100 protein-coding genes and 1 pseudogene (1 of these 101 running past the window's edge) are annotated in these 104147 nt (G+C 62.8%); 39 read left to right on the top strand and 62 right to left on the bottom strand.

The genetic code is table 11. The annotated features are described in order from the left end of the window. Positions 1-386: 386 nt before the first annotated feature. From ACZ881_RS18080 to ftsH, 11 genes are all read right to left on the bottom strand, one after another. Positions 387-1904 carry a DHA2 family efflux MFS transporter permease subunit gene (locus tag ACZ881_RS18080; protein WP_476117478.1) on the bottom strand — a complete coding sequence of 506 codons (1518 nt, stop codon included), beginning with the start codon at positions 1902-1904 and terminating at the stop codon, positions 387-389. Between the two features lie 105 nt (positions 1905-2009). Continuing rightward, positions 2010-2912 (bottom strand): pantoate--beta-alanine ligase, encoded by a 903-nt coding sequence (gene panC / locus ACZ881_RS18075; RefSeq protein ID WP_476117476.1) that lies wholly within the window; start codon positions 2910-2912, stop codon positions 2010-2012. Positions 2913-2917: 5 nt separating this feature from the next. Then, positions 2918-3826 carry a Rossmann-like and DUF2520 domain-containing protein gene (locus tag ACZ881_RS18070; protein WP_476117474.1) on the bottom strand — a complete coding sequence of 303 codons (909 nt, stop codon included), beginning with the start codon at positions 3824-3826 and terminating at the stop codon, positions 2918-2920. Continuing rightward, complete coding sequence (locus ACZ881_RS18065; RefSeq protein ID WP_476117472.1) at positions 3819-5408, bottom strand: PH domain-containing protein; 1590 nt, start codon at positions 5406-5408, stop codon at positions 3819-3821. Before ACZ881_RS18065 ends, ACZ881_RS18070 begins: the two co-directional genes overlap by 8 nt. Then, positions 5405-5917: a PH domain-containing protein gene (locus tag ACZ881_RS18060; RefSeq protein ID WP_476117470.1), complete on the bottom strand. Its 513-nt coding sequence runs from the start codon at positions 5915-5917 to the stop codon at positions 5405-5407. Before ACZ881_RS18060 ends, ACZ881_RS18065 begins: the two co-directional genes overlap by 4 nt. Continuing rightward, positions 5898-6419: a DUF3180 domain-containing protein gene (locus ACZ881_RS18055; protein ID WP_476117468.1), complete on the bottom strand. Its 522-nt coding sequence runs from the start codon at positions 6417-6419 to the stop codon at positions 5898-5900. Before ACZ881_RS18055 ends, ACZ881_RS18060 begins: the two co-directional genes overlap by 20 nt. Then, positions 6416-6961, bottom strand: coding sequence for a 2-amino-4-hydroxy-6-hydroxymethyldihydropteridine diphosphokinase (gene folK, locus ACZ881_RS18050; RefSeq protein ID WP_091464525.1), 546 nt, complete (start codon positions 6959-6961; stop codon positions 6416-6418). Before folK ends, ACZ881_RS18055 begins: the two co-directional genes overlap by 4 nt. Further along, positions 6958-7317 (bottom strand): dihydroneopterin aldolase, encoded by a 360-nt coding sequence (gene folB / locus ACZ881_RS18045; protein ID WP_054808667.1) that lies wholly within the window; start codon positions 7315-7317, stop codon positions 6958-6960. The genes folK and folB overlap by 4 nt, the downstream gene beginning before the upstream one ends. Positions 7318-7329: 12 nt before the next feature. Then, positions 7330-8235 (bottom strand): dihydropteroate synthase, encoded by a 906-nt coding sequence (gene folP, locus ACZ881_RS18040; protein WP_476117466.1) that lies wholly within the window; start codon positions 8233-8235, stop codon positions 7330-7332. 5 nt (positions 8236-8240) lie between these two features. Further along, a complete protein-coding gene (folE, locus tag ACZ881_RS18035) occupies positions 8241-8876 on the bottom strand; it encodes a GTP cyclohydrolase I FolE (protein ID WP_026005412.1) in 636 nt (211 codons plus the stop codon). A 10-nt stretch (positions 8877-8886) separates the two neighbouring features. Further along, positions 8887-10956, bottom strand: a complete 2070-nt coding sequence (gene ftsH, locus ACZ881_RS18030; RefSeq protein ID WP_017198273.1) for an ATP-dependent zinc metalloprotease FtsH — start codon at positions 10954-10956, stop codon at positions 8887-8889. Between the two features lie 556 nt (positions 10957-11512). Between ftsH and ACZ881_RS18025 the strand changes: the two genes are divergently transcribed. Next, on the top strand, positions 11513-12490 hold the full coding sequence (locus ACZ881_RS18025) for a hypothetical protein (RefSeq protein WP_476117464.1): 978 nt from the start codon (positions 11513-11515) through the stop codon (positions 12488-12490). Between the two features lie 62 nt (positions 12491-12552). On the opposite strand, the gene ACZ881_RS18020 is transcribed toward ACZ881_RS18025, so the two are convergent. The 5 genes from ACZ881_RS18020 to dacB all read right to left on the bottom strand — a co-directional run bounded on the left by ACZ881_RS18020 (position 12553) and on the right by dacB (position 17958). Next, entirely contained in the window at positions 12553-13398 is an 846-nt protein-coding gene (locus ACZ881_RS18020; RefSeq protein WP_476117462.1) for a hypothetical protein, read from the bottom strand. A gap of 187 nt (positions 13399-13585) precedes the next feature. Next, on the bottom strand, positions 13586-14137 hold the full coding sequence (gene hpt, locus ACZ881_RS18015; RefSeq protein ID WP_011772910.1) for a hypoxanthine phosphoribosyltransferase: 552 nt from the start codon (positions 14135-14137) through the stop codon (positions 13586-13588). A 31-nt stretch (positions 14138-14168) separates the two neighbouring features. Continuing rightward, positions 14169-15239, bottom strand: a complete 1071-nt coding sequence (gene tilS / locus ACZ881_RS18010; protein WP_474661912.1) for a tRNA lysidine(34) synthetase TilS — start codon at positions 15237-15239, stop codon at positions 14169-14171. Between the two features lie 92 nt (positions 15240-15331). Further along, a complete protein-coding gene (locus ACZ881_RS18005) occupies positions 15332-16453 on the bottom strand; it encodes a zinc-dependent metalloprotease (protein WP_476117492.1) in 1122 nt (373 codons plus the stop codon). Between the two features lie 59 nt (positions 16454-16512). Continuing rightward, complete coding sequence (dacB, locus tag ACZ881_RS18000; RefSeq protein WP_476117491.1) at positions 16513-17958, bottom strand: D-alanyl-D-alanine carboxypeptidase/D-alanyl-D-alanine endopeptidase; 1446 nt, start codon at positions 17956-17958, stop codon at positions 16513-16515. Positions 17959-18105: 147 nt separating this feature from the next. On the opposite strand from dacB, the gene ACZ881_RS17995 reads away from it, so the two are divergent. The 6 genes from ACZ881_RS17995 to ACZ881_RS17970 all read left to right on the top strand — a co-directional run bounded on the left by ACZ881_RS17995 (position 18106) and on the right by ACZ881_RS17970 (position 22518). Next, positions 18106-18594, top strand: a complete 489-nt coding sequence (locus ACZ881_RS17995; protein WP_014920365.1) for an inorganic diphosphatase — start codon at positions 18106-18108, stop codon at positions 18592-18594. Between the two features lie 178 nt (positions 18595-18772). Further along, positions 18773-19753: a hypothetical protein gene (locus tag ACZ881_RS17990; protein ID WP_429330986.1), complete on the top strand. Its 981-nt coding sequence runs from the start codon at positions 18773-18775 to the stop codon at positions 19751-19753. After that, complete coding sequence (locus ACZ881_RS17985; RefSeq protein ID WP_476117459.1) at positions 19750-20556, top strand: hypothetical protein; 807 nt, start codon at positions 19750-19752, stop codon at positions 20554-20556. The genes ACZ881_RS17990 and ACZ881_RS17985 overlap by 4 nt, the downstream gene beginning before the upstream one ends. Positions 20557-20602: 46 nt before the next feature. Then, positions 20603-21238 (top strand): hypothetical protein, encoded by a 636-nt coding sequence (locus tag ACZ881_RS17980; RefSeq protein WP_476117457.1) that lies wholly within the window; start codon positions 20603-20605, stop codon positions 21236-21238. After that, complete coding sequence (locus tag ACZ881_RS17975; protein ID WP_476117455.1) at positions 21225-21860, top strand: hypothetical protein; 636 nt, start codon at positions 21225-21227, stop codon at positions 21858-21860. Before ACZ881_RS17980 ends, ACZ881_RS17975 begins: the two co-directional genes overlap by 14 nt. Positions 21861-21918: 58 nt before the next feature. After that, the gene (locus ACZ881_RS17970) at positions 21919-22518 is read left to right on the top strand and encodes a hypothetical protein (protein WP_091464502.1); all 600 of its coding nucleotides are present in this window, start codon (positions 21919-21921) and stop codon (positions 22516-22518) included. Positions 22519-22639: 121 nt separating this feature from the next. Here ACZ881_RS17970 and ACZ881_RS17965 read toward each other — a convergent pair whose 3' ends face one another. From ACZ881_RS17965 to ACZ881_RS17955, 3 genes are read right to left on the bottom strand one after another with little or no spacing between them, the layout of a single operon-like run. Further along, a complete protein-coding gene (locus ACZ881_RS17965) occupies positions 22640-23236 on the bottom strand; it encodes a DUF3618 domain-containing protein (RefSeq protein WP_091464500.1) in 597 nt (198 codons plus the stop codon). After that, entirely contained in the window at positions 23233-23664 is a 432-nt protein-coding gene (locus ACZ881_RS17960) for a phage holin family protein (RefSeq protein ID WP_011772900.1), read from the bottom strand. Before ACZ881_RS17960 ends, ACZ881_RS17965 begins: the two co-directional genes overlap by 4 nt. Further along, positions 23661-24608, bottom strand: coding sequence for a hypothetical protein (locus ACZ881_RS17955; protein WP_476117452.1), 948 nt, complete (start codon positions 24606-24608; stop codon positions 23661-23663). The genes ACZ881_RS17960 and ACZ881_RS17955 overlap by 4 nt, the downstream gene beginning before the upstream one ends. Positions 24609-24791: 183 nt before the next feature. Between ACZ881_RS17955 and ACZ881_RS17950 the strand changes: the two genes are divergently transcribed. After that, entirely contained in the window at positions 24792-25874 is a 1083-nt protein-coding gene (locus ACZ881_RS17950) for an FUSC family protein (protein WP_476117450.1), read from the top strand. 3 nt (positions 25875-25877) lie between these two features. On the opposite strand, the gene ACZ881_RS17945 is transcribed toward ACZ881_RS17950, so the two are convergent. Then, on the bottom strand, positions 25878-26912 hold the full coding sequence (locus ACZ881_RS17945; RefSeq protein ID WP_476117448.1) for an NAD-dependent epimerase/dehydratase family protein: 1035 nt from the start codon (positions 26910-26912) through the stop codon (positions 25878-25880). 10 nt (positions 26913-26922) lie between these two features. Then, positions 26923-28473 (bottom strand): D-glycero-beta-D-manno-heptose 1-phosphate adenylyltransferase, encoded by a 1551-nt coding sequence (rfaE2, locus tag ACZ881_RS17940; protein ID WP_476117446.1) that lies wholly within the window; start codon positions 28471-28473, stop codon positions 26923-26925. Between the two features lie 145 nt (positions 28474-28618). Here rfaE2 and ACZ881_RS17935 point away from each other — a divergent pair, with 145 nt between their 5' ends. Beyond that, positions 28619-29794: a glycosyltransferase family 9 protein gene (locus ACZ881_RS17935; RefSeq protein ID WP_476117444.1), complete on the top strand. Its 1176-nt coding sequence runs from the start codon at positions 28619-28621 to the stop codon at positions 29792-29794. Here ACZ881_RS17935 and ACZ881_RS17930 read toward each other — a convergent pair. From ACZ881_RS17930 to ACZ881_RS17900, 7 genes are all read right to left on the bottom strand, one after another. Next, positions 29760-30455: an SDR family oxidoreductase gene (locus ACZ881_RS17930; protein ID WP_091464488.1), complete on the bottom strand. Its 696-nt coding sequence runs from the start codon at positions 30453-30455 to the stop codon at positions 29760-29762. The two genes, ACZ881_RS17935 and ACZ881_RS17930, sit on opposite strands and share 35 nt — an antisense overlap. A gap of 30 nt (positions 30456-30485) precedes the next feature. Beyond that, positions 30486-31895, bottom strand: coding sequence for a PfkB family carbohydrate kinase (locus ACZ881_RS17925; protein ID WP_476117442.1), 1410 nt, complete (start codon positions 31893-31895; stop codon positions 30486-30488). Continuing rightward, complete coding sequence (locus tag ACZ881_RS17920; RefSeq protein ID WP_476117490.1) at positions 31892-32539, bottom strand: D-sedoheptulose-7-phosphate isomerase; 648 nt, start codon at positions 32537-32539, stop codon at positions 31892-31894. The genes ACZ881_RS17925 and ACZ881_RS17920 overlap by 4 nt, the downstream gene beginning before the upstream one ends. A gap of 62 nt (positions 32540-32601) precedes the next feature. After that, positions 32602-33870: a glycosyltransferase gene (locus ACZ881_RS17915; RefSeq protein WP_476117440.1), complete on the bottom strand. Its 1269-nt coding sequence runs from the start codon at positions 33868-33870 to the stop codon at positions 32602-32604. After that, positions 33867-34916, bottom strand: a complete 1050-nt coding sequence (locus ACZ881_RS17910) for a glycosyltransferase (RefSeq protein WP_476117438.1) — start codon at positions 34914-34916, stop codon at positions 33867-33869. Before ACZ881_RS17910 ends, ACZ881_RS17915 begins: the two co-directional genes overlap by 4 nt. After that, positions 34913-36001, bottom strand: a complete 1089-nt coding sequence (locus tag ACZ881_RS17905) for a glycosyltransferase family 9 protein (protein ID WP_476117436.1) — start codon at positions 35999-36001, stop codon at positions 34913-34915. The genes ACZ881_RS17910 and ACZ881_RS17905 overlap by 4 nt, the downstream gene beginning before the upstream one ends. After that, positions 35998-36552 (bottom strand): D-glycero-alpha-D-manno-heptose-1,7-bisphosphate 7-phosphatase, encoded by a 555-nt coding sequence (locus ACZ881_RS17900; protein WP_476117434.1) that lies wholly within the window; start codon positions 36550-36552, stop codon positions 35998-36000. The genes ACZ881_RS17905 and ACZ881_RS17900 overlap by 4 nt, the downstream gene beginning before the upstream one ends. A gap of 86 nt (positions 36553-36638) precedes the next feature. On the opposite strand from ACZ881_RS17900, the gene ACZ881_RS17895 reads away from it, so the two are divergent. Next, positions 36639-37601, top strand: a complete 963-nt coding sequence (locus tag ACZ881_RS17895; RefSeq protein WP_476117432.1) for a glycosyltransferase family 9 protein — start codon at positions 36639-36641, stop codon at positions 37599-37601. A gap of 4 nt (positions 37602-37605) precedes the next feature. On the opposite strand, the gene ACZ881_RS17890 is transcribed toward ACZ881_RS17895, so the two are convergent. Continuing rightward, on the bottom strand, positions 37606-38385 hold the full coding sequence (locus tag ACZ881_RS17890; RefSeq protein WP_476117430.1) for a sigma-70 family RNA polymerase sigma factor: 780 nt from the start codon (positions 38383-38385) through the stop codon (positions 37606-37608). 142 nt (positions 38386-38527) lie between these two features. Here ACZ881_RS17890 and ACZ881_RS17885 point away from each other — a divergent pair, with 142 nt between their 5' ends. Beyond that, positions 38528-39268: a GAF and ANTAR domain-containing protein gene (locus ACZ881_RS17885; protein WP_476117428.1), complete on the top strand. Its 741-nt coding sequence runs from the start codon at positions 38528-38530 to the stop codon at positions 39266-39268. 3 nt (positions 39269-39271) lie between these two features. Here the strand turns inward: ACZ881_RS17885 and ACZ881_RS17880 are convergent, their stop codons facing one another. From ACZ881_RS17880 to ACZ881_RS17870, 3 genes are all read right to left on the bottom strand, one after another. Next, a complete protein-coding gene (locus ACZ881_RS17880) occupies positions 39272-39667 on the bottom strand; it encodes a DUF1761 domain-containing protein (RefSeq protein WP_476117426.1) in 396 nt (131 codons plus the stop codon). An 80-nt stretch (positions 39668-39747) separates the two neighbouring features. Next, on the bottom strand, positions 39748-40632 hold the full coding sequence (locus tag ACZ881_RS17875) for a helix-turn-helix domain-containing protein (protein WP_476117425.1): 885 nt from the start codon (positions 40630-40632) through the stop codon (positions 39748-39750). A gap of 128 nt (positions 40633-40760) precedes the next feature. Next, positions 40761-41606 (bottom strand): HAD family hydrolase, encoded by an 846-nt coding sequence (locus ACZ881_RS17870; protein ID WP_476117423.1) that lies wholly within the window; start codon positions 41604-41606, stop codon positions 40761-40763. Positions 41607-41798: 192 nt separating this feature from the next. On the opposite strand from ACZ881_RS17870, the gene ACZ881_RS17865 reads away from it, so the two are divergent. Beyond that, complete coding sequence (locus ACZ881_RS17865; protein ID WP_476117421.1) at positions 41799-42539, top strand: class I SAM-dependent methyltransferase; 741 nt, start codon at positions 41799-41801, stop codon at positions 42537-42539. Positions 42540-42606: 67 nt separating this feature from the next. Here the strand turns inward: ACZ881_RS17865 and ACZ881_RS17860 are convergent, their stop codons facing one another. Together ACZ881_RS17860 and serS are read right to left on the bottom strand one after the other, a co-directional pair. Beyond that, a complete protein-coding gene (locus ACZ881_RS17860; RefSeq protein ID WP_476117419.1) occupies positions 42607-43656 on the bottom strand; it encodes a hypothetical protein in 1050 nt (349 codons plus the stop codon). A 162-nt stretch (positions 43657-43818) separates the two neighbouring features. Continuing rightward, entirely contained in the window at positions 43819-45099 is a 1281-nt protein-coding gene (gene serS, locus ACZ881_RS17855) for a serine--tRNA ligase (RefSeq protein ID WP_017198243.1), read from the bottom strand. Between the two features lie 112 nt (positions 45100-45211). Here serS and ACZ881_RS17850 point away from each other — a divergent pair, with 112 nt between their 5' ends. After that, positions 45212-46273 (top strand): diacylglycerol/lipid kinase family protein, encoded by a 1062-nt coding sequence (locus tag ACZ881_RS17850; RefSeq protein WP_429330969.1) that lies wholly within the window; start codon positions 45212-45214, stop codon positions 46271-46273. On the opposite strand, the gene ACZ881_RS17845 is transcribed toward ACZ881_RS17850, so the two are convergent. The 3 genes from ACZ881_RS17845 to ACZ881_RS17835 all read right to left on the bottom strand — a co-directional run bounded on the left by ACZ881_RS17845 (position 46270) and on the right by ACZ881_RS17835 (position 47896). Next, positions 46270-46500 carry a hypothetical protein gene (locus tag ACZ881_RS17845; protein WP_054808662.1) on the bottom strand — a complete coding sequence of 77 codons (231 nt, stop codon included), beginning with the start codon at positions 46498-46500 and terminating at the stop codon, positions 46270-46272. The two genes, ACZ881_RS17850 and ACZ881_RS17845, sit on opposite strands and share 4 nt — an antisense overlap. Before the next feature lie 106 nt (positions 46501-46606). Then, entirely contained in the window at positions 46607-47539 is a 933-nt protein-coding gene (gene pheA, locus ACZ881_RS17840) for a prephenate dehydratase (protein ID WP_091464450.1), read from the bottom strand. Positions 47540-47569: 30 nt separating this feature from the next. Beyond that, on the bottom strand, positions 47570-47896 hold the full coding sequence (locus ACZ881_RS17835) for a rhodanese-like domain-containing protein (protein ID WP_178994762.1): 327 nt from the start codon (positions 47894-47896) through the stop codon (positions 47570-47572). Between the two features lie 154 nt (positions 47897-48050). Between ACZ881_RS17835 and ACZ881_RS17830 the strand changes: the two genes are divergently transcribed. From ACZ881_RS17830 to ACZ881_RS17820, 3 genes are all read left to right on the top strand, one after another. Beyond that, positions 48051-48794, top strand: a complete 744-nt coding sequence (locus ACZ881_RS17830) for a Type 1 glutamine amidotransferase-like domain-containing protein (protein ID WP_429330968.1) — start codon at positions 48051-48053, stop codon at positions 48792-48794. Between the two features lie 25 nt (positions 48795-48819). Further along, complete coding sequence (locus ACZ881_RS17825; protein ID WP_476117415.1) at positions 48820-50223, top strand: amidase; 1404 nt, start codon at positions 48820-48822, stop codon at positions 50221-50223. A 64-nt stretch (positions 50224-50287) separates the two neighbouring features. Further along, positions 50288-51787 (top strand): peptide MFS transporter, encoded by a 1500-nt coding sequence (locus ACZ881_RS17820; protein WP_091464444.1) that lies wholly within the window; start codon positions 50288-50290, stop codon positions 51785-51787. A gap of 93 nt (positions 51788-51880) precedes the next feature. On the opposite strand, the gene ACZ881_RS17815 is transcribed toward ACZ881_RS17820, so the two are convergent. Then, positions 51881-52573 carry a DUF4190 domain-containing protein gene (locus ACZ881_RS17815; protein ID WP_476117413.1) on the bottom strand — a complete coding sequence of 231 codons (693 nt, stop codon included), beginning with the start codon at positions 52571-52573 and terminating at the stop codon, positions 51881-51883. A gap of 220 nt (positions 52574-52793) precedes the next feature. Here ACZ881_RS17815 and ACZ881_RS17810 point away from each other — a divergent pair, with 220 nt between their 5' ends. Beyond that, entirely contained in the window at positions 52794-53549 is a 756-nt protein-coding gene (locus ACZ881_RS17810) for an SDR family NAD(P)-dependent oxidoreductase (RefSeq protein ID WP_476117411.1), read from the top strand. Positions 53550-53770: 221 nt separating this feature from the next. Then, positions 53771-55432 (top strand): phosphoglucomutase (alpha-D-glucose-1,6-bisphosphate-dependent), encoded by a 1662-nt coding sequence (gene pgm / locus ACZ881_RS17805; protein ID WP_476117409.1) that lies wholly within the window; start codon positions 53771-53773, stop codon positions 55430-55432. Between the two features lie 5 nt (positions 55433-55437). On the opposite strand, the gene ACZ881_RS17800 is transcribed toward pgm, so the two are convergent. From ACZ881_RS17800 to ACZ881_RS17790, 3 genes are all read right to left on the bottom strand, one after another. Beyond that, positions 55438-55938 (bottom strand): 2'-5' RNA ligase family protein, encoded by a 501-nt coding sequence (locus ACZ881_RS17800; RefSeq protein WP_476117407.1) that lies wholly within the window; start codon positions 55936-55938, stop codon positions 55438-55440. Positions 55939-56260: 322 nt separating this feature from the next. After that, positions 56261-56962 carry a hypothetical protein gene (locus ACZ881_RS17795; protein WP_474661674.1) on the bottom strand — a complete coding sequence of 234 codons (702 nt, stop codon included), beginning with the start codon at positions 56960-56962 and terminating at the stop codon, positions 56261-56263. 463 nt (positions 56963-57425) lie between these two features. Further along, positions 57426-58031, bottom strand: coding sequence for a malonic semialdehyde reductase (locus ACZ881_RS17790; protein ID WP_091467418.1), 606 nt, complete (start codon positions 58029-58031; stop codon positions 57426-57428). A 202-nt stretch (positions 58032-58233) separates the two neighbouring features. Here ACZ881_RS17790 and opgC point away from each other — a divergent pair, with 202 nt between their 5' ends. Beyond that, a complete protein-coding gene (opgC, locus tag ACZ881_RS17785; protein WP_476117404.1) occupies positions 58234-60723 on the top strand; it encodes an OpgC domain-containing protein in 2490 nt (829 codons plus the stop codon). A gap of 85 nt (positions 60724-60808) precedes the next feature. Further along, positions 60809-62164 (top strand): uracil-xanthine permease family protein, encoded by a 1356-nt coding sequence (locus tag ACZ881_RS17780; RefSeq protein ID WP_091464434.1) that lies wholly within the window; start codon positions 60809-60811, stop codon positions 62162-62164. Positions 62165-62212: 48 nt separating this feature from the next. On the opposite strand, the gene ACZ881_RS17775 is transcribed toward ACZ881_RS17780, so the two are convergent. Both ACZ881_RS17775 and ACZ881_RS17770 read right to left on the bottom strand, forming a co-directional pair. Further along, positions 62213-63679, bottom strand: coding sequence for a GH25 family lysozyme (locus ACZ881_RS17775; protein ID WP_476117402.1), 1467 nt, complete (start codon positions 63677-63679; stop codon positions 62213-62215). Between the two features lie 127 nt (positions 63680-63806). Continuing rightward, on the bottom strand, positions 63807-64628 hold the full coding sequence (locus ACZ881_RS17770) for an alpha/beta fold hydrolase (protein WP_476117400.1): 822 nt from the start codon (positions 64626-64628) through the stop codon (positions 63807-63809). Positions 64629-64801: 173 nt separating this feature from the next. Between ACZ881_RS17770 and ACZ881_RS17765 the strand changes: the two genes are divergently transcribed. From ACZ881_RS17765 to ACZ881_RS17740, 6 genes and pseudogenes are all read left to right on the top strand, one after another. After that, entirely contained in the window at positions 64802-66118 is a 1317-nt protein-coding gene (locus ACZ881_RS17765) for an ABC transporter substrate-binding protein (RefSeq protein ID WP_476117398.1), read from the top strand. Between the two features lie 64 nt (positions 66119-66182). Further along, the gene (locus ACZ881_RS17760) at positions 66183-67283 is read left to right on the top strand and encodes a carbohydrate ABC transporter permease (RefSeq protein WP_476117396.1); all 1101 of its coding nucleotides are present in this window, start codon (positions 66183-66185) and stop codon (positions 67281-67283) included. Further along, complete coding sequence (locus ACZ881_RS17755) at positions 67280-68182, top strand: carbohydrate ABC transporter permease (protein WP_179018063.1); 903 nt, start codon at positions 67280-67282, stop codon at positions 68180-68182. The genes ACZ881_RS17760 and ACZ881_RS17755 overlap by 4 nt, the downstream gene beginning before the upstream one ends. Beyond that, entirely contained in the window at positions 68182-69639 is a 1458-nt protein-coding gene (locus tag ACZ881_RS17750) for a GH1 family beta-glucosidase (RefSeq protein ID WP_476117394.1), read from the top strand. The genes ACZ881_RS17755 and ACZ881_RS17750 overlap by 1 nt, the downstream gene beginning before the upstream one ends. A gap of 44 nt (positions 69640-69683) precedes the next feature. Then, positions 69684-70703: a LacI family DNA-binding transcriptional regulator gene (locus ACZ881_RS17745; protein WP_476117489.1), complete on the top strand. Its 1020-nt coding sequence runs from the start codon at positions 69684-69686 to the stop codon at positions 70701-70703. A 24-nt stretch (positions 70704-70727) separates the two neighbouring features. Beyond that, positions 70728-71519 (top strand): annotated as a pseudogene (locus ACZ881_RS17740) (Gfo/Idh/MocA family protein); the annotation flags it as partial. Between the two features lie 166 nt (positions 71520-71685). On the opposite strand, the gene ACZ881_RS17735 reads toward ACZ881_RS17740, so the two are convergent. Further along, on the bottom strand, positions 71686-71973 hold the full coding sequence (locus tag ACZ881_RS17735; RefSeq protein WP_178994743.1) for a helix-turn-helix domain-containing protein: 288 nt from the start codon (positions 71971-71973) through the stop codon (positions 71686-71688). Then, positions 71973-72464, bottom strand: a complete 492-nt coding sequence (locus ACZ881_RS17730) for a DUF2975 domain-containing protein (RefSeq protein ID WP_476117392.1) — start codon at positions 72462-72464, stop codon at positions 71973-71975. Before ACZ881_RS17730 ends, ACZ881_RS17735 begins: the two co-directional genes overlap by 1 nt. 193 nt (positions 72465-72657) lie before the next feature. Here ACZ881_RS17730 and ACZ881_RS17725 point away from each other — a divergent pair, with 193 nt between their 5' ends. Further along, positions 72658-73224, top strand: coding sequence for a type 1 glutamine amidotransferase domain-containing protein (locus ACZ881_RS17725; protein WP_476117390.1), 567 nt, complete (start codon positions 72658-72660; stop codon positions 73222-73224). Between the two features lie 487 nt (positions 73225-73711). Here ACZ881_RS17725 and ACZ881_RS17720 read toward each other — a convergent pair whose 3' ends face one another. Together ACZ881_RS17720 and ACZ881_RS17715 are read right to left on the bottom strand one after the other, a co-directional pair. Next, a complete protein-coding gene (locus tag ACZ881_RS17720) occupies positions 73712-74299 on the bottom strand; it encodes an SMI1/KNR4 family protein (protein WP_476117388.1) in 588 nt (195 codons plus the stop codon). Between the two features lie 274 nt (positions 74300-74573). Then, positions 74574-76406 (bottom strand): FG-GAP repeat domain-containing protein, encoded by a 1833-nt coding sequence (locus ACZ881_RS17715; protein WP_476117387.1) that lies wholly within the window; start codon positions 76404-76406, stop codon positions 74574-74576. Between the two features lie 232 nt (positions 76407-76638). Here ACZ881_RS17715 and ACZ881_RS17710 point away from each other — a divergent pair, with 232 nt between their 5' ends. Both ACZ881_RS17710 and ACZ881_RS17705 read left to right on the top strand, forming a co-directional pair. Then, positions 76639-76965, top strand: a complete 327-nt coding sequence (locus ACZ881_RS17710) for a hypothetical protein (RefSeq protein ID WP_476117385.1) — start codon at positions 76639-76641, stop codon at positions 76963-76965. Positions 76966-77003: 38 nt separating this feature from the next. Further along, positions 77004-77555: a dihydrofolate reductase family protein gene (locus tag ACZ881_RS17705; RefSeq protein WP_179018057.1), complete on the top strand. Its 552-nt coding sequence runs from the start codon at positions 77004-77006 to the stop codon at positions 77553-77555. A 48-nt stretch (positions 77556-77603) separates the two neighbouring features. Here the strand turns inward: ACZ881_RS17705 and ACZ881_RS17700 are convergent, their stop codons facing one another. Beyond that, positions 77604-78557: an ArsR/SmtB family transcription factor gene (locus ACZ881_RS17700; protein ID WP_476117382.1), complete on the bottom strand. Its 954-nt coding sequence runs from the start codon at positions 78555-78557 to the stop codon at positions 77604-77606. A gap of 56 nt (positions 78558-78613) precedes the next feature. Here ACZ881_RS17700 and ACZ881_RS17695 point away from each other — a divergent pair, with 56 nt between their 5' ends. Then, positions 78614-79894, top strand: coding sequence for an MFS transporter (locus ACZ881_RS17695; RefSeq protein WP_476117380.1), 1281 nt, complete (start codon positions 78614-78616; stop codon positions 79892-79894). An 80-nt stretch (positions 79895-79974) separates the two neighbouring features. Here the strand turns inward: ACZ881_RS17695 and ACZ881_RS17690 are convergent, their stop codons facing one another. After that, positions 79975-80418: a hypothetical protein gene (locus ACZ881_RS17690; protein WP_476117379.1), complete on the bottom strand. Its 444-nt coding sequence runs from the start codon at positions 80416-80418 to the stop codon at positions 79975-79977. Between the two features lie 374 nt (positions 80419-80792). Then, a complete protein-coding gene (locus tag ACZ881_RS17685; protein WP_476117377.1) occupies positions 80793-81236 on the bottom strand; it encodes a YdeI/OmpD-associated family protein in 444 nt (147 codons plus the stop codon). A 96-nt stretch (positions 81237-81332) separates the two neighbouring features. Between ACZ881_RS17685 and ACZ881_RS17680 the strand changes: the two genes are divergently transcribed. After that, positions 81333-81593 carry a DUF2630 family protein gene (locus ACZ881_RS17680; protein ID WP_476117375.1) on the top strand — a complete coding sequence of 87 codons (261 nt, stop codon included), beginning with the start codon at positions 81333-81335 and terminating at the stop codon, positions 81591-81593. An 11-nt stretch (positions 81594-81604) separates the two neighbouring features. On the opposite strand, the gene ACZ881_RS17675 is transcribed toward ACZ881_RS17680, so the two are convergent. Beyond that, positions 81605-82747: a glycerate kinase gene (locus tag ACZ881_RS17675; RefSeq protein WP_476117373.1), complete on the bottom strand. Its 1143-nt coding sequence runs from the start codon at positions 82745-82747 to the stop codon at positions 81605-81607. Between the two features lie 195 nt (positions 82748-82942). Further along, on the bottom strand, positions 82943-83914 hold the full coding sequence (locus ACZ881_RS17670) for a D-2-hydroxyacid dehydrogenase family protein (protein WP_476117488.1): 972 nt from the start codon (positions 83912-83914) through the stop codon (positions 82943-82945). Positions 83915-83979: 65 nt separating this feature from the next. On the opposite strand from ACZ881_RS17670, the gene ACZ881_RS17665 reads away from it, so the two are divergent. Continuing rightward, complete coding sequence (locus ACZ881_RS17665) at positions 83980-85806, top strand: glycoside hydrolase family 2 protein (RefSeq protein WP_476117487.1); 1827 nt, start codon at positions 83980-83982, stop codon at positions 85804-85806. Positions 85807-85857: 51 nt separating this feature from the next. Here ACZ881_RS17665 and ACZ881_RS17660 read toward each other — a convergent pair whose 3' ends face one another. Further along, positions 85858-86655 (bottom strand): glycerophosphodiester phosphodiesterase family protein, encoded by a 798-nt coding sequence (locus ACZ881_RS17660; RefSeq protein WP_476117371.1) that lies wholly within the window; start codon positions 86653-86655, stop codon positions 85858-85860. Between the two features lie 13 nt (positions 86656-86668). Then, positions 86669-86941, bottom strand: a complete 273-nt coding sequence (locus ACZ881_RS17655) for a hypothetical protein (RefSeq protein ID WP_420179571.1) — start codon at positions 86939-86941, stop codon at positions 86669-86671. 136 nt (positions 86942-87077) lie between these two features. On the opposite strand from ACZ881_RS17655, the gene ACZ881_RS17650 reads away from it, so the two are divergent. Next, positions 87078-87944, top strand: a complete 867-nt coding sequence (locus ACZ881_RS17650; protein ID WP_476117369.1) for an SDR family oxidoreductase — start codon at positions 87078-87080, stop codon at positions 87942-87944. Then, on the top strand, positions 87941-88870 hold the full coding sequence (locus ACZ881_RS17645) for a methyltransferase family protein (protein WP_476117367.1): 930 nt from the start codon (positions 87941-87943) through the stop codon (positions 88868-88870). The genes ACZ881_RS17650 and ACZ881_RS17645 overlap by 4 nt, the downstream gene beginning before the upstream one ends. Here the strand turns inward: ACZ881_RS17645 and ACZ881_RS17640 are convergent. Further along, positions 88867-89676 carry an HAD family hydrolase gene (locus ACZ881_RS17640; RefSeq protein WP_091464375.1) on the bottom strand — a complete coding sequence of 270 codons (810 nt, stop codon included), beginning with the start codon at positions 89674-89676 and terminating at the stop codon, positions 88867-88869. The genes ACZ881_RS17645 and ACZ881_RS17640 overlap by 4 nt on opposite strands. 70 nt (positions 89677-89746) lie before the next feature. Between ACZ881_RS17640 and ACZ881_RS17635 the strand changes: the two genes are divergently transcribed. Continuing rightward, positions 89747-90808 carry a glutathione S-transferase family protein gene (locus ACZ881_RS17635; RefSeq protein WP_476117365.1) on the top strand — a complete coding sequence of 354 codons (1062 nt, stop codon included), beginning with the start codon at positions 89747-89749 and terminating at the stop codon, positions 90806-90808. 6 nt (positions 90809-90814) lie between these two features. Here ACZ881_RS17635 and ACZ881_RS17630 read toward each other — a convergent pair whose 3' ends face one another. Beyond that, positions 90815-91753 (bottom strand): carbohydrate kinase family protein, encoded by a 939-nt coding sequence (locus tag ACZ881_RS17630; protein ID WP_476117363.1) that lies wholly within the window; start codon positions 91751-91753, stop codon positions 90815-90817. Positions 91754-91792: 39 nt separating this feature from the next. Then, the gene (locus ACZ881_RS17625; protein ID WP_476117361.1) at positions 91793-92614 is read right to left on the bottom strand and encodes an alpha/beta hydrolase fold domain-containing protein; all 822 of its coding nucleotides are present in this window, start codon (positions 92612-92614) and stop codon (positions 91793-91795) included. Positions 92615-92724: 110 nt separating this feature from the next. Here ACZ881_RS17625 and ACZ881_RS17620 point away from each other — a divergent pair, with 110 nt between their 5' ends. The 3 genes from ACZ881_RS17620 (at position 92725) to ACZ881_RS17610 (ending at position 96510) form a co-directional block, all read left to right on the top strand. Then, positions 92725-93831, top strand: coding sequence for a GTP pyrophosphokinase (locus ACZ881_RS17620; RefSeq protein WP_091464366.1), 1107 nt, complete (start codon positions 92725-92727; stop codon positions 93829-93831). A 22-nt stretch (positions 93832-93853) separates the two neighbouring features. Then, positions 93854-95350 (top strand): SulP family inorganic anion transporter, encoded by a 1497-nt coding sequence (locus tag ACZ881_RS17615; protein ID WP_476117359.1) that lies wholly within the window; start codon positions 93854-93856, stop codon positions 95348-95350. A gap of 164 nt (positions 95351-95514) precedes the next feature. Further along, positions 95515-96510 carry a bile acid:sodium symporter family protein gene (locus tag ACZ881_RS17610; RefSeq protein ID WP_476117357.1) on the top strand — a complete coding sequence of 332 codons (996 nt, stop codon included), beginning with the start codon at positions 95515-95517 and terminating at the stop codon, positions 96508-96510. Here the strand turns inward: ACZ881_RS17610 and ACZ881_RS17605 are convergent, their stop codons facing one another. After that, positions 96511-97515, bottom strand: a complete 1005-nt coding sequence (locus tag ACZ881_RS17605) for a LacI family DNA-binding transcriptional regulator (protein WP_476117355.1) — start codon at positions 97513-97515, stop codon at positions 96511-96513. Positions 97516-97643: 128 nt separating this feature from the next. Between ACZ881_RS17605 and ACZ881_RS17600 the strand changes: the two genes are divergently transcribed. After that, positions 97644-98897 (top strand): D-arabinono-1,4-lactone oxidase, encoded by a 1254-nt coding sequence (locus ACZ881_RS17600; RefSeq protein WP_476117353.1) that lies wholly within the window; start codon positions 97644-97646, stop codon positions 98895-98897. Positions 98898-98966: 69 nt separating this feature from the next. Here ACZ881_RS17600 and ACZ881_RS17595 read toward each other — a convergent pair whose 3' ends face one another. The 4 genes in view from ACZ881_RS17595 to ACZ881_RS17580 are tightly spaced (at most 46 nt apart) and all read right to left on the bottom strand, a layout consistent with a single transcriptional unit that may run on beyond the window. Next, on the bottom strand, positions 98967-100730 hold the full coding sequence (locus ACZ881_RS17595) for an acetyl/propionyl/methylcrotonyl-CoA carboxylase subunit alpha (protein ID WP_476117351.1): 1764 nt from the start codon (positions 100728-100730) through the stop codon (positions 98967-98969). 7 nt (positions 100731-100737) lie between these two features. Then, the gene (locus tag ACZ881_RS17590; RefSeq protein WP_476117350.1) at positions 100738-102420 is read right to left on the bottom strand and encodes a 5-oxoprolinase subunit B/C family protein; all 1683 of its coding nucleotides are present in this window, start codon (positions 102418-102420) and stop codon (positions 100738-100740) included. A 6-nt stretch (positions 102421-102426) separates the two neighbouring features. Next, the gene (locus tag ACZ881_RS17585) at positions 102427-103776 is read right to left on the bottom strand and encodes an MFS transporter (protein ID WP_476117349.1); all 1350 of its coding nucleotides are present in this window, start codon (positions 103774-103776) and stop codon (positions 102427-102429) included. A gap of 46 nt (positions 103777-103822) precedes the next feature. Next, on the bottom strand, positions 103823-104147 hold the 3' end of the coding sequence (locus ACZ881_RS17580; RefSeq protein WP_476117347.1) for a LamB/YcsF family protein. The gene runs 434 nt beyond the window's last position; 325 of the gene's 759 nt are visible here — the last part of the coding sequence; the start codon falls outside the window, past its right edge; it ends in the stop codon at positions 103823-103825.

Here is a 104147-nt window from a genome sequence, read left to right as displayed (position 1 = left end):
AAAAGCGCTACCGGAACCGGTAATTTGAAGGGAGTCGGTCGCTATCTTTCCGCATCAGCGGCGGCGACTCGAATAACTTTACACGCGCCCAACCCTCACACCAAATCCACCCCAACACCACTCAAAAACCCCGCAAACACAAGGAAAACACGCCCGCAACACCCCAGAACAACCCACAAACAGCGACAACACATCCCAGTGAAGCCCGTCACACAACCCAGCCACCACGCCGCGGCCGCCAAACCCAAAAACCAACTACCGCCGTCGAACCCTTAAAACAACAACGCTCCCCCACCAAAGTGAGAGAGCGTCGAGCTAAAACCCGAGGGACCTGAGTGAGCGTCCAGCTCAAACCCGAGGGACCTGAGAGAGCGTCGAAAGATGGGTTAGTGGCCCCCGTGCCCTCCGGCACCGTCGGTCTTGCGCATCATGGCGCCGAGCACTACAGCGGCCACGGCGATGACGGTCGCTGCCAGGAATGCTGTCTGCATGCCGGCTACCTCGCCCGAAGACGCAGAAACCACAGCATAGATGGACACGAGCAACGCCGTTCCGGCTGCACCTGCGACCTGCTGAGCGGTGCTGATGATCGCCGAACCGTGGGAGTAGAGGTGCGGAGGCAGCGGGTTGAGGCCAGTGGTGAATGCCGGCGTGAACAGCAGGGCCAGCCCAAGGCTCAGGGTGACGTGCAGGGCAATAACCCAACCGAGGGCACTTCCCTCATCCAGACGCGAGAACTGCCACAGTGTCAGGACCATGAGTACCGAACCGGAGACGGTCAGCGGGAGCGGACCGACTTTGTCGAAGATCCGCCCGATGACCGGACCCAGCAAGCCCATGGCCAAACCACCCGGAAGCAGTGCCAGCCCGGTTTCCAAAGGCTGAAGGTGCAGGGTGTTCTGCAGGTACAGCGGCAACAGGATGACGCCGCCGAACAGTGCCATCATCGCAACGACCATCAGCAGTGTGGAAACCGTGAACATGCGGAACCTAAAGGCGCGGAGATCCAGCAGCGGGGCGTCGGACTTCTGAAGCTTCAGCTGCCGGAAGACGAACAGTGCCAGGCAAAGAACACCGACCACCAGTGCGATGACGGGAACAACGCCTGCCTCGGCGCCACCGATCTGGCTCAGGCCGTAAACCAAGCCACCAAACGCGGGCACGGTAAGGATCACCGAAGGAACATCCAAAGTGGTCTTCTCGCGCTCCCCCACGTTGGTGAGGTACTTGGCGCCGATGGCGAAAGCGGCCAGGGCAACCGGCAGCACGAACACGAACATGAAGCGCCAGGAGAAGTGATCCAGGATGATGCCGGAAACGGTGGGTCCCATGGCCGGCGCGACTGAGATGGCGATGCTGACGTTGCCCATGACGGCACCGCGCTTGGACATGGGCACCAGAGTGAGAATAGTGGTCATCAGCAGGGGCAGCATGATGGCAGTACCACCTGCTTGGACGATGCGGGCAAGCAGCAACACCAGGAATCCGGGCGCCAATGCGGCCAGCAACGTTCCACCGCTGAAGAGTCCCATGGCAAGCATGAATGCCCCGCGCGTGCTCATCCGCTGCAGGATGAACCCAGTGGTGGGGATGACGACGGCCATGGTCAGCATGAAGCCGGTGGCCAGCCACTGCACAGTGGACGCGCTTACCTGAAGGTCCGTCATGAGTCGCTGGAGGGCGACGTTCATGATGGTCTCATTGAGGATCACCACGAAGGTTGCCACCAGCAGCGTGACAATGACGGTCACGGATTCGCGTGACATCTTCCCGGACACTGGGGCGTGCGAGACCGGGGCCGTTGACACCGGAGCCTGCGGGGCTGCGGCATCTGCAGAGATGACAGTGCCGGAAGCGCCGGATTCAGGCTTTCCGTTGGCGTCGGACGTGACGTCGGTAGACATGAGGATTCCCCAAGGTTTGGTTTTGGTGTCCGGCGATCTGTGCCGGTGAAGACTAAAACAGTCTAAACGCCCATCCAATTCCCGTCAGCAGAAAAATTCCAAACGTTAGGAGAACAACGGAGCGTTGTCGATAAGCCGCACCGGTCCCACCTTGGCGGCAATGATCGCCAACCCCTCACCGCGGAAGGGGGTCTCCTTGCAGTTCTCAGCGAGCGGCTCCAACGTGACGGGATCGACGACGTCGAAATAGTCCAGTTCCACCAGCGGCTGGGACTCCACAAGCGCCACAGCGGAATCGAGGTCGAGCGGTTCGTGCGCGTTTGCACGGGATTCAATGAGGCGCAAAGCACGCGACAATACCAACGCGGCGTCGCGCTCCTCGTCAGAAAGGAACCGGTTGCGGCTTGAGAGCGCCAAGCCGTCCTGGCTACGAACGATCGGCACAGGAACAATCTCCACAGGGAAGTTCAGGTCCGAGACCATGCGCTTCACCAACGCCAACTGCTGCGCGTCCTTCTGCCCGAAGTAAGCCCGGTAGGCCGCCGTCGTGCCGTCCGCTGAAGCACCTCCGGGTAGTCCGTAGTGCAACAGTTTGGCCACTACGGTGAGTGCGCCGTCGAAGTGTCCGGGACGCGAGGCGCCTTCCCACTTGTCGCCCAGCGGGCCTGACGTCACCCGAACCAGAGGCTGTCCTCCGGGATAAACCTCCTCCACGGACGGCGCGAAAACCAGGTCCACACCCTCAGCATCAAGCAATGCCATATCTGCGTCGAGCGTGCGCGGGTAGCGGTCCAGGTCCACGGCGTCGCCGAACTGAAGCGGGTTCACGAAGATGGTGGCCACCACCACGTCATTCTCTTCCGCTGCGGTCCGGGCAAGTGCCGCGTGACCTGAGTGCAGGGCACCCATGGTGGGCACCAGCCCCTGCGAACTTCCACCTTTGGCGGCCAGGAGTCTGGCGCTCTCGGCCCGCAGTTCGGTCGCGGTGGTCACGAGTTTGATGGCCATGCTGTTCAGTTTCCTTCCGGCGCTTTGGGTTCGGCGCCCAAGGCCTCGTCTATCTCGGTCAATTGTTCAGGGCGCAGCAGTCCGCGATTTCCCGCCCTGCGCGCAGTGGCCCACGCCATGGCCTGGTAGGCCGCAAGAACATCCCCGCCAGCGCCGCCGTCGTACTCCTTCAGCGCCTGGGCGTGCGCGGAAACCGTACCCACGTCCCCACGCGCTACGGGACCGGTCAGCGCGGATTCGCCGGACGCGAGAGCGTTCTCGAGCGTCGCGCGCAGCAGCGGACCAAGCATGGCCTCCGGAGTTTCGACGCCGATCTCCCGCAGCATCTGCGATGCCTGCGCCACCAGCGTGACCATGTGATTTGAACTGTGCGCGAGGGCTGCGTGATAGAGGGTGCGGTCGGCTTCAGCAATCACCACCGGCTCTGCGCCCATCTCCACCACCAGCGCCTGAGCAATCGGCAGCATGGCAGCATCGGCGGTGACCCCGAAGGTGCAGTCCATGAGCCGGGTCAGGTCCAGGCTCATGCCCGTGAAGGTCATGGCTGGGTGAAGCGCCAAAGGAATCGCGCCCACCGAGCGGACCGGGTTCAGGATTCCGACGCCGAAGCGGCCTGACGTATGCGCCACCAGTTGACCGGGCTGCCAGGCTCCGAGCTTGGCCAGCCCCGCGACCAACTCGCCGAGGGCGTCGTCCGGGACGGCAAGCAAAACGAGCTCGGAGCGCTCCACGATGTCCTGAATCTCCAGGATCGGGACGCCGGGAAGCAGGTTTTCTGCCCGCTCGAGGCTCACCTCGGATACAGCAGAAACCCCGACGACGGCGTGCTCGGCTGCGCGCAAAGCGGCACCCAACACGGCCCCCACCTTGCCTGCGCCGATGATGCCGACGCCGAGTCGTCCTGGCCTAGCCATCGTGGCGGTCCTCCTGTTGCGGTGAAGTCTGGGGTTGGGTGGGATCAGCGAGTTGTTGCGGTTGAGCCGCTTGCCCTGGAATCGTGGCCGCGACCTCCGGGGCCTGCGGAGCCACCTGCGCCAACCATTGTTCGCTGGTTTGCCTCTTCCGTGCTGCCCGGGCACGGGCGGCCTGCTGATCGAAGAGGTCTACAGCCTGCTCTACTCCGGCTTGGAACACTCGTGGAGATACGGGACCTGCCGTCGTGTGGAGGACAAGATCAGCTACTCCGAAGCGCCTCGCCCACGGGCCCTGGTGAAGTGCCATGGATTGCGTCCGCTGGTGCGGAACCATGACCAGCGTGTGCCACCAGCGGCCGGATCGGATCAGCAGCGCGGTTTTGGTGGCAAAGAATCCGTTGCGCCGCCAGCCCAGCGGGGCCAACAAACGTGCGCGGCGGGGAGTGGTGATGAAGCCGTCGCCCGGTGCCGAGCCAGCTCCTACCGGCCCTAGTCCATCCAGCCCAGCGGTGAATACGCGTTCCGGATCCTCAACTCCCGGATCAGGCAGCACCAACGACATCATCCGCAGGACATCGGACTTCATGCCAACAGGAAGCAACATGGTGCGGGCAGCCCCTTCGGTACTGCCCGAAACCCCGTAACCCGCAACATTCACGTGTATCCGATACCAGCCGAAGATCCTCCACAGAGGTGGCTGCGTCACCATGAGCGCTTGGATGCGTCCGGGAGGCAAGGTCTGCGCCTGGGTGTCCAGGAGGCCGTATCGAAGGCGGATACCGTCCGGCGAGATTGCAGCCGTGAAGTTGTAACCCTTGTTGAAGGAGTTCCAGTACGCGGCCCCGATTCCCAGAATGCCTGGAATGAGTGCCAGGAACAGTGTCTGGTTCTGCGTGAAAACGGAGACAACAACAACCACGGCGGCGCCGGCCAGGATTCCGATGGTCTGCTCGCTCAGCAGCAAGGAACCGATGAGCCGGGACGGCGGGACTGACAACACAACATGCTCGGGAGCTTCCGGAATTTCCTCTGTCGTCTCAGGCCCACTGACCACACCCGCCGCCCGGGCAAGGATGGTGGCACGCAGCTGCTTGGCCTGGTCAAGCGGGAGGTAAGCGAGCCGCACTGCCGACTCGCCGGCGTCGGCCACTTCAAACTTGAGCTCAGCGAGCCCGAAAATCCGCGCCAAAAGCGGCTGCACAATGTCGATTGCCTGGACACGATCCAAACGGGCCTGACGTTGCTGCTTGAACAGGAAGCCGGTGTTGACGCGGACATACCCTTCGGCCACCTGGTAGCGCGTGAAGTACCAGCTGAGGATGAAACCGCCCACCGTCAGCAGCAACACCACCGCACCGCCGGCCAAGAGCCACGGCACCCGGCCGCTGAGGTTCGGATCCAGGAAATCCCGGCCCTGCAGCATCCGCTCGAAAGCGTCCCGGCCAAAGAAGAAGCCGACGGCGGCCAGCGCCACCCAGCCGCGAACGAACGGTGACGCGGGGTGGACGCGGTTCCAGCCGCCGTCGCCCTTTGGTTCCGGCTTGCCCGGGAGGCTCTCAGTTGCGTTGTTCTCCAGGCTCACAGCCCGGCCAACCTGGCTTCTCCGCGAGCTGAAAGCTGCTCGCGCAAGCGTGCCCCCTCCGCTGAGGGAAGGCCAGGCAGCTGCGCATTGGTTCCCGCTGACGCTGTGTGAAGTTTGAGCGTGCACAGCCCCAAACTGCGTTCAACGGGACCAACCGCAACGTCCACATATTGCATTCGCCCGTAAGGGACCACCATGGTCCGTTGGAAGAAGATGCCACGACGGATGAGGAGGTCGTCGTCGCGCTCGGCGTAGCCGATCGCACGAACTTGGCGTGGAATCAGCAAGAGCCGCCACAACGCCAACACCAGCATCACCGCGGGAACCGTGATGGCCAGCCACAACGGCGGCCACCTCCACCAGCCGAGCAGCACGAAAATGAGGGGCAAACTGAGGACCGCCAGCATCACTACGTTGCCGATAGCCCACTCCACCAAGCGAACCGTGACGTACTTCGGGGATACCCTCAGCCACTGTACGCCGGGAGGATCAATCGCCTCGGTATGCATACTCGCCTTCACCTTTAGTTTCGCCTCGACGGGTTTCCGGTCCGGCGGTACCACCTTCCAGGTCCTCCGGCGGGATCCGGCAGAAGCGCTCCACCACGAGTCCTACCACCACCATCACCACACCGCCGCCGCCCATCAGCAGGGCATTCCACAGAATGCCCTCGCCGCCGCGCAAACCACCAATACGGAGAAGATCCACCGCGATCCCCGCATGCCAGCCAAGAAGCAGCGTCCCGGCGTAGGCGCAGGCCTGGGCAAGAATCAACGTCCTTGCCGCGAGGATCGGATTGAGCAGGTTCTTCTTCTTGCCGTTGCGCCAACGCAGCACGCGGATGCCCATGATGAGCGTGAGCACGGCGATGACGGCCATGGTCACCAGCGCAGAGACCGGCAAAACCGGTGTGGGCATGCTGAAACGGTTGGTAGTGACTGTAGCCAACCATCCGATGACGGCAGCGATGGCGGCGATGAGCACCAGAACTATGGGGCGCATTGCTTTCATGGCTGCTCCACTGCCCCCGTCGCGGGCACACCGGCCACGTCGCCGAAGCCGTCGAAGCGCCGGATGTCCGGCATGTCAGCGGCGACGGCGGCCAGTTCAGCCACGCTTTGGCCGTTCAGTGTGGCATGCGGCTCCAGTAAGGACCACGGGTAGAGCACGAAAGCGCGCTCAGCTGCCCGCGGATGGGGAATAGTCAGAACAGGATCGTCGCTCAGCACCTCACCGAAGACGATGATGTCCACGTCAAGCGTCCTTGGGCCCCAGCGCACCTCGCGGGTGCGGTGATGCTTCTGTTCCACCGCGTGACAGTGCTTCAGAAGCTCCAAAGGGGTCAAGGTAGTCTCCACAGCCATGACCATGTTCAGGAAATCCGGTTGGCCCTCCGGACCGCCCACGGCCTTGGTCTGCACCACCGGCGATACACCCAGGAGGCGCACCTCCGGCGGGTCCACCAGGTCCGCGACGGCCGTGGAAAGGGTGTCGTTCCGCTCCCCCAGATTGCTGCCAAGAGCCAGAATGGCCTTGGTATAGCCGGACGTCATGATCGCTCCCGGTGGACGCTGACAGTGACGTCGCCAAACGGCACCTCGATGGGTGCCTTGGGCTTGTGGACGGTGACATCGACCGCGGCCACGTTGTAGTTCTCGAGGATGCCCTCGGCGATCCTGACGGCCAGGCCCTCAATGAGGTTCAAGGGCTCGCCTTCGATGTGCTTGGTGATCAGTTCGGCCACTTCACCGTAGTGGGCTGTGTACTGGAGATCGTCCGTCTCAGCCGCTTTGGTGAAGTCCGCGTACAGCACGGCATCCACAACGAAAGGCTGGCCGTCACGGCGCTCGAAATCGAACACTCCGTGATAGCCGACGGCGGTGACGCCGGTCAGCGTGATCCTGTCCACAGCGGTATCCAATCAGCGGGAGATGCGGGCGGCGACCTTGACGGCGTCAAGGCTGGGGCCGACGTCGTGAACGCGGACAGCCCAGGCGCCCTTAGCGGCGCTCAAAGCGGTGATGGCGGCGGTGGCTGCGTCGCGTTCCAACGGCGCAGCGGACTTACCGGCCACTGTGAGGAGGGAACCGAGGAACCGTTTGCGGGAAGCAGCAACCATCACCTTGTGGCCCAGCGTGAAGAGCTGGTCCAGGTTCTTGAGGATCTCCCAGTTCTGGTCCTCGTTCTTGGAGAAACCAATACCGGGATCGACGATGATCTGCTCCGGCGCAACACCAGCTGCATAGAGCTTGTCTCTGACACCGCTAAGCTCAGCCACCACGTCCTCTGAGACGTTGTTGTAATCCGTGAGGCTGTCCATGGTCAGGGCGTCGCCACGGCGATGCGTCAGGATGTACGGAACCTTGGTCCGGGCAACGAGCTCCGGCATGTCCGGTTCAATCGTCAGGCCGGAGACATCGTTGATGATGGCCGCACCCGCCTCAATGGCAGCGGCCGCAGTGGACGTGTGCATCGTGTCGATACTGACCAGCGCACCGGCCTTCACCAGTGCCTGGATCACCGGGATGACGCGGCCTTGTTCTTCTTCGGGGGAAACCGGTTCAGCGCCCGAACGGGTGGATTCACCACCGACGTCGATGATGTCTGCGCCTGCGTAAAACATGCGCAGGCCGAGCGCGATGGCGGTGTCCGGTGTCCGATGGGTGCCGCCGTCGCTGAAGGAATCCGGGGTGACATTGAGGATTCCCATGACGAGCGTGCGGTCCGTTGGCAGGTCCTCGAACCTGGCAGCGGGTCGCGGTTTGCGGAGAATCGGCAACGGGCTTGTGGCCGGGCCGGTTCCAGGTGCTGCAGCGAGGGAGTCCATAGTGCTTACCTTCCGAGTATGAGGCTCATGGCCTCGGCGCGGGTGGCCGGGTCATGGAGTTGACCGCGCACCGCACTGGTGACGGTCTTTGCGCCGGGCTTGCGAATGCCGCGCATGGACATGCACATGTGTTCACATTCGACGACGACAATCGCACCGCGGGGGTTGAGGTGCTTCACAAGCGCCTCGACGATCTGTGTGGTGAGGCGTTCTTGCACCTGCGGCCGGCGCGCGTAGATATCGACCAGCCGCGCCAACTTGCTCAGGCCGGTCACTTTTCCGTCATGTGACGGAATGTAACCAACATGCGCGACGCCGTGGAACGGCACCAAGTGATGCTCGCATGTCGAGTAGAAGGGGATGTCCTTCACGAGGACAAGCTCTTCATGGTCGAGGTCGAACGTGGTGGAGAGGACATCCGCAGGGTGCTGGTGCAGCCCTGCGAAGACCTCGGCGTAAGCCTTGGCCACGCGCTTTGGCGTGTCCAGGAGGCCTCCGCGGTCAGGGTCTTCACCTATCGCCAGGAGAATCTCGCGGACAGCCGCTTCAATGCGCGGACGGTCCACTTTGTGGCCGTGCTTGGAGCCCGCGGCGGAACCGTGGGCGGCGGCGAGGTCGTCGTCGTCGTCGAAATGAGTCACAGCAGAAAGCTTAGCCGTGATGCGGGTGGTCGTTGCCGCCGTCGGGTTGCGGGGCTTGGAATGACTCCTGGCTGCTGACTCCCTGGGCGTGGGGTGCTACTACGTCCAAAGGCTCGTCCAGCCGGGCCTTTTTGGCCTCTTCCTGGGCTTCGCGTTCCGCCTTTTCAGCGCGGGATTCAACGGGCGGGATGGACTGGACCGGACGGGATTCCTTGGACAGCCAGATCTCGCGGAAATCGCGCTTCCGGATGTCGTGGAAGATCTCGGCGATCTCCGTCTGGTTCAGTGTTTCCCGCTCCAGCAGTTCCAGCGCCAGGCGGTCCAAAACGTCCCGGTTTTCCGTGAGGATGGCGTAGGCCTCATCGTGAGCCTGGTCGATCAGACGGCGTACTTCCTCGTCCACAACGTACGCGATTTGGTCGGAGAAGTTGCGCTCCTGCGCGGCGTCGCGGCCGAGGAACGGTTCGCCACCGCCCTGGCCCAGCTTCACGGCGCCAACACGCTCGCTCATGCCGTACTGGGTGACCATCTTCCGGGCCGTGGAGGTGGCCTTTTCGATGTCGTTGGAGGCACCCGTGGAGGGATCATGGAACACGATTTCCTCAGCAACACGCCCGCCCATGGCGTAGGCCATCTGGTCGAGCAGTTCGTTGCGGGTGACCGAGTACTTATCGTCTTCCGGGATCACCATGGTGTAGCCGAGCGCACGGCCACGGGGAAGGATGGTGATCTTGGTGACCGGGGCGGAGTTGCGAAGGGCAGCAGCAACCAGGGCGTGGCCACCTTCGTGGTAAGCGGTGATTTTGCGCTCGAGTTCCTTCATGACGCGGCTGCGTTTCTGCGGGCCGGCCATGACGCGGTCGATTGCTTCGTCCAGTGCGCGGTCATCGATCAGATTGGCATTTGAACGCGCAGTCAGCAGGGCAGCTTCGTTCAGGACGTTGGCCAGGTCCGCACCCGTGTATCCGGGAGTCTTCTTGGCAACACCCCTGAGGTCGATGCCCGGGGCCATCGGCTTACCCTTGGCGTGGACGTTGAGGATCTGTTCGCGGCCGATCATATCCGGGGCTTCCACGGTGATCTGGCGGTCGAAACGGCCCGGGCGCAGCAGCGCGGGGTCCAGGACGTCGGGGCGGTTGGTGGCCGCGATGAGGATGACGTTGGTCTTGACGTCGAAGCCGTCCATCTCGACGAGGAGCTGGTTCAGCGTCTGCTCGCGCTCATCGTTACCGCCGCCGATACCGGCACCACGGTGACGACCAACGGCGTCGATTTCGTCAACGAAGATAATGGCTGGCGAGCTTGCTTTGGCCTGTTCGAAGAGGTCGCGAACACGGGAAGCACCGACGCCGACGAACATCTCAACGAAGTCCGAGCCGGAGATGGAGAAGAAGGGAACGCCGGCCTCGCCGGCGACAGCGCGGGCAAGCAGCGTCTTACCGGTACCTGGAGGGCCGTAGAGCAGCACACCCTTGGGGATCTTGGCGCCAACGGCCTGGAACTTGGCCGGTTCCTGGAGGAACTCCTTGATTTCCTGGAGCTCTTCCACGGCCTCGTCAGCACCGGCGACGTCGGAGAAGGTCACCTGGGGCATGTCCTTGTTGACCAGCTTTGCCTTGGACTTGCCGAACTGCATCACCTTGGAGCCGCCACCCTGCATGCGGGAAAGCAGGAACCAGAAGAGGACACCGAGCAGCAGCACAGGGATCAGCAGGGAGAACAGGCCGGAGAACCAGTTGTTCTCCACCGGCTGGTCAGTGAAGCCCTTGTCCGGGTTGGCGTTGGTGACAGCCTTCACCACATCCGGACCACGATCCGTGACGTAGAAGAATTGAACGTTCTTGCCCTTGTCCTGGCCGTCCAGGTTCAGGTTGTCCTTAAGCACCAGGTCAACGCGGTTCTCGGCGTCGAAAATCTTGGCCTGCTCAACCTTCCCGCTTTGGGAAAGGAGCTCGAGGCCGTCTTTGGTGTCAATGCGCGTGGAACCGCCCGGAGCCAGTGTTGCGAATGCCACCAGGAGCAAGCCAACGACGACAACAATCCAGATGCCCGGGCCCTTGAAGAAACTCTTAGCTTTCATCTGATCGGGGTTTTGCCCCGTCCCTCCTGGTAGTGCTGCAAGGCGCAACTTCTGCGCGCGAGTGGTGCTGCTTCAGTTTCAAGCTATACACCGTTCCCAGTAATTCACGCATCGGAAAGTCCAAAAGTTCCCTCTGGGCGTACACAGGATACTCGCGTTGTGCGTGCTGGAACAGGGTTTGGTGCTGCGGTGCGGGCTTTAGTGCGGCGTGGGCAGGCGCACCCATTCGCGCCATCCGCCCCCGTAACCGCTGGTGCGAAGGGCGGAAAAGGGGGCGGGCAAGGCCACTACCGGGCGCGAACGGCGGAAAAGGGTGCGGTCGTTTCTCGGCAACTGACCGCGGCCCATGCCCCCATGTCCCAGTCCAAACACGCACCCGCGCACCCATTCACGCCAATCGCCCCCGTAACCACTGGTGCAAAGGGCGGCAAAAGGTGCGGACGAGGCCACTACCGGGTGCGAATGGTGGAAAAGGGGGCGGCCATTTCTCGGCCGTTTTCCACATAGTTGAGGCTGGAGCTTTCGCCTTCGCTCGTAACGGCGGAGCGTAGAACTTATGGCTTTTCAAGAACTCCTCCTCGCCTCGGACGCGACACGTATTGGACAGGATGCCCGCCAACTCGCCAAGCGGGCCAAGCGTGGCGAACTGGTCCGGGTACGACGAGGCTCATATGTCCGCTCTGCTTATTGGGCGGAATTGAACGACCGCCAGCGGCACGGACTTCAAGCAGCTGCGTTGGTCAACACGACCAGGACCACGCCCATCTTCAATTTGCAGACGGCTGCACTCCTCTGGGGGCTCGGCGTAGTGGGCGTGCCGAAACACCTGTATACCGTCACTGGAGACCCAACAGGTGGCCGGTCAAAGCACGGGGTCCGGAGAAGCTTCGGGGCCTTTGACACCGGGGTAGTCCAACTCGGCGCCTTCCGTGTCACGGACAAAGTTCGCACAACGATGGAGCTGGCCGCCGCCCTGAACTTTGCTGAGGCCTTGGCAATCGTAGACTCCAGCCGGCGGAACCAAAGGTGGGGCGACGCTCTTGAGGTTGACGATTGGAACAAGGACAGGGCCTGGGGTCCTCCGTCGGGCCTGGACGAGCTGGGTGACGCTGTCCCCGCTTTTACCAGTCAGTCGAGAAAACGACGCGCTGGCACGATTCTCGAATTGTCCACAGACAAGTCCGAATCGGTGGGGGAATCCATGAGTCGAGCCCAAATGAAATTGCTCAACTTCCCCGCCCCAAGCCTTCAAGGATCTTTTACCTTGAGGACCGGACGGACCGCCCGAACGGATTTCTGGTGGCCCGAACTCGACTTGGTGGGGGAATTCGATGGCTACGGGAAGTACCTGAGAAGCACATTGCGGGGTACCCAGACCATCCAGCAAGCAGTCATGGAGGAAAAGGCCCGAGAAAACGGTTTGCGGGCACTGGGCCTTACCGTAATTCGCTGGGACTGGTCCGACATGATGAATCCGCGCATGTTCGCACGAATCCTGAACGACGGCGGGCTCCGGTCTCTGCGTGTGGCCTGATTGTTTCGGTCAGCCCAACCGGTCTCCATCGGGGAGAAGGCGGGTTGACTGGATAGGTTGCGTCAGGCCGCGGCAACTGGGAGCACCAGCAGGTAACCCGTGGGCAGGTCAGCGCTCCATCGTCGTGGTTCACGGACCACGAACTGAGTGGCCAGCTGCTCCGGGGTGAGAAGGCTGTTGGGCTCCGGTGACGGGCCCCATTGTCCACTTCCATGCGGATAGAGAGGATCCAGGACGCGGATCCCCGTTACTTGGAACTCCGGGAACTGTGAGGGGTCGCCCATCGATTCGAATCCACTCATCACCCATGCGTGACGGCCGCTCCACATGACCAGCCCCACCGGTCGGCCGGTTTCGGCTATGGCACGCGCCGCCGTCTGCAGCGTGTCCTCATAGGTGGCGATGCTGACCACTGTGTATGGCCCCATTCCCACTTCGGTCAGCACCTGCGCCCAACCTCGCGGGTTGGCTCCGTTGAACGAATTGGATGACCGAGCACGGGCCATCTCCCACAGTTCGCTCTGCTGCGCCGAGGATGCCCACGAACCGCCCCCGGTATCGTCGATGAGGTTGTGCGCCATCTGAATGCTCGCCGCAACACACCAGTCAAAGGTGTACTGCGGAACGAAATCCCCCTCTTGGTAGAGGTTAATGGCGAAAGCCTGGGGCACGGCAGGTGGTGCGGGCGGCGGTGGCGGCACAGGTGCAGGTGGCGGTGCGGGCGAAGGAGCCTGACTGGCGCTCGTTGACGGGACCCCGGCGGCGTCACCCGTAGGCGGCACGGCGGACGAGGACGCGATTGGTTGCCCTGCATCGAGCACAGTGGAATCGACGGCAGGAGTGCAAGCCATGAGAAGAGTCGCCATGACGGCGAGCCACGCCAGAAGACGGGCAGGGGCACCGGTCATGGTCAAGTTTAGCGCGGAGGGTTGGCGCAACGGCAGGCTCATCCGGCACCCATCGATTGCACCCACTCCCGCCCGGCGCACCCCTTAAGCACCAACGCCGCACCCACTCCCGCCGAACGCACCAGAGGTTACAGGTGCAAATGGCGGAAAAGGGCGCGGCGTGTACGGGTAAACGTAAAGAGCGGGCTTACTCGTAAACGTGCGGGGCCAGGGTGCCCACGAAGTCCAGGTTGCGGTACTTCTCGGCGTAGTCGAGACCGTAACCTACGACGAATTCGTTGGGGATGTCGTAGCCGACGTACTTGACGTCGATTTCCACCTTGGCAGCGGTCGGCTTGCGGAAAGCCGTGCAGATTTCGACGCTGGCCGTGCCACGGGATTCGAGGTTGGACTTGAGCCAGGACAAGGTGAGGCCGGAGTCAATGATGTCCTCGACGATCAGAACGTCCTTGCCCATGAGGTCGGTGTCGAGGTCCTTGAGGATCCGGACAACACCGGAGGACTGGGTGCCCGAGCCGTAGGACGAGACAGCCATCCAGTCCATGCTGACGTGGCTGTGCAGTGCACGGGCGAGGTCGGCCATGACCATGACAGCGCCCTTGAGGACACCGACGATGAGGATGTCGCGTCCTTCATAGTCCTTGTCGATCTGCGCCGCGAGTTCCGCGATACGCGTTTGGATCTGCTCTTTGGTGTAAAGAACGTGCTTGAGATCTGCCTGGACGTCGTTTGAATCCACCAATGGCTCCTGTTTTGATGCTCGGGTGCGGCTACTGTTGGGACGGTTTCTGATGCCGGAATACTAGCTTCCCACAGCGCGCGGCTTCGCGGGGACCGCCCTTGGCTGGATCTCCAGTCGCATCTGCAGCTGAACCACCTGATGGAACAGACCGTTCCTGCTCCAAATCGCTGAGGGACAAACGGTACACACTCACGTGGCCGGGAAGCTCAACGGGCCCTGCCGATCCTTGCCGGCGAAGCAGGGCTTCCGCAGCTTGGAGGCGTCCGTAGCCGGGTTGTTGACCCCCGACGTCGGCCGCCGCCTTAGCGATGACACGGAACCTCAGCGCTGCGGGCAGTTCACGAACGGCGTCCTCGGGAAGCCAGGCGTCACCGCCTTCCCGCTGGACAAGTGAGAGATAGGTCTCCTTGGCCAGATCTTCGAGGAAATCGGCATCTTGCTGCAGGATGGCAGCGGTCCGTGCCAGAGATTCGGCGACGCCGGGGCCCAGCTTCTCTTCCAACACGGGCATCACTTCAACACGCGTTCGGGACCTGGCGAACGCGGGATCGGAATTGCTGGGATCATGCCAGGGAGACAACTCCTCCACCCGGCAGATTTCCAAGGTCTCCTCCCGACGAAGGCCGAGGAAGGGCCGGAGCAGGCGTCCGCGAACGGGCCGCATGCCAGCAAGGGACCGCGTTCCGGACCCACGAGCCAAGCCCAGGAGTACTTGTTCGGCTTGGTCGTCCAGGGTGTGGCCGAGCAGGATCGCGTCACAACCCAACTGGTCGGCGGCGGACTCCAAGGCAGCATGACGGGCATCCCGGGCCGCAGCCTCGGGCCCAAATCCAGTGGCAGCGACTTCCACAGTGCGCACTTCCACCGGAAATAGTCCCAGTTCGCGCAAGACGGCAGCAGTCCGGGAAGCAACTTCCCCGGAACCAGGTTGCAGTTGATGATCCACCACTACGCCTGCCACAGACACTGGGTGTCCGTCCACATGGCCTCGTCTGGCGAAGTAGGCCGCGATGGCGGCCAAAGCCAAGGAATCCGGGCCTCCGCTGCAGGCTACAAGCACATGTGATGGGTAACCCGCAGAAGCCAACCCGTTCTGCAACTGCTTGCGGGCCTTGCCGACGACCGGGGCCAAACGCCCGGGCCGCCGTCGACCCTTACCTGAAGAACCGACGGCGGAACCGGCAGGTACGCTCAAAGCCCCATCCGCTCAAGCCAAAGCCTGGAGTTGTGAATCTCTTCCTCGGTGGGCAGGTAGTCGGCGGATTCCCACACCCGGTTGAAGCCCTCCATGCCAGCCACGGCAACAACTTCGCGGACGAACTTGGCGCCATCTGTGTACTGGCGCATCTTGGCGTCCAGGCCGAGGAGGTTGCGGATGAACTTCTCCACTACGCCACGGTCCTTGCCACGTTCGTTGAAGCGCTGGCGGATGGTCTTCACGGAGGGAACAATGCTCGAATCCACGGCATCCATCACCACGTTGGCGTGACCTTCGAGGAGGCTCATGACGGCCGTGATGTGGGACAGGGACGCCTTTTCCTCCGGGTTCTGGAGGAGGTCCAGGATGGCGCCACGGCCCGGAGTTTTCTCGGAGGGGTCACGGTCGCGCAGGGACTTGGCTACAGCGCCGGCGCGTTCAACCAACGTATCCATGTTGCCCAGGAGATTGCCGCTGAGCTTCTCGATTTCATCCAGCATGTGGTGCCGGAGCCAGGGTGCGGCGGCGAACTGTACCCGGTGGGTTTGTTCGTGCAGGCAAACCCAGAGGCGGAAGTCGTCCGGGTGAACGTTGAGTTCGCGCTCCACGGAGATGATGTTCGGCGCCACCAACAGGAGCCGGCCGCCCGCGGGAACGGTGGAATCCGGGGCCAGCGCAGCAAAGGGGTCGTACTGGCCGAGAACTTTGCTGGAGAGGAACGCGAGCACGGCGCCAAGTTGGGTGCCGGTGATGGCACCGCTGGCAGCGGCCGCGGCCGGGGTCATCGCGACTCCACTGCGGCTCTCCACCATCTTCTTCAGCGCGGGCTGGAGCATCACGGAGAAGCTCTGGGTATTCGCCTTGGACCATGAGGCACGATCCACCACCAGAACGTGCGAATCCCGCAGGTCCCTCGCGGCATCCAGGCCGGTAATGTCGTGCACGTGCGGGACGGAGATATCCGCGTTGAAGCGCAGATTGTCCACGGCTTTGCCGATCTCCCCGGCGCTAAGCTCGGGACCGGGAGGGGCAAGCCGGGCAGCCGTAGAGGCGGCCAAGTCCCAATTGATCAGGGACGGGGCCCCTGCTGACGATTCTCGGGCAGAAGACACCATACGGTCCATCACACCACACGAGGCTGACAGTGTGCCTTAAGTTCGCTCCACGCGGAGGGCTAGGCCCGGCACCCGCACGAGGCCAACACCGACGCCGAACGGTCCATGGCCACCTTGTTGCCCGCGGCTCCCGGGTCCAGGCCGTTGCCTATAAAGGAGAACACCAGCAACCGGCCATCTGAATCCACCACGTAGCCACTCAACGCGATCACGGTATTCAATGTTCCGGTCTTGGCGCGCACCAGTCCTGCGCCCTCCGACGTACCTGCCTCGCCGTACCGGTCATTCAGGGTCCCGGTGAGTCCAGCCACGGGGAAACCGTCGAGGGCGGCGCGCAAGGCAAGGTCCGGCCCGCTGGTGATAGCCCGGACAACCTCGGCAAACTGGCGGGCCGTGACCTGATTCTCCAAGGCAAGGCCGGAGACGTCAGCCAACTGCATCGAATCCGTGGCGATCCCCAACTCCGCCAGCCTTTGCCGCACGGCCGCAGTAGCGCCGTCGTACGTGGCCTTTTGTCCGGACGCCAAAGCGGTCATCCGTCCCAGCGCTTCGGCGAGGAAGTTGTCCGAGGACTCAAGCATGAGGTCCACTTGCTCGTTCACAGTGGCGGATTCGGCAGCAGCCAACTCTTTGGCGGGGAGGCCCTTACCGCGTTCGACGCCGGGAGTCACCGTTACGCCGGCCGCCGCCAACTGCTCGGCGAAGGCCTGGGCGGTGGTGACTGCGGAATCCTGCGGTCGGGGACCGGTCAGGACGTCCGGGGCATAACGGCCGGAGTTCAACGCCAGGGAAAACAATGGCGCGGTTTCGCCGGCGGCAACATCGTCCAGACTCCATGCGGGGTTAAGGGGCGCGCCGCTGAAAAGCGAGTCGTCAACTTGTACTGTGATTGGTCCCTGTACTCCGGCCGACGCCAAAGCAGCAGCCGTGTCCGCAGCCAAAGACGCGAGTCCGGCGCGGCCAAGAACAGCTGTGGGCTCGGAAGCGGAAGCGCCCAGTAGAACGTCTCCTCCCCCGGTCAGCACCACTGTGGAGGGATTGTCAGAGGCGAGCACGCGGGTGGTGAACCGCGACTCGGGACCGAGCGCCTTCAACGCAGCGGCTGCGGTCAACAGCTTCATGTTCGAGGCCGGGATGCGGTTGGCGTTGGCTTCGCGATCGAAAAGGATCTGGCCTGTGGACGCATCCATCACCACGCCGCTGATACTGCCCGCACCGTCCGGCTTGAGCGTGGCGTCGAGCAGCTTTGCGACCTCACCCTCAACCGGGATAGGCGCTGACGCATCCAACGGGAGCACACTTTCAGCCCCCGAGAGGCGATCCGGCACCTGCTGCCAGGAGGGAATGGGTGGTGGGGGCTTGGGGAAACTGAGCAGATTCGGAAACATCCCCGCAGCCACAACGGCGCCGAGGCACAGCAAAACGGTGGTCAGTAGCACCGGCCATGTAAAGCGCCCCCACACCGCGGGCACCCGTTTGCGGGCACCCCCGTTTTTAACGCCCATCATGGAAGTTGCTTGGTCCTGTCAGTCCTGAAATGTCCCCGCCGGTTCAAGAAACCCGGGCCTCTCGCTATATCCTCAATAGTAGTCGGCGGCGCCGGCTGCGTTTTTGCCTGCCGCGCCCCACCCACACCCGTCAAGGAGCATTCCATGAAGCACGACGTGACCATCGAGATCCCCAAGGGATCGCGCGTCAAGTACGAAGTTGACCACGAAACCGGCCGTGTCCGCCTGGACCGCGTCCTGTTCACCTCCATGCAGTACCCCACGCACTACGGTTTCTTTGAGAACACCCTGGGCGAAGACGGCGACCCGCTGGACGCATTGGTGCTCCTGCAGGACTTCGACCTGCACCCGGGCGTCATCGTTGAATCGCGCCCCATCGGCGTCTTCAACATGACCGACGATGGAGGCGGAGACGCCAAGGTGCTCTGCGTCCCCGTTGACGCACGCTTCGACCACATCCAGGAAGTCAGCGATGTCAGCGAATTCCTGGTCAAGGAAATCGAGCACTTCTTCACGCGCTACAAGGACCTGGAGCCCGGCAAGTGGGTCAAGGCTGAAGGCTGGGGCGACCGCGCCGCTGCCGAAGCCGAGCTGGAAGCTTCCATCAAGCGCTTCTCGGCCGAAGGCCACTGATTTACAGGCTCTAAACGCCTGACGCTCGACGGCGGCTGGTGCGGTTCCTCAGGGACCCACCTGCCGCCGTCGTTCTTTAACGGTTTATGCACATGGGCATGTCTCCCCATCGCGGCAGCTTGCGGGTCCGCCTAGGCTGGGACCAGACTTTTCGATGCATGTTCACAGGGGGTTCCATATGGCTGGGTTCTACGGCGCGGACATCGCGCAGCTTCGCAGTCTGGCGGGTGTGATGGGCAAAGCCGCCGACGCCATCAGCCTGCAAAGCACGCAGTTGTCCAACGCAATCAACTCCACCACGGCGTGGCAAGGCCGGGATGCCACGGTATTCAAGGGCGACTGGAACAGCCAGCACCGGCAGAGCCTTATGAAGGCCGCCAACATGCTGCGCGAAAATGCGGGCCAGCTGAAGAAGCACGCCAACCAGCAGGAGTTCGCCAGCCACAATGATGGTTCAGGCACCTCGGTTGGTGTCCTCAAGGACGTCTACGACACCGCTATGGGCGTCAAGGGTTTGGCCGCTCCGCTGTGGACGGCGTACAAGTACCTCAAGCTCGGCAACGCAGAATGGGTGAAGACCCGCGAAGTCCTGACCAATTGGCGGGCCGGCGGGACAGTGGTCCGTGACGCCATGACCGCGCTGCGTAACGGTGAGAAAGTCACTGATGTCCTCACCGACCTCAAAGCCAACATCCCGTACAGCCAGGCCTTCCAGGAGGCCAGCAAGTTCTCCAAAGGCCTTCGCATTGCCGGAGCCCTGGCGGCGCCGCTCAACATCGTGGGCGGCATCAGCGACATGATCAACCCCGAGCACGAAGGCTGGCGTGGCACTGGTGACCGCGTCGCCGGCGGCTTGTCCGTAGTTGGCGGCGTTGGCAGCATCATGCTCATGACAGCCGGCGGCGCGGCACTCCTGGGGCCGATCGGTGCTCCCATCGTGATCGGCGCCGGCATCGTTGCGGGCGCTTGGGCGTTGGGTAACCTCGTAGCCGACAACTGGGACTCCATCAGCAACTTCGCCCGCAACCCCGGCAGCTACATCGCTGACGGGGCCAAAGAGGTGGCAGGCTTCGCCAAGGACGTAGGCAGTAAGGTGGCAGACGGGGTCAGTGACGCCGCCAAGTCAGTCGGAAACTTTGTCGGAGGGATATTCGGATGACCACCAGCACCATGAAATGGACCCAGCGGGACATTGAGGCCGCGGCCAAGGTCCTTGCCTCGGCCAGCGCGATCGGTGCGCCTTTGCCAACGCTGACCGATGAAGAAGTTGTGGCCCTGGACGGTGTTCAGCATGAGCAGCTTGTTGTCCTGCCGTGGCTTTCTGCCCAGGACGCAAGCAAGGAACTGATGTGCGCTATCGCGTTGCGCGGCCTGCTCGCCAAGGAACTCGTTTACCCGGTGGTCTTCGAGGGTGAAACCGAGCCCTCGCGCTTGCACGCCACCGAAGAAATCACGGGCGCACTCACCCTGCGCCGCAGCGGCAGCAGCGTAGTCTCCGTGGAACGCACCGTGTCCACCGGCAAGCGCTGGCTCTACGGCTACCTGCACGATGAAGGCGTTCTGCTCGAAGAAGTGGACGAGAGTGGCCTGCACGGCTTCACCGTTGTCACCCGCGATCAGCTGGTTCCGCGCCTGGCCGAGTTCGTAGACCCCCAGCAGGCTGCAGCCCGCGACACCGAACCTACCCTCTACACTGAAGCCCAGTTCGAGGCGCACGCCGCCACGGCCTTGGCCGACACCCAGGCCGCCAGCAACGTAGTGGCCTTCAACTCCAATACCAACGAGTTCCCCACGGTTACCGTGTACACCGGCCCCTCCGGCGTTCACGTGCTGACACCGCGTGTGGAGGGTTCCCCGCAATCCGGGCCCTCGGAGCAGACCGAATCGGTGTCCTTCGAGCTGCAGGAAACCTCAGCACCATCGTTGGCCCGCGTCCTCGGTGGGCTTGCGGGACTGGCCTGACGCTAAGCACCCAAGCCGTACACCGCCGTCGAGCTGAAAGCCCCTCATGAGCACTTCGAAGACCACCACCCTCACAGGCCTGCTTGACGCTGTCAACGGCCGCCCCGTTCGCCGCCATCCTGAAACCGGCGCGTACTTCGTCAAGGCCTCGGGAGGCGCCCACTTCTGGGGCCGCGCCTTGGATGCGGTGGTGTTCCTGGTTGGCTACATGGTTCTGGCCGTCATCGCTGCTGTGGTCCGTGAAGCCATGATGAACAGCGGCTCGGCGCTCGGGTACAACGACGGTTTGTGGCTGACGCTGTATGTTGTCCTGTGGTTCGTAGGTCTATTCGCTTACGGCATGATCTGGGGATCCGCGGGCAGCGTTGGCGACGCCGCGGCCGGCATGCGCTCAGTTCGGATCAAGAACGGCACGACGGCGGGAGCTTGGTTGGGCGGTTGGCGTGCCATCTGCTGGTCCTTCTTCCCGTTCTTCGTGGTGATGCTCATTGCCTCCGCACTAAGCGGCGGCGGAGACGACACTTGGGACCCGAAGTTCGCAGCTATTGACCGGCGCTCGGGAATCGCCCAAGGCCAGCCACCTGTCCCGGACCCCAAGGTGATGGCCGCAGATCAGGCAGCCGAAGCGGAGCGGCGGAACCTGCCCAACCTCTACGGCCAGCGTCCGGATGCGCGGCCGTAATTGGCTGGTTCGCCGGGTGGAGCGCAGGCTCGAGCCTGAGCTTGGCCAGCTTCGCTATGTTGCATCCTCTCGCAGGATCTTCTGGAGGGCATTGATCCCCTGCTTGGTAGTGGGCTTCGTCTTCGGGACCATTGCCGAATTCGTCAGCCCAATTCGCTCCACCAGGGAGGCCGGGCACTTCAACGATCCGGTACTGTTCGTCACCGCAAGCGTCCTCACCGGCTTGTTGCTGTGGGGCATGACTTTTCTTGGGAGCTTCCGGAAACTGCTGGTTTTTGACCGCGGGATGGTGGCCAAGTACTCCCAGAAGCAGACACAGGTGCTATTTCCCTGGAGTGACATCGCGCCCGGGAGCCTCAAAGCGCTGACCACGGCTGACGGCAGTGATCCCGACCGCCGAGTGGTGGCTCGCCAGAAGGTTTCGTTGGGTGCCGGCGGGCGCAATGCCTTGGTTTTCCAAGCCCGGGAAACCTTCTGGGTCTTCGCCTCCGACGAGGATCCGCGGCCCTTGGTCATGGCAGTCCAGGAAAGTCTTCGTCAGGCAGGAATGGCCGATGCCGTCCGCGCCACATCAGGTGCGTTGCCCGCCGTCGTACTGACCGGACGTACGGCGCTTGACTGAACAGCAGGCGAATTTTGCCCTTGCAGAGCTGCTACCAGCCGGTAGCATGTGATCAACTATGTTCACTCTCACCATCAACCAACGCGATAGCCGCCGCGACGGCGACCTCGTACCGCAGCTGCTCAAGGACCTGCGGCACATTCCCGCGAGGCTCGACTTTGACCGCTCGGTTGAGGATGAGGTGCAGGGAATCGTCGAATGCAGCCACCAAGCTGTGGAGACGGCCCTGATCGCACTCCGGACAGGCCAGTGGTACGTGGGAATCGGCGTGGGGCCCATCAATGAGCCGCTGCCCAACCTGGTCAAGGATGCCTCGGGGCATAGCCTCGTTTACGCCCGGCGGGCTGTCGATCGACTGCGTAGCGGCAAGGAACGTATTCCCGTAGCCGTTGATGGCCCCCTCCCGGCACTGGCTTCTGAAGCCGAAGCCGTGCTGCGGCTCCTCGGGCACATCGTGCTTCATAGGAGCGCGGCGGAATGGCGGGTACTGGATCTGCTTACTCCGGGTGTCCGGGGCCAACAGAAAGCCGTAGCCCAGGAGCTCGGCATTACTACCCAAGCCGTGAGCAAAGCCTTGGCACGTGCGCAGTGGGCAGAGGAACACGCCGCCCGTCCAGCCGCCGCCCGCTTGCTGCAACTGATCCTCGAAGTGCGCTGATCCAAGACCGGGCGCAGCAAACCCAGCTGAGTCGCAGTTGAGGCCGTTTTGAACGCTCAAAACGGCCTCTGCTGCGACTCAGTTGGGTCAGCGCGCACTTAGGTTGTGTCAGTGCGGCAACTTACTGGTTGCTGACGTTGTCCTTAGCCGTCTGGGCGCGGTCCTGAACGTCGGCCGCGGCTGCCTGGCCTTCATCCTTGACGTTGGCTGCGGCTTCCGTAGCGCTGTCCTTGACGTTCTGCATTGCGTCCTGTGCAGGCTCGCGCAGGTGCTCCGCAACTTCCTGGGCCGCGTGGCTCAGCTCATCGGTCAGGGGCTGGGCTGCTTCCTTGACGGCTTGGGCAGCTTCGCGCTCCTTTTCCGAGGCCGGGAACAGCGAGGACACCAGCAAGCCTGCGCCGAACGCAATAAGGCCGGCGGCGATCGGGCTGCCCTGGGCCTTCCGCGTGATCACCTGCGGGGCATCGCCGAGGTCTGAGACGGCACCGGAAACGTTGCTGGCCACGCCGGAGACCGCGTCCCCTGCCCGGTGGGCAACGTTGCCTGTAGCGTCACTGACGTCGTCGCGGGCGCCGAACACAGCGGTCTTGATCTTGTCCACCCTGCGATTCACAATGTGCGAGGGCGTGACCTTGTCAGCCACGGCATCAACATTGGTACTGAGCCGCCGGCGAGTTTCTTCGATATCGGCGCGCAGGGCGTCGGGGTTCTGCGTCATCGTGTCTCCTCAGTGTTCGGTTTCAAAGCGGGGGGTATTTCTTTGACCGTCTCAGCGGTCTGCGGCATGCCCTTGATGGTGTTAAGTTCCTTGCGGCCCTTGGCAGCCAAAACTGCTGCGACGATGCCCCAAATGACCGCGACAATAACAGCGGACCATCCCAAGCCAACAAGCTGACCCAATGCCCACCACAGGGCAATGGACAGGAACAGCACGGTGATGTGACCGGCGTATGCAGCCCCGCCCAGCATTCCCGCGCCCTTGCCGGCCTTGGTGGCGGACTCCTTCAGTTCCGCTTTAGCCAGCTCCACTTCCTGGCGCATCAACGTGGAAACGTCGCGCGTCAGGTCGCTCAGGAGCTCACCGAGGGGAAGGGTCTCCGCCTTGACGTGGGCTTCTGTGGGAGGCAGATCGGCGGGACTGCTCATCGGTGACCTCCATACTGGGGGTCATCGGGATCGAGCGGTCCTGCAAGCGGGTCGCCCTGGGCCTTGACGCCGCCGGCCTCGGTCTCCGGGTAAGGGAGCGTGGACCCGTCGTAGCCGCCCGTGGTACCCGCGTCGTAGCCGGTGGTTGCCGCGCCGGTGGTGGTGGCCGAACCGTATCCGGCAGTGGTTGCCGTCGGTCCGGGGAGGTCCACTGCCGGAGGAGTTACCGCGCCGCCCTGAGTCGGGTAGTACACGGCGCGAGGCGTTTCTGTTGTGGCCGGCGTGCCGCTTGCGGAGGCTGCATCGGAGGCGTTGCCTGCCATGCCCCTGCCGAGACGACCGGCGAGGACACCGGCTCCAGCTGCCAGCAGCAGGAAGGTTCCCGGCTTACGACGCGCGAAGCCCTTGACTTCATCCAGCAGCGAGCCGGGATCCCGGCCTTCCAACCACTGGGCAACAGAGGAGGAGCGCTGTGCTGCCTGCTGGACCAAGTCCGTGGCGACGCCACCGTTTTCAGTTGAATTGGCCATGGTGGAGAGTTCGTCGGAAATGGACCGCAAACCTTCGGCAACACGCTGCTGCTGGGCTTGGGCCTGATCGGACAGCTCACCCTTGGTCTGCGTAAGCAGTTGGCGGGCATTCACCTTGACTTCGTGGGCCACGTGCCCGGCCTCGGTCTTGGCGGTGTCCACGACTCCGCCGGCGGCGTCGCCTACGGCGCCAGCTACTCCCGCAGCTTCCTCCTTGGCGGTGTCCACCTTGCCGGACCTGTCGGAGCCGGTTCCCGAAACAGTGTGGGTTCCACTGATTCCCGTGGTTCCGGCAGTTTGAGCCTCAACATCGGCCGAGTCCAAGTAGTTTCCCGTGAACGGTTCGGTGCCTGCATGGGCACCGGTGTTTGGCGCCGCGAAGCTTCCGTCCTGCGGCGATTTGCTCTCAGTCATTATCGCTCTCTTTCCACAGTTGGCAGGCTGCGGACAGCAGCCGGGATAGTAAGTATCGTTACTATCAATGGGTGTGTACCCGCTTGCTCCGGTTCTAATCACCCCAATTTCCAAAAGATGGCGTGCCCCACTTTCACCTCTTCCCGCTCGACACGGGAGGACTTACCTGCCAACGTAGGTTTAATGAGCCAACTGCCCGCGAGGCGACGGCTGATTCCCGCGCTTCGAAAAACCGTCACCCGCCACCGACTCCTGTTCGCTGCCAAAACGGCTGTTGCAGCAGGCCTCGCCTGGTACCTTGCACCCTTTATGCCCGGCCCTGCCGCGGCCTATCCGTACTATGCCCCGCTGGGTGCCTTGGTGAGCATGCACCCCACCGTGGCCGACTCCGCCAAGCACGGACTGCAAAGCCTGGCAGGGCTGGTGTTGGGCATCGGCATGGCCTTCGCCATCACCACCGTCGCCGCACCTACTGCACTGGCTGTTGCAGTGGTGGTGGGACTTGGCGTGCTCATCGGCGGCCTTCCCCGGCTGGGCACTGCGTCCGAATGGATTCCCATGGCAGCCTTGTTCGTGCTGGTGCTGGGTGACTCGAACGCCGAAGGTTTCTCGTTCGCCTACGTCCTTCAAATGGCCTTGGGCGTCACCGTTGGATTTGCGGTGAACTGGCTAATATTTCCACCCCTGCACCTGGACGACATCGATCCCGCCATCGCCGGGCACCAAGGTGCCTTATCCCGCCAGCTCAAAGACATGGCCCGGGCCATGGAGGAGTCCTGGCCGCCCGACCACAAGGCTTGGGCAAGCCGCAGCGACGAACTCTCGCTCACCGCGGCAGCTGTGCGAACGGCGGTCCACCAAGCTGAGCTGAGCGCCAAAGCGAACCCCAGGTCCCGCCGTCGTGCGACCCGCCTGCCCAGCGACCTCGCTGGCCTGCGAACCCTTGAACGGCTCACTTTCCACGTCCAGGACATCACCGATGTCCTGGCTAGCGCCATTTGGGAAGAGGGCGCCGGGACGGTCATTCCGGATGCCGTGGTGGGTCCGCTTTCCGATGCCTTGGAGTCTGTGGCAGGCGTGGTGGATCACTGGCGGGACGCGGAGTCCGGTGAGCTTGCCAACCGTTTGGCACGGGCGAAGGACAGCATCAACGCCCTCAGCGATGCCGTGGCCGAGGCGGCTGCTGACCAATCCCCGGTGAACGCTCCGGCATCAGTGGCCATGAGCCTGCGCCGGATCCTGACGGTGGTGTTGTCGTCCGAGTGAGGGCTAGCGCGGTTTCAGCGGCGGCGAGCCCTTCCGGCCCTTTCCTGCACCGATCCCGTCCAGCATTTCCGCCAGTGACTCCAACGAGGAATGCTTGGGCGACCAACCCAGCAGTGCGTGCGCCCGGGCCGTGTCCATGATGGGCGCGTTGGCCGCCATGTCCACCCAGCCGCCGTCGGTCACCTGCAGACGGAGTCGCCAACTGACCTCGACGACGGCGCGCAGCACCGGCAGCGGGAACGGCATCACCCGCCGGGCGTTGAAAATCCACGCCAAGGCGTTGGGGTCTATGACCGGCTCGGCGGCGATGTTGAAAGCGCCTTCCGCCTTGCGCTCCAACACACGCCAGTAAGCATCAGCGACGTCGGCCGTGTGGGCGGCTTGAAACACCATCTCCTTGGGGACGGCAAGCAGCGGGAGCCACGGCTTACGCGGAACGAGTCGAGGCAGGACACGTCCCAGGAAGTAGCGGCCAACCTCACTCCCGCCACCTGCACTGAACATCAACGCGGGGCGGAGCCGGGACACCACTATGTCCGGATTCTCCTTAGCGAAACCGTCCAGGAGCCTTTCCTGTGCCGCCTTGTCCACACTGTAGTGCGAGCTGCGGATGCCATCCGTCGGCCAGTCTTCCTTGGTCCGTAGGTCCTTGGGAGCCGGCGAGTACGCCCCTACGGATGACGCGCACACGACGTGCCCCACTCCGGCTTTGCGCGCGGCGGCCAACACGTGGGCTGTTCCTGCCACATTGGTCCGGCGCAGCATCTCCCGGTCATGGTTCGGTTGGATCAGCCACGCCAGGTGAACCACGGCATCGGCTCCCGCCAAAGCTGCTTCCAGCGCGGGTTGGTCCTCGGTGTCGCTGATGTCCAGGGTGTGCCACTCCACGCCGTGATACGGAGCGGCGTCCGGATCCGGTTGCCGCCGGACGACGCCCACCAGTTCCAGATCCGCGCCTTCTTCAGATCGTGCCCTCTGGAGCCTTTTCAGCAGTTCCGTGCCGCCGTGTCCTGTTGCACCGATGATCGCAATACGCATTGCTGCTTCCTCAGGTCTGCGGGGCTTCGCCCGTGGAACGGATGCGTTCCAGGACCGCTGTAGTGGAGTGCTCGGGCACATAATCCAGGATGGTGACTGTGCCGCCGCAACGTTCCACCGCTTCAGTTTCCTGGAGCATCTCCGGCGTGTAATCGCCGCCTTTGGCATAGACGTCGGGGCGCAGGAGCTCGATGAGCGGAATGGGGGTCGGTGTATCGAACACCGTGACATGGTCCACGCAGCTCAGTGCGGCGATGACTGCCGCGCGGTCGGCCTCGTGGTTGACCGGCCGGTCCGGGCCTTTGAGCTTCCGCACGGACGAATCACTGTTCAGCGCCACCACTAATACGTCGCCCAATTGCTTGGCTTGGTTGAGGTAGCGGGTGTGACCGCGGTGCAGGACATCGAAGCACCCGTTGGTTAGCACAATCCGCTTGCCCTCGCTTCGGTGCTCTTCCACGTGCCGGGCCAACTCAGAATCCGTCAGTGCTGTATCGGCGAACCCTCGCAGATGATTTGCTAATTCGTCAGTGGTGCACACGGACGTACCTGGCCGATGCACAACAACATCGGCTGCAGCTTGAGCCAGGTCCACGCTGGTGGTCAGGGGCAATCCGGCAGCACGGGCCATAGTCAGCGCCGCCACGAAAGTATCGCCGGCACCTGAGGCTTGCTTTTCCGCTTGCGGTCGCGCCCAGGTGCGGTGGGTGGCCGGTTTCCGGGAATCGCCGCTGGGCCGGATCGTCAGTGTCCCTTCCCGGTCCAAAGTCACGACGACGGCGGCCGCACCTGAGGCGCGCAGGAGCTGGTCGGCGTGGGCTTCCACGAAGGGGCATCTGGCAGCACCGCCGGGAAACTCGGCCCCGAGCAACCTGGCCGCTTCCTGCGCATTCGGGGTAGCAAGGTCCGGTTTAAGTTGGGCCCAGCGTCCCGGATAGTGGGCGTCCACTACTACCAGGGTGTCCTGCCGGGCCTTGGCGGAGCCGGCTTCCGAGCCCTCACTTTGGGGTCCTAGATATTCGAATATGGCGTCCCGCACCGCACCTTCCAAGGCGCCGGCACCGTAGTCACAAAGCACTACGGCTGACGAGCCGGGAAGTGCTTGCGGAAGGGCAGCGGCCATCTCGCGCATGCCACTCACGGGGACCTCATGGGCGGCATCATCCAAGCGAAGCATCACCTGCCCGCCGCTGCTCACACGGAATTTTGTGGTGGTGGTCATTCCGGCATGGGACACGACGTGCGATACGTCCACTCCTGCCGATCTGAGCTGCTCCAGGAGCGTGTGGCCGCCGGAGTCCTCGCCCACCAGAGAAACGAAACGAACGTCCGCCCCCATCGCGGCGAGGTTCATCGCCGTGTTGGCGGCACCGCCCGGGGCAAAGTCCCTGCGCTGGACTTGGACCACGGGGGCTGGGGCTTCGCGGCAGAACCGCTCAATGGTTCCATCCCACCAGCCGTCAAGGATGGAATCCCCGATGACCGTCACAACAGGTCGTTCCTCGGCCAAGCGACCCGGCAACCAGTCAGCCAGACCTTCTTGATTGGATAGGCGTGCCATGGGGTACCTTCCGGTTGGGCAACAGTTTCCTGTTCCCCTCAGGTACCCCGCGGCACGCGCTTCACACGCCGGGCCAGGGAGTTTCACGGCAAAGAGCGGGCCCGGAACAGCGCAGGGCAGCGTTGGCAGCGAAAGGAAGCATCCCATGGAGAATCCGCTGATGAACGTGAACCTCGGAGTTGGACCAGTACTGCAAAAGTTCAGCGACGTGAAGCGGATAGCGGTCCTCCGGGGTGGCGGATTGGGCGACTTGATCTACACCTATCCCGCCCTTAGCGCGTTGAAGATTGCATACCCTGGTGCCACAGTCACGCTGTTGGGCACCCCGATCCACGCGGCAGTGGTGGCTGCGACGGAAGGTCCCGTGGACGACGTCGAACTGCTCCCCGTGGCGCGCGGCGTCCACGACGGTCCCCGTAATGGCGAGCGCTTTGAGGATGACGCTGAGGACGTGGCGGCACAGGAGGCCTTCTTCGGGAAAATGCGGGCCAGGGGGTTCGATATTGCGTGCCAGATGCACGGTGGCGGCCGGTTTTCCAACCCTTTCGTGCTCCGTCTGGGGGCGCGGCACACTGTAGGTACCCGCACCAAGGACGCGGAGCCGCTGGAACGCAACCTGGACTACGTCTACTACCAGAACGAGCCGGACCGGTGGCTGGAGGTGGCGGGCCTTGCGGGAGCTCCCACCATCATTTCCCCTCCCCTGCTCCCCAAGCCTGAGCATCAGCAGAACATCGTTGGACTAAGGGATCCACAGCGGGCATCGCTGGTGGTGGTCCACCCGGGTGCCACCGATCCGAGGAGGCGATGGCCGGCGTCGAACTTTGCCCAGGCCGCCGCGGGGGCAGCAGCGGAAGGAGCCCAAGTATTGATCGTGGGTGATCGTTCGGAGAAGGCACTGGCCCAGGAGGTGGCGGAACTCGCGGTTCGCCACCTCCCGGAGGCAGAGCGCCATGCTGTGCGTTCCGTGGCTGGAGAGCTGGAGATTGGAGACCTGGCCGCGCTCCTGGCGGAGGCAACAGTGATGTTGGCCAGCGACAGCGGCCCCCGGCATTTGGCCCAGGCCTTGGGGACTCCGACAGTGGGTATTTTCTGGGTGGGGAACGTCTTCAATGCAGGACCGCGCGGCCGGAGCATGCACCGCATCCATATGTCGTGGGCGACGCAGTGCCCACGATGCGGAGTGGATATCACGCAGGTGGGATGGACGGCACCGCATTGCGGCCACGACGACACCGTGGTGAGCGGCATCGCCGTGGCCGACGTTGTTCAGGACGTGCTGGACCTTACGGCCACGAGCCTTCTTCTGCGGGGCAAATAAGGAGTTCGCGGACCTCGCTGCCGAATGGCTGGGACAGGGCGAACACCACAGCCTGTGCCACGTTGGCGGGATCGTTGAGCTTGGAATCGTCCTGAGGCTTGTATTGCTCGTCCCGGTCGTCGAAGAAGTGGGTCTTCATGCCGCCCGGGATGATGGTGGTGACGCCGATGACGCCGCCGGTTTCCGCGGCCAGTGCACGGCTGAAGCCGATCACTCCGAATTTCGAGGCGCAGTACGCCGTTGCGTCCGGAAGCGCCCTGAGGCCCAGTGTGGAGGCGATGGTGATGGCCCGGCCGCGGGATCCCTTCAGGTACGGCAGCGCCGCACGGACCACGGATACCGTGCCAAGGAGGTTCACTCCGATGACCTTTTCCCATTCCTCCGCCGGGACGTCGCCCAACTTGCCGCAGCGGTCGATGCCGGCCGCCGTCACCACACCGTCCAGTCCGCCAAGAGTTTCGGCTGCCTCTTTGACGGCAGCTTCCACGGCTTCACGGTTAGAAACGTCCACTTCCAAGGCTTTGGCCCCGGACACGTTGCTGACGTCGCGGTCGAAGACGAAGGGTGTGCCGCCGGCGTCGCGGATGGCTTCCACGATCGCAGCGCCAAGGCCGGAGCCGCCTCCAGTGACGATGACGCGGCCGGGTGTTTGCGTGTTCATGCGGTTCCTCTCGGTTGATCGGTCTTGTTGTCAGCTGACCTTGGCCAGTGCTGCAGCCAGGCCGCTGGTGGAGCGTGCCGGGTGGAAGGGCACAGTGACGCACCGCCCTCCCCAACCCGCAACCAGGCGGGCTTCCGGCAATTCTTCGGGGGTGTAGTCGCCACCCTTGACCCAGATATCTGGCTGTATTTGGGTCAGGCAGGCTTCGGGAGTGTCCTCACCGAAGATCACTACCGCGTCAACGCATTCGAGTGCCAGCAGCAACTCCGCGCGGTCCTCCACGCTGACGATTGGCCGGTGTGCGCCCTTGAGCCGCCTTACCGACTCGTCGGAATTCAGGCACACGATGAGGCAATCGCCCATGCCGCGCGCAGCAGCCAACGTCCGGGCGTGGCCGGCGTGGAGGAGGTCAAAGCACCCACCGGTGGCCACCACCGTGCCTCCCCTGGCCCGCACAGCCTGAGCTAGTTGGACGCCGTCCGGGTGCAGGTCTTCGGTGTCAACCAGTTCCAAGCCCTTAAGTTCGACGACGGGACTCGCCTCAGGTGCTTCAGCCACCACCGCGAGCGCTGCCGCTCCTCCAGCAGCCAGGAAGGCCGATGCATCCTCCACTGCCTTGGTGGCTGCCTGCGCGAGGTCCAGTCCGAGCCCCAAGTGCACCGCGAGGCTTCCGGCCAGGCGGTCACCGGCTCCGCAAGGATCGCTGACGGTGGTCCTGGGCGCGGGAATGCCCTGTGCCGGGTCACCGGCTGACAGCAAGAGCGCCCCGTCCTCGCCCATGGTTACCAGAACTGCAGCACTTCCCCATTTTTCGCGCAGGTATCGGCCGGCTTCTTCGGCACCTGTGCGGGACGGCTCCAGCCCACCCGCCTTCGCGGAGGCCAGCGCCTCGGCCAGGTTGGGCGTCACGACGGCGACGCCCTCCACAGGCTCGGAACCGGCAGGATGGGGGTCCCACACCACCGGGAGGCGAAGGACGGCTTCGCTCAGGGCGGCACGGATGTCAGTGTTGGCGGTGATTCCGCGACCGTAGTCGGCCACTACAATGGCGTCTGCCATGGCAATGGCAGTGAGCATTTCCCTCGTACTGGACGGCACAGGGGCCGGCGCGCATCCTTCATCGAACCTGACCATCGGATGCGTCCCGATCCGCACACGGGTCTTTGTGGGCGTCGGGGCGAGGGGGGCTCCGGTGAGCACCGATAGTCCAGCCAGTGCGCGCCTGAGGTGGCTGGCGCCGTCGTCGTCCGATACCGCGGTGACCAGCGCGACGTCGTGACCGTCCTGCGCAAGGACGGTAGCCACCAGTCCGGCACCACCTGCACGACGCCGGACATCAGCGACGTTGACTACCGGCACCGGCGCGTCGGGGCTGAGCCGGGTGGCGGTCCCGTTGATGTCGACGTCGAGGAGGACGTCGCCCACTACCGTGATCCTCATGGTTGACCCCCTCCGGAGGTAGCCGCGCCGTACGATCCCGCCCGCCGGGCGACCTCGGCATCGAAGGCCCGGCACACGGCGTGGATGGCAATGAGGTGGCCTTCCTGGGCGTTTGCGGAGATGGCGTCAACGGTGATGGCTTGATCGCAGGCGTCAGCCAACGGATTGGGGCCGGTACCGGTGAGACCCCAGGTGATGATGCCGCGTTCCTTTGCCGCACGTGCGGCTTTGAGCAGGTTGGGGCTGCGGCCGCTGGTGGAGAGAAGAATGAGGACATCACCTGCGCGGCCATGGGCACGTACCTGTCGGGCAAAGACTTCCTCGTAACCGTAGTCGTTGGAGAGGGCGGTAACGGCGGAGGATTCTGCGTGGAGCGAGATGGCAGAGAACGGTGCGCGTTCCTCGTCGAACCTGCCCACCAGCTCGGCAGTGAGGTGCTGCGCCTCAGCCGCTGAGCCGCCATTGCCGGCAGCCAGCAGGCGTTGACCGGAGAGCAGCCGCTTGGCGAGTTCGGTCCCCCATTCGGCTAAGCGCCCCGACTGCGAGCGCAACGACTCCAGCGCGGGCAGGACGTTGTCCAGGTGGGTGGTGACCTCGGCGTGATGGGTGGAATTACCGGTGTCCGGGGACCATCGGGCCGGCAACGTGTCCGGGACGGCGGACTCATTGGCTGCGAGGCCTTTGATGGTCAGAGGGCCGTTGATAGTCACAGCGCCGTTCCTTCCAGTGGTTCCAGGCCTTCGTCGGCTTGCCGGGACAGGCCGGCCGCCAGGACGGATCGGTAGGCTTTCTCCGTGTCTGCTGCGATGCGTTCCCAGGAGTAGCGGGAGCGTGCCCGGCGTGCTCCGGCGCGGCCCATGTCGGCCCGGAGCTCCGGGTCGCCGAGCAGTTTTGCGAGAGCCTCAGCGAGGGCTTCGGGGTGGCGTGGCGGGACGTGCAGGCCGGTCTTCTGGTCGACCACCGTCTCCCGCAGTCCGCCGACGGCGGCTGCCACGACCGGCACGCCGCAAGCCATGGCCTCCAGCGGGACAATCCCGAACGGCTCGTACCAAGGCGCACAGACTACGGCGTCCGCGCTCCGGAAGATGCCGGGCATGGCGTCGCGAGGGACTTGCCCGCGCATGATCACCTTGTCCTCGACGCCGAGCTCTTTCGCCAGGGCATGGAGCCTTTGGGCCTCCGGGTCTTCCTCAAGGGTCAGGGTATCCCCGGAGCCGCCAACGATCAGGAGTTCGACGTCGGTGAAGCCCGCCTCCGCCAAGAGGGGCAGAGCCTGGATGATCAGGTCCACGCCCTTGCGTTGCACGAGGCGTCCCACGCTCAGGATCCGATGCGTGCGGGACTTGGGTTCGGCGTCGGACGTTCCGGGGAACAGAGTGAGGTCCACGCCGCAGGGTGCAATGGAGATCTTGGATCGGCTGATGCCCAAGGCTTTGAGTTCGAAGACCTCGTCGGGGCAGGTGGCAATGACCCAGTCAGCGGTGCGTCCTACCCACGGTTCCAGCCATGCCCTAGCTGGAGGGCTGGTATCGGCAGCGCCTTGGTGCCTGCGTTTTACGGAGCCGAGGGCGTGGAAGGTCTGCACCACAGGAACAGGGGCGGGACCTCCTGCTCGTCTGGATGCTTGGATGGCAGCGAGGCCGGACATCCAGAAGTGAGCGTGCATGACGTCCGGGGTTTGGCCTTCCCAATGCGCGCAGATGCCGTCTGCCAGCTCTCCCATGAAGGGCAGGAGATCGTCCTTGGGGAGGCGTCGGGCGGGACCGGCGTCCACGTGAACCACCGTGAGTCCCGGACCAACCTGCACCTTTGCGGGGAGACCGGGGCCGTCGCGGCGTGTGTACACAGTGACCTGGTGGCCGCGATCTGCCAGAGCTGACGAAAGCGCCGCCACGTGGACGTTCTGCCCACCGGCGTCAACGCCTCCCAGGGCAGCCAGCGGACTGGCGTGTTCGGAGACCATGGAGATCTTCATGGATGCGTCCTCTCTGTGTCATGGCTAGCGGAAGCTGTACCGGGTAGCGGATGGCTTCCCCGAGGCGTGCTCTTGGGGAGTTCGGCCAGGAGTTGGTCCCAGGCCCTGAGAAACTTGTCCAGTCCGTAGCGTTGCAGCGCAGCCTCGCGCGCGACGATGCCCATGGCGTGGGCGTCGTCGGGGTCGTCCAGCAGCCGCCGGGCGAACTTCTGGAGATCGCCGACGTCGTTGGAGACCAAGCCTGCGCTGTCCGGAATGGCGCGGCTCGCCTCGGTGGTGGCCAGTGCCAGGACGGGCATGCCAAGGTGCATGGCTTCCAACAGGGCCAACCCCAACGAGGTCCAGCGGAGCGGGTGAAGGTACAGGCGGCAACGGGCCAGTTCCTGGTGGAGCTTGGCGGCGGGGACATCGCCGGAGATGCGGAGCCGTTCCTCGCTGAGGCCAAAGCCTTTCAGGTTCAGTGCCTCCGGCAGAGCCTCGGTACCCATGCCGAACACCCGCAGTGGGCCCACACCGGCAAACCCCGGCAGCAGGTCCGTCCCGGTGACCCGTCCGCGCCGGACTGGCTCGTTGACCACCACGCCCATCTCTTCCCGCTCACCGGTGTACAGGTGCCCCGGGTCCGGAATACCGTGCTCGATCACCGTGGTGGTCGCCGTGCCCGTGTCCCAGAAGAGCTGGTTGAAATGGGTTACGTGCACCACCGGAATGGTGGTCTGGTCTGCCAACGGGTGCAGCGTGAACGGGACGTCGCCCTTGGGGGTATTGTGCTCGAGGTACACGGCGGGAAGGTCTACGCCCGGGCGGCGGCCGAGTGTCCGGGCCACCGCTGCGATCTCCTCGGGCCGCTGCAGGACCACGGCGTCCACACTGTCCGGATCGAGGCTTTCCAGGTTCACTTCCTGTGCGGCGGCAGGCCACTCACGGCCGCCTCGCCCCAAACCCCACGCGCCGCCGTCGGACGACTTAGGGAGCAGGTACTCATGCTTGCCGCGGACAAATGCCTCCATCCATCCCCCGTGGACGTGCCACACCAGGATCCTCATGGTTTCCAGACCTTTCGTCGCGTGGACAGGGAGGACACGCCTCCCAGGAGCCTTTCAACAGCTTCGACAACCTGCTCAGGGGTTACCGAGCTCAGGCAGGGGTGCCCGGGGACCGGACAAACGCGGGCGCGGGTGTTCTTGCAGGCCGCTTCCTGGTCTCCCAGCAGTTCCAAGGGGACGCCGTAGGGCGCCCATCGGATGGCCGGAACCACCGGGGCGAAAAGGCACACCACCGGAGTGCCCACGGCTGCCGCCAGATGGGCCGGACCGGTATTGCCGGTCACCACGACGGCGGCTCCCGCCAGTACTGCTGCGAGCGTCCTGAGGTTGGTTCCGCCGCCGAGGTTCATGGCGGAGGGGCCGGCCACTGTCGCAGTGAGTGACGTTTCGCCCGGGCCGCCTGTGACCACCACCCGGTGCCCGTACGCTTCAAGAAGTTCCACGGTGGCAGCATGGTGCAGTGCGGGCCACGCCCTGGCTGGGGCGGCGGCTCCAGGGTGGACCACAATGTAAGGGCCTTCATCAGCCAACTCGTCGGCTACCCCCTCAGGATCCGGGCCTGAGGTGATGCGCAGCTTTCCATCGTCGCCGTTCGGCAGGACATAGCCGCCGGCCTCTGCGATGGTGAGCGCCCGGACCGCTTCCGGCTGGTCCTCCGGAAAGTCTTCGCCCGGTTTGAGCCGGACGTCCAGGAGTGAGCCTGCGTAGTCCGTTGATGCGCCCGTGATCTTTTTGACACCGGCCAAGCGCAGGAGCATCGCCAGTGGAAGCGGGGACTGGTGGAAGGACGTAAGTATCACCGCTTCCTGAATCCGTGAACTGCGGACAAACTCGATGAGCCCGCTGGTCATGTCATCCGTGACTGGAGGTGCCGGGTTCACGATCCACGGGCATGTCCACGTGTGCACTTGGGTCACTCCCGGCAGCATTCCCGCAGCGCTGGCTCCCTCAGGGCCGCAGAGCAGGACCACATCGTTGGGTCGGCTGCCATCGGGCCTGCTTCCGTTCGCGACAGCGCGCAGGGCAGGTCCTGAAAGGAGGACGTCCCCCATGCTGTCCAAGCGGGCTACCAGGACACGGCTCATACAGGGGCATCCTGTTCTTCCAGTGCCCCGGAGAGCAGGAGCTCCACTGCATGAACCAGGTTCTCGGCAACACTGCCGGCGGACTCAATCTCTTCACGCCGGGTAACGCTGGTCGGCACCAGCACAGCCCTCGCACCCGCCGCGGCGGCCGCCTCCATGTCAGCCCCGATATCGCCAACGAAAGCAACCTCTTCGGGTGTGATGCCCAAAGCCCGGCAGGCCGCGAGGATCATTCCCGGCTCAGGTTTGCGGCATGCGCACCCGTCCTCCGGTCCGTGCGGACAGAATTCCCACACTTTGAACGGACCCAGCATCTGCTCCACCCGTTGATTGACGGAGTGCATTTGCTCCAACGTCAACAGCCCACGCGCCACGCCCGACTGATTGGTTACCACTCCCGTGGCCAGTCCCGCCCGGCGTACTTTTTGCAGCGCTTCAAGGGCGCCATCCATGGGCCGCACCAACTGCGGATCGCCGTTGTATGGCACGTCAACAACGAGTGTTCCATCGCGGTCAAACAGGACCGCCTTCAACGTTCCGGTTCCTCCCATACCCGCAACGTTCCCCAGTTCTCCGGACGCTAAACAGTGCGGCCTTGAGAAGTTTCGTGCAGCTAGAATCCTAGCGGGAGGCCACTATGGACGCAGCTTTGGACAGTCACGAGAGCAACGATCAGCCCTTGCTGCTTGCTCTGCGCGCTTTGAAACTTGGCGACCTCCTGGTCGCGGTCCCGGCGCTCCGTGGGTTGCGGCGGGCGTTCCCCGAGCACCGTATTTTGTATGCTGCGCCCGCGTGGATCGCCGAGGCTTTAGAACTTGTGGGCGGCATCCATCACCTGCCGACCCCCGGGCTCGATGACCCCCTGACAGTCCCGCGGGGCGCCGTGGATATCGCGGTGAACCTCCATGGGAATGGCGCTGAAAGCCGTTTGCGGATTGAAGAACTGCAGGCCAACCGCGTAGTGGCGCACGCTTCCACCAGCACTGACGGACCTGAGTGGACCACCGGCATCCCGGAGCGCGAACGCTGGACCCGGCTGCTCAACTGGCACGGTATTGATGCCGATCCCCTGGACTATCGGCTGAACCGTCCCGCCGTTCCTTCGCCGCGCCCGGGGGTCACCGTAATCCACGTGGGCGCGGCCTATGGCAGCCGGCTGTGGCCGGTGGAACGGTTCGCGGACGTTGCCGTGGAGCTCGCTGCAGCGGGGCACGAGATAGTTCTCACGGGTGGCACCTCCGAGCGCGGGCGCGCTGAGGAGACTGCTGCCTTGGCGAAACTCCGGGGAGCAGATCTCGACGGCGGCCTACTGGCCGGGCGTCAAGGTCTCGCCGAGTTTGCGGCCACCATCGCTGAGTCACGGCTGGTGATCTCAGCCGACACCGGCGCGGCACATCTGGCATCAGCCTACGAACGTCCGTCCGTAGTGCTGTTCGGCCCTGCGCCCGCGGAAGAGTGGGGACCGCCGCCCGGACCGCACGTGGTGCTCACCGCCGTCGAACTCCGCCGTGGTGATGTGTTTTCCGCCGATCCTGATCCCGCACTGTTGGCTGTCAGCGTTCGTGACGTTTTGGCAGCAGTGGAGGGGCTGGGCGTCTAAAGCATCATGAGGGGGCTGTCCCGTCCTGAAGTCGGGCCTCCTCATCCAGCAGTTGCGTTTGGAGGGAAACCAGAATCTTGGATAGCTTGCGCGACACCTGCATCTGCGACATTCCCAAGGCTTCGGCAATGGTGGACTGCGTTTCCTCGCGGTAGTAGCGGCGGTAGAGCAAGTGCCGGTCCTCGGCGCTCAGATCACGGATGGCATTGCGCAGGGCCAGCACGTCCTCGAGCCGGTCCGTCGGGCAACCGAAAGCAGAAAGCGAGCCCTGGAGGCCGTCACGCCCCTCGGATGCCGGAGCATCCAGGGAATCCGGGCGCTTGCTGGTGCCGGCCATGAGTGCTTCACGCACTTGGCACGGCTCCAGGCTTAGATCTTCCGCCACCTCCTCAGGAGAGGGCGTGCGCTGCAGCGTTTGGGTCATCTCCTCAGTCCGGGCCAGCACCTGGCGGCGGACGTCCTGGATGGTCCGGGGTGGGCGCACAACCCAGCAATGGTCGCGGAGGTAGCGCTTGACCTCCCCGGCGATAGTAGGGGCGGCGTACGCGGGGAAACTGACACCCTTGGACTCGTCGTAGCCGCGCGAGGCCTTGATGAGGCCCATGTACGCGACCTGCCTGACGTCGTCGAGGTCGTGAGTGTGGGCAGAATATCTGGCGGCAATGGACTTGGCCAGGTTGAGGTGGTCCAGGACCAGGCTGTCCTGGAAGCTTTGCCGGATGCTGCCTTCCGGTTTGCAGGCAGGGGGCCTGGTTTGGACGGTGAGAGGTCGGGTTTGACGCATGGGGCTTCAATCCTTAACCAACTAAATGGGGGTGAGCCCACGGCAAGACTCCTTAAAAAGAGAAGCACACTTACTATTAGCTTTCAACGGGTCCACGGGGTTAGTCTCGAAAGGTAGCCATATCCACGGATCGGAGATCCACATGGAAGACCCCCAACTCGCCGAGCCGACTACAGTGGTGGCCGATATCCAGGACTTGCTGCTTAGCACGCCGGACGTCGAGGCGTTCCTCGAGGAGTTGGCCCGGCACTCGGCCAGTATGTTCAGCAGCCCTGACCACGAGGTCTACTGCGGCATCACGCTGATGCGTCACCGTACAGCCGGCACCGTGGCCAGCAGCAGCGAACGTGCACGCCAACTGGACGAGGTCCAGTACGCATTTGCCGACGGGCCCTGCCTCCACGCCTGCCGTGAAGGCACCCAGGTCCATATCCTTGACTTCGAAAAAGACAACACCTGGCCCGAATACAACGAGGCCATCACCGGCCATGGACTTCGCTCCGTACTGGCGGTTCCCTTCCCTCTTCCGGATGATACGTCCCGGGCAGGCCTCAACTTATATTCCGACCGCCCCAACGCCTTTGACCAAGCCGCTGTTCAACGCGCAAACGACTACGTCCAGCAGGCCTCGAAGGGTCTCCAGCTGGCCGTTGTGATTGCCCAGCACAGCCAAACCGCCGCCAACCTGCGGGCGGCCTTGGAGTCGCGAACCGTGATCGACATCGCCACTGGAATCATCATCGCGCAGAACCGCTGCACTCAGGAAGACGCGATGGAACTGATCAAGAAGGCCTCCAGCAACCGGAACGTCAAGCTGCGGGTAGTAGCGCAGGCCATTGTTGAGTCAGCCGGCGGCGGGCCGATCCAGACCGTATTCAAGTAGGTCTTAGCCCTGCATCGCGCCGATGATTGCGCCCATGGCCGTGAAGGTGACTACGTTGTAGCTGGCGTTGATCGCGAACAGGGTCAGGCTGCGGCGTTCGAACAGGTAATTAACGCCCAGTGCTGTTGCTACCCATCCCAGTCCAGCGGCCAACCCGGCAAGGGTTCCGAATGCGAAACCACCGCGGCCAATGAACGCCGCCAGGAACACGGCCATCACCAAGGCAAGGATGAATGAGCCCACGAACACCCGTGCCGTTCCGGACTTCAGTTGCTCATCGCTGACACCTGCGGCCTTTTGCCACGGCTTGGCGAACAGCAGCGAGTACCACAGCCCACCCACCACGAAGGTGGCGAGCGCGGCCAGAAGCACGGCGAACCAATTGATCTGAATGTCCATCGGTGTCCTCTCAAGGGCGGGCAGTTCCTGAATGGACAGTACGTCTGTGAGCCTCCGCGGTCTTGTAAAAATCCCGCACGCTACCCGATTACTTCCTCAAGCGGGACAAAAGTGGCGTACTCCGCCCCATAGTTCTGCACCACCTGCAGGTACTCCGACGGCGTGAATCCGCTGAACCGCCTGAACGCCCGGATGAGGTGCGGCTGATCATAGTAATCTGCCAGGTGGAGGAGCTCACGGCCTGGGACTGACCCTTTCGGGAGGGCGGCCGCCTGCTTCACGATCCTGTTGAAGCGGCACACGTCCGAGTACGCCTTAGCCGTGGTTCCACAATCCCGCATCATGATGCGTTCCAGCGTGGACGTGCTGATCCCCGAATCCCTGGCAAGCACGCTGATTTCCACGTCCTCTTTCGCAAGGGTTTCAGTTGCTTTTACTACCCTGGGATCTGCTCTGTAATCGGGTCTGAGACGGTGTTCGAGGAAGGCAGTCAGGGCCGCGAACGCCTGCTCCGGTTCCGCGTTGGCGAGGCTCTCACGCAAGTCCGAAAAGCCCGGTAAGAGACTTTCGGCGTCCACCACACGGTTCTGAAAACCCGACGGCGGCAGGCTGGTGAACGCTGCCAAGCCGTAAGGAGTGAGTCGGGCACCGACGTTGAAAAGTTGGTCCGGGTTTTCGCTGATCAGGTAGCTGCGCTGCAGGCCGGCATAGAAACCGGTGGAAACTTCCGTCTCCCTGCTGGTTTCCTGCTCGCCCGAACCGTTCAGGTCCCCGGAACCGTCCGGCCCGTCCCCGCGGTTCGGCGGGCTGATGAGGCGGTACGGGTCGGACAAGTTCAGAATCAAATGCGCTTCGGGCCCGGGAAGAATTTTCTCGTATCTTGCCTGCGGCTCAGCACGGACCAGCCACAACCGGGTAACGAACGGCTGCAGCCCTGGCGGTGGCGGGCACTCTTGATAGAACACAGGCTCAGTCTAGGCAGGTCACCGCCACAGATCCCGCCCTTGTTCGAAACCCCCGGCGCTTAGCGGTGAGGGTAACGAACAAGAGCCGGTCCGACCGCAGCGATGCGCCCGGCTAAGACGAGTGGCAGTTACAGCAGGCTACGCAAAACCTGCGCCGCGCCGTCGTCGAGCACTGAAGCGGTGACTTCATCCGCAACGGCGATCACCTCGTCAGGGGCCTGACCCATGGCAACGCCGCGGCCAGCCCAGGTGAGCATCTCGATATCGTTGCGTCCATCGCCAACGGCCACTGTGTTGGCCAAGTCCGTGCCGAGCTTATGGCGCAAGGCCTCCAAGGCGCTTGCCTTGGTGACGCCCTCGGCTGCGATGTCCAGCCAAGCAGTCCATCCCACCGAGTACGTCACACCGGAAAGTCCGATGTGCTTGATGGCCTCGTTGAACTCGTCCGAAGTGTTCTCGCTGCTGAAGACCACTACGCGGACCGCCGTGGAATCCAACATGGTCTGGAAGTCGACGCCGATGGACTCCACGCCGAAACTGGCGTCCTGGAAGCGCTCCGTGGAGAGGAAGTTCCCGTCCTCATCCTCCAGCGCGTACTTGGCGTTCGGCAGCCGTTCCCGCAGGGCCTTCAGCGCTGGAGCGGGATCGAAAGTTGCCTTGTGGATGATCTCGTAGCCCTTCTCCAACAACGGATCCAAGCGAAGGGTCACACCGCCGTTGCAGCACACGGCGTATCCTCGCTCGAGGCCAATCTGCTGGATGATGGGAAGTGTCGCATTGAGCGACCGGCCTGTGGCGATCATGACGTCGTGGCCGCTTGCCACCACTGCTTGCGCAGCGGATCGAACAGCCGGCGACATGTGGCCATCGTGGTCCACGAGTGTGCCGTCGACGTCCAATGCGATCATGAGCTTGTTGTTGTTATTTGGCTGGTCATCGATGCCAGCAACTGGAGTATCAGTCAAAATAGTCATGCATACAGTAGAGCAGACACCCCAGACACTGAACTAGGACGGGCGCCACAGCTGTGGATTAACGGACGGTGAATAGTGACCCCTCTCCTCGTCGTTGTGCCTGTTTCCCGCACTTGTTCGAAATCCCCGCCGTGCAACGCCAAGGGTGCCGAACAGGAGCAGGTTTCGGTGGTGCGGGGCTAGGGTAGTCGGATGCTCTCACAAATGACCGGCGCTCAGTTGTCGGCACTGTACGACGCGGAAAATCAATGGGCCGAGGATGACGACTTCTTTCTGGCCTTCGTAAATGAGCGGCCGAATGGGCGGGTGTTGGATCTGGGATGCGGCACTGGGCGGATGACCCTGGCGGTTGCTGCGGATGGTCATGCCGTTGTTGGCGTCGACCCAAACCCTGGCTCCCTCGCAGCTGCCCGAACGAAGCCCGGCGCTCATGCCGTCACGTGGATTGAAGGCACGTCGGCGGCGATCCCCAACGACGCCATGTTTGATGTGGCGATCATGACGGCGCACGTGGCCCAAGCGATTAACGACGACGGCGACTGGTCCCGAACGCTTACCGACGTCTACCACGCGCTCATACCCGGAGGCCGATTGGTCTTCGATTCCCGCGACCCTGCGGCCATGGCCTGGCAGCACTGGGTTCCGGCGAACACGAGACGTCGGCACACTCTTCCCGACGGCTGCATCGTTGAAACATGGGCCGAAAGTGCTCCGAAAAGCGACGGGCTGGTTACTTTGACCGAGCACCGCGTCGTTAATAAGGGCACCCGTGAAACCGAGACCTCGGTCCTCGCATTCCGAACAGAAGATCAGCTGCGAAAGGATCTGAAGGCGGCCGGCTTCACGGTGGACCGCCTGTACGGCGGTTGGCACGGCGAGCAGGTGGGCAACGGGCAGGGCGAACTGATTGTGATTGCCCACAAGCCCAGCTAGATTCCCACCCTGGTTCGAAGGCCGCGCAGTACAACGGGGGCGGGGCGAAAGAGAGCCGGTTTGAACGCTATCCACGACTCGTCACAAGCAATCGTGGGCGGACGCCCGGGTGCAGTCCTGCACCGATCAGCTTCCGGCGCAGCCTCTCCGGGTTCTCGACGTCTGCCCATCCCCAGCGTGCGAATCCGAAACCCAGGGCACGAATCCGGTCTTCCCGAAGCTTCTCTTTGTACACGGCTTCCTCAGCTGTGGCGCCGTTGCGTAATTCCGGAGTGATGTATTTGGCTTTCCCGTCGAACTCACCCACAACGCCCTTCCGCCCCTCCCGCCCAGGCCACCAGAAATCACTTCGGCCAATGAAGCCGCCCGCATCGCTGAAATCGTGCTGCAGCTCCGGCTGTTCGAAGCCTAGAAATTGAAAAGCTGCCCGGCTGAACGACTCTCCGGCCGATTCGGCCAAAGGAGATGCAAGTGAGAACGCTAACTCAGCACGACGCCGTGCGGCAGCATGCGGGTGAGCTTGGACAGCCGCCGCAACCTGGCCCATGTCCAGGAGATTGGACTCCAGCTCCAATGCCCCCTTCTTCCAGAGCGCCCGCGCTACTCCGTCTGCCACCACTAAGGACTGGCTGAGCGTCAACGAGAACGCCACGTCCAAAACAGTATTCAAGAGCCCCGTAGCAATGAATTCCCCGAACCTTTCGGGGGACGCCTCAGGATTGACGTGGTATCGCAGTGGGAAGCCCCTATCCCTAAGGACATGCTGGCTGTCATTGCCCGCACTCACGATGGACAAAGTGGGCCTGTGTCGTCCCGAGCGGCTTGGATTCGGAGCAACGCACTCCACAAAGGAGGGGGTCCGCAGGACGGGTATCCCTATGGCGAAGGCAGCAGTTTCCCGGCAAAGGACGAGCCCTGGAATAGCTCTGGCCGCCGCGGCAACCGTCCAAGCGAAGCGATTCCACGGCTGAGCCGCGAGCCACCGGGATGTCTCAACGTAGAAGCCGCGACGAATTCTCACCAGCTTGCCTGCCATGAAGCTGCTGTGTATTGCATCCGTCCGGCCCCCGGAACGGAGAATGGCGGGGGTTTCGATGAGGCCAGGTGGTATGTCCATCACTCCACATTGCCCCGCCGCAGGCCATTGTTCAGCCGGAGAACACTCTTATGTGCACAACCAAGGCTGTGGAGGACAGGTGCCTACGAAAAATCCCGCCCTTGTCCGCCAATCGAGCCGTACAAAGGTGAGTGGAGCGAACAAGAGCGGGATCGGCTGAGACTAGAGAACCGGCAGAACCTCAAGCCCACCAAGGTACTTCTGCAGTGCCTTGGGGACGTTGACGGAGCCGTCCGGGTTCTGGTGGTGCTCAAGGATGGCAACGATCCAGCGTGTAGTGGCCAGCGTGCCGTTCAATGTTGCTACGGCACGGGTTCCCTTGGCAACACCTTCGTCATTGACCACGCGTTCACGGATGTTGAGGCGGCGAGCCTGGAAAGTGGTGCAGTTGGACGTTGAGGTGAGCTCGCGGTAAGCGTTTTGGGTGGGAACCCAAGCTTCACAGTCGAACTTGCGGGCCGCGGACATGCCGAGGTCGCCTGCGGCAGTGTCAATGACGCGGTAGGGAAGCTCACACTTGGCCAGCATCTCCTCTTCCCAGGCGAGCAGGCGCTCGTGCTCGGCAGCTGCTTCCTCAACCGTGGTGTAGATGAACATCTCCACCTTGTTGAACTGGTGCACGCGGATGATGCCGCGGGTGTCCTTGCCGTGGGAACCGGCCTCACGGCGGTAGCAGGAGCTCTGCCCCGCGTAGCGGATGGGGCCGGCGGAGAGGTCCAGAATCTCGTCTGCGTGGTAGCCGGCGAGGGCCACCTCCGAGGTCCCCACAAGGTAAAGGTCGTCTTCAGCGAGACGGTAGATCTCGGCGTCGTGCTTTACATCAAAACCGGTGCCCTGCATGGTCTCGGGACGCACCAAGGTGGGGGTGATCATGGGAACGAAGCCGGCATCGATGGCCTGCTCCATGGCCATCTGCAGGAGTGCCATTTCCAGCCGGGCGCCCACACCGCGGAGGAAGTAGAAGCGTGAGCCGGAAACCTTGGCTCCACGTTCCATGTCGATCGCGCCGATCAGTTCACCGATTTCCAAGTGGTCCTTCGGTTCGAAGTCCGTGAATTCGCGCGGAGTACCAACGGTTTTGACCACAACGTAGTCATCCTCGCCGCCCTCGGGGACACCGTCCACAATGAGGTTGGGGATGACGCGGAGCAGCTCTTCCTGCTTGGCCTGGGCGGCAGAGGCCTCTGCGGAAGCGGCCTTCACGGAGTTGGCCAGTTCCTTGACCTCGGCCAGCAATGCCTGCTTTTCCTCGCCCTTGGCCTGCGCCACCTTCTTGCCGAAAGCGTTCTGCTCGGCGCGGAGGGTTTCGTGGCGGATCAGGGCAGCGCGGCGATCGGAATCAGCGGAGATGATCGCGTCCACAACGGACTCGTCGGCGCCACGGGCGCGCTGGCTGGCACGGAACTTGTCCGGATTTTCGCTGAGGTCTTTTACGTCGATCACCAGACAAGAGTATCGAATCCACCGCGAATTTCCGGCCCGCAGCGGGCAAAGGTCGCCCGCCCCGACGGCGCGGCCAAGAGGGCACTGCCCAGGAGGATAGTGTTGGAGCACCATGAGCGACTGGATCCTGTACCTGATTCTCGCTGGGGGCGTGGCGTTTGCCGTCTCCAGCTGGTGGGGTGTGCGCCGATTGAAAGCCCGGCACATCAGGAGCGCGGTCCGGGAGGACTCCCACAAGCCCGGCCCCGGGGACCAGCGCGTCGCGGTCATCCTCAATCCCGTGAAAAACAACGCGGAAGAGGCCCGGCAAGCCATCATTGACGCCTGTGATCTAGCCGGATGGGACGCGCCGAAGTTTTTTGAAACCACCGTGGACGACCCCGGATACGGTCAGTCGCGCCAGGCGCTGGCTTACGGAGCCGACGTCGTTCTGGCGTGCGGCGGCGACGGTACCGTGCGCGTGGTGGCCGAGTCGCTGGCGCACAAGAATGTGGCTATGGGCCTCATTCCGCTGGGCACCGGAAATCTGTTGGCGCGCAACGTGGACCTGGACGTCACGGACATCGCCGACTGCATACAGATCGCGTTGTTCGGCCATCAGCGCTTCATCGATACGGCCACCATGGGCATAGACAACGACATCACCGGCGAGTCCGCCCAGCACACCTTCCTGGTCATCGCCGGCATGGGCTTGGACGCCGAAGTTGTTGGCGACACCAAAGAAGACCTCAAAAAGAGCGTCGGCTGGCTCGCCTACACGGAGGCAGGCGTCCGCCATCTTCCTGGCCGCCGAAAACGCGTCACCATCACCATGGATGATCAGCCCGAGCAGGCACGGAAGATCCGCAGCGTACTGTTCGCCAACTGTGGCTTGATTCCCGGCGGGATCGACTTCATCCCCCAAGCCATGATCGACGACGGAATGCTGGACATTGTGGTGATGAGCCCGCGTAGCGCCTTCGGCTGGCTCGCCATGTACACAAAAGTCCTCTTCAAGCACAAGGCCAACCTGCCCATGATGAGCTTCTACCGCTCCGGGAAAGTCGTCATCCGCAGCCAGGAACCCATGGCTACCCAGCTCGACGGCGATCCCTCAGGTGAGGCGACAACGGTCACCGTGCAAGTGGAGCCAGGGTCCCTGCTGGTCCGCGTACCGAAGGCAATGACGGACTAGACTGCGCCGACGTCCGGCTGGGCAGCGTTCTTGTCGGCTTCCTCGGTAGCCGCCTTGGCAGCGGCGCGGGCCTCGGCTTGCTCCTTGATCATTGCTTGTTCTTCTTCAAAGCGGAGCCGGTCTGCACGATCGGCTTCATCGCCATTCCAGTCGTCCTGGTTCTCGCCTGTGGGCTTCGGATTGACGATCATGCCTTGGCCGTCTTTGTCATCCCGGTGGACAGACATGACCGCTCCTTTCGTTGGTACATTCATCCATCGTTTATGGATCAGGCAAGCATACGCACAGAAGCATCCTTACGAAAGGGGCCGACGTCCCGGCTGTGGATAGCGTCTAGGAACCCTTGAGGATCGATTCAACCCAGGAGTGCGCCGAGGCAAAGGCAGCGTCGGAAGTGTGCGGGGCAACCGTGGCCGGCTGCTTGTCGGCACGCGCGTAGGAGCCAAGGAACCGGGTTGCCGGGCTGATCCGGTGGAGGCCGGCTAGAGCGTCGGCAACCCGCGCATCGGCGGCGTGACCGTCGGCGTCGATGCTGAAGAAGTAGTGACCCAAGTACTGTCCTGTAGGTCGCGATTCGATGCGGCTCAGGTTCACCCCGCGGGAGGCGAACTGGTCCAGGATCTCCATGAGCGCGCCGGGGTGATCCTCAGGCAACGGCACCACAACGGTGGTTTTGTCCGCGCCTGTGCGGTCCGGAAGAAGACCTGGCTTGCTCACCAAAATGAACCGCGTCACCGCCTCGGGGTTGTCGCCGATGTCCTCGGCCAGAACGTTCAGCCCGGGTTGCTCGGCTGCAATCAACGGACCACAAATTGCGGCTTCGTACGGGGCGTCGTCTTCCAGCAGTCCCATGGCGGCGGCCGCCGTCGACGACCCCGGAACGTAATCGGCGTTCGGGAGGTGCTCATCCACCCACAGACGGCACTGTGCCCAGGCGTGGCCGTGCGTCGAGATCCGCTTGATATCGGAGAGCTCGACGCCGGGCCGCGCCACGAGCACGAAGGTGATAGGGACAAGGGCCTCTCGGATGATCCGGAGCTCCTCGCCTGTGGCAATCGCGTCCAACGTGGCTGTGACGCCACCCTCCACCGAGTTTTCGATGGGGACCATGGCTGCGTCAGCTTCGCCTGCACGAACCCGATCCAGGGCCGTGTTGACGTTGGTGCATGGAATTCGAGTGGCGTCAGCAGCGCCGGGTACCTGCAGGAGCGCAGCCTCGGTGAAGGTGCCCTCAGGACCGAGGAATGTATAGGTAACCGCTGACATCAAATATTCCTTGCTGGTTATATAACCGGGTTAGAGAACAACCGGCTTCAGGCCATTATCCGAAACCATCGGCTTCCCGGCCTCAAACCACATATCCATGCCACCGGCCACGTTCACAGCAGAGTAGCCCTGCCCCACAAGCCACTGCACGGCGCGGAAGGAGCGGCCACCGGTGCGGCAGATGACGAACAGGTCGTCGTCCGGATCGAGTTCGTCCAGGCGTGCCGGAAGCTGGTCCATGGGAATGTGTCGTGCACCTTCTGCGTGCCCGGCCACCCACTCGTAGTCTTCGCGCACGTCCAGGATGCTGGCGTTGGCCGGAATGTCGCCCACAGGCACGGTATCGAAGTCGCTCATGGCGTTCCCTTCCCATCGATTAAGTCCAGCATCCAGCCTAGTCCCCGAGGCGTGACACCGTAACTTGAAGAGCGGACCGCCCTTGCTTCCCGACGGCCGGACGTTAAGACTGGGACGGAAGCGCTCCCGATCCTCGGCCCGTTAGGAGTACCCCATGGCTACTGGGCAACCGACCATTCTGGCGACATCCGGCGGTTACAAGCCGGGCGATCGCACCAGGCTCGAGTTCAACCATCTGATGCACTACGCCGTGGAGTTGTCAGGCGTGGCCGGCCGCGCCCCACGCGTGACACACATCGGTACGGCGTCCGGTGATCAACGCTGGTGGGCTGCGGAAATGGATCAGGCAGCACGCATCGCGGGGTTCGACTTCAGCCACCTCAACCTCTTCACCATGCCCAACATCGAGGACCCGGAAGCGCACCTCCTGGAGCAGGATGTGATCTGGGTGAACGGCGGTTCGGTGGTGAACCTGCTGGCCGTATGGCGCGCCCACGGACTGGACGGGATCCTGCGGAAGGCCTGGAAAAGCGGGGTGGTGCTGGCAGGCGTCTCAGCGGGCTCCATCTGTTGGTACCAGGGTGGCGTGACCGACTCCTTTGGCCCTGAGCTGCAGCCCGTCACCAACGCGCTGGGCTTCCTCCCCTACGGAAACGGCGTCCACTACGACTCTGAAGTGCGGCGTGCGCCGGCAATCCACAAGCTGGTGGCCAGCGGCACACTCGGTGAGACGCACTGCACGGACGACGGCGTGGGGCTGGTTTATCGGGGCACGGAACTTGTGGAGGTGGTGTCCGAAGTGAAGAACAAGGCAGCCTTCCGGGTAACCGCAGGTGCCGGCGAGAGCGTGGACGCTGTTGCTGTGGAGGAACGGTTGGAGTCGCGTTTCCTTGGTTGATCCTTACCTGCATGACATTTCGCGAATGACGGCTGTTGAGCTCCGCGATGCCCTGGCTTCGGGCGAACTCTCTGCGCGTGAGGCCACCGCACATTTCCTGTCTGCGATCGAATCGCGGAACAGGCAACTGGGCGCCTTCGTCACCGTCACGGTCGATCAGGCCCTCAAGGACGCCACGGCCGCGGATCGGCTGCACGCCAGACTGATCCGCGAGCAACGACAAGACGAGCTCACCCTCCTTCACGGCGTCCCCACCGCATTCAAGGACCTCACCGATGTGGCCGGCGTGCCCACAACGCACGGCAGCGCCGCCCTCGAGCACAAGCCCGCCCCGGAGGACGGGGCCCTCGCAGCAACCTTGAAGGCCCAAGGTGTCATCTCGCTGGGTAAGACGCAGGTTCCGGAGTTCGGACTCACGGCCTATAGCGAAAACCGCGTGGCACCGCCGTCGCGTAATCCGCACGCCTTGGGGCGAAGCTCCGGCGGCTCATCGGGCGGCAGCGCGGCAGCCGTGGCAGCGGGCCTTGTTCCGTTTGCACCAGGGACCGACGGTGGCGGGTCCATCCGGATACCGGCCGGTGCCTGCGGACTGGTCGGCTTGAAACCGGGGCGGGGCGTGGTGCCGTCGGGTGCGAGCGCGGGGGATGCAGCCAAGTTGGTGGTTGCCGGACCCCTGGCACGGACCGCTGCGGATGCGGCACTGCTGATGGACGCGCTGGTCCCGCGGAGTGATGCGCCCGACGGCGGTTACCTCGCCAACGTGGGGCGGGCGCCGGAGCCCCTGAGAATCGGCCTGAGCCTGGACAGCCCGTGGGCCGGCGTGTACCCGTTCGAGATCGAGCCGGAAGCGATGGACGCCCTGGAGCTCGGAACCAAGCTGCTGGAGAAGGCCGGGCATAACATCACCGAAGCTGAAATCCGCTACGACAACCGCTATCCCGAGGCGTTCACAACAGCTTGGACTGCCGGCGTCGGGAGTGCCCGGATAGCACCCCGGCGCGAGGCGCTGCTGACCCCGCTGACCCGGACATTCCGGCGTCGGGCGCAACAGCGGAGCGCCTTGAAGGTCAATGAAGCCCTGAGTTTCCTGCGGCAGTTCGAGCACGATACCGTCACGCAGTATGCCAGGTGGGATGTGATTCTCATGCCGACCCTGGCGCAGACACCGAGGCCGGTTGGATGGTTCACGGGCGGCGGACACAGCGGTGAGCCGTGGCCGAGCGAGTGGGCCGGCGACGCTGATGAGGACTACAAAAGGCAGTGCCAGTACGCGCCATGGTCCTCCATGGTAAACGTGTGCGGACTCCCGGCAATCACCATTCCGGTGCACACCACGCCCAGTGGCCTGCCGATGGGGATTCAGCTGATTGGCCGGTTCGGGTCTGAACTGTTGCTGCTCCAGCTTGCGGCCGCCCTGGAGACCCGCTGAGACCCACTGACAGTTGCGTCTAGCATATGGAAAGTGGTTGCCCCGGGCATTCATCGATGTGACAATGCCCGCAGTCAGTGCCAGCATTGAGAAAATGAGCACACCTCAAACCACGGCTGAGTCCGCAAAGCCAGCGGGCGATACGTCATTCTTCGGCCACCCAAAGATGTTGGCCAGCCTCTTCTCCGTGGAAATGTGGGAGCGATTCTCCTTCTACGGCATGCAGGGAATCCTGCTCTACTACATGTACTTCACCGCCGAGCAGGGCGGTCTTTCCATTGACCAGGGGCTCGCCGCTGGCCTGGTGGGCGCGTACGGTGGTGGCGTTTACCTGTCGACGATCCTCGGTGCATGGCTCGCCGACCGTCTCTTCGGCTCCGAAAAGGTCCTGTTCGGCTCGGCCATCATGATCATGGCCGGCCACGTCGCGCTGGCACTCCTGCCGGGCATTCCGGGCCTGATCGCAGGTTTGGTGCTGGTTGGCATCGGCTCGGGTGGCCTGAAAGCCAACGCCACGGCACTGGTCGGCAGCCTGTACGGCGAGAAGGACGAGCGCCGCGACGCCGGCTTCTCCATCTTCTACATGGGCATCAACATCGGCGGCCTCATTGGCCCGCTGGTCACCGGTTGGCTGCAGACAAGCTACGGCTTCCACGTCGGCTTTGGTGCCGCAGCCGTGGGCATGGCGATCGGCCTGGTCATCTACTCCCTGGGCCGCAAACGCCTTCCGGAGGAAGCCCACCGCGTTCCCAACCCCCTTCCCGCGAAGGATCGCACAAAGTACGGCCTGATCTTCCTGGCCATCCTGATCGTCATTGGAGTCCTGCTCGGCACAGGGATTGTCAACGCCAACAACCTGGCCCGGAGCATGGCCTACGCCGCAATCGGCGCCGCTGTGATCTACCTGTTCCTGATCTTCCGCAGCCCGCTGGTCACCGCCGTGGAACGCAAGCGCGTGATCGCGTTCATCCCTCTGTTCATCGCATCTGCCGGGTTCTGGGCGCTGTTCCAGCAGCAGTTCACGTTCATTGCCGTGTACTCGCAGGAGAAACTGGACCGCAACTTGTTCGGCTGGGAAATGCCGGCCGCCTGGGTCCAGTCCATCAACCCGGTATTCATCATCATCTTCGCCGGCGTCATGGCTGCCCTCTGGACCAAGCTGGGCTCCAAGCAGCCGAGTTCGCCGCTGAAGTTCTCCGCGGGCCTTTTCATCATGGGCCTGGCATTCCTGGCGTTCATCCCGCTGGCCGGCGAGGGCAAAACTCCCCTGCTGGCTCTTGTGGGCATTCTGTTCATGTTCACCCTGGCGGAACTGTTCCTCTCCCCCATCGGCCTGTCCGTGAGCACCAAGCTCGCTCCGCAGGCATTCCACACCCAGATGGTGGCGCTGTTCTTCCTGTCAGTCTCGCTCGGCACCACGCTGGCCGGCATCCTCGCGGGCCTCTACAACCCCGAGGATGAGCTCCCGTACTTCCTGGGCATCGGAGGCGTGGCAGTGGTACTGGCCGTTGGCCTGGCTGCGGCATCGCCCGCGATCAAGAAGCTGATGGGCGGCGTGCGGTAGCTCCGGCTCCCCCGGGCACTCCCCCGACAACGACGGCGACCCTTGCGTTAGGTGGTATTCCCACCTGACGCAAGGGTCGCCGTCGTACGCGGTTTAGAAGTTGTTGTTATAACTGCTGCTTGAGGCGCCGATGGCGATGAAGAAGATGATGCCGAAGATCAGCGTCAACGCCACGCCGATGTAGCCCATCACGAGGCCGGCGATGGCCATGCCCTTGCCCGCGGGCTCGCGCTTCAAAGCGAGGTGGCCCAGGATCACGGCTGCGATCTGCGGCAGGATGAAGAACCCGAAGCCAACGTAGATTGCGATGCCGCAGCACATGCTGGCGATACTCAGGCCCTTGGGCTCAGCCTGCATGGCGTAGTACGCGGGCTGGCCGTAAGGCGATTGCGGCTGTCCGTAGGGCTGCTGGCCATAAGGCTGCTGATTGAACGCCTGCTGCTGGTACGGGCTCGGTGGCTGACCATAGGGCGACGGCGGCTGCTGGCTGTAGTCACCCGGCTTGTATGCGCTGGCGGGCGGCTGCGGCTGCGTGTAGAAGTCGTTCTGCCCCTGGGCGTCCTGCGTGTACGGGTTCTGCCCGTGTGCGCTCTGCTCGTAGGGCGGGAGCGGCTGGGTCGCGTTGGCGCCGTGCTCAGGTGCACTCTCGGCGGACGCACCATAACCTGGCGAGCTTTCTGCGGGCGTGCCCGACTCAGGCGCGCTGAACTGTGCGGGCGGAACGTACTGCGGCGGTTCGTAGCCCGCCGGCTTGTCCTCGTTGCCCTTGGATGGCTGGTCTGACATAGGAATCCCCCTGGATTTGGTCTTTGATCCCAACACTACCGCCGCCGGGGGCACCATATAAGGTAACGCGGGTTCCGTGTATGTGACCCCGACAAATGCGAGGAAAGTCATATTCATGCATACGCATGGAATATTTTCGAGCCGGACTCGGTTTTCATGAGTAGCGCTCAAGCGGCGCTCACTTACGAATCTGCGGGAGCTGTCCCGCGAAGGAGGAATCATGGGTAACTTCGAAGGCAAAACCGCGCTCGTCACCGGCGGAGGCTCCGGCCTCGGAGAAGCGATCAGCAAGGACCTCGCGAAGAACGGCGTCAACGTTGTAGTAGTGGACGTTAACCTCGAAGCTGCCACGCGCGTGGCCGAACAGATTACGGCCGACGGCGGCAAGGCAGTCCCGTTCCAAGGCAACACTGCTGTGGCCGAGGACAACAAGAAAGCAGTCGACTTCGCCGTGGAGAGCTACGGTGCGCTGAATTACGCCGTCAACAATGCCGGTATCGGCGGGGCCAGCGCTCCTATCGGAGAAATCGACATCGAGGACTGGGACCGGGTCATCGCCATCAACTTAAGCGGCGTCCTCTACGGAATGCGCTACCAAGTCCCGGCCATCCTTGCCGCAGGCGCGTCCGAGGGCGCCATCGTGAACATGGCATCGATCCACGGCGCTGTCGCAGCTCCCGGCAATGCGGCATACACCGCGGCCAAGCACGGCGTGGTGGGCATGACCAAGAATGCTGCGGCGGAATACGGAGCCCAGGGACTTCGCGTCAATGCAATCGGCCCCGGCTACATCGATACTCCCTTGTTGGCTGCTGCACCGAAGGAAGTTGTCAGCGGGCTCGAAGCAAAGCACCCGCTGGGCCGTCTGGGACAAGCTGAGGAGATCGCCAACGTCACCACGTTCCTCCTCTCCGATAAGGCCAGCTTCATGACCGGCTCGTACGTACTCGTCGATGGCGGCTACACCGCCGTCTAGCGTTATCCGTTGTCGCTTCGCCCGGTTCGTTGGCTCCTTTTCGGGCTTCGGGAACGGGGCGGGGCGATCTTTTTTTGGCTAGCAGCCGCTCGTGAACGCGAAGTGAATCTTTGCCGCCTCGCCCATGGCACGGGCGCAGTATCGGCGCCATTCGGCGTCACAGGGGCCGGATCCCGGACATTTCGTGTCAGCGGGCCCCAGGGTCTGGCATGCTGGACCCCATGGCTAGCCGAGCGGGCACAGTTGCCCTTCCCCAGGACCTTGTTGACATCACAGCCCTGCTGGACGCGTATTTCGACGTAACTCCGGATTTGGGCGACCCTGCGCAGCGCGTGGCGTTTGGAACGTCCGGGCACCGCGGATCCAGTTTGAAGGCCTCCTTCAACGAGCCGCACATCCTCGCGATCACGCAGGCAATCGTTGAATACCGTGGCCGTCAGGGCATCACAGGGCCGCTGTTCATCGGCCGCGATACCCACGCCCTCAGCGAGCCTGCACAGAACTCCGCACTGGAGGTTCTGGCTGCCAATGGCGTGACCGTCCTGGTGGACGCCCGCCACGGTTACACCCCGACGCCGGCGCTGAGCCACGCGATCCTCAAATACAACCGCGAAGCCGCGCCGGGCACACCCCAGGCTGACGGCATCGTGGTCACCCCAAGCCACAACCCGCCCGGCGACGGCGGCTTCAAGTACAACCCGCCCCACGGTGGTCCCGCCGACACCGACGCCACGGGATGGATCGCCGACCGCGCCAACCAGCTCCTCGAGAACGGCCTCCGCGGCGTCAAGCGGATGCCGCTGAACGATGCCCTGGCCGCTGACACCACCGGCAAGTTCGACTTCCTTTCCAGCTACGTGGATGACCTCCCGTCCGTGCTGAACCTGGACGCGATCCGCAACGCCGGGGCGCGCATTGGCGCTGATCCCATGGGCGGCGCCTCCGTTGACTACTGGGGCGAGATCGGCGAGCGCCACCAGCTCAACCTCACGGTTGTGAACCCCACAGTTGATCCGCAGTGGGCTTTCATGACCCTCGACTGGGACGAGAAGATCCGCATGGACTGCTCGTCGCCGTCGGCCATGGCGTCCCTTATCAAGCGGATGGCCGTTGGGGCCGATGGCACCGCCGCTTATGACGTCGCCACGGGTAACGACGCCGACGCCGACCGCCACGGCATCGTCACACCGGACGGTGGGCTGATGAACCCGAACCACTACCTCGCCGTCGCCATTGATTATCTGTACCGGAACCGCAGTGGCTGGAACCCGGAGTCCGTGGTGGGCAAGACCCTGGTGTCGTCGTCGATTATTGACCGTGTTGCCGGCGGTCTCGGCCGCAAGCTGGTCGAGGTTCCCGTGGGCTTCAAGTGGTTTGTTCCGGGCCTCCTGTCCGGCGAAGGTGCCTTCGGTGGCGAAGAATCCGCCGGCGCGTCCTTCAACAAGCTCGATGGCAGCGTGTGGACCACGGATAAGGACGGCATTCTGCTGGCACTGCTGGCGTCCGAGATCACGGCTGTCACGGGTCAGTCACCATCGCAGCTGTACAAGGGCCTGACTGACCAGTTCGGCGCTCCCGTGTACGCCCGCATCGATGCCGCGGCTACCCGCGAGCAGAAGTCCAAGCTGGGCAAGCTCTCCGCCGCCGATGTCACCGCTACTTCCCTGGCGGGCGAGGAGATTTCGGCCAAGCTCACCGAGGCTCCCGGCAACGGCGCCTCGATCGGCGGCCTCAAGGTGGTCACCGAGAACGCGTGGTTCGCGGCCCGTCCCTCCGGCACCGAGGACGTGTACAAGATCTACGCCGAGTCCTTCAAGGGCGCCGACCACCTCGCGCAGGTGCAGCAAGAGGCCAAGGCGCTGGTGGACGGGGTTATCGCGTAACTTCCTCAGTGGCTCTGGGCGTCCTGGGTCCAGAGCCTGAGGATGCGGCGGATGGCGTGGTCGCCTTCCGGGGCCATGTCCACCAGGGCTACTTGGTCAAGCACGACGACGTCTCCGGGCTTGGGACGCTTGCCGTCGTGATGCGAGATGTGCGGCCGATACCGTTCCAAGACGTAGTTGGGAGTGGCAATGCGCCCGCCTACGGTGTTTGCTGCGTCGACGATCTCCTCATGGAGGCCCTGAAGGAGCGGATTGTGCTCGATCAGGTTCACCGGAATGGACCCCATATGCCCGAAGCCCGCTTCTTCACCCACTCTCAGCCGCGTGCCAAGCGCGCCCTTGATGGGCGCTTCGGCCAAGGCCGCGAGGACACCGGCGACGTCGGCACTCACGTCAGAGCCGACGTCGAACCTTAACAGCGTGATGTGAAGCGGCCAGTCGCTGCGCGGAAAAACCAGCCCCGGCGATACGGGCTCCGTGAACGCCACCCAGATGAGGTTCCGCATAGGCATAGTTTGCCACCACGCCGGACAAACCATCTCTCACATCCCGACCCTAAATCCCGAACCATCTCTCACCTACCGCGGGCTTGAGCGGGTCGCTCTCTCACATCCGAAGCCCTTCCGGCCAACCATCTTTCACCTCCCAAGCCCGGGCCAGGCTGAAGAACCTGCGTCCGGGACCGATGAGCTTGATAGTAGAGGGCGCCATACCTTGGGCTTACGCAGCCGGAGCAGTCAACGAATCGACATCCGAGCTCAAAGCGAGTCTGCAATAGGACCGCGTGGCTCTGCACAATTCTCGGATCACAGCAATCAATCACAACTGTTAGGGGCCGAACACTGACCGGCCGCGAAATTCGCCAGTATGTCCGTTCTTGCATCGAAACTGGATGATCCCGTCGCGGTTAGCCTTGGCACCGAAAAGTTTCGCATTGACTCCGGGGCGATTGTCCTCACGGCAAGGAATGCACTCTGCGACCGGCTTAGCCCGGTAAAAGCTGCCGGGCTTACCTTTAGATGGAATCAGGGCGCGACGCCAAGACTTTCGGCGGTAATATATGGGCCACTGACGAGACCGGGCGGTAAAGAATCTCCAGCTTTTAACCGAAATAATGATGGAAATTACTGTCAAAAGGATCAATGATAAGCCCCAAGCCCAAGTTTCAGCCAGAGCACGCAGAAAGGACGGAATATCCGCAACTGATGCGAACGCTCTCCAGTTAACGGGACCCCAAATTGTCCATACGCTCATGGCGGCACTAACGACCGTCGCCGCTAAGGCCAACCATTTGGCACGATCAGAAGTAACCCAGCTAGCGCGACTTTTTCGCAATTCGACCGGGGTATTCTTGCCGTCCTCGGCCGCCCCATAAGTAATAATCAAGTCGCCCGCCACGACCGGGCTGTGATCTCCGGCGGTGCGAACACCAGACTGATCAGAGATGGTGTTGCCCTGGAAGCTACCCTCTCCCCTATTTTGAACACTTATCTTTGGACCGTCATAGCCGGACCTCTGCTTGTCTTTCAACTGTCTCTACTCTGCTCTCATTGGGAATCAAGGCGCTAGCCCCGCGCATGAGGCATCATGTCGAACGCTAAAAGAGGAGACATCTTTAGTCAAATCATTGGATAAAGATGCCGCCGCCTCCATCACGGCCCAATTCTTGATCCCTTACTCACGGCCCACCCCCATTGACCCCAAGCCCGAGGGACGTGAAAGAGCGTCGGCCGTAACCCGGGCGGACCTGCGAGAGCGTCGGGCTCAAGCCCGAGGGATATGAGAGAGGGTCACCCGTAAGCCCGAGGGACGTGAAAGAGCGTCGGCCGTAACCCGGGCGGACCTGCGAGAGCGTTGGGCTCAAGCCCGAGGGATATGAGAGAGGGTCACCCGTAAGCCCTAGGGATGTGAGAGAGCGACGGGTATTCGGGACGCCACAAACGGAAAACGCCCGCTCACTGGAACGTGAGCGGGCGTTTCTGCTGCGGCGAACTTAGACGGTGCGTACAACGTCGTCGTAAGCGAACTTCGGCTTGGCTTCGCCCCAGGCGTCCGGGCCCGGCTGGCCGATGTTGACCACGAGGAAGCTCTTCTGGTCGCCGGCCGGGAAGAACTCGGAGTCGATGGCGGCGAAGTCGGCACCGGTCATCGGGCCGGCAGCGAAACCGAGCGAGCGCACGGCGAGAATGAAGTAGCCGGCCTGCAAATGAGCGTTGTTGTTGCCAGTAGCAGCGGCGAAAGCGGGGTCGGCGTCGTACATGGCCTTGGGCGCGCCGTAGGCGGGGAGGAACTTGTCCCACTGACCCTGCCAGTCGGTGTCGTAAGACAGGATGGCGACCAACGGAGCGGAGGCGGTCTTGGCCTTGTTGCCGTTGGAGAGGGCGTCGACGAGCTTGGCGCGGGCCTCGTCCGAGCGGACGTAGGTCACGCGGAGCGGCTGGGAGTTGAAGGCCGTGGGGCCGAATTTGGTGAGCTCGTAGATGGCGCGGGCTTGCTCGTCGGTGACCTCACCGGCGAAGCTGTTGGCGGTACGGGCTTCGGCAAAAATGGCGTCGACTGCTGCGGCGTCAATGACTGCTTCTTCGTGGGCGATCGTCATTTCTTGAACCTTTCGCTGGGCCTGGCCCGGAGCAGGCCGGGCACTTCTGCTTTCCATGGTTGCAACTTCAACTTCCGTTGTCCTCTTCCCATGACGGACCGTGACGTTAGGCACAGCACGAAAGTCGGTAGCATCATGCATACGAGCTGCCGCCGCTTCGGGGACGTTCAGCCGTGGGAATGACGACACCAGAAGGGGCCTGATGCCTACCTTTCCCCTAGCGGCCCGTCAGCGGGCGCTGGCTGTTCTTGCCATGCTTCTGGTGATGTTCCTGATGCCAACCGCGCAGGCCTGGGGCTCAGTTCAACAGCCCAGCGTCGAGGATCCCGGAACGCGGCTCTTCGGTGCCTTGTTGGACTGGGACAAGGATTCGGCAGCAGATTACGCCCAGCGGCTCGGGGCGCCCGCGGCGCTCTACGGTCAGAACGTGTCCATGCCCGTGGACGAAGGCGGCCGCGAATACCTGAAGGGTTACTTCTCCCAAATCGCCGACCAAGGCTCGCACGCGCTGCTCACGGTCCGCCCCGCGATCGACCTGAAGGACATCAACGACGACGTTGCGGCCACTTTTTCCAGTCAAATCACGACGGCGGCGGCCGGCTTCCGGGGGAAGGTCTTCGTCCGCTTCGCACCGGAAATGAACGCGCCGTGGGTCAGCTGGGGACAAGAGCCGGAAGCTTACCGGGCTGCGTTCGACAAGGTCGCTGCAGCGCTCAGGGCCAGCCTGCCGGATCCCGTGATGGTGTGGTCTCCGACAGCAGAAAAGGACTATCCCTTCCAAGTCGCCACCTCCACCCCTCCCAAGGGCGTTCCCCTGGGATCGCTGGACACCAGCGGGAACGGTGTTTGGGACCAGGACGATTCCGCATTTGAACCGTACTATCCGGGCGATGACGTGGTGGACTGGGTAGGCCTGTCCGTCTACCACGACACAACGGGCGCCGGCGTGGCAAGCAATACCCTGCCCGTGGCGGGCGAGTTCAATGACGCCCTCCACGCGTCCAGCGGCGGAAGCTCCAGCGGCGAGGGCGGAACCGACAATTTCTACAGCACCTACGTCCAAGCCCGAACCAAGCCCCTCTTGGTTGAAACCGGGGCTTTCTACTCGCCCGGGGCCGGTGGCGCTGCTGAGCTCGATGTTAAGGAAACGTGGTGGCACCAGGTTTTCGCCTCTGTTGCGGAGCCCGGGAATGGGTCCGTCCGGGCAGTGGTCTGGAACGAAACCACGGATGTGCGCGAACCGGGCCGGGTGCCCATTGATTGGAGAGCCACGGCCGAGCCCTCACTTGCCGCCCCCTTCCGAACGTCGTTGGACACCTCAGGCCTCAGCATTGGACCCGTCACTGAGCGGGGCTTGGAGGACGTGCCTGGTGTCGAGGCACCGCAGCCGAAGACAGGCACAGTCATCCAGGGCTGGGCCGCGTGGGCTTCCGCCGGGTCAGTGCTGGTAGCTGTTGCGGCTTTGTGGCTGTTGTCCTCCCGGGCTTTTGCGAACAAATGGTCCTACACGGGCACGGGTAAGCGTGATGCACGTATCGACATGCTCCGCGGCCTGGCGATCGTATTTGTGGTGGTAAACCATGTGGGCATCAACTCCGTATTCCAACTGCTGAGCCAAGAAACCCTCGGAGTAGTTTCCGGAGCGGAGCTGTTCGTCATGCTCTCCGGAGTGGTTTTAGGCATGGTCTACGGGCCGCGGATTGCAACAGAACTCGGTGACGTGGTGGATGGAACCACCAAGCGCGCCTGGAAGTTGTATTTCACAGCCCTTGCCGTGGTCCTGATCGTGTACGGGTTGAGCCTGCTCCCCTTCATCAACGCCGCAGCGGTCACCACCTTCACGGATCAGGGAACGGGCGGGGCAGGAAGGGCAGCTGCGGGCACCACCTACGACCTCTACGCCGGGATGGAGGGGTTGCTGCAGTTTCCCGTCCCGGAAGGGCTCATCCCGGCGCTCCTGTTGTTGCAGGTTGGGCCGTGGCAGTTCAACATCATGGGCCTCTACGTCGTCCTGTTGCTCATCAGCCCGCTAATCCTCGTTGCGCTTTCCCGCGGGTTTACCTGGCTGGTCCTCACGCTCAGCGTCGGCCTCTACATCGCGGGGTCGATCTTCCGTTTCCGCCTGCTGCCTTCGCAGTTCGAGGATTCATTCCCGCTTCTCGTGTGGCAGCTCCTGTTCGTTGTGGGAATGACGGCCGGGTTCTATAGACATCAGATCATCCAGTGGTTTGCCGATCCCCGTCGGCGCCTGCTGCTTGGGGTGTGCATTTTTCTGGCAGCAGCCTGTGCCGTCTTCTCCTGGAGCGGCCCTTATATGACCAACCAACTGGACTTCCGGCTCGCGCTTATCCCCGAAACGACGTTCAGGTACGTCTACGACACCTTCTTCAGCAGGACTTATCTTGGGCCGGGAAGGGTACTCAACGTCTTCCTTATCACCATTGCTTTGTATGCATTGCTAAGCGCTTTTTGGAAGCCGCTGTCACGCGCCGTTGGCTGGTTCTTCATACCTCTGGGCCAAGCCACCCTGTACGTGTTCATCATGCACGTGTTCTTCATTGTGGCCATCGCCAACATCCCTGCCCTGCGGGACGGGAACCTCTGGCTGAACACCTCCGTGTACATCGCCTTGCTCGCCATACTTTGGGTGATGGTGAAAACCAAGTTCCTGTTCAGGCTGGTTCCTCGCTAAAGAGGGCGTTCGTCGCCGCATATGGGTGGGCATTTGGCGGTAATGTTGCACCGAATCCCAATACTCTTCTGAGGAAGGCCCCGCCATGAGCATGCTCGGCATCAAATGGAAGCTCCACGGCAACGGCAAGTCCATTCGCCCAGGCCACGTGGTGGCTCCCGACGAGCGGCTCGCGTGGCCGTTGACCATCGGCATTGGCATGCAGCACGTAGTTGCCATGTTCGGCGCCACCTTCCTGGTCCCCATCATCACTGGCATGCCGCCGGCCACCACCCTGCTCTTCTCGGGCATCGGCACCCTGCTCTTCCTGGTGATCACCAAGGGCCGGGTGCCCAGCTACCTTGGTTCAAGCTTCGCGTTCATCGCCCCGATCATGGCGTCGCAGCAGCAGTACGGCGTCAGTGGCGCCTTGGGCGGCGTGGTGCTTGCCGGCGTCGTACTGGCGCTTATTGGTGCGATCGTCCAGAAGTTTGGAGCCGAATGGATCAACCGGCTCATGCCTCCGATCGTCACTGGCGCGATCGTGGCGCTGATCGGACTGAACCTCGCGCCAGCCGCGAAGGCAAACTTCGACGCCGCTCCCGTCACCGCGCTGATCACGCTGGTGACGATCATCCTGGTCAGTGTCCTATTCCGCGGAATCCTGGGGCGCCTGAGCATTCTGGTGGGCGTTGTGGTCGGGTATCTCGTGGCCATGATGCGCGGTGAGGTGTCCTACGAAAAGATGGACGCCGCCGCGTGGGTTGGCCTGCCGCTGTTCCAGACGCCCGAATTCCACCTTGGCGTGGTGGGGCTGTTCGTCCCCGTGGTGCTGGTGCTCGTGGCTGAAAACGTGGGGCATGTGAAGTCGGTGGCCGCAATGACCGGCCAAAACCTCGACGGCGTCTCCGGCCGCGCGCTGATGGCCGACGGCGCCGCCACTGTACTTGCCGGTTTCGGCGGCGGTTCCGGTACCACGACGTACGCGGAGAACATCGGCGTCATGGCCGCTACCAAGGTCTACTCGACGGCGGCCTACTGGGTGGCCGGTATCTTCGCCATCCTGCTGAGCTTCTCCCCGAAATTCGGCGAACTGATTGCCACGGTCCCGGCCGGCGTCCTGGGCGGTGCTGCGACCATGTTGTACGGCATGATTGGCGTGCTCGGTGTGAAGATCTGGGTTCAGAACAAGGTCAACTTCTCCAACCCGATCAACCTGACCACGGCTGCCGTAGCCCTGATTATTGGCATCGCGGACTACACGTGGACCATCGGCGAGCTGAAGTTCACTGGCATTGCCCTGGGGTCAGCCGCTGCACTGGTGATCTACCACGGCATGAAGGGGCTGGCTCGTTGGCGCGGGACCGTCGCCGAGCCGGAAACCGAGACGGCGGGCCTGCCTCCTGCGGTGAAGTCGGCGATGAACGCTGCGGCCAAGAGGGACGGGAAGAAGGGGAAGTAGGGCTTCCTTCCGGGCAATTCGGATGTGGCGTTAAGCCGCGAGCAGCCCTTACTGGTCCCCAAACTTGGTGTCGAAACGGTTCATAAACGCGGCCATGGCATCGCGGGCCACTGGCTCAAAGGGCCTGTACGTCTTGGTCCCATCGGCTTCGGTCCATCCGGAACTGATGCCGCTGCTCGCGAGCCACGTGATCTGTTTGTAGAACGGGTTGGTCGTGGCAACGTCCGTAAACGGCGACTCCGCGGGGGCATTGAACTCCGGCGAACCGGCCAGCCTGTACATAAACGCGGCCATGGCATCGCGGGCCACCGGTTCAAAGGGCCTGTACGTCTTGGTCCCATCAGCTTCGGTCCACCCGGAACTGATGCCCTTGCTGGCAAGCCACGTGATCTGTTTGTAGAACGGGTTGGTCGTGGCTACGTCCGTGAAGGGCGACTTGCCGGGGGCTGTGAAGGCAGGTGAGCCTGCCAGCCGGTACATGAAGGCGGCCATAGCGTCACGGGCTACGGGGGCCAAGGGTCGGTAGTTCCTGGCTCCGTTGGCCTCGGTCCATCCTGTTGAAATGCCACGGGACCCGAGCCAATTGACTTCGGCGCTGAACAAACCATCGGATATGTCGGAGAAAATGGGGCCTGGGTTGCTGGCGAAGGCCGTCAACTGCCCGACGGTACCGTTGAAGACATTCTGATCACCCGGGAACACGCCGGAATCGGCGTACTGCCACAAGGTGTGGGCGTTCCAACCAGCTGGCAGCGCCCCGGGTGTCGACTCCCACCTGGCGATGTGCAGAGGGTGGTTCCCGAAGCCATTGGCCTTACCCGTGCAGGTATTCCACCAGTCGGTGGTGGTGTAGATGGCAGGAAGGCGGCCGGTTCGCGACAGGATGGTGGTGGCGAAATCGGAGACCCACGACACCATCTCGCCAGGGGTCATTCCGTAGCAAGTGCTGCCGTAGGGGTTGTATTCGAGATCCAGCAGGGCAGGCAGTGTTTTTCCATCCGGCGTCCAGGCTGCACCACTCTGGAGGAAGTAGCTGGCTTGAGCGGCACCGGACGACGCGTTGGGGAGGGCGAAATGGTAGGCGCCGCGCAGCATCCCGGCGGAAGCGGCTCCGGCGTATTGGTCAGCGAAGTATGGGTTGCTGTATTCGGTCCCCTCGCTGGCTTTGACGTACGCGAACTTGGCCCCGTTTGCTGCAGCCTTGGTCCAGTCCACCACCCCTTGGTGGCTACTGACGTCCATTCCGGGTACGCCCGGCATTGCAAAAGCCGACTCTGTGGCCTGAATGGAGAACAATTGGCCTGCACTTTCATGACCACGAATGGTCGATCCCATGGCGTGGTCGTTTTGGGCTGCGGGCGATTCTTCGGAGGCGTTGGCCGCCGTTGCACCAGCCGCGGCGAGAAGCATGGTGGCGAGCAGGACAGCGGCCGTTTTAGCGCCGGCGAACCCTCGTGTCAGCGGTTTGGCTGAAGTTTTCGGGAGGCTTGAGCGGCTGGACATGGAGAATTTCATTCGACGATTCCTTCGACGTTCGAGAGGAACCGGCGCCCCCACGTGGTTCAGCCCAGCCTACTATCCAAAGTCACACTCCCACTTCCGCCATGAACGCCGCGCGCCGCTCCAGCACATCTTTAGGGTCTCACCCCGGTCTCACCCCGGGACGGCCAACGGTCAACGTCGAAGTGCGGACCCGCTCCAACCACTCGCCAAGGAGCGCCGCAGTCAGCTCCGGTTGATCCAAGTGTGCGTTGTGGCCGGCACGGTCAAGGACGGCAACCGTGGCCTGCGGATAGCTGCCGGCCAGGGCCACCTGATCCTGATACCCGACCACATGGTCCTGTCGCCCTGCCACAATCAAAGTGGGTCCTTGATAAGTCTGAAATCGAGTTTCCGGCTCAGCAGTGAGCGCGTAGTTGTTGGCGATCCGCGTAGTGGCAACCCGATCAAACGCCCTCAAACCCGGCAAAGCCGCTTCGCGGAACCGTAACCAATTCTCTTGAGATTGGACTACGGCCATTTCCCCATAGTCGGACGCATCTTCCGGAGTCAGGGACGCCATCAGCGCCGGATCCGCCCGCAGGACAGCCTTAGCGGGCAGGACCCGCGCCCATTGGTCCGCGACAGCGACGGGGCAAATCAACGCCAGGCCCAAAACCTGATCCCCAAATTCGGCCACAAGCTGACGTGCCAGCATCCCGCCAAAGGAATTGCCCAAAACTGCGAACTTCTGAGTCCCGAGATTGTCTCGAACGAAGGAAGAAACCGCATCAGCAACGGCGTCAGTGCTGTCGATCTCCGGTCCGGCCGGAGACTGCCCCATTCCCGGCAGGTCGAGATAGATCCGCCGCCAATCACCACGCTCAGCAAGCACTGGGTCGAGCCCCAACAACAGATGATGATCGACGCAAAAGCCATGAATGATCAGGATCGGGGTCCCCACCCCGTGTTCAACAGAATGCACTTCCGAACGCTAGCATCGCGGCGCAGTTAGACCGTCTTTTTCGGACATATCAGCCTCATTGAGAGAGCGCTCTCTTGACGCACGTGACTTGCAGCACATACATTGGTCCCACATCCCAGAGAGCGCTCTCTCGCCCTAGGCGTACGGTCGCTCGAACACACAAAGGAGTGATCGTGGAGTTTTCGCGACTAAGGAAATTCACTGCCCTCGCCGGCGTAGCCTCTCTTGCCCTCGTGGCGGCAGGCTGCAGCGGCGGAGGCGACAAAGCGGCGAGCGCCGACAATCCCGTCACACTGACCGTGACCACCTTCGGCACTTTCGGATACGACGACCTGTATGCCGAATATGAGAAGCAGAACCCCGGCGTCACCATCGAGGCCACCAACATCGACCGCGGTTCCAACGCCAGGACCGATGCGTTCACCAAGCTCGCCGCCGGCTCTGGCCTGAGCGATGTCACCGCCATCGAGGAAGGTTGGCTCGGCTCCATCATGGAGGTTTCGGACCAGTTCGTTGACCTCAAGGAACACGGCGCCGAGGACATCAAAGGCAACTGGGTGGACTGGAAGTACAAGCAGGGCACTGACCCCAACGGGCGCGTCATAGGCTATGGCACGGATATCGGACCGCAGGCATTGTGCTTCAACGGCAAGCTCTTCGAAGCTGCCGGCCTGCCGAGCGACCGCGAAAAGGTGGCCGAGCTCTTCGGCGGCAAGGACGCAAGCTGGGATACGTACTTCAAGCTCGGCCGCCAGTACAAAGAGGCTACCGGCAAGGCCTGGTATGACCAGTCCGGATTCGTCTGGAACTCCATGGTCAACCAGATGGACGAGGGCTACTACACCAAAGACGGCAAGCTGAACGTTGAGGGCAACAAGGACATGCGGGCAAAGTTCGACATGCTCGCTGCCGGCACTGCCGATGGCCTGTCCTCCAACCAGACCCAGTTCGACTGGGGTAACGGCAAGGCCTTTGTGGACGGGTCCTTCGCAACACACGTATGCCCGGCTTGGATGCTCGGCACCATCAAGGGCCAGCTCGAGTCCGCAGGCGGCGGGGCGGCAAGCGGCTGGGATGTAGCGGACGTGTTCCCGGGCGGTGCCTCCAACTGGGGCGGTGCGTTCCTCTCGGTTCCCAAGAGCTCCAAGCATCCGGCTGAAGCAGCAAAGCTGGCAGCCTGGCTGACCGCACCTGAGCAGCAGATCAAGCAGTCCGCTGCAGCGAACAACTTCCCCAGCACCCTCGAAGCCCAGGCAAAGATCGTGGAAGCAGCAAAGCCGAACGAACTGTTCAACAACGCCCCGTATGGCGCCATCTTTGAGTCCCGCGCCGAGGGTGTCATCGCCCAGTTCAAGGGTCCGGATGACTCTGTGATCCAGGAGAACGTCTTCGGTCCCGCCCTCAAGATGCTCGATTCGGGCAAGGGTACGGCCGATGAGGCCTGGAATGAAGCCGTCAAGCTCCTCAACGACCTCGTGGTCAACAACTAGCAGAACCCGGCCGTGGGGCCTCCGGGATAACCGGAGGCCCCCTCACAGAGTCTGAGACCCGTCCATGACCACCACATTGAACCGCCCGGCAGCCAGCAGATCGGCCGCCAACAAACCAAAACCGACGTTCCGTCAACGCCTGAACGTCTTCGATATGAAGGCGTCCCCCTACCTCTACATCGCCCCGTTCTTCATCCTGTTTGCCTTGGTGGGCCTCTTTCCCCTGGGCTACACGTTCTTCGTCTCCCTCTTCGACTGGCACCTGCTCAAAGGCCAGGGAGAGTTTGTGGGATTCCAAAACTTCGCTGAGGTGCTGCAGGACAGGTTCTTCTGGAACTCCCTCTTTAACACCGTCAGCATCTTCCTGATTTCCACCATCCCCCAGCTGATCATGGCCACGATCATTGCCGCGGTCCTGGACCAGAACCTGCGAGCCAAGACCTTCTGGCGCATGAGTATCCTGCTCCCCTACGTCGTCACTCCCGTGGCCGTCGCCATGATCTTCACCAACATGTTCGGGGAGCAGTACGGGCTCATCAACAACATCCTGTCGAGCTTCGGCATCGATCCCATCATGTGGAAAAACGACACCCTTCCCAGCCACATCGCCATCGCCACCATGGTGAACTGGCGTTGGACGGGCTACAACGCGCTGATCCTCCTGGCCGCCATGCAGTCAGTACCGCGCGATATCTACGAGTCTGCAGCCATCGACGGCGCCGGCTCTGTCCGCCGCTTCTTCAGCATCACCCTGCCCAGCATTCGACCCACCATGGTGTTCGTCATTGTCACGGCCACCATCGGCGGGCTGCAGATCTTCACAGAGCCCCGACTGTTCGATCCCGTGGCTGCCGGCGGAACGGCACGGCAGTTCCAGACCACCGTTCTGTACCTGTGGGAGATGGCCTTCCAGCGGCAGAACTTCGGCAAGGCCTCCACCATCGCCTGGCTCCTGTTCCTGATCATCCTGCTCTTCGGCATCGTGAACTGGTTGATCTCACGCCGTATCGCCACAAATGGCGACGATCGCGGTGCTGCCAGCCGCCGCCGTCGTAAGCGTTCTTCCGCCCCGAACGTAAAAGCGGACGACGCCGGCCTCCCGGCCCAGGCGGCAGCGGCAGAACCGGCCACCGCAACAGAACCAACCCCGAGGAGCGGGCAATGACCCTCACGCAAAACCGGCCACAAACACCGGCCCTTCAGCGAACCTCCCGATCCCTGGCCACACGGAAGGCACTCTTTGGCAACGGCCGACGGCCCGGCTTCCTCACTTATGGGTTGCTGCTCGCGTTCTTCCTGGCATCGGCCTACCCGCTCTGGTGGTCCGTGATCATCGGCAGCCGCTCCAACGAAGCCCTCGGGGAAACCTGGCCGCCGCTGCTCCCGGGCGGCAACTTCTGGACCAACGTTGGCGAAGTCTTCGACACCATCCCGTTCTGGCTCGCGCTCGGCAACAGCGTCCTGATCTCGGGCATCATCACCGTCTCGGTGGTGGGATTCTCCACCCTGGCCGGGTACGCGTTCGCCAAACTGCGCTTCCGCGGCCGCAACTGGCTGATGGTGGCAGTGATCGCCACCATGGCGATCCCGACGCAGCTCGGCATCATCCCGTTGTTCATGCTGATGCGCACGCTCGGCTGGACAGGTGAGATCGGCGCCGTCGTCATCCCTACCCTTGTCACGGCGTTCGGAGTCTTCTTCATGCGGCAGTACCTGGTGGACGTGATCCCGGACGAGCTCATCGAGTCGGCGCGCATGGACGGCGCATCCATGATCTCCACCTTCTGGCACGTGGCGCTCCCCGCCGCACGCCCGGCCATGGCAATCCTCGGCCTGTTTACGTTCATGACGGCATGGACTGATTTCCTGTGGCCCCTGCTGGTGCTCGACGCCGGCAACCCCACCTTGCAGACGGCGCTCAGCCAACTGCAGTCGGCCCGTTACGTGGACTACTCGATCGTCCTGGCCGGTGCCGTCATGGCAACACTTCCGCTGCTGGCCCTCTTCGTCATAGCGGGACGTCAACTTATATCCGGAATCATGCAAGGAGCAGTGAAGGGCTAATGCCATTCGAAGCAACAACCCACCCAGCGACCACTCCCTTTAACAGGGTTTGGCCCAAGGGCTTCATCTGGGGCTCGGCTACCGCCGCAGCCCAGGTGGAAGGCGCCAGCCACGAGGGCGGCAAGGAAGATTCCGTGTGGGATGCTTTCGCCCGCGTTCCGGGTGCCATTGCCAACGGCGAGACGCTGAAGGACGCGGTGCAGCACTACCACCGAATGCCCCAGGACGTCAGGATCATGAAAGAGCTGGGCCTGGATTCCTACCGGTTCTCCACCAGCTGGTCCCGTGTCCGGCCAGGTGGCCGTACCGCGAACGCCGAAGGCTTGGACTTCTACTCCCGCCTTGTGGATGAACTGCTCGACGCCGGAATCCTCCCTTGGTTGACGCTTTACCACTGGGACCTGCCGCAGGCGCTGGAGGAGAAGGGCGGCTGGGCCAACCGCGATACTGCCTACCGCTTCGTCGACTACGCAAACGATGTCTACTCGGCGTTGGGGGATCGCGTCCAGCACTGGACGACATTTAACGAACCGTTCTGCTCATCACTTCTTGGCTATGCGGCGGGCGTGCACGCTCCGGGTCGGCAGGAACCGGACGCGGCCGTAGCGGCGATCCACCACCAGCATCTGGCCCACGGCCTGGTGGTCAACGAACTACGGAGTCGCGGCGCGCAGCAATTGGGGATCACGCTGAATCTCAGCAACTCCATTCCGCGGGATCCTTCCGATCCCGTGGACCTCGATGCGGCGCGCCGGTTCGACTCGCTGCAGAACCGGATCTTCCTCGATCCAATCCTCCGTGGCGCTTACCCGGAGGACACCCTCAATGATCTTGGGCAGTTCGGCATCCGTGACGTCATCAAGCCCGGCGACCTGGAAACTATCGGTGCGCCCATCGATTTCCTGGGCGTCAACCATTACCACGATGACCTCATCAGCGGACACCCCACTGCTGAACACGGAGACGGCCACTCGGGCGGCGCAACGCGGCCGACGTCGTCGTGCTGGATCGGTTCGGAGGATATCGCCTTCCCGAGCCGCGGCCTGCCACGCACGGCCATGAACTGGGAGGTCAACCCTGATGGACTGCGGAAGCTCCTGGTGCGCCTTGGCGAGGAGTACCCGACGCTGCCGCCGCTGTACATCACGGAAAACGGCGCTGCGTACAACGACGTCGTCAGTCCTGACGGAGCAGTCCACGACGCCGAGCGGACCCAGTTTGTCCTCGACCACATCACAGCTGTTGGTGAGGCGCTCGACCAAGGTGCCGATGTGCGCGGCTACTTCGTTTGGTCGCTCCTGGACAACTTCGAGTGGTCCTGGGGTTACGGCAAGCGCTTCGGGGTTGTTCGCGTGGACTATGACACCTTTGAACGGACGGTGAAGGACAGCGGACTCGCTTACTCCCGCGTTATCGAGGCAGCCAAGGCATCTGCGACCGCTACCGTCAACGCCTAAAGTAGCCTTCAGAGGCTTACTTTTCTTACGTTCCGGAGATGACGATGACGCAGGACACCAGCGGCCCCCGGCCGGTACCCACCCTTGAGATGGTGGCTGCCTTGGCCGGGGTGTCGCGGGCCACCGTGTCCCGCGTCGTCAATGACAGCCCTAGTGTTGACCCGGAACTGGCACAGTCCGTGAGAAAAGCGATTCTTGCACTCGACTACACGCCAAACCGTGCCGCACGTTCCCTCGCCAAACGCCGGGCGAATGCGGTCACACTGATCGTCCCGGAGTCGACATCCAAGGTCTTTGCGGACCCCTTCTTCGCATCGGTGGTCCAAGGCATTGCCCTGTTCCTGACCGATACCGAGTACACGCTGAACATGGTGATCTCCTCTGAGTCGAAGCCGGAAAAAACCCGCAGCTTCCTGCTCGGAGGCAACGTGGACGGCGTCCTGGTGGTGTCGCACCACAGCGGTGACAACTCCTGGACGCACCTTTCGGGATCACTTCCCATGGTGTTCGCCGGGCGCCCCTTAGTAGGCGGCAAGGAAAGCTACTACGTGGATGTGGCCAACGAGCAAGCGGCATACGATGTCACCCGGCTTCTGACCGAGAGCGGCCGAAAGAACGTTGCCACGATAGCGGGTCCCCAAGACATGCCCCCGGGCATTGACCGCCTCGCCGGGTGGAGGACTGCCGTGCGGGAGGCAGGTCTTGGGGAGGGCTTGATGGAGGAAGGCGACTTCACTTTGGCATCCGGTTCCAAAGCAATGCACCGTTTGCTGGATCGGGGCGTGCCGATTGACGCTGTTTTCGCGGCGAACGACCAAATGGCCGCCGGCGCCTACACCGCCATCCAAGGGCGGGGCCTGCGCATCCCGGAGGACATCGCCGTCGTCGGTTTTGACGACGATTCCTTCGCTACCTCAGTGACCCCCGCCCTCACCACCGTGCATCACCCGATTGTTGAACTCGGCAAGAAGATGGCCGAGACCCTGGTGAACCTGATCGAGGGCAAACCGGCGGAACGCGTCACCAGAATGCCAACCTCGATCGTCATCCGCGATTCCGTTTAGCGCCATGCCTTGAAAGGCTCTTCCATGCTTCCTGCCCCCGTCAGCACCACGGCTCCCTCCGTCGCAACAGGCCGCCCCATCCGTTGGGGAGTAGTGGCCACGGGATCCATAGCCCTGCGCGTGGTGCAGGATCTTGCGCTCCTTGAGGACGCCGTCCTGCAAGCTGTCAGTTCCCGCTCGGAGGTTGCGGCCCGGAGCTTTGCTGAAAAGTTCAGGTTTGCCACCGCCTACTCGGATGCAGGAGAGACGCCGGGCTACGAGCGGCTGCTGGCCGACCCCGCCGTCGACGTCGTCTACATCGCCACACCGCACGCTCAGCATCACGCCGTCGCGCTTGCCGCGCTTAACGCGGGGAAGCACGTCCTGTGCGAAAAGCCCATCGCCATGGATGCCGTGCAGGCACGCGAGCTGTCCGATCTCGCCCGGGATCGTGGGCTTTTCCTCATGGAAGCGGTGTGGACCCGGTTCCTGCCGAGCTTCTGCCGCGCCGTCGAGATTTTGCGATCAGGGGAGATCGGGGAGCCACGCTGGCTCCAAGCTGACCTCGGTTTCGTGCCAGCATTCGATCCCGCGTCCCGGATCTGGGATCCGGCTGCTGGCGGCGGAGCATTGCTGGACCTCGCCGTGTATCCGCTGACATGGGCGCTCGGAGTTTTCGGTGAGCCCCGCAGCATGCTTGCCACCGGAGTCCTGACTCCTGAAGGTGTGGACCTGCAGAATTCCCTTGCCCTGGATTATGAGAGCGGAGCGCATGCGCAGTTCATCACGTCGATCGGCGCGGAGTGCCCCAGCGTGGTGACTGTCGGAGGGACGGAAGGTTGGCTGCGATCCTCCGCTCCCCTTTTCAACCCGGCCGAGCTCATCATCCAGCCACGCAGCGGCACGCCGCGGACGGAAAGGTTCGAGGTGACCGGGCACGGATTCAGCTACGAACTGCGCGAGGTGACACGGTGCCTTCAGGCTGGGCTGACTGAGAGCCCGTTCATGACTCCTGGGGAGTCGGTTGCGATGATGGAACTGCTGGACGAGGCTCGTCGGCAGATGGGTCTGCGCTATCCCAGCGATCCTCAGTCTCCCACCGCAGTAGATCCCCTGGTTGGCAGTCCAGTACCTCGCACAGCGCTTCGAGCGTAGTAAACCTCACGGCCTTCGCTCGCCCGTTCTTGAGTACAGCCAAGTTGGCTGGCGTGATCCCAACTTTCTCGGCCAGCACTCCAACCGGCATTTTGCGCTTGGCCAGCATGACGTCAATATCCACGATGATCGGCATCAGATCACCTCGTCGAGCTCGGAGCGGAGATGTGCGGCTTCGACGTCCCGCGCTACAGCCTGTGCGAGCAACGTGCGCATCACCAACACAACCAGCGCCACGCCACCGGTCATCAACGCCGCTCCACAGATCAGCATGACGATCCCTGGTGCGGTCTCGCCGGGCGCCAGAATCACCGCGATGCCGAAAACCAGCACCGCCGCGAAAGCGATGGCTCCAAAGATGATGTCCACGTACCGGAAAGCTCCGTGGGAGAACACCGTCCCTCGGCGCACCATGGTCAGCAAACGCCAAACGCAGACTGCAACCACCTGGACACACAGAATTCCCAGGACCACGATGGCCAGCAGCGCGATGCGAGGACCATCCGGGGCCCCGGCCTCAAGCAGATCCGCTGAGAGCAGGGGAACCATCCACACCTGCACAAACAACGAACCCGCCAGCACCATCGCAATGACTATCCGTAGCGCGAGGATGGTCAGTTTTCCCATGGAAACTCCTTTATCGAACAACAACCTGATTCTATCGATATTCGATAGTTACGCAACTGCAGTTACGGTTTCCACTGATAGTCAGTTTGCTTACTAAAAGCTCTTTCCCTAGGCTTGGACAGGTCAGACAAACAACTCTCACAGCGGCGGACCACGCTCAAAAAGCACCCCGCCGCGCAATGGAGGAGGAACAATGTCAGAACACAACATCACAGGCAAGAAGGTCGCATTCCTGTTGACGGACGGCGTGGAGCAGGTGGAGCTCACCAGCCCATGGCAGGCTGTCAAGGATGCCGGCGGCGAGCCTACTCTCGTGGCTCCCTCCAAGGGAAAGCTCCAGGGTTTCAACGGCGTGGAGAAGGGTGACACTTTCGACGTCGACCTCGCGGTAGCCCACGCCAACGCCTCCGATTTCGACGCGCTGGTTCTTCCCGGAGGCGTTGTCAACGCCGATCATCTCCGCGTAGACAAGGACGCGCAGAACTTCACGCGCGCCTTCTTTGAGCAGCACAAGCCGGTTGCCTCGATCTGCCACGGACCGTGGATCCTCATCGAAGCCGGCGTGATCAAGGGCCGCAACGTCACCTCGTATCACACGCTTCAGACCGACCTGAAGAACGCCGGCGCCAACTGGACCGACGAGGAAGTGGTGGTGGACCAGGGCTTGGTCACCAGCCGCAACCCGGACGACCTCCCAGCCTTCAACAGCAAGGTTGTGGAAGAGATCTCAGAAGGCCAACACGCCGGACAGACCGCCTAACGGTCAGCGACCCACCTACGGCGAGTGCCGCCGTCGTACTTTCACAAGAAGTACGACGGCGGCACTGGTCTTTTGACGCTTCATAGTCTCTCCTCAAATAGCCCTGAACGAATACGGCCAAACTGTCAGCGCAGACCAGGTGTCGGGGTCCCAAGTAGGGCAAGTCCCATCACTCAAGGTCCATGGCTCCGATAGCCGGGGGGCCCGTAGAATCCGAATCGAAGAGGGGAGGGACAGTTGTGCCCGAGATGACGACACCCGACGTCTCACGGCTCGCGCAGGTCGGAGAGACGCTTGCACGATGGCAGGGTCATCCACGTCGGTTTTCCCGGCATAGCGGAGGACAAGTACATCCTTACCAAAAACGAATAACGGATCTGCTTGACCATGACCTCAACGGCCCTGCAACCGTTTCCTGAAGGTCGCGCTGTGGCTGCTGTGCAATCTGAAGGGCGTGGTGTGGATCAGCTTCAGCTAGCGGTTTGAATCAATGGGTCCAGTAATCTGCTTGGGGATTTAGACGGCGCGCGAGGTCCCAATAGGCGTCATCGTCCATTTCAAGCCAGCCATCGTCCTCATGGAAAACGCCTTGACCGTAGGCTTCCGCGAACGTAGCAAGCATTTCTTTGATTGAACAGAATTGCATCCTGTGGAACTCCTGCTCGAAACGAAAGTCGAACACAGGTTGGCTAGCAGGTTCCGAACAGTCCACGAAAGAGTAGTCACCGCCTCCGTTTGTCAGAAGAGGAAACCACGACGGGCTCACCGGAAGTTCCTTGAAGCTCTCAAAAGCCTTGAATGAATCCTCCACACTCAAAAGATAAAAACCAGGTATCAGATGCGCGTCATCCAAAACCACGCCTCCTGTGACGTTCGTACCATCGTGCCATCGGTACAGTGCGGCCAGTTCGGGGCCCAGGTGCAGTCCCTGATGAGTGAATCTTTGACGGATCAGCTCGGGCTCAAGTCCGGGATTAAGCAACTGCACGGTCGGCCGATGAAGCAGCGTCATGTGTTTTTCGATGAGCGCAATGGACTCGGGGATCGGTTTCGTCACGGAATCAATTTCCTCCATTAGATTCTCGGGGTATGGCTGCGTGGGTCCCAAGCGCGTCCATCTTTTCCGTTCGCACCCCGGTGTCGTTGCATGGATTGCAAGTTAGAACCGCCTGTTCACTGGCGTCCTGACCGAACCAAGAACCTTGGACAGCGACTTCTAACTCGAATCCAGCGGAGTGTGACGGTTCCTTCGGTATGGGCTAACAGCTGTGAATAGCACCCGAGGGCCAGCAGCAAGCAGGCCAGACCGCTTAGCGGTCACCCACCCGCCCTGTAGAGTTCCCTGCTGATTAGAACAGTGCGGTGAAGACGTCCCAGTCAGCGCCGACCAAAGCCCGGGGCTTCCAGCTTCCCGACTTGAAGGGGTATAGATACATGTACCCCGCGCCGTCTATTCCGTAAATATCGGTCCAGCCGTCATAGTCCCGGTCGCCCGCGCTGAACACGCCCTTGAAGGACTGCCAACCAGAGCCGATCACCTTCGAGCCGAGCCAACCACCCTTGCCGTTGGACGAATAGAGGAACAACTGGCCACCCGCGTTGGTGGCGAGGATGTCTGCGTGCGAGTCTCCGTCAAAGTCGCCAGTTGAAAAGACCCTGTTGAACATGTTCCAGCCAGCCCCAACTTGTCTTGGAGCTACCCAGCCACCCTTACCGTTGCCTGGGTAGAGGAGCAGCCTGCCGTCCCGGTCTTTGGCCAGGACGTCATCGTGGCCGTCGGAGTCGAAATCACCGGGAGCCATGAGTTCGGTCATACCCTGCCAACCGACGCCCACCAAGGACGCGGGCTTCCACCAATATTGACCGTCAGCGGGGTACATCCACAGTTCCCCGGAGGGCTTACGGGCCAGCACATCGGCGTGCCCGTCCTCATTGAAGTCCCCGGGCGAGAAGATCTTGTCAAAGACATTCCACCCCGTTCCAACCTCCTTGGGGAACGATCCGAAGTACTTGCCCCACATCCAGAGCCTGCCGTCAGTAGTCCGGGCCATCAGAAAGTCGCTGACTTCCCGATTGACGTAGTTCCGGGATGGGGCTGGATTAGTCACATATGCAGTCGAATCACTGACGAAACGGCCTACAACTTTGCCCTCAAGCGAAACAACGGCGGCGACGCGCACAGTTCCTCCGCCGTCTGCGTCTTTGACAACGTAGTCCACGCCAGGGGCAAGCCCTGTGCCAGCGGGATATGGTGTGGACTTAGTAAGCCAAAAAAGTTCCACTTTGGGAGTCGAGCCGACCGGAATGCCTTTGATGGACGAGACGTCAAAGCTTGCCTTCAATGCGGAGTTGATCCAAGGCTTCCCTGAGACAGCGATCGGGCCGCTCGTGACGAACAGATAGGGCTCCGATTCGGCGGATACCGATTTGAACCCCGGGGTCACCGTTGTGATACGCAAGGACACTCCCTTCCCCGCATCAGTGGATTGGACGGATCCTTCGAAAGGCTCCGTTCCGTATTCGTAGCGATAGAGCTTCGCAACTCCCCCCGAAACCCACTGCACATGCACCTTCGTGACGCCTGCGGTCCACGTACCGGGAGATATCGTGCCGTCTACCCCGTAGTTCCAGTTGCTCCACAAATCTTGGTCCGCTTGGAATTTAGGCAAAACCGAGGCTTGTGGGGTCCGCAAAACTCTCGAAGGGTTGCTTATGGCGAAGTCAACATTTTGAAGCAGCGGATCTCCAGCGTTGTCGCTAAACAGATAATCGGATGAGCTGTTCCTTAGGGCCGCAGTTTCGGCCGGGTAGGACTGCCCGCTCTTTTGGAAGACAATACGAACGTCGGACAACCGCTGCAGACCTTCGTAGAAGTCACTGGCGCCTATGACTGCCGTGGCCTCAGCTGTGAACGGGCCGGGCCCAGGGTCGCCCGTCCAGATCAGGCTACGAGGCTCGGACAAGGACGCATCGCGGTACCGGAACTCCACGCGTTGCGCAGGTTGGCTTAGCGTAAAACGCACCCTTGCGGTTTGCCCAGGCGCTAGTTGGGCTGCAGAGACCAGCTCAACGGCTGTGAGCTTGGGGCCTTCACTCGCCGCTGTGACCGCATTGGCTGGCGAGGCCGGGAGTCCGACCATCATCAACAGCACGGCCACCAGCGAGGCCGTAAGCTTCGACAACAACCTACATTGACGCGGTTTTCCCCACACACTATCGGCGGTTTTTGAACGCACTTCTCCCCCAATATTCAGGCTATGAATGGCCTGATAGAGGCCTCTCGCTAGAGAATACAGTTTCCTCGCAGAAATACGTGCTATGTGACTGCGGCGCGGGCGGCAGCTCCGCCGTCGTAATGTTGCGCAGGTCACACTCGACGCATACGCTGGGGGTCGCTGCAGCGTGGCAGCAAGGATGAAAGGCATTACATTGGCCAGCGACAAGCTCTCCGTAGTTGTTCGCGTCGACGTTGACGGCGAACAGATCCAGATCGCAGCGACCGGTCGAGTAACCACCCTGAGCCTCCAAGGGCTCTACCCGGTGGTTCAACGCACCAAGAGCCTCGGCGGCGGGCTCGGCGTTGAGATGGACCTATCCCAAGCGACCATTGACGAGGATGCGCTCGATCAACTGCAGGGGTACGCCGCACTCCATGAGGTGCCCGTGCGCCTCGCAGCGGAACTCACCAACGTGACGGTCCTCCCCTCCCGCGGTCTCCAAACCACCAGCCGCGCTGCCTAACATCGCTTCCCATCACGGCCGCCTAACAGGAGAACCAATTGCGCAAAGTCACCGCCGGCTTGTTCCACTCCGTGGATGGCGTAGTGCAGGACCCCTTCAAGTTCCAGTTCGACAGCTTCGACGACGAACTGGGCACGGGACTCACCAAGATGATCAACACGGTGGACACCGTGGTCCTGGGTCGTGTCAGCTACCAGGAGTGGGCCGGCTATTGGCCCAACGCGCCGCGGGACGAAGACTTTGCTGCCTTCATCAACCCTGTCGAAAAGTTCGTTGCATCCCGCACCTTGTCCGAACCCCTTGAATGGGAAAATTCCCACCTGATTGAGGGCGACCTGGAGCAGTTCGTCACGGAGCTGAAATCGCGGGAAGGCGGCGAAATCGCCGTCTGCGGCAGCATCTCCCTGGTCCGCCAGCTCTTCTTCGCGGGCATCCTCGATGAACTCACCCTCATGACGCACCCCGTAGTTGCGGGCAGTGGGCGACGACTTTTCGAAGATGGCGATCCGCTGCACCGGCTCGCGTTGGAAAACCAATACGCCACCAGCAAGGGCAACGTGGTCAGCACCTACAGCCTGCGCGAAGACTAAAGCGCACGACGGCGGTAGTCACCCGCCGCCGTCGACCTGCATGAACGGTCACCCCAGCAGCAGCGCCGCTCCCAGTTCGCTCCTGAAGTAGAGCACGCTGTGTCCGTATCGTGTTGATGTCACGAGTCCAGCGCCTCGGAGCACCCTGAGGTGCTGGTTCACAGCGGACGTTGTGACCCCGAAGCGCAGGCCCAGCTCGGTGGACGACGCCGGGGCAGCCAGCGCAGTGAGCAGGCTGGTCCGAACCTCCCCCAACACAGCCACAATCGCAGCCGGATTCGTAACGCACTCCGTTTCCCACATGGCACCCTGGCCCCGAACCGGATACATCAGTAGCGGCGGGTCGCCGTGGTTCACGGGAGCAGAGGCCCTGCGGGTGAACATTGTGGGAACAAGGGTCAACCCCAGGCCGTCAGTCCTCTCGGTCCGGGACGCCGGGTTCTTTAACCTCACATAAATCACGCGGCCGTCGAACTCCACAGCACCAGACAAGTCGTTCAGCATCGTGAACAGTCCACCTTGCGCAATCTGCCGGCCGCGGTAGACGATGTCCGCTTCCAGAATGGTGCGCATGCGGAGCCAGTGCGGTGCGAAGCAGGTGTCCCAGAACTCCCGGAGGATACGGACCATACGCCGCGTCGCTGGACCAACAGGGCCGGAAAAGACAGCCGGAACAGCTCCGTGCACTCGGATCAGGTCGCCATGAAACTGCTCGGCTGAAATTTGTTCCAATGCATCAAACTCGTCATCGATCCTCGTGAGCGGTGACTGAGGCCGCGGGTTCAGGAAGTCCGGTGTCCACAGTCGGTCATCCACCAAGGCCAGCAATCCATCCAGGTCCAAGCGTGAGCGGGCCTCTTCTGTCCGACGCAACCATGGCAGTTGAAGTGGATACTGGCTCGGGTCGCGAATAGCCCTCAGGGAAAGTCCCAGTTCACATAGAGGCGAGATTCCGAAACGCACGCCGCCCAGATCTGCGTCTGACAACTCGTACCTCAACATGAAGCATTACGCTACATCAATACCAGCCACCGGCAGGGAGTGGCAGAACTACATGTGTGACTAAATCCCCCGCAGACACCGCTCAATCCCAAAAGCACAGCCTCCGCGTCGCGCTCTCAGATCCCACCCTCAAAATTCTCGCTTCTGCCATCCTCGTGGCCACGGTGGGCCGCGGCATCTTCCTCACGTTAACGGTTCTGTACTTCAGTCGCTTCGTTGGGCTGAGTGCCGTGGAAATCGCCGTGATCCTCTCAGTTTCCAGTGGGGTGGGCGTCGCGACGTCCTATATTGGTGGTCGTCTCGCCGACCGCTTCTCCGCACGTCGGCTCCTTGTAGGCATGGTCGCCATCGAAGGTCTGGCGATCGCAACCTATACGTTCGCCGGAAACTTCGGCACCGCCGTCGTCATTGCCTGTATTGCAGTGGGCGTGAACCGCGGCGCGAATGCCACGCGCTCCGCGATCATCGCCCGGGCCTTCGACGGTCCGAACCGCGTGAATGCGCGCGCAGTCCTCCGCACCATCACAAACCTGGGCATCGCCGTGGGAGGCATGATTGCCGGACTCGCACTGCTGGCCGGCACCGCCGACGCGTTTCGGGGAATGATGATCGGCGCCGGCGTGGTCTACATCCTAAGCGCGCTACACCTCCGCCGGCTGCCTGGCCGGGTAGACGCACCGCGTCACGATCCCGTCGGCCATGCCCCGAAGCGGGGCGTCTCCCCCTTCAGGGACCGCCGCTATGTACTGCTTACCGTGCTGTCCGGCATTTTCGGCATGCAGTTCGGGCTGGCCGAGATGGGCGTCCCGTTGTGGATTTCACAAGACACCAGTGCGCCGGACGTCCTGATCTCCGTCATCCTTGTCATCAACACTCTGTGTGTAGTTTTGCTGCAGGTGCCGCTCTCCCGTGGCACCGACGACCCTCGGCGCGCAGGAAAAATCGTGATGACCGGTGGTGTACTAATGGCGGTAGCCTGCGCACTTTACGCAATGGCGGGCGGAGTGCCGGTCATCGCAGCCATCACCCTCCTATGTGGCGCGGCACTCCTTCACTCGTTCGCAGAAATCCTCTCGCAGGCGGGGGCCTGGGGACTCAGCTTCGAACTCGCCAACCCCCTCCAAGCAGGCGCTTATCAAGGGATGTTCGGCATGGGATCAGCCCTGGGGGCCATGCTGGCACCGCTGGTGGTGACCGCCACCGTCGTCGAACATGGCACGCTGGGCTGGGCCATCCTAGGCGCGGTCTTCCTGGCGTCGGCGGCGGGAATTGCGCTAATAGCGCGGGAGGCTCCTACGACGACGGCACTCGCCCCGGCGGCCCGCTTATCTGCGTAGGTTGTGGCGTCTGGAGATAATTCATTACGCGGAAAAGCGCCTTACGTTTGTGAGTGAGCCTTCAGGCGCAGGCGAAACAGTCATTCACGACTTCCTAGTTCGAGCAGATCCACATCAACATAACCGGTGCCCGGTTTGGGAGAACCGCGTTTCTTGCGAAGCCGGGCGGCCTTGTACTCGTCCCTGGCCAGTTTGAACCCGTACCAAGCAATAAAGCCTGCGAGCCCCATAACCCAGAGAGCACCCCATGAAAGACCCTCTCCCTGCCAAAGTGGGGACAGGAACATGGCTACAGCGGCGATGAATCCCACGCATCCAAGAGTCGACAGAATGGCCATCCCCCACCAAGTGCTGACTTGGGCTTGGCCGCGACCCGGCGAAAACCCAATTTCATCGCCCGGATAACTGTGGAGTTCACCGCTAATGGTCCTACGGAGCACTCGCTTCTCGCCATTGGCGATCGCCTGCTTGTGTTCGGCGTACACGGCATCCTCACGCCGATAACGCTCCCGGTCATAAACCACGGCCAACCCCCCGAAGATTCAAAAGTCCAGCCTAGCGGCCAACGCACGACCGCGGGGTCGGCTCAGAATCTCGGCTTAATCGCGAAGAGCGTGTGGCCGGCCCGGATGGTCAAGGTCCTGGCCGGCCACACTGTCCGCCTGGGCAAGCGGACAAGTGCGCGGCCGGCCAGCCGACGATGGGGGCCTTGCTCGCGCACGGTGACCAGCCGACAAGAGGGGTCTCTTGCCTCATCGACTGTGGCTGTTGTTCTGCATCCGAAATGCGCTCTGCAGCCTGTCACTACTTGGTAGTGGGGCCAGCCGGATGAATATGACGTGATTCTAGTCACCTATAATTGGGGGGCCGTGATGGCGAACTGCCAGGCCTGAAGGTGCTATTTCTTGCCGGCCCTCAAATCCGCAACTACTTTCGCGATCCGCCGGGCACGCGTCTCTTCGGTCTTGGCATCACCGATCGGCTCGACGTAGCGCCGCTGGCTGCTGTAGTTCAGCGCGGCGTAGAAGGCCTTTGCCTCAGGCTCCGCATCCAGCGCGGCGGCCAAGTCCTCGGGCACCTCGACGACCCGGGGTTCGGTATCTACTTCAAGACCAACGTCCACGGTGTCCCCCGCCGCAGTTCCGGTCAGTTCACGGTTCGCCGAGCTGACACCCACCATGTATCTCCCGCCCATCACGGCGATGCTACTGCGGTAACTCTGGCCGTTGATGGTCACTACCACCGGGGGCCGCTTGCCCGCACCGAGCCCCTCGACAATCGCGTCCGGAACTTCGATGCCCGCCTTGTTGCCATCGCCAACGATGGTCGCAGTGAATTTCATGACCCAAGTATGCCGTCGGCCACCAGTAGACGCATCCCGTCAGCAAGACTACGTTCGAGGTAACCACGCAATCCCCGCTACCCAAGGAGAAAGAACATGGACGAGCAGGACCTTCTGGAGCGCATCCAATCGTTGGTTGAGGAGGAGCACCGTCTCCGCGACACCACGTCAGGGGGCGGCGGAACCGAGGAAGACGTCGACGGCGATGGCAGCCGCGCACGACTGGCTCAGCTCGAAGCGCAGCTCGACCAGTGCTGGGACCTGCTGCGCCAACGCCGGGCGAAGAGAGACGCCGGGGAGAACCCCAACGAGGCCGAGCCGCGCCCCATCAGTGAAGTGGAAGGCTACCGACAGTAGCCCGCATTCCACTACGCCCCTTCAAGCACCTGACTCGTCGCCCACGCCAAGTATTTGGCGGCGTTGGCAACGGCATCGGCGATGTCCGGAACACCATCCTTGCGCTGCGCGACATCCAACAGCTGGGCCGCGGCAACGATGCCGTGCTTCGCCAGGTCCTCAGGCGTGACGGTGATGCGCCCGGCCACAGCGATCACGGGAATTCCGTGCACACTTGCGGCGTCAGCCAAGGCTATGGGCGCCTTGCCGGTGAGCGATTGCTCATCCATGGAACCCTCGCCGGTAATGACGAGATCTGCCTCGCCGAGGTGCTTGGCAAGGCCTGTCAGCCCGGCGACCAGCGCAAAGCCACCTTCCAGCGTGGCATCAGTGAATGCGAGGAACGACGCCGGGAACCCGCCTGCCGCCCCAGCTCCCGGAACGTTTACGTCGCGGCCGGTGGCCTCCCGAAGGAGCGACGCCCAGTTGCGGAGACCGGCGTCGAGCTTTTCAACGGCGTCCTCGCCCGCTCCCTTCTGGGGACCGAAAACATGCGCCGCACCTTCCGGCCCGTACAGCGGGTTTTGGACGTCGACGGCGATGCGGAACTTCACGGCGGACAGCCGCGGATCCAGTTCGGAGACATCCAAAGCAACGACGTCGGCCAGGGAACCTCCGCCAAGGGGCACCACATTGCCGGCCGCATCAAGGGGTTTGAGCCCCAACGCACGCAAGGCGCCGCTGCCGCCGTCGGACATTGCAGAGCCACCCAAGCCGAGCACGATCTCGGTGGCGCCGGCGTCGAGGGCCGCTGCCACTAGCTGGCCACAACCGTAGCTGTGGGCACGCAATGAATTCTCCGGCGTCGGTTCCATGTGGGCCAGGCCGGAGGCCATCGCGGTCTCGATCACGGCGCTTGCCCCGCCGAAGGAGTCCTTGCGGATTGCCCATGAGGCTCCGACAGGCTTGAGGATAGGGCCAACAACGGCGTTGTTCCGTTCCTCGTAACCAGCAGCAATAGCGGCGTCCAGGGTACCTTCGCCGCCATCGGCAACGGGGAACTGGGTGGTCACGGCGTCCGGGTAGACGCGCAGGGCACCTTCGGCCATGGCTGACGCGGCTTCGGCGGCGGTCAGGGATCCCTTGAACTTGTCAGGGGCTATGAGGATACGCATGGGTCCATCTTGCCAGCTTCGCCGGGAAAGCGCTTGCCCAACGCGTAACTTAAGTGCGTGCTTGCGGGCATCGCGCCTGCTTCCGCCAAACGCCCCCGTAACCTCTGGTGCGATAAGCGTTAGCGGGTGCGACCACTACGCCCAACAGGTGCGAGCGGTGCTCACGGTTGCGAGCGCCGCTAGCAAGAGCCGGAATTATCCGCCGATTACCCTCACTGGAGCCCCATCAAGCCACGCCTTCACATCTTCGAACGCCCCGCCATAGAACTGCCGGTAGCTCTCGTGCGTCACGTAGCCGATATGCGGCGAGAGAACGGTCCTCGAAGAATGCACCAGCGCATGCCGCGCCGGCAGGGGTTCCTCCTCGAAGACATCCAGGGCCGCGCCACGGATCCAACCCTCCTCCAGAGCTCGGATCAGCGCCGCCTCGTCCACCAGGGGCCCGCGCGCAGTATTGACCAACACGCCGTCGGGGCCCAGAAGTCGCAGTTCTTCCGGGCCAACGATGCCTTCCGACCTCTCGGATAACCGCAGGTGCAGCGTCACGACGTCGGACTCCCGGAACAACTCCTCTTTGCTGACCTTGCGGGCACCAGCAGCCTCAGCAGTTTCCGCCGTGAGGTTCTGGCTCCAAGCGAGGACGTCCATCCCGAATGCCTTCGCATATCCCGCCATCCGCTTGCCGATCTTGCCCAAGCCAACTATTCCGAGGGTTTTGCCCTCGAGTTCAAACCCGACGCCGGTCTGCCAGCCGCCAGCGCGCAGGGAGTTCTCCTCCACAGTCAGGTTTCGGGCAAAAGCCAGAAGCAAAGCCCACGTCAGCTCGGGCGCCGCAGCCGGTGAGCCGCCCGTTCCGCACACCACGATGCCGCGTTCCGCCGCCGCTTCAAGGTCGATCGCCGCATTCGCCATGCCAGTGGTTACCAGCAGCTTCAGGTTCGGCAGCGAATCAAGGACGTCCTGTGGAAAACGGGTTCGCTCGCGCATCGCCACAATGATGTCGAACGGCGCCAACGCGGCCACGGCTTGCTCTTCCGAAAGGAAAGGCGCGCTGAAGACGCTGACCTTCACGTCGTCGTCGAGCAATGAATCCCACGGGGCATAATCGCCGGAGACCTGCTGGTAATCATCAAGGATCGCTAAACGGAATCGGGTCACGGTATTCATCCTTGCGCGGCGGCCGGTGGTACTCAACCCCGTGGCACGTTAGGTTTTTGATTGTGAGCCAAAATGTGACCCCTGCCATGCCCAAACCCGAGCATCCCCGTCCGCAATTAGTCCGCGACAAGTGGCTGAACCTCAACGGCACCTGGGGATTTGAGATCGACGCCGGCGACTCCGGCTTGGAGCGCGGACTCACCACGCGCGAACTCAACAGCGAAATCCTGGTTCCGTTCGCACCGGAATCTGCACTTTCGGGGATCGAGCACGTCGATTTCATGGAAGCCGTCTGGTACCGGCGAACGGTGGCGATCCCTCAGGAGTGGGCGGGTCAGAACATTCTGCTGCACTTTGGCGCCGTAGACCACGACGCCACCGTATGGGTGAACGGGGTTGAAGTAGCCCGTCACCGTGGCGGCTTTACACCCTTCACTGCAGACCTCGGAGGAGTGGCCGAGCCCGGAACGGAAGCCGTAATTGTGGTGAGGGCCAGGGATTCACGGCACGAGATGCAGGCACGCGGCAAGCAGGCCACGTGGTACAACAACACCCACTGCCAGTACACCCGGACCACGGGAATTTGGCAGACTGTGTGGATGGAAGCGGTCCCCGCGGTTCATATCAAACGCCTCCGCATGACTCCCAATCTTGCTGACGCCAGCATCACACTGGAGGTACCCGTTAGCCGTAACCGCAGCGGGCATACGGTCACCGCCGTCCTCAGCGACAAAGGTGACGTGCGTGTTGAGGCCACAGCCAAAGCAGACCTGGACCTCACGCCGTCACTCCGCCTCACCATCCCCACAGAATCCCTGCGTCCTTGGTCCGTCGAAGATCCCTTCCTCTACGACCTCGAAGTCAGGATTCACGATGGGTCCGGCGATGTTGTTGATCAGGTCAGCAGCTACGCAGCCGTCCGGTCCATTGCCTTGGACGGCAAGGTGGTTCGCATTAACGGCGAAGCTGTCTTCCAACGACTCGTTCTGGATCAGGGCTACTGGCCCGAGTCACTGATGACCTCACCGGATGACGCTGCCTTGATCAAAGACATCAAATTGTCCATGGCCGCAGGCTTCAACGGCGCCCGTTTACACCAGAAGGTCTTCGAGGAGCGCTTCCTCTATCACGCTGACCGCCTCGGTTACCTGGTGTGGGGCGAGTTCGGCGACTGGGGTGTCTCCGGCGGAGGCACTGTGGGGCACAACCAAAAGCCAACAGCCAGCTTCGTGGCGCAATGGTTGGAAGTGCTGAAACGCGATTTCAACCACCCCTCCATCATTGGCTGGTGCCCCCTCAACGAGACGCACCAAGTTCTCCACGATCGGCTGACAGTGCTGGACGACGTCACCGAGGCCATGTTCCTGGCCACCAAGCTCGCTGACCCCACACGCCCGGTCATTGATGCTTCCGGTTACGCACACCGGATCCGGGACACGGACATTTACGATTCCCACTCCTATGAGCAGGACCCGGACCGCTTCCGCATCGAGCAACAGGGGTTGGCGGAGGGAAAGCCGTACATCAACCGCAAGGCCGACGGCGAGGAATACTCCGTTCCATACGCGGGCCAGCCCTACTTTGTCTCGGAGTTCGGCGGGATCTGGTGGAACGAAGTTGAGGCCCGTCAGGCTGTGGACGGAAGCGACGTCGCCACCTCATGGGGCTACGGCCAACGCGTCAGCAGCGAGGAAGAGTTCTACACCCGCTTTGATGGCCTCTGTTCAGTACTGCTGGATAACCCGGACATGTTTGGTTACTGCTACACCCAGCTAACGGACGTGTTCCAGGAGAAGAACGGCATCTTCAACTTTGACCGCAGCAAGAAGTTCGATCTGGAGAGAATCCGCGCAAGCCAAGTTCGGCCTGCCGCGATCGAGACCCGCCGAGGTGGCAGTTAACCCCAATGTTTCCGCCTGGGACTGTCATTAAATGCCAACTCGGCGCGGGGTTTAAACCCACTGGCCCCTGCGCACCAGGACTTCCTTGAGAAGGTCGAGCCGGTCGGACACGATTCCGTCCACGCCAAGGTCCAGCAGTCGTTCCATTTCCACAGGATCGTTGACCGTCCACACATGGACCTGCCTGTCGCACCGGTGCGCGCGCCGGATGAAACCGGGCGTCACCACGGGAAACCGCCCGTAGCGGACAGGAACTTGGAAGACGTCGACGCCGGAGAGCAGCTTGCGAGCCAAAGGAACCGGAAGCACAGGGCCGAGAAGGACGAAGAGCGCGGTCAGGGAGCTGCCCGCAGAGGAAGCCACACGACGGGAGAGCTTGGAAAGGACTGCCCGGCGGCGCCTGTCCGAGAAGCTGGTGACCAAAACCCGGTCATGGACGCCATGCTTTTCGATCGCCGCAGCCATCGGGCCCACGGAGTTCCAGTCTTTAACGTCCAAGTTCAGTCGGACCTGGGGCAGGGCAGAAACCAGCTCATCGAAGGTGGGGACGGGCTCCACTCCACCGATTCGGGCAGCCGCAACTTGGGCGGCGGTCAGCTCCGAAACCTTGCCGATGGAATCAGTCACACGGTCCAGGGAAGAATCGTGGAAAACGAGCAGTACGCCGTCGGACGTCGTGTGGACGTCCGTTTCAAGATGGACAGTTCCGAGCTCCACTGCCGCTTGGAATGCAGCCATGGAATTCTCCAAGCCATCCAAGGAGAAACCTCGGTGGGCGAAGGCCAAAGGCCCCACCGAACCGTCCTTGCGAAGGAAATAGGGCAGCATCACTCCCGTAGCGTAGCCCATGGCAGGGGCGCGGTTAGCTCTCCTGCGGGACCGCCGCCGTCGTCGATTGCGGAACGATCGTCACGCCGTCGCTGACGTGCACCAATGTCCGGCCGCGACCGCCGTCGAGCTCTACCCACACCGCGGTGGCATCGCCGGTAACGGCATCCACCACGCCAGCTGACTCGAAACCCGGCGTCAGCGTGACGTTGACACGATCGCCCTGGCGAAGCGAACGCCAGTGATGATCCGGTTCGATGCGCCGCAATGGAGCGGTATTGACGTTGTTGATCCGACGCTTAGCCATGGTTCCCCCTACAAGTTCAATGAGACAGATAAACCGTGCGAACGGGTCTTGGCTGGAAGCCTACGGCCGTAAGTTGAACGCCGGTTGTATGGAAGCTGGGAACCAGATGACACTGCGGGACTGACAAACTGGGGGCATGACTGTGTTGATAGCCGGCTGCGGCGACCTTGGAACGGAAGTTGGACTGCGCTTCGCAGCTGCGGGCCATAATGTGGTTGGCCTGCGCCGGTCCCCCGACAAGCTACCCGCGGACATCAGGGGCATGTTCGCGGACCTCTCCGTCGCAGTGCCGGAACTGCCGGAGGACGTGGACATTGTTGTTGTGGCTATCGCCGCAGACACGTCCACAGAAGAGGCCTATCGCGCGGCGTACTTGAACGGCGTGAAGAACGTGCTGGACGCACTGGAACGGCAGTCCATCGAGCCGCAGCGGATCCTGTTCGTCTCCTCAACGGCTGTGTATAGGGATTCCGGCGGAGCTGTTGTGGATGAGTCCACGCCCACGGAGCCCACACGGTTCAGCGGCAGGGTACTGGTGGAAGCCGAAGACCTGTTGTTCAGCCGGACGCTGGGGACCAAAACCCGGCCCATCTCCTTAAGGCTGGGCGGAATCTACGGACCTGGACGCACCCGGCTGATCGATCAGGTCCGCAGCGGCACGGCCGTCATCCCTTCCCAGCCCCGGCATACCAACCGCGTTCACCGGGACGACGCCGCGGCCATGATCGTGCACCTCACCACCATGGAAGCGGTTCCTGATCCCGTCTACGTGGGCGTCGATGACTACGCGGCGGAAATGGGCGACGTCATGCGGTTCCTCGCCTCTGAAATGGGATGCCCTGAACCCCCGACGGCGGCACCTGGGAACGCGTCCGACGCCGGCCCGGGCGACAAGCGCTGTTCCAATAAACGCCTGCGGGCGACAGGTTTCGAATTCACCTTTCCCACTTACAAGGAGGGCTACCGCGCTTTGCTGGCCGGTGAGGGCGTGCGGCACCCGTGAATCGCGAGGCTCCTACCGCTGCGCGGGCGCAAGCGTGGGGCCGGATCTACTTCGCTGTCCAAGCCGTGGCCGGGCTGGCGTGGTGGGTGGGAGTTTTCCTGTCACCGGCCATTCGGACGGCCACTCTCGGCGGCCTGGACCCGGTCGCCGTAGCCGCCTTCGACATTCCCTTGTTCGTCATCGCCTCGGGTGTCGCAGCGTTCGGCGTCAGGGCTGCGGCCGTGGTGGCCGCTGGTTGGACTGGCCTCGTTGCTGTCGCCTTGGCCATCTACGCAACAATCACTACCGCAGCGGGGTGGGGCGTCCTGATCATGTTGGCCGCCGCCGCTTGTTCACTGATTGCGCTGTTCTTTGTGGTGCAGGGCCGTGTCCCTACGGAGTTGATCGTGCGGGGACCCTTTGCGTTCCGTCCGGCGTCCAACCGTCGCAGTACTGCAGCCAACGTGGGGGCAACCATGGGGCAGTTGATCCTCTTCTGGGGTTTCTTCCTGGTGGTTCTTCCGTCAGCCATTTGGTGGATCGAGCAGCGGTGGAACGTTTCCTTGCCGTTTCCCTCCGCCGCACCGCCCGCCGGTTTCATGGTGCTGGTGCTCGCCAGTTCCCTCGGGATCGCTTCCGCGGTGACCATGTCCTCTGCCGGAGGCGGAACCCCTTTGCCCTCCGCCATGCCCAACCGCTTGGTCATCGCCGGGCCGTATAAGTGGGTTCGGAATCCCATGGCCGTGGCAGGCATCTCCCAAGGAGCAGCTGTGGGGCTGATGCTGAGTTCGTGGCTGGTGGTTGCCTACGCGGTCATTGGTTCGCTTCTGTGGAATTACGCTGTGAGGCCACACGAAGAAGCCGACCTGGAACGTCGGTTTGGCACCGAGTTCCAGCGATACCGCGACTCAGTGCGCTGCTGGATTCCGCGCCTCCGAGGAAACTAGACCCGCTGCTCCGTGAGCTTCGCCTCGAGAATCTGGGCCACGCCGTCGTCGTCGAAATGCGGCGCCTGCTGCCCGGCGGCGAGGATGGCCTCCGGGTGGCCGCTGGCCATCGCGTAACCGTGACCGGCCCAGCGCAGCATTTCGATGTCGTTGGGCATGTCACCGAACGCCACGACGTCAGCGGCTTCGATACCCAGCGATTCGGCGTACTTGGCCAGCGTGACAGCCTTATTGATGCCCGGAACGGACATCTCCAGCATTGCCGTCCGTGGCGCCGAATGCGTGGTGCTCACCAAATGCGCGACGGCCGGCTGCACTTCAGCCAGGAACTCGTCCGGCGTACCCTTGCGGGTGATCGCCAGGAACTTTACGACGGCGTCATCCGCCGTGAGCGTCTCGGCCAGCGGCGCGGGGGTGAACTCAGCGAGCAGCTCGCTGGTTTCGTTCTCGATGAAGCCCGGCTCAAGCTGGAAGCCCGTGAGAGTCTCCACAGCGAACAGGGCATCGGGCCTGATGGACTTGATGATGCGGCGTGCTTCAAAGACGGATTCGGCATCCAGAACGCACGAGGACAGGGCCTTCTCGGTTTCGAGATCCCACACCACTGCGCCGTTGGAACAGATCACGATTCCGCTGTGACCCAGCTGCTCCTGGAGCGGATACAACCAGCGCGGCGGACGACCCGTGACGAAGACGAGTTCCACCCCTGCGTCGCGGCACGCCTGGAATGCCTTGATGGTCCGGTCACTGATTTTGCCGTCGTGACCGAGGATGGTGCCGTCAATATCGCTTGCTACGAGCCGCATCAGGCCAGTCTACGTGGGCCCACGGCCCACAAGGTCGCGCGGTTCGGGGAGCGCGGCATAGTGTGAAGTCATGAGTGAGAAGACCAGCGAAGTCGAAGAACACAGCACCCGCGGGGCGTACGTCACCGGCGACGAGTTCACCCGGGACACCAACTACATCGAGGACCGCATCACCCGGGACGGTGCCGCCGGACCGAACGGCGAGCCCGGCTGGCCCGTGGAGCCGGGGCGCTACCGGTTGATTGCAGCCCGGGCTTGCCCGTGGGCCAACCGTGCCGTGATCGTACGCAGGCTTCTTGGCCTGGAGGACGTCATCAGCCTCGGCCAGCCCGGCCCCACCCACGACGCCCGATCCTGGACCTTCGATTTGGATCCGGATGGCGTGGATCCCGTGCTGGGCATCGAGCGACTGCAGGAAGCATTCTTCCGCCGTTTCCCGGACTACCCTCGCGGAATCACTGTTCCGGCCATGGTGGACGTCCCCAGCGGCGCAGTGGTGACCAACAACTTCCCCCAAATCACGCTGGACTTCTCTACTGAATGGACAGAGTTCCACCGCCCGGGAGCGCCACAGCTGTACCCGGAGCACCTGCGCGAGGAAATCGACCAGGTCAACAAGCGCGTGTTCACCGAGGTCAACAATGGCGTTTACAGGTGCGGCTTCGCCGGATCCCAGGAAGCGTACGAGGCGGCCTACACCCGTCTGTGGAATGCCTTGGACTGGCTGGAGGAGCGCCTAGCGAACCAGCGGTACCTCGTGGGTGATTCGATCACCGAGGCCGACGTCCGGCTCTTCACCACCTTGGCGCGCTTCGATGCCGTCTATCACGGCCACTTCAAGTGCAACCGCAACAAACTCAGCGAGATGCCGGCATTGTGGGCCTACGCCAGGGACCTGTTCCAGACACCGGGATTCGGGGACACCATCGATTTCGTGCAGATCAAGCAGCACTACTACATGGTGCACGAGGATATTAACCCCACCAAGATTGTCCCCGTGGGCCCGGACCTATCCGGATGGCTTACTGATCACGGACGGGAATCCCTCGGCGGAAGCCCCTTCGGCGACGGCACTCCGCCAGGCCCGGTGATAGCGGGCGAGGAAGTGGCTGCAGGGCACGGGGCCGGCTGAGCAGCTTTACTTATGCGCTCCGTGGTTGAGCTCCGCCCGCGTGGGCGGATTCGCACCGGCCCGTGACACCGTCACGGCAGCCGCACGTGTTGCGTGATCCATGATTGCTGCCAGGGTTTCTGCAGGCATTGCCCTCAAAGCGCCACGGTTCTGCGCGCCGTCCAGCCCGTGATCCACAATCGCGGACAGGAGCCCCGCCATGAACGAATCGCCCGCGCCCACTGTGTCCACAACGTTCACGGATGGTGCGGGAACCTGAGTTTCACCGGCCCTCGTTGCGCCCCACGGGCCACGTGAACCACGTGTGACCACCACCAGGGCGGGACCCTCAGCACCACCCAAGGTCAGCCAGCGACGCGCGGATTCCACCGGATCGACGCCGGGATACAGCCATTCAAGGTCCTCGTCCGAGGCCTTCACGACGTCGGAAACCACCACAAAGCGCTCGGCTTGCGTTCGCGCGTACTCGACATCCGTGATGATGCTGGGACGGCAGTTCGGGTCGAAGCTGATAGTGCTGCTCGGGTGGGCATGCTCGACGGCGGCAAGCACCTCTGCGGCGCCAGGCTCCAGGAAGGTGGCAATGGAGCCTGTGTGCAGCAGGGTGGAGCCTTGCAGCATGAGCGGCAACCGACCGGCGAGTCCGGGCAGCTCCCAGGCGAGGTCGAAAGCGTAGGTGGCGGCTCCGTCGTCGTCGATCTGCGCGGTGGCCACGCTGGTTGGCTTCTCGTCCGGCGGCAGCGGCACCATCACGGAACTCGAGCGCAAGTGCGCGGCAACGGAATCACCGTAGGCGTCCCGGCCGTAGCGACCGATGAACTGCACCGGATGGTCCAAGCGGGCCAACCCGACGGCAACGTTCAGGGGGCTCCCGCCTACGTGGGCTTCGATTCCCGAGGAACGTTGAACGACGTCGACAAGGGCCTCACCAATGACTGTCAGCATGGGACCACTCTGCCAGAGGCTGGCCCCACGAACCACAGATTACGAGAGCAGCCGTTGCACCAGTTCACGGCATTTCTTGTACGCCACGGCCTTGGGGTCGATGAGGTCGAAGTGGTCGCCAGGGACGCGCAGCAGCTGGGCTGCACTTCCTGCCGCCGTTGCCGCCGCGACATACGCTTCGGACTGGCTTGCAGGAACGTCCTCATCGTCTGTGGCGTGCACGGCATAGATGGGGACATCGATGGGCAGTGAACTCATGGGGTCGGCGTATTTATGCCGTTTGGGGAATCTATGCGAATCCCCGCCCATGAGATTGCAGACGGCGCCGTTGCTGAGGTTTAGCTTCTCCGCTGCCGCAAGGTTCAGGAGGCCTGACTGGCTGACGACGCCGGTCAGGTGGACGGCGTTATCCTCAGGGCTGCGCTGGAGCTGGCGGTCGGCGTCGGGCGTTCCAATGGAGGAGAGCTTCTGCCGGCCCGCAGCCCAGACAGCCAAGTGGCCGCCGGCCGAGTGACCGAGCGCCACTACTTTGCCAAGTTGGAGGTCGTGGTCACCCGCGATCTCGGACAGATGGTCGATGCCGGCCAGGATGTCCTCGAAAGTATGGGGCCAACCACCACCATTACCGGCCCGCCGGTACTCGAGGTTCCAGGCGGTAATCCCGTGCGCTGCGAGGTCGCGCGCCAAGGGCTCACCGAGCTCAGCGCCGTACTGTGAGCGCCAATATCCGCCATGGATCACAACGGCGATTCCACCGGCGACGCTGGACGCGCCGCGATGGTTTCCGTTGGACGGTTCAGGTATGAAGAGTTCGCCCCACTGACTGGGGTGTTCGCCGTAGCTGTACTTGTGCCGCAACATTGCGCCCTCCTTTGTACTGAGCCTATCGTGACGTTTCGGAAGTTTGGCTAGAGGCACCCCGACGGCGGGTGGCTCAGTTGAGTGTCGGACCCGCCCCGTAAGCTGGGGGCATGGCAAGCAATTGGGACAGCCTGGACCAGGCTCAGCGCGACGCAGTGGATGCGAATGTGGCGCTCTATGAGCGTGTTCGCCCCGCCCTGAAGCGGGTCACGCGCGATGTGCTGCTCACTTTGCGTGACATGTTGAACGACGCAGAGGTCACCCCTTTGTTTGTCACTGGACGGACCAAAACGGTCGAGTCGTTCCGCGAAAAGATTTCCCGTACGGATGATCCCTTGGAGCCGGGCGGGCCGCGTGTGCTCAAGTTTCCGGACCCGTTCCGCACCTTGAACGACATGGTGGGCATCCGCGTCATCACCAAGCTACCCGCGGAAAACGCTGCGGTGGCCAACATCATCAAGCGCCAGCGGCAACTCTTCGATTGCCGTGGCGACCGCGAGAAGGACATTGGTTCCATTGAGTCAGGAACCTATGGCTATTCCAGCCGCCACCTCATTCTGCGCACCATCCAGAACGAGGCCGTGAAGGAATACCAGCACGTCTTCAACCCGGAGATGCCTGCCAATGGCAGCTATTTCTTCGAGTGCCAGATCCGCACCGTGTTTGCGCACGCCTGGAGCGAGATCGAGCACGATATTCGCTTTAAGGCCGAAGACCCGCGGGCCTGGACGCCGCATTTCGACCGCCAGTTCACGGCCACCGCGGCCATGTTGGAAACCGTGGAGAGCGCCTTCGCCGATCTTCACGAACGCTACGAGGAAGTCCGCGGCTACTGGGATCTCGAGGGCGATGGCGGCATGCCGCTGACACCCAACCGGGTCCGGGACGTCTGGCGGACGCTTCTGCCGCACGTTGACCGTAAAGTTGATGACGACTGGGGATGGGCTGCCGAACTGCTCGCCGCCCACGGACTCACCAAGACCGTGGAGCTTGCGGGTCTGCTGAGCGCCAACCGAATCACCGAGGTCCGCAAGGCCCTGGACCACCGCTACTCCCCCGGCCCGGACCGCCTCCTGGATGACCTCCTGCTGTGGCAGTACGGAACCGAACACATTGATCTCACCGCTGAGGCGCCCGACGTCGTCCCGCACCCGCGGCGCGACAGCCTCCAGCGGCGCCTTAAGCAGATTGAGCGCTACCGACAGACTGCGCCCTAGGACAACTGCACTGTAAGGACCCATGACTCCCGAGCAACTTATGTCACTGCGGGCGACCTTCCGCTCGCCCCGCCGCCTGCTGACGGAATCCCTTGCGGGACTCGTGGTGGCTTTGGCTTTGATCCCCGAGGCGATCGCGTTCTCGGTGATCGCCGGGGTGGATCCGCGCATCGGCCTCTTCGCGTCCTTCACCATGGGCGTGGTCACTGCCATCGTGGGCGGGCGGCCGGCCATGATCTCCGCGGCCACCGGTGCCGTGGCCTTGGTAATCGCACCGGTGATGAAAGAACACGGGCTGGATTATCTGATTGCCACGATCATCCTGGCTGGTATTTTCCAGATCATCCTGGCAGTCCTGGGCGTCACCAAGCTGATGCGCTTCATCCCGAGGTCCGTCATGATCGGCTTCGTGAACGCCCTGGCCATCCTGGTATTTATGTCCCAGATGCCCGAGCTCTTCAACGTGCCGTGGATGGTCTATCCGATTGTCATTGTGGGCTTGGTGATCGTGTTCGGGCTGCCCCGCATCACCACGGCCATTCCTGCACCGTTGGTGGCAATCGTGGCCATCACCCTGGTTACCGTGCTCGGCAACATCGATGTTCCGACAGTCAGCGACAAGGGAGAACTCCCCGACAGCCTGCCCGGAGTCTTCCTGCCGAACGTTCCCCTGAGCCTGGAGACGTTCCAGATCATTGCGCCCTTCGCCCTGTCCATGGCGCTGGTGGGCCTGCTCGAATCGCTGATGACAGCCAAGCTGGTGGACGACATCACGGACACACGTTCCAACAAGACGCGCGTTTCCTGGGGCCAGGGTGCCGCGAACATTGTCACGGGCTTCCTTGGTGGTCTGGGTGGTTGCGCAGTAATCGGCCAAACCATGATCAACGTCAAGGGCTCAGGGGCTCGCAGCCGGCTCTCCACGTTCCTGGCCGGCGTGTTCCTGCTGGTGCTGGTGGTGGTCCTGGGCGATGTTGTGGGCCAGATCCCCATGGCCGCTCTCGTGGCCGTGATGATCTTCGTCTCGCTGATCACCTTCGACTGGCACTCCGTCCGCATCTCAACGCTCAAGCGTCTGCCGAAGTCCGAGACCGCGGTCATGCTCATCACCGTTGCCGCCGTGGTGGTGACGCACAACCTCGCGGTGGGTGTCGGCGTCGGCGTCTTGACCGCCATGGTGCTGTTTGCTCGCCGGGTGGCCCACTTCGCAACTGTGGAGCGGACGGAACTCGAGCTCAACGGCGAAGTTGTCGCGACGTACACAGTGGACGGTGAATTGTTCTTTGCCTCGTCCAATGACCTGTACACGCAGTTCGACTACGCGAAAGATTCCTCAGAAGGCATAGATCGAGTGATCATCGATCTGCATGGCTCGCACATCTGGGACGCCTCAACGGTGGCAGTGCTGGATTCCGTGACCGAGAAGTACCGGAATCACGGCCGTGAGGTGGAGTTCATAGGACTCAACGAGGCCAGTGTTCGTATGCGCGAACGGCTGGCCGGCAAGCTCAACTCCTAACACCGTTCCGCACACCCAACTAGGTAACAGCAAATGTTCCAATGAACCCTCAGTGGCGCGTTTACTGTTACCTACTTGGGTACGAGCAGCCGTCATCTGACATATACGCTCCCCTGCAAGTAAAGAATTAGTGGCGGCTACGGTGCGAGTGTGAGCATGGATGAATGCTTGAGGCAACCAATTCACCAGCGAAAACCGAAGAACCCACTGCGCCCGTCAATGCAGCGCTTGCAGCTGAAGCCAAGATTGCGCGTATCGCGGTCACAGTGTTCCCGCTGTTGGTGGTGGTTGCAGGCATGCTGGGGTTCCTCATCCCGGACCTCTTCAAACCGATGGGCGTCGCGGTTCCCTACCTGCTTGGCGTCATTATGTTCTGTATGGGCCTCACGCTGACCCCGCCGGACTTCGCTTCGGTGGCCCGGCGTCCGTGGGCTGTGGCCCTCGGCATCGTGGCGCATTATGTGATCATGCCCGGCGCTGGATGGCTCATTGCCGTGCTCCTGCAGTTGCCACCCGAGCTGGCAGTTGGCCTGATTCTGGTCGGCTGCGCGCCCTCCGGCACCGCCTCCAACGTCATGGCGTTCCTGGCCAAGGGGGACGTTGCTCTCTCTGTAGCTGTTGCCTCGGTCTCCACGTTGATCGCGCCGATTGTGACCCCGGCGCTGACTCTCTTCCTGGCCGGATCCTTCCTTCACATTGATGCCGGCGCCATGGTTATGGACATCGTCAAGACAGTCCTGCTGCCGGTGATCGCGGGCCTGTTGGCTCGACTCTTCCTGTCGAAGCTCGTCGCAAAGGTTCTCCCGGCGCTTCCGTGGGCGTCCGCCGTCGTGATTTCACTGATCGTGGCGATCGTCGTGGCCGGTAGCGCCAGCAAGATCGTTGCCGCGGGCGCGATTGTGTTCCTGGCGGTAGTCCTCCACAACGGTTTCGGCCTGGGCCTCGGGTACTTGGCCGGCAAGCTCGGCCGTCTGGACGACAAAGCACGCCGGGCCTTGGCATTCGAGGTGGGAATGCAAAACTCGGGCCTTGCCGCGACGTTGGCCACCGCACACTTCAGCCCCCTGGCAGCGCTGCCGTCGGCCGTGTTCTCGCTGTGGCACAACATCTCGGGTGCGATCGTGGCCGCTTGGCTGGCACGGTGTCCACTGAAGGACTAGCTAGCCCTCCGTCGTGCCGCGGCGGTGCAGCTTCCACGGTGACGTAACCCGGATGCCCTCGGCCGGGGTGGTTCCCGCCAACCGGTCCAGCAGCATCCGGACAACCTGCTCGAAGATCGGGTCAGGCCCAACAGTCGTCAGAGCCGGGTCGTAGTCCTGGCCCTCGGTGGAATTCCCGACGCCGACGATCTGGATGTCCTCGGGGACACGGAGGCCAAGGCGGTAGGCGGCACGGATCGCCTGCAGCGCTTCCATGTCGTCGGTGCAGAGGATGGCCGTGGGTCGGTCCGGGAGTTGGAGCAATTCCAGGGCGGACTGATAGGCAGTGGCCGGGCGGTGATGTGAGGTCCTAACCAAGGACGTGTCCAAGGGAATGCCCGCCTTCTCCAGCCCGGCTGCGTAGGCGGCAAAGCGGCTCTTGGGTCGCCCAGCCGGGTCAGCTCTCCGGATGCAGGCAATTCTGCGGTGCGACGCCGTGAGGAATTCCATGCAGTCCGCGAGCCCGGACTCGGTCTCGGGGGCAAGGACATCGAACCCAGCAGGCTTCATGGTGCCTGAGATAACTACTTGGGCCACGCCGCGGCGGGCCAATTCAGTGAGTGCTTCGTCCTCGGACTTTGCTTCAGGGAAGTAGCCAATGATGACGCCGTCGGCGCCCCCGGACATCATGAACTTCCGCCAATCGTCGCCCAGCAGGATCACCGGTTGGTAGCCGTGCTGCGGCAGGATGTCGGCAGCGGCAGTGGCGAGTGCGCGATCCCAAGGCCATTCAAGGTTTCCGATTGCCACGGCAACCACGTCCGTTTTGCCGCGACGCATTCCCCGCGCGGCTTGATTGGGCACGTAACCCAGTTCCTTGACCGCTGCCAGAACCCGGTCCTGCGTGGGCTGGCTGATCCGGGTAGTGCCGCCATGACGGCCGGAAAGCACATAGGAGACAGTGGTCAGTGATACGTCCGCCGCCATCGCAACATCCCGGATGGTGGGTTTGGATCCCTTACTCACGTTGCGACTCCTGGTAGACAGCGGATTTCTTGAACTCTATCCCCAACCGCGGTGGACTCCCCTTGACGCAATTAGTTGTGAACGTTAACAATTGCGGGAGTCTACAAATACAAGCGGGAGATCATTCGATGAAGAACTGGGCAGGAAATCTTGAGTATTCGTCTGCGGACGTCCAGCGGCCCACAACTGTGGAGCAGCTGCGCGAGCTTGTAGCTCAGGCGACGCGGATCAGGGCCCTGGGTTCCCGGCACTCCTTCAACACGGTCGCCGACACCGACGGTACCCACCTCCTGCTCGATGCCCTCCCCCAGGAAGTTGTTTTGGACGCCGCGAAGGGCACCGTCAAAGTCAGCGGTGGCATCAGCTACGGAGCCCTCGGCCGCGCGCTTGAGGAACAGGGATACGCCATCCACAACCTCGCCTCCCTCCCACACATCTCCGTCGCGGGTGCCATCCAAACCGGCACGCACGGCAGTGGAGTCAACAACCCCTCCCTGGCTGCCGCCGTCGTTAATGTTGACCTGGTGCGCGCCTCCGGCGAGCTGGTGACCCTTACAGCGGACGACGACGAATTCCTCGCCAGTGTGGTGGGAATGGGCGCACTTGGCATCGTCACAGGGCTGGAACTCGCGGTCCGGCCGAGCTACGAGGTACGACAGCGCGTGCTCACCAACTTGTCCTGGGAGGGCGCACTGGCGAACTTCCAGGCCATCGCTTCGAGTGCTTACAGCGTCAGCTTCTTCACCGATTACACCGGCGACACCATTCCCCAGGTTTGGCTCAAGGCACTGGACACTGAAGCTCCGCTGCCTGACCTGTTTGGGGCAGCCGCTGCAACGGCTGCCATGCATCCCTTGCCGGACATGTCCGCGGAGAACTGCACCGAGCAGCTGGATGTGGCCGGCAAGTGGCTTGACCGTTTGCCGCACTTCCGCCACGAATTCACGCCCAGCAACGGCGAGGAGCTGCAAAGCGAGTTCCTCCTGCCGCTGGAACAGGCGCCGGCCGCGCTGCAGGCTGTCCGGCGACTGGCCGACAAGCTCGCACCGCTCCTGTTCGTCTCCGAAATCCGCACCGTGGCCGCTGATGAGTTCTGGCTTAGCCCCTTCTACCAGCAGCAAAGCGTGGCACTCCACTTCACGTGGAAGCCGCTGCAAGCCGAGGTAGAAGCGGTGCTCCCGGAGCTCGAGGAAGCCCTCCGTCCGTTCGGTGCGCGCCCGCACTGGGGCAAACTGTTCACGCCCAGCCAGTACGACTTCGCTTCCCTCTATCCGCGGTTCGAGGATTTCCGAGCTTTGGTTCAGGCCAATGACCCCAATGGGAAGTTCCGCAATGAGCTGCTGGACAGCGTGCTGGGAATCTCCGCGGCGACGCACGCCTAGCTTCGTTGCTGCCCCGCTATCTCGTTGCTGCCAGCCGTGAAATAGCGGGTTAGCGACGGGCTACTGCTGCTACTCGATATGAGCCAGCACGGCGCCGGCTGTGACCACTCCGCCAGGCTCTGACAACACCTCGGAGAGAGTGCCTGAACGGTGTGCCGAGACCTGGGTCTCCATCTTCATGGCCTCCAGGACCACCAAAGGATCCCCGGCTGCTACGTCAGTGCCGGGTTCCACCAGCCACTTCACTACCGTCCCGGCCATGCTGGAGACGAGGGCTGATTCTGCGGGAGAGTCGCCGGTGCCTGAGCCGGAACCCGGCGCATCGGTCGGAGTCGTAAAAGCCGGAATGCCCTGCCCCGAACGAGCCCAGCCGTCCAGGAGGTCCGCGGGAAGTCCTACGGCGAGCCGCTTGCCGTCCACATCAATGGTGATGGTGCGTCGCTCCCCTTCCGGGGCGGCCACGTTGTATTCGGGGTCCACAGGGATCTGGTCTGCGAAGTCCGTCTCGATCCACCGGGTGTGAACCCGCATTCCGGCAACGGACGTGAAATCTTCGGATTCAAGGACCGCGCGGTGGAACGGCAGGACCGTCGCGAGCCCCCTGATATTGATTTCGGCCAGGGCACGCCGCGAGCGGCGAAGGGCCTGCTGCCGGTCAGCGCCAGTGACGATCAGCTTGGCCAACAAAGAATCGAATTGCGGCGCGACAAACGAGCCCGAACGAACTCCGGTGTCTACGCGGATTCCCGGGCCTGTTGGCACCTCAAAGAGTTCCACTGTCCCCGGGGAGGGCAGGAATCCGCGGCCCACGTCCTCAGCGTTGATGCGGAACTCGAAGGAGTGTCCTCGGGCGACGGGATCTTCCGTAATGCTCAGTGGCAAGCCTGCAGCAATTCGGAACTGCTCTTGGACGAGGTCGATCCCTGCAGTTTCCTCAGTGATGGGGTGCTCAACCTGGAGGCGGGTGTTGACCTCAAGGAAGGCCACTGCTCCGTCAGCGGAGACCAGGAACTCCACGGTTCCGGCACCGTAATAGCCGGCTTCACGCACAATTGCTTTCGCACCGTCGTAAATTTGCTGGCGTTGCGTGTCACTGAGGAAGGGTGCGGGGGCCTCTTCCACGAGCTTCTGGTGGCGACGTTGGAGGGAGCAGTCGCGGGTGCCCACCACAACAACGTTGCCGAGCTTGTCCGCGATGATCTGAGCTTCCACATGCCGAGGCCGGTCAAGGTACTGCTCCACGAAGCACTCGCCACGACCAAAGGCAGCCACTGCTTCCCGGACTGCAGAATCGAAGGCCTCTTCCACTTCGGCGAGCTCCCGAACCACCTTCAAACCCCGGCCGCCGCCGCCGAAAGCAGCCTTGATGGCAAGTGGAAGTCCGTGTTCCTCCGCGAAGGCCCGGGCTTCCGCAGCCGAGGACACTGGTCCGTCGCTGCCCGCAACCAACGGAGCACCTGCACGGACAGCGATTTCGCGAGCCGTGATCTTGTTACCCAACTGGCGGATCGATTCCGGTGAGGGACCGATCCACTCAAGTCCGGCGTCGAGCACTGCTTGTGCAAAGTCCGCGTTCTCGGAAAGGAAACCGTACCCGGGGTGGACGGCGTCTGCGCCGGACTCCGCCGCAACGGCAAGCAGCTTCGTGATGTTCAAATAGGTGTCAGCCGGCGAGTTTCCGCCCAGGCTGAAGGCTTCGTCGGCAGCACCAACGTGCATGGCATCGGCATCGATGTCTGCGTAAACGGCGACTGAGAGGATGCCGGCGTCGTCACAGGCTCGGGCGACGCGGACAGCGATTTCGCCGCGGTTCGCGATCAGGACCTTGCGCATCAAATACTCACTTCTCTGGGGTCTTCGTAAAAGGCGTGATGAACTCTGGGGAATCCGGGACGAGCCGGAAGCGGATCTTTCCGCCAATGGGGACCTGCGCGGCGAGATCAAGGTGCTCGTCGCGCACCACGCCGATCACGGGGTATCCGCCGGTGATGGGGTGGTCCGCCAGGAAGAGCACGGGCAGTCCCGCGGGTGGGATCTGGAGCGCTCCCGCCATGGTGCCCTCGCTGGGAAGCTCACCCTGGCGGGTTCGCTTCAGCGGGGTGCCATCCAATCGCATGCCCACACGGTTGGACTGCGGAGTGACCAGCCATTCCTGGTTGCAGAGGGAATCCAGGGCTTCCTGGTCGAACCAGTCGGCACGCGGCCCGGGAACGACGTCGAGAACAGTGACTCCGTCCCCCGGGAATTCAGGTTGCAACTCAGGACTGCCAACAGCCGTGGATGCCGTAGTGCCACCCACAGCCAGGACCTGCTTGACTACCAATGGTGCCGGCCCGATGCCGGACATCGTGTCCGCCGAGCGACTACCCAGCACCTCCGCGACGTCCACGCCGCCACGGATCGCCACATAATTCCGGAACCCCGACTCCGGAGCACCCAAGGTGAGTACTTCGCCGTCGAGCAATGCGAAGGGTGCGGCCATCGGGGCGGTTCGCTTCGCACCCGACTGGACGTCGTCGGTGGCCCCGTCACCGGACTCAAACCACGACGGCGAATCAATAGTCAGCGTGGTTGGCGCACCTGTCACAGCAATCACCTGGTCGCCAACAGCTTCCACCGTGAGCCCGCCACTGACGGATTCGATGGCCGCGGCAGAAGAAGCGTTGCCGACAAGCCGGTTGGCCCGCCGCAACGATGCCCTGTCCAGCGCACCGGCAGCAGAGACACCTAGTGGACCGTAGCCTCGGCGCCCGAGATCTTGGATCAGGCTCTGCGCACCGGGATTGAGAATCCGAAGACCGGACTCAACGTGATGCTCCTTTTCGGGTTCACGCGCCGGGGCGTCACCGCTCGATGGTGCTTTAGCTGTCACCACTTCGCGGACGGCCCGGTACTGCACGCGATCGCCAGGACGAACCAATGCAGGTTGGGAACGGTCCAGATCCCACATCCGGGCCCCTGTCCGGCCGATCAGCTGCCAACCTCCCGGAGAACGGCGTGGGTAGACGGCGGAGTATTGTCCACCGAGAGCCACGGATCCGGCGGGCACCGCCGTGCGCGGTGAAGAGCGGCGGGGAACCGTGAGGGCCTCATTTTCACCCACCATGTAGCCAAAACCGGGTGCGAAGCCAGCAAAGGCCACTGTCCAGATTTGTCCCGTGTGCGCGGCTATGACGCCGTCCACGCTCAGCCCGGTGAGCTCCGCAACATCGGCGAGGTCGTCGCCGTCGTACACGGTATCGATGACCACAAGACCAGAGTCGCTGGCGATCAGCGGAGCAAGCTCCAACTCCAGGAGCCGTGCGCCAATGGCACGGGTTGCAGCCGCCGACTCGCCGACCACCATGACAGTTTCCGCGGCGGCCAGAACGTCCACTTGGCCGGGAAGCGGGGACTTGTAGAGCATGTCCTGAAGGGCAAGGACATCCTGCAGGCTGTTCAGTTCGGCCAGGACGGCACGGGTGCCGACGGGCCTGACAGAGCGAACCCTTTTCGCGGTGGCGGTTTGCATCACGGTTTCCATCTTTCGCTACGCCGCCGGCTGAGCGTGCGTCCCCTGCACCAAACGGACATCTTCTTCCGGCTTGGGGTCACGGCCGAGGAGCATGCCCACGATCGTGACAACAGCTGCGACGAGGATGTATACGGCGATCAGGTACCAGCCGCCGCCAGCGGCACCGTAGAGCGCTGTGAAGATGATGGGAGCAACGGCTCCACCGATCACACCAGCCAGGGTGTATGCCAAGGAACTGCCGGCGTAGCGAAGGCGGGCCGGGAACTGCTCGGTGATGAATGCGGCCTGCGGGCCATACATGAAGGCGTGGAGTGCCAAGCCAATGACGGTACCGATGGTCAGCATGGCTACGGACTTGCCCTGAATCATCAGGAAGAACAGCGGGATATAGGCTGCGGTAGCAGCGGCCGCGATGCCGTAGACCCAGCGACGGTTGAAGCGGTCCGTCATTGCACCTGCCGCCGGGATCAGGAACAGCTGGAAAGCCGAGCCGATCAGGATGGCGGACAGCACGTTGCCGGTGGTCATGCCCAGTTCTTTGGTTGCATAAACAGCGACGAAAACCGTGAACAGGGCATAAAGGATATCCGGGCAAACACGTGAGAGCGCTGCTGCGACCAAGGCCTTGGGCTGGGTGGTGAAGACTTCCTTGATGGGAGCCTTGGGACGATCTCCGTGGGCCTGGATGGCCTTGAAGACCGGCGTTTCCTCAAGCTTGAGTCGGATGATCAGGCCGAAGACCACCAAGAGTGCAGAGGCCAGGAAGGCTACGCGCCAGCCCCAGGAGAGGAAGGCCTCTTCGCTGAGGGAAGCGGCAAGAATGGCAAGAACGCCGTTGGCCATGAGGTTGCCGGCGGGCGGGCCGATCTGGGCCGCGGAGGACCAGAATCCGCGCTTGTTGGGGTCACCGAATTCGCTGGAAAGCAGCACTGCGCCGCCCCATTCGCCGCCAACGCCAATGCCCTGCGCCAAACGCAGCAGCACAAGGATGGTGGGTGCTGCGACTCCAATCACTGAGTAGTCAGGCAGTGCACCGATGAGGACCGTAGCCACGCCGATCAGGACGAGGGTGAAGACCAGAACGTATTTACGGCCGATCTTGTCGCCCAGGCGGCCGAAGATGACGCCACCAATCGGTCGGGCCAGGTATCCAACCGCGAAGGCCGAGAAGGACAGCAGCAACGCGACGAATTCGTCATTGCCCGGGAAGAAGATCTTGGGGAACACGAGGGCCGAGGCCACCGAGTAAATAGCGAAGTCGTAGTACTCAAGCGACGTGCCGGTGAGGCTGGCGACGTACGCCTTGATGGCACCGGGCGGCGGCTTCCTTGTCGCTGCCTTGGGTGCATTGTTGGTGCTGGTCATGATGTCCTCCGGGGGGATGAGGGATGGTGCGGGGAGCCCAAGTGGGCTAGAGGAACGAGCCGACTCCGACGCCGGCATCGCTCAGAGCAGACTTCACAGCGGTGGCCATCGCGACGGCACCGGGTGAGTCACCATGCACGCAGATACTCTCTGCGCGGATTTTAAGGAGGGAACCGTCGATGGTTCTGACGGCTTGTTCAGTGGCCATTCGCAGGACGTGCTCTGCTACTTCGGCTGGATCGTGCAACACGGCCCCGGCTTGGGAGCGCGAGACGAGCGTTCCGTCCGGGTTGTAAGCGCGGTCCGCGAATGCTTCGGAAACGCCCCGAAGGCCTGCTTCCTCCGCGAGGCGCAGGACTTCGGAACCGGGG

The sequence above is a fragment of the Paenarthrobacter sp. TE3676 genome (genome assembly GCF_056279165.1).
Note: the sequence above shows the minus strand (reverse complement) of the source record. Positions and strands in the feature narration are given on the sequence as shown.

Coding starts and splice junctions, on each gene's coding strand:
- ACZ881_RS17995 (WP_014920365.1), top strand. CDS start 18,106: ATGAAGCACGACGTGACCATCGAGATCCCCAAGGGATCGCGCGTCAAG.
- ACZ881_RS17585 (WP_476117349.1), bottom strand. CDS start 103,776: ATGACCAGCACCAACAATGCACCCAAGGCAGCGACAAGGAAGCCGCCG.
- ACZ881_RS17595 (WP_476117351.1), bottom strand. CDS start 100,730: ATGCGCAAGGTCCTGATCGCGAACCGCGGCGAAATCGCTGTCCGCGTC.
- ACZ881_RS17760 (WP_476117396.1), top strand. CDS start 66,183: ATGACCACCACATTGAACCGCCCGGCAGCCAGCAGATCGGCCGCCAAC.
- ACZ881_RS17745 (WP_476117489.1), top strand. CDS start 69,684: ATGACGCAGGACACCAGCGGCCCCCGGCCGGTACCCACCCTTGAGATG.
- ftsH (WP_017198273.1), bottom strand. CDS start 10,956: ATGAAAGCTAAGAGTTTCTTCAAGGGCCCGGGCATCTGGATTGTTGTC.
- ACZ881_RS17675 (WP_476117373.1), bottom strand. CDS start 82,747: ATGCGTATCCTCATAGCCCCTGACAAGTTCAAGGGATCCCTGACCGCC.
- ACZ881_RS17870 (WP_476117423.1), bottom strand. CDS start 41,606: ATGACTATTTTGACTGATACTCCAGTTGCTGGCATCGATGACCAGCCA.
- opgC (WP_476117404.1), top strand. CDS start 58,234: ATGCCTACCTTTCCCCTAGCGGCCCGTCAGCGGGCGCTGGCTGTTCTT.
- ACZ881_RS17955 (WP_476117452.1), bottom strand. CDS start 24,608: ATGACTGAGAGCAAATCGCCGCAGGACGGAAGCTTCGCGGCGCCAAAC.
- ACZ881_RS17880 (WP_476117426.1), bottom strand. CDS start 39,667: ATGGACATTCAGATCAATTGGTTCGCCGTGCTTCTGGCCGCGCTCGCC.
- ACZ881_RS17655 (WP_420179571.1), bottom strand. CDS start 86,941: ATGGCTAAGCGTCGGATCAACAACGTCAATACCGCTCCATTGCGGCGC.
- ACZ881_RS17630 (WP_476117363.1), bottom strand. CDS start 91,753: ATGCTGACAGTCATTGGTGAGGCCCTTGTCGACGTCGTTCAACGTTCC.
- ACZ881_RS18080 (WP_476117478.1), bottom strand. CDS start 1,904: ATGTCTACCGACGTCACGTCCGACGCCAACGGAAAGCCTGAATCCGGC.
- ACZ881_RS17970 (WP_091464502.1), top strand. CDS start 21,919: ATGTTCACTCTCACCATCAACCAACGCGATAGCCGCCGCGACGGCGAC.
- ACZ881_RS17965 (WP_091464500.1), bottom strand. CDS start 23,236: ATGACGCAGAACCCCGACGCCCTGCGCGCCGATATCGAAGAAACTCGC.
- ACZ881_RS17910 (WP_476117438.1), bottom strand. CDS start 34,916: ATGAGGATCCTGGTGTGGCACGTCCACGGGGGATGGATGGAGGCATTT.
- ACZ881_RS17815 (WP_476117413.1), bottom strand. CDS start 52,573: ATGTCAGACCAGCCATCCAAGGGCAACGAGGACAAGCCGGCGGGCTAC.
- ACZ881_RS17685 (WP_476117377.1), bottom strand. CDS start 81,236: ATGAAATTCACTGCGACCATCGTTGGCGATGGCAACAAGGCGGGCATC.
- ACZ881_RS17960 (WP_011772900.1), bottom strand. CDS start 23,664: ATGAGCAGTCCCGCCGATCTGCCTCCCACAGAAGCCCACGTCAAGGCG.
- ACZ881_RS17830 (WP_429330968.1), top strand. CDS start 48,051: ATGGCTACTGGGCAACCGACCATTCTGGCGACATCCGGCGGTTACAAG.
- ACZ881_RS17635 (WP_476117365.1), top strand. CDS start 89,747: ATGAGTGAGAAGACCAGCGAAGTCGAAGAACACAGCACCCGCGGGGCG.
- ACZ881_RS18025 (WP_476117464.1), top strand. CDS start 11,513: ATGGCTTTTCAAGAACTCCTCCTCGCCTCGGACGCGACACGTATTGGA.
- ACZ881_RS17890 (WP_476117430.1), bottom strand. CDS start 38,385: ATGCGTCAAACCCGACCTCTCACCGTCCAAACCAGGCCCCCTGCCTGC.
- ACZ881_RS17640 (WP_091464375.1), bottom strand. CDS start 89,676: ATGCGGCTCGTAGCAAGCGATATTGACGGCACCATCCTCGGTCACGAC.
- ACZ881_RS17990 (WP_429330986.1), top strand. CDS start 18,773: ATGGCTGGGTTCTACGGCGCGGACATCGCGCAGCTTCGCAGTCTGGCG.
- ACZ881_RS17615 (WP_476117359.1), top strand. CDS start 93,854: ATGACTCCCGAGCAACTTATGTCACTGCGGGCGACCTTCCGCTCGCCC.
- ACZ881_RS17820 (WP_091464444.1), top strand. CDS start 50,288: ATGCCCGCAGTCAGTGCCAGCATTGAGAAAATGAGCACACCTCAAACC.
- panC (WP_476117476.1), bottom strand. CDS start 2,912: ATGGCCATCAAACTCGTGACCACCGCGACCGAACTGCGGGCCGAGAGC.
- ACZ881_RS17980 (WP_476117457.1), top strand. CDS start 20,603: ATGAGCACTTCGAAGACCACCACCCTCACAGGCCTGCTTGACGCTGTC.
- pgm (WP_476117409.1), top strand. CDS start 53,771: ATGGCTAGCCGAGCGGGCACAGTTGCCCTTCCCCAGGACCTTGTTGAC.
- ACZ881_RS17660 (WP_476117371.1), bottom strand. CDS start 86,655: ATGGGCTACGCTACGGGAGTGATGCTGCCCTATTTCCTTCGCAAGGAC.
- ACZ881_RS17895 (WP_476117432.1), top strand. CDS start 36,639: ATGGACGCAGCTTTGGACAGTCACGAGAGCAACGATCAGCCCTTGCTG.
- ACZ881_RS18020 (WP_476117462.1), bottom strand. CDS start 13,398: ATGACCGGTGCCCCTGCCCGTCTTCTGGCGTGGCTCGCCGTCATGGCG.
- ACZ881_RS18070 (WP_476117474.1), bottom strand. CDS start 3,826: ATGGCTAGGCCAGGACGACTCGGCGTCGGCATCATCGGCGCAGGCAAG.
- ACZ881_RS17720 (WP_476117388.1), bottom strand. CDS start 74,299: ATGGAGGAAATTGATTCCGTGACGAAACCGATCCCCGAGTCCATTGCG.
- ACZ881_RS17915 (WP_476117440.1), bottom strand. CDS start 33,870: ATGAAGATCTCCATGGTCTCCGAACACGCCAGTCCGCTGGCTGCCCTG.
- ACZ881_RS17735 (WP_178994743.1), bottom strand. CDS start 71,973: ATGCCGATCATCGTGGATATTGACGTCATGCTGGCCAAGCGCAAAATG.
- ACZ881_RS17680 (WP_476117375.1), top strand. CDS start 81,333: ATGGACGAGCAGGACCTTCTGGAGCGCATCCAATCGTTGGTTGAGGAG.
- ACZ881_RS17850 (WP_429330969.1), top strand. CDS start 45,212: ATGAGCGACTGGATCCTGTACCTGATTCTCGCTGGGGGCGTGGCGTTT.
- ACZ881_RS17810 (WP_476117411.1), top strand. CDS start 52,794: ATGGGTAACTTCGAAGGCAAAACCGCGCTCGTCACCGGCGGAGGCTCC.
- ACZ881_RS17930 (WP_091464488.1), bottom strand. CDS start 30,455: ATGAACACGCAAACACCCGGCCGCGTCATCGTCACTGGAGGCGGCTCC.
- ACZ881_RS17725 (WP_476117390.1), top strand. CDS start 72,658: ATGTCAGAACACAACATCACAGGCAAGAAGGTCGCATTCCTGTTGACG.
- ACZ881_RS18055 (WP_476117468.1), bottom strand. CDS start 6,419: ATGAAAGCAATGCGCCCCATAGTTCTGGTGCTCATCGCCGCCATCGCT.
- ACZ881_RS17700 (WP_476117382.1), bottom strand. CDS start 78,557: ATGTTGAGGTACGAGTTGTCAGACGCAGATCTGGGCGGCGTGCGTTTC.
- ACZ881_RS17975 (WP_476117455.1), top strand. CDS start 21,225: ATGCGCGGCCGTAATTGGCTGGTTCGCCGGGTGGAGCGCAGGCTCGAG.
- ACZ881_RS17620 (WP_091464366.1), top strand. CDS start 92,725: ATGGCAAGCAATTGGGACAGCCTGGACCAGGCTCAGCGCGACGCAGTG.
- ACZ881_RS17935 (WP_476117444.1), top strand. CDS start 28,619: ATGGAGAATCCGCTGATGAACGTGAACCTCGGAGTTGGACCAGTACTG.
- ACZ881_RS17650 (WP_476117369.1), top strand. CDS start 87,078: ATGACTGTGTTGATAGCCGGCTGCGGCGACCTTGGAACGGAAGTTGGA.
- dacB (WP_476117491.1), bottom strand. CDS start 17,958: ATGGGCGTTAAAAACGGGGGTGCCCGCAAACGGGTGCCCGCGGTGTGG.
- ACZ881_RS17900 (WP_476117434.1), bottom strand. CDS start 36,552: ATGGGAGGAACCGGAACGTTGAAGGCGGTCCTGTTTGACCGCGATGGA.
- ACZ881_RS17945 (WP_476117448.1), bottom strand. CDS start 26,912: ATGCGTATTGCGATCATCGGTGCAACAGGACACGGCGGCACGGAACTG.
- ACZ881_RS17905 (WP_476117436.1), bottom strand. CDS start 36,001: ATGAGCCGTGTCCTGGTAGCCCGCTTGGACAGCATGGGGGACGTCCTC.
- ACZ881_RS18060 (WP_476117470.1), bottom strand. CDS start 5,917: ATGCATACCGAGGCGATTGATCCTCCCGGCGTACAGTGGCTGAGGGTA.
- folK (WP_091464525.1), bottom strand. CDS start 6,961: ATGACGTCCGGCTATACCAAGGCCATTCTGGCTCTTGGCAGCAATCTG.
- ACZ881_RS17790 (WP_091467418.1), bottom strand. CDS start 58,031: ATGACGATCGCCCACGAAGAAGCAGTCATTGACGCCGCAGCAGTCGAC.
- ACZ881_RS18005 (WP_476117492.1), bottom strand. CDS start 16,453: ATGGTGTCTTCTGCCCGAGAATCGTCAGCAGGGGCCCCGTCCCTGATC.
- pheA (WP_091464450.1), bottom strand. CDS start 47,539: ATGTCAGCGGTTACCTATACATTCCTCGGTCCTGAGGGCACCTTCACC.
- ACZ881_RS17610 (WP_476117357.1), top strand. CDS start 95,515: ATGCTTGAGGCAACCAATTCACCAGCGAAAACCGAAGAACCCACTGCG.
- rfaE2 (WP_476117446.1), bottom strand. CDS start 28,473: ATGGCACGCCTATCCAATCAAGAAGGTCTGGCTGACTGGTTGCCGGGT.
- ACZ881_RS17950 (WP_476117450.1), top strand. CDS start 24,792: ATGAGCCAACTGCCCGCGAGGCGACGGCTGATTCCCGCGCTTCGAAAA.
- ACZ881_RS17925 (WP_476117442.1), bottom strand. CDS start 31,895: ATGAGGATCACGGTAGTGGGCGACGTCCTCCTCGACGTCGACATCAAC.
- ACZ881_RS17825 (WP_476117415.1), top strand. CDS start 48,820: ATGACGGCTGTTGAGCTCCGCGATGCCCTGGCTTCGGGCGAACTCTCT.
- ACZ881_RS17750 (WP_476117394.1), top strand. CDS start 68,182: ATGCCATTCGAAGCAACAACCCACCCAGCGACCACTCCCTTTAACAGG.
- ACZ881_RS17835 (WP_178994762.1), bottom strand. CDS start 47,896: ATGAGCGACTTCGATACCGTGCCTGTGGGCGACATTCCGGCCAACGCC.
- ACZ881_RS17730 (WP_476117392.1), bottom strand. CDS start 72,464: ATGGGAAAACTGACCATCCTCGCGCTACGGATAGTCATTGCGATGGTG.
- ACZ881_RS17775 (WP_476117402.1), bottom strand. CDS start 63,679: ATGAAATTCTCCATGTCCAGCCGCTCAAGCCTCCCGAAAACTTCAGCC.
- ACZ881_RS17885 (WP_476117428.1), top strand. CDS start 38,528: ATGGAAGACCCCCAACTCGCCGAGCCGACTACAGTGGTGGCCGATATC.
- ACZ881_RS17670 (WP_476117488.1), bottom strand. CDS start 83,914: ATGAATACCGTGACCCGATTCCGTTTAGCGATCCTTGATGATTACCAG.
- ACZ881_RS17710 (WP_476117385.1), top strand. CDS start 76,639: ATGAAAGGCATTACATTGGCCAGCGACAAGCTCTCCGTAGTTGTTCGC.
- ACZ881_RS17600 (WP_476117353.1), top strand. CDS start 97,644: ATGAAGAACTGGGCAGGAAATCTTGAGTATTCGTCTGCGGACGTCCAG.
- ACZ881_RS17985 (WP_476117459.1), top strand. CDS start 19,750: ATGACCACCAGCACCATGAAATGGACCCAGCGGGACATTGAGGCCGCG.
- ACZ881_RS17860 (WP_476117419.1), bottom strand. CDS start 43,656: ATGGACATACCACCTGGCCTCATCGAAACCCCCGCCATTCTCCGTTCC.
- folP (WP_476117466.1), bottom strand. CDS start 8,235: ATGGACTCCCTCGCTGCAGCACCTGGAACCGGCCCGGCCACAAGCCCG.
- ACZ881_RS17625 (WP_476117361.1), bottom strand. CDS start 92,614: ATGTTGCGGCACAAGTACAGCTACGGCGAACACCCCAGTCAGTGGGGC.
- ACZ881_RS17780 (WP_091464434.1), top strand. CDS start 60,809: ATGAGCATGCTCGGCATCAAATGGAAGCTCCACGGCAACGGCAAGTCC.
- ACZ881_RS17590 (WP_476117350.1), bottom strand. CDS start 102,420: ATGGAAACCGTGATGCAAACCGCCACCGCGAAAAGGGTTCGCTCTGTC.
- ACZ881_RS17800 (WP_476117407.1), bottom strand. CDS start 55,938: ATGCGGAACCTCATCTGGGTGGCGTTCACGGAGCCCGTATCGCCGGGG.
- ACZ881_RS17845 (WP_054808662.1), bottom strand. CDS start 46,500: ATGTCTGTCCACCGGGATGACAAAGACGGCCAAGGCATGATCGTCAAT.
- ACZ881_RS17755 (WP_179018063.1), top strand. CDS start 67,280: ATGACCCTCACGCAAAACCGGCCACAAACACCGGCCCTTCAGCGAACC.
- ACZ881_RS17865 (WP_476117421.1), top strand. CDS start 41,799: ATGCTCTCACAAATGACCGGCGCTCAGTTGTCGGCACTGTACGACGCG.